General features: G+C 59.7%; 90 protein-coding genes and 1 tRNA gene (2 of these 91 cut by a window edge). 35 read left to right on the forward strand and 56 right to left on the reverse strand.

Annotation, left to right across the window (positions count from 1 at the left end; all coding sequences use genetic code 11):
• Window positions 1-3,128, reverse strand: the 5' portion of a protein-coding gene (bcsA, locus tag AB4Y89_RS06540) for a UDP-forming cellulose synthase catalytic subunit (RefSeq protein WP_442300100.1). The gene continues 1,441 nt to the left of window position 1, outside the view; 3,128 of the gene's 4,569 nt are visible here — the first part of the coding sequence; its start codon is at window positions 3,126-3,128; its stop codon lies off the left edge, out of view.
• Entirely contained in the window at window positions 3,125-5,218 is a 2,094-nt protein-coding gene (locus tag AB4Y89_RS06545) for a cellulose synthase operon protein YhjQ/BcsQ (RefSeq protein WP_442300101.1), read from the reverse strand. Before AB4Y89_RS06545 ends, bcsA begins: the two co-directional genes overlap by 4 nt.
• Before the next feature lie 244 nt (window positions 5,219-5,462).
• Here AB4Y89_RS06545 and AB4Y89_RS06550 point away from each other — a divergent pair.
• Window positions 5,463-5,538: transfer RNA gene (locus AB4Y89_RS06550), tRNA-Lys, on the forward strand.
• Between the two features lie 184 nt (window positions 5,539-5,722).
• Here the strand turns inward: AB4Y89_RS06550 and AB4Y89_RS06555 are convergent.
• From AB4Y89_RS06555 to AB4Y89_RS06570, 4 genes are read right to left on the reverse strand one after another with little or no spacing between them, the layout of a single operon-like run.
• On the reverse strand, window positions 5,723-6,928 hold the full coding sequence (locus AB4Y89_RS06555) for an ATP-grasp domain-containing protein (protein WP_442300102.1): 1,206 nt from the start codon (window positions 6,926-6,928) through the stop codon (window positions 5,723-5,725).
• A 23-nt stretch (window positions 6,929-6,951) separates the two neighbouring features.
• On the reverse strand, window positions 6,952-7,935 hold the full coding sequence (gene rfaD / locus AB4Y89_RS06560; RefSeq protein ID WP_442300103.1) for an ADP-glyceromanno-heptose 6-epimerase: 984 nt from the start codon (window positions 7,933-7,935) through the stop codon (window positions 6,952-6,954).
• A 49-nt stretch (window positions 7,936-7,984) separates the two neighbouring features.
• Window positions 7,985-9,454 carry a bifunctional D-glycero-beta-D-manno-heptose-7-phosphate kinase/D-glycero-beta-D-manno-heptose 1-phosphate adenylyltransferase HldE gene (hldE, locus tag AB4Y89_RS06565; protein ID WP_442300104.1) on the reverse strand — a complete coding sequence of 490 codons (1,470 nt, stop codon included), beginning with the start codon at window positions 9,452-9,454 and terminating at the stop codon, window positions 7,985-7,987.
• A gap of 42 nt (window positions 9,455-9,496) precedes the next feature.
• Entirely contained in the window at window positions 9,497-10,579 is a 1,083-nt protein-coding gene (locus tag AB4Y89_RS06570; RefSeq protein ID WP_442300105.1) for a glycosyltransferase family 9 protein, read from the reverse strand.
• A 23-nt stretch (window positions 10,580-10,602) separates the two neighbouring features.
• Between AB4Y89_RS06570 and AB4Y89_RS06575 the strand changes: the two genes are divergently transcribed.
• Together AB4Y89_RS06575 and AB4Y89_RS06580 are read left to right on the forward strand one after the other, a co-directional pair.
• Window positions 10,603-11,214 carry a DUF4254 domain-containing protein gene (locus AB4Y89_RS06575; protein WP_442300106.1) on the forward strand — a complete coding sequence of 204 codons (612 nt, stop codon included), beginning with the start codon at window positions 10,603-10,605 and terminating at the stop codon, window positions 11,212-11,214.
• A gap of 228 nt (window positions 11,215-11,442) precedes the next feature.
• Complete coding sequence (locus AB4Y89_RS06580) at window positions 11,443-12,000, forward strand: TPR end-of-group domain-containing protein (protein WP_442300107.1); 558 nt, start codon at window positions 11,443-11,445, stop codon at window positions 11,998-12,000.
• A 69-nt stretch (window positions 12,001-12,069) separates the two neighbouring features.
• On the opposite strand, the gene AB4Y89_RS06585 is transcribed toward AB4Y89_RS06580, so the two are convergent.
• The 5 genes from AB4Y89_RS06585 to AB4Y89_RS06605 form a co-directional block, all read right to left on the reverse strand.
• Window positions 12,070-12,846, reverse strand: a complete 777-nt coding sequence (locus tag AB4Y89_RS06585; RefSeq protein ID WP_442300108.1) for a response regulator transcription factor — start codon at window positions 12,844-12,846, stop codon at window positions 12,070-12,072.
• 2 nt (window positions 12,847-12,848) lie between these two features.
• Window positions 12,849-13,184 carry a PilZ domain-containing protein gene (locus AB4Y89_RS06590; RefSeq protein ID WP_442300109.1) on the reverse strand — a complete coding sequence of 112 codons (336 nt, stop codon included), beginning with the start codon at window positions 13,182-13,184 and terminating at the stop codon, window positions 12,849-12,851.
• A gap of 118 nt (window positions 13,185-13,302) precedes the next feature.
• A complete protein-coding gene (locus AB4Y89_RS06595; protein ID WP_442300110.1) occupies window positions 13,303-14,514 on the reverse strand; it encodes a hypothetical protein in 1,212 nt (403 codons plus the stop codon).
• Between the two features lie 338 nt (window positions 14,515-14,852).
• Window positions 14,853-15,812 (reverse strand): 3-keto-disaccharide hydrolase, encoded by a 960-nt coding sequence (locus AB4Y89_RS06600; RefSeq protein WP_442300111.1) that lies wholly within the window; start codon window positions 15,810-15,812, stop codon window positions 14,853-14,855.
• Window positions 15,813-15,972: 160 nt separating this feature from the next.
• Window positions 15,973-17,298 (reverse strand): Gfo/Idh/MocA family protein, encoded by a 1,326-nt coding sequence (locus AB4Y89_RS06605; RefSeq protein ID WP_442300112.1) that lies wholly within the window; start codon window positions 17,296-17,298, stop codon window positions 15,973-15,975.
• 328 nt (window positions 17,299-17,626) lie between these two features.
• Here AB4Y89_RS06605 and AB4Y89_RS06610 point away from each other — a divergent pair, with 328 nt between their 5' ends.
• From AB4Y89_RS06610 to AB4Y89_RS06620, 3 genes are all read left to right on the forward strand, one after another.
• Complete coding sequence (locus tag AB4Y89_RS06610) at window positions 17,627-19,429, forward strand: ABC-F family ATP-binding cassette domain-containing protein (RefSeq protein ID WP_442300113.1); 1,803 nt, start codon at window positions 17,627-17,629, stop codon at window positions 19,427-19,429.
• A gap of 20 nt (window positions 19,430-19,449) precedes the next feature.
• Window positions 19,450-19,575, forward strand: coding sequence for a hypothetical protein (locus AB4Y89_RS06615; RefSeq protein WP_442300114.1), 126 nt, complete (start codon window positions 19,450-19,452; stop codon window positions 19,573-19,575).
• Window positions 19,576-19,744: 169 nt separating this feature from the next.
• Complete coding sequence (locus tag AB4Y89_RS06620; protein WP_442300115.1) at window positions 19,745-21,004, forward strand: amidohydrolase family protein; 1,260 nt, start codon at window positions 19,745-19,747, stop codon at window positions 21,002-21,004.
• Between the two features lie 115 nt (window positions 21,005-21,119).
• Here the strand turns inward: AB4Y89_RS06620 and AB4Y89_RS06625 are convergent, their stop codons facing one another.
• From AB4Y89_RS06625 to AB4Y89_RS06635, 3 genes are all read right to left on the reverse strand, one after another.
• On the reverse strand, window positions 21,120-21,377 hold the full coding sequence (locus AB4Y89_RS06625) for a KH domain-containing protein (RefSeq protein ID WP_442300116.1): 258 nt from the start codon (window positions 21,375-21,377) through the stop codon (window positions 21,120-21,122).
• 336 nt (window positions 21,378-21,713) lie between these two features.
• Complete coding sequence (gene rpsP, locus AB4Y89_RS06630) at window positions 21,714-21,950, reverse strand: 30S ribosomal protein S16 (RefSeq protein ID WP_442300117.1); 237 nt, start codon at window positions 21,948-21,950, stop codon at window positions 21,714-21,716.
• Window positions 21,951-22,093: 143 nt separating this feature from the next.
• Entirely contained in the window at window positions 22,094-22,975 is an 882-nt protein-coding gene (locus AB4Y89_RS06635; protein WP_442300118.1) for an alpha/beta hydrolase, read from the reverse strand.
• 139 nt (window positions 22,976-23,114) lie between these two features.
• On the opposite strand from AB4Y89_RS06635, the gene AB4Y89_RS06640 reads away from it, so the two are divergent.
• The 4 genes from AB4Y89_RS06640 to AB4Y89_RS06655 all read left to right on the forward strand — a co-directional run bounded on the left by AB4Y89_RS06640 (window position 23,115) and on the right by AB4Y89_RS06655 (window position 28,525).
• On the forward strand, window positions 23,115-23,825 hold the full coding sequence (locus AB4Y89_RS06640) for an esterase family protein (protein WP_442300119.1): 711 nt from the start codon (window positions 23,115-23,117) through the stop codon (window positions 23,823-23,825).
• Between the two features lie 196 nt (window positions 23,826-24,021).
• The gene (locus AB4Y89_RS06645; protein ID WP_442300120.1) at window positions 24,022-26,052 is read left to right on the forward strand and encodes a PAS domain S-box protein; all 2,031 of its coding nucleotides are present in this window, start codon (window positions 24,022-24,024) and stop codon (window positions 26,050-26,052) included.
• Window positions 26,049-26,855 carry a penicillin-binding transpeptidase domain-containing protein gene (locus tag AB4Y89_RS06650; protein WP_442300121.1) on the forward strand — a complete coding sequence of 269 codons (807 nt, stop codon included), beginning with the start codon at window positions 26,049-26,051 and terminating at the stop codon, window positions 26,853-26,855. Before AB4Y89_RS06645 ends, AB4Y89_RS06650 begins: the two co-directional genes overlap by 4 nt.
• Window positions 26,852-28,525, forward strand: a complete 1,674-nt coding sequence (locus tag AB4Y89_RS06655) for a SpoIID/LytB domain-containing protein (RefSeq protein ID WP_442300122.1) — start codon at window positions 26,852-26,854, stop codon at window positions 28,523-28,525. Before AB4Y89_RS06650 ends, AB4Y89_RS06655 begins: the two co-directional genes overlap by 4 nt.
• Here AB4Y89_RS06655 and AB4Y89_RS06660 read toward each other — a convergent pair.
• The 7 genes from AB4Y89_RS06660 to AB4Y89_RS06690 form a co-directional block, all read right to left on the reverse strand.
• Window positions 28,465-29,223: a hypothetical protein gene (locus AB4Y89_RS06660; protein WP_442300123.1), complete on the reverse strand. Its 759-nt coding sequence runs from the start codon at window positions 29,221-29,223 to the stop codon at window positions 28,465-28,467. The genes AB4Y89_RS06655 and AB4Y89_RS06660 overlap by 61 nt on opposite strands.
• Window positions 29,220-33,902 (reverse strand): alpha-2-macroglobulin family protein, encoded by a 4,683-nt coding sequence (locus AB4Y89_RS06665; RefSeq protein ID WP_442300124.1) that lies wholly within the window; start codon window positions 33,900-33,902, stop codon window positions 29,220-29,222. The genes AB4Y89_RS06660 and AB4Y89_RS06665 overlap by 4 nt, the downstream gene beginning before the upstream one ends.
• Window positions 33,899-34,906, reverse strand: coding sequence for a DUF1175 family protein (locus AB4Y89_RS06670; RefSeq protein WP_442300125.1), 1,008 nt, complete (start codon window positions 34,904-34,906; stop codon window positions 33,899-33,901). Before AB4Y89_RS06670 ends, AB4Y89_RS06665 begins: the two co-directional genes overlap by 4 nt.
• Window positions 34,907-34,954: 48 nt before the next feature.
• The gene (locus AB4Y89_RS06675) at window positions 34,955-37,813 is read right to left on the reverse strand and encodes a TonB-dependent receptor (RefSeq protein ID WP_442300126.1); all 2,859 of its coding nucleotides are present in this window, start codon (window positions 37,811-37,813) and stop codon (window positions 34,955-34,957) included.
• Between the two features lie 208 nt (window positions 37,814-38,021).
• Window positions 38,022-38,501, reverse strand: a complete 480-nt coding sequence (locus tag AB4Y89_RS06680) for a hypothetical protein (RefSeq protein WP_442300127.1) — start codon at window positions 38,499-38,501, stop codon at window positions 38,022-38,024.
• Between the two features lie 51 nt (window positions 38,502-38,552).
• Window positions 38,553-43,013, reverse strand: coding sequence for a glucoamylase family protein (locus tag AB4Y89_RS06685; protein ID WP_442300128.1), 4,461 nt, complete (start codon window positions 43,011-43,013; stop codon window positions 38,553-38,555).
• A gap of 14 nt (window positions 43,014-43,027) precedes the next feature.
• Entirely contained in the window at window positions 43,028-44,845 is a 1,818-nt protein-coding gene (locus AB4Y89_RS06690) for an ABC transporter ATP-binding protein (protein ID WP_442300129.1), read from the reverse strand.
• A gap of 1,039 nt (window positions 44,846-45,884) precedes the next feature.
• Between AB4Y89_RS06690 and AB4Y89_RS06695 the strand changes: the two genes are divergently transcribed.
• The 11 genes from AB4Y89_RS06695 to tsaE all read left to right on the forward strand — a co-directional run bounded on the left by AB4Y89_RS06695 (window position 45,885) and on the right by tsaE (window position 57,972).
• A complete protein-coding gene (locus tag AB4Y89_RS06695; protein ID WP_442300130.1) occupies window positions 45,885-46,205 on the forward strand; it encodes a hypothetical protein in 321 nt (106 codons plus the stop codon).
• Window positions 46,206-46,305: 100 nt separating this feature from the next.
• Entirely contained in the window at window positions 46,306-47,655 is a 1,350-nt protein-coding gene (locus AB4Y89_RS06700; protein WP_442300131.1) for a TROVE domain-containing protein, read from the forward strand.
• 98 nt (window positions 47,656-47,753) lie between these two features.
• Window positions 47,754-48,770, forward strand: coding sequence for an ATP-grasp domain-containing protein (locus AB4Y89_RS06705; protein ID WP_442300132.1), 1,017 nt, complete (start codon window positions 47,754-47,756; stop codon window positions 48,768-48,770).
• A 39-nt stretch (window positions 48,771-48,809) separates the two neighbouring features.
• Window positions 48,810-49,139 (forward strand): DUF6572 domain-containing protein, encoded by a 330-nt coding sequence (locus tag AB4Y89_RS06710; protein WP_442300133.1) that lies wholly within the window; start codon window positions 48,810-48,812, stop codon window positions 49,137-49,139.
• 34 nt (window positions 49,140-49,173) lie between these two features.
• Window positions 49,174-50,277, forward strand: a complete 1,104-nt coding sequence (locus AB4Y89_RS06715; RefSeq protein WP_442300134.1) for a carboxylate-amine ligase — start codon at window positions 49,174-49,176, stop codon at window positions 50,275-50,277.
• Window positions 50,278-50,528: 251 nt separating this feature from the next.
• A complete protein-coding gene (locus tag AB4Y89_RS06720; RefSeq protein WP_442300135.1) occupies window positions 50,529-51,785 on the forward strand; it encodes a pyridoxal phosphate-dependent aminotransferase in 1,257 nt (418 codons plus the stop codon).
• 103 nt (window positions 51,786-51,888) lie between these two features.
• Window positions 51,889-52,944 (forward strand): aminopeptidase, encoded by a 1,056-nt coding sequence (locus AB4Y89_RS06725; protein WP_442300136.1) that lies wholly within the window; start codon window positions 51,889-51,891, stop codon window positions 52,942-52,944.
• A gap of 94 nt (window positions 52,945-53,038) precedes the next feature.
• The gene (locus tag AB4Y89_RS06730) at window positions 53,039-54,796 is read left to right on the forward strand and encodes an FG-GAP repeat domain-containing protein (protein WP_442300137.1); all 1,758 of its coding nucleotides are present in this window, start codon (window positions 53,039-53,041) and stop codon (window positions 54,794-54,796) included.
• 166 nt (window positions 54,797-54,962) lie between these two features.
• Window positions 54,963-55,913 (forward strand): aldo/keto reductase, encoded by a 951-nt coding sequence (locus tag AB4Y89_RS06735; RefSeq protein WP_442300138.1) that lies wholly within the window; start codon window positions 54,963-54,965, stop codon window positions 55,911-55,913.
• Window positions 55,914-55,973: 60 nt separating this feature from the next.
• Entirely contained in the window at window positions 55,974-57,530 is a 1,557-nt protein-coding gene (locus tag AB4Y89_RS06740) for an NAD(P)H-hydrate dehydratase (RefSeq protein ID WP_442300139.1), read from the forward strand.
• Window positions 57,531-57,534: 4 nt separating this feature from the next.
• Window positions 57,535-57,972 (forward strand): tRNA (adenosine(37)-N6)-threonylcarbamoyltransferase complex ATPase subunit type 1 TsaE, encoded by a 438-nt coding sequence (tsaE, locus tag AB4Y89_RS06745; protein ID WP_442300140.1) that lies wholly within the window; start codon window positions 57,535-57,537, stop codon window positions 57,970-57,972.
• A gap of 184 nt (window positions 57,973-58,156) precedes the next feature.
• On the opposite strand, the gene AB4Y89_RS06750 is transcribed toward tsaE, so the two are convergent.
• Window positions 58,157-58,897 (reverse strand): energy transducer TonB, encoded by a 741-nt coding sequence (locus AB4Y89_RS06750; protein ID WP_442300141.1) that lies wholly within the window; start codon window positions 58,895-58,897, stop codon window positions 58,157-58,159.
• Between AB4Y89_RS06750 and AB4Y89_RS06755 the strand changes: the two genes are divergently transcribed.
• On the forward strand, window positions 58,882-59,418 hold the full coding sequence (locus AB4Y89_RS06755; RefSeq protein ID WP_442300142.1) for a hypothetical protein: 537 nt from the start codon (window positions 58,882-58,884) through the stop codon (window positions 59,416-59,418). The two genes, AB4Y89_RS06750 and AB4Y89_RS06755, sit on opposite strands and share 16 nt — an antisense overlap.
• Before the next feature lie 7 nt (window positions 59,419-59,425).
• On the opposite strand, the gene AB4Y89_RS06760 is transcribed toward AB4Y89_RS06755, so the two are convergent.
• From AB4Y89_RS06760 to AB4Y89_RS06785, 6 genes are all read right to left on the reverse strand, one after another.
• Entirely contained in the window at window positions 59,426-60,754 is a 1,329-nt protein-coding gene (locus AB4Y89_RS06760) for a penicillin-binding transpeptidase domain-containing protein (protein WP_442300323.1), read from the reverse strand.
• 135 nt (window positions 60,755-60,889) lie between these two features.
• Window positions 60,890-62,272, reverse strand: coding sequence for a cell division protein FtsZ (gene ftsZ / locus AB4Y89_RS06765; RefSeq protein ID WP_442300143.1), 1,383 nt, complete (start codon window positions 62,270-62,272; stop codon window positions 60,890-60,892).
• 135 nt (window positions 62,273-62,407) lie between these two features.
• A complete protein-coding gene (gene ftsA / locus AB4Y89_RS06770; protein ID WP_442300144.1) occupies window positions 62,408-63,637 on the reverse strand; it encodes a cell division protein FtsA in 1,230 nt (409 codons plus the stop codon).
• Window positions 63,634-64,989, reverse strand: coding sequence for an FtsQ-type POTRA domain-containing protein (locus AB4Y89_RS06775; RefSeq protein ID WP_442300145.1), 1,356 nt, complete (start codon window positions 64,987-64,989; stop codon window positions 63,634-63,636). Before AB4Y89_RS06775 ends, ftsA begins: the two co-directional genes overlap by 4 nt.
• Window positions 64,990-65,213: 224 nt before the next feature.
• A complete protein-coding gene (gene murC / locus AB4Y89_RS06780; protein ID WP_442300146.1) occupies window positions 65,214-66,593 on the reverse strand; it encodes a UDP-N-acetylmuramate--L-alanine ligase in 1,380 nt (459 codons plus the stop codon).
• A 215-nt stretch (window positions 66,594-66,808) separates the two neighbouring features.
• Window positions 66,809-70,360: a carboxypeptidase regulatory-like domain-containing protein gene (locus AB4Y89_RS06785; protein ID WP_442300147.1), complete on the reverse strand. Its 3,552-nt coding sequence runs from the start codon at window positions 70,358-70,360 to the stop codon at window positions 66,809-66,811.
• A 536-nt stretch (window positions 70,361-70,896) separates the two neighbouring features.
• Here AB4Y89_RS06785 and AB4Y89_RS06790 point away from each other — a divergent pair.
• From AB4Y89_RS06790 to AB4Y89_RS06830, 9 genes are all read left to right on the forward strand, one after another.
• Window positions 70,897-72,117 carry a pyridoxal phosphate-dependent aminotransferase gene (locus AB4Y89_RS06790; protein ID WP_442300148.1) on the forward strand — a complete coding sequence of 407 codons (1,221 nt, stop codon included), beginning with the start codon at window positions 70,897-70,899 and terminating at the stop codon, window positions 72,115-72,117.
• Between the two features lie 83 nt (window positions 72,118-72,200).
• Window positions 72,201-73,421 carry a dipeptidase gene (locus AB4Y89_RS06795; RefSeq protein ID WP_442300149.1) on the forward strand — a complete coding sequence of 407 codons (1,221 nt, stop codon included), beginning with the start codon at window positions 72,201-72,203 and terminating at the stop codon, window positions 73,419-73,421.
• Window positions 73,422-73,571: 150 nt separating this feature from the next.
• Complete coding sequence (locus AB4Y89_RS06800; protein ID WP_442300150.1) at window positions 73,572-74,582, forward strand: YncE family protein; 1,011 nt, start codon at window positions 73,572-73,574, stop codon at window positions 74,580-74,582.
• Window positions 74,583-74,768: 186 nt separating this feature from the next.
• Window positions 74,769-75,146 carry a 30S ribosome-binding factor RbfA gene (rbfA, locus tag AB4Y89_RS06805; protein WP_442300151.1) on the forward strand — a complete coding sequence of 126 codons (378 nt, stop codon included), beginning with the start codon at window positions 74,769-74,771 and terminating at the stop codon, window positions 75,144-75,146.
• Entirely contained in the window at window positions 75,143-76,120 is a 978-nt protein-coding gene (locus AB4Y89_RS06810; RefSeq protein WP_442300152.1) for a DHH family phosphoesterase, read from the forward strand. The genes rbfA and AB4Y89_RS06810 overlap by 4 nt, the downstream gene beginning before the upstream one ends.
• Before the next feature lie 29 nt (window positions 76,121-76,149).
• Window positions 76,150-78,030, forward strand: a complete 1,881-nt coding sequence (locus AB4Y89_RS06815) for an ArnT family glycosyltransferase (protein ID WP_442300153.1) — start codon at window positions 76,150-76,152, stop codon at window positions 78,028-78,030.
• A gap of 33 nt (window positions 78,031-78,063) precedes the next feature.
• Window positions 78,064-79,062: a GNAT family N-acetyltransferase gene (locus AB4Y89_RS06820; RefSeq protein ID WP_442300154.1), complete on the forward strand. Its 999-nt coding sequence runs from the start codon at window positions 78,064-78,066 to the stop codon at window positions 79,060-79,062.
• A gap of 45 nt (window positions 79,063-79,107) precedes the next feature.
• Window positions 79,108-79,521 (forward strand): DUF6677 family protein, encoded by a 414-nt coding sequence (locus AB4Y89_RS06825; protein WP_263417490.1) that lies wholly within the window; start codon window positions 79,108-79,110, stop codon window positions 79,519-79,521.
• On the forward strand, window positions 79,518-79,694 hold the full coding sequence (locus AB4Y89_RS06830; RefSeq protein ID WP_442300155.1) for a hypothetical protein: 177 nt from the start codon (window positions 79,518-79,520) through the stop codon (window positions 79,692-79,694). Before AB4Y89_RS06825 ends, AB4Y89_RS06830 begins: the two co-directional genes overlap by 4 nt.
• 145 nt (window positions 79,695-79,839) lie before the next feature.
• Here AB4Y89_RS06830 and AB4Y89_RS06835 read toward each other — a convergent pair whose 3' ends face one another.
• From AB4Y89_RS06835 to lon, 24 genes are all read right to left on the reverse strand, one after another.
• Window positions 79,840-81,012, reverse strand: coding sequence for a M24 family metallopeptidase (locus tag AB4Y89_RS06835; RefSeq protein WP_442300156.1), 1,173 nt, complete (start codon window positions 81,010-81,012; stop codon window positions 79,840-79,842).
• 177 nt (window positions 81,013-81,189) lie between these two features.
• The gene (locus AB4Y89_RS06840; protein WP_442300157.1) at window positions 81,190-81,735 is read right to left on the reverse strand and encodes a DUF2911 domain-containing protein; all 546 of its coding nucleotides are present in this window, start codon (window positions 81,733-81,735) and stop codon (window positions 81,190-81,192) included.
• Between the two features lie 252 nt (window positions 81,736-81,987).
• Window positions 81,988-83,229: an FAD-dependent oxidoreductase gene (locus tag AB4Y89_RS06845; RefSeq protein ID WP_442300158.1), complete on the reverse strand. Its 1,242-nt coding sequence runs from the start codon at window positions 83,227-83,229 to the stop codon at window positions 81,988-81,990.
• 97 nt (window positions 83,230-83,326) lie between these two features.
• Window positions 83,327-84,532: a cation:proton antiporter domain-containing protein gene (locus AB4Y89_RS06850; RefSeq protein ID WP_442300159.1), complete on the reverse strand. Its 1,206-nt coding sequence runs from the start codon at window positions 84,530-84,532 to the stop codon at window positions 83,327-83,329.
• Window positions 84,529-84,972, reverse strand: coding sequence for a hypothetical protein (locus AB4Y89_RS06855; RefSeq protein ID WP_442300160.1), 444 nt, complete (start codon window positions 84,970-84,972; stop codon window positions 84,529-84,531). The genes AB4Y89_RS06850 and AB4Y89_RS06855 overlap by 4 nt, the downstream gene beginning before the upstream one ends.
• Window positions 84,973-85,455: 483 nt before the next feature.
• Complete coding sequence (locus AB4Y89_RS06860) at window positions 85,456-85,908, reverse strand: carboxymuconolactone decarboxylase family protein (RefSeq protein WP_442300161.1); 453 nt, start codon at window positions 85,906-85,908, stop codon at window positions 85,456-85,458.
• Window positions 85,909-85,993: 85 nt separating this feature from the next.
• Window positions 85,994-89,179: a translation initiation factor IF-2 gene (infB, locus tag AB4Y89_RS06865; protein ID WP_442300162.1), complete on the reverse strand. Its 3,186-nt coding sequence runs from the start codon at window positions 89,177-89,179 to the stop codon at window positions 85,994-85,996.
• A gap of 126 nt (window positions 89,180-89,305) precedes the next feature.
• Window positions 89,306-90,907: a transcription termination factor NusA gene (gene nusA, locus AB4Y89_RS06870; protein ID WP_442300163.1), complete on the reverse strand. Its 1,602-nt coding sequence runs from the start codon at window positions 90,905-90,907 to the stop codon at window positions 89,306-89,308.
• 83 nt (window positions 90,908-90,990) lie between these two features.
• Window positions 90,991-91,572 carry a ribosome maturation factor RimP gene (rimP, locus tag AB4Y89_RS06875; protein WP_442300164.1) on the reverse strand — a complete coding sequence of 194 codons (582 nt, stop codon included), beginning with the start codon at window positions 91,570-91,572 and terminating at the stop codon, window positions 90,991-90,993.
• Window positions 91,573-91,758: 186 nt separating this feature from the next.
• Complete coding sequence (locus tag AB4Y89_RS06880) at window positions 91,759-92,790, reverse strand: hypothetical protein (protein ID WP_442300165.1); 1,032 nt, start codon at window positions 92,788-92,790, stop codon at window positions 91,759-91,761.
• Between the two features lie 5 nt (window positions 92,791-92,795).
• A complete protein-coding gene (gene glyS / locus AB4Y89_RS06885; protein ID WP_442300166.1) occupies window positions 92,796-94,883 on the reverse strand; it encodes a glycine--tRNA ligase subunit beta in 2,088 nt (695 codons plus the stop codon).
• Window positions 94,884-94,900: 17 nt separating this feature from the next.
• Window positions 94,901-95,866: a glycine--tRNA ligase subunit alpha gene (locus tag AB4Y89_RS06890; RefSeq protein WP_442300167.1), complete on the reverse strand. Its 966-nt coding sequence runs from the start codon at window positions 95,864-95,866 to the stop codon at window positions 94,901-94,903.
• A 100-nt stretch (window positions 95,867-95,966) separates the two neighbouring features.
• Window positions 95,967-96,599: a ferritin-like domain-containing protein gene (locus AB4Y89_RS06895; RefSeq protein ID WP_442300168.1), complete on the reverse strand. Its 633-nt coding sequence runs from the start codon at window positions 96,597-96,599 to the stop codon at window positions 95,967-95,969.
• A 176-nt stretch (window positions 96,600-96,775) separates the two neighbouring features.
• Window positions 96,776-98,080: a DUF4382 domain-containing protein gene (locus tag AB4Y89_RS06900; protein WP_442300169.1), complete on the reverse strand. Its 1,305-nt coding sequence runs from the start codon at window positions 98,078-98,080 to the stop codon at window positions 96,776-96,778.
• 368 nt (window positions 98,081-98,448) lie between these two features.
• Window positions 98,449-99,189 (reverse strand): DNA repair protein RecO, encoded by a 741-nt coding sequence (recO, locus tag AB4Y89_RS06905; RefSeq protein WP_442300170.1) that lies wholly within the window; start codon window positions 99,187-99,189, stop codon window positions 98,449-98,451.
• A gap of 128 nt (window positions 99,190-99,317) precedes the next feature.
• Complete coding sequence (locus AB4Y89_RS06910; RefSeq protein ID WP_442300171.1) at window positions 99,318-99,578, reverse strand: 4Fe-4S dicluster domain-containing protein; 261 nt, start codon at window positions 99,576-99,578, stop codon at window positions 99,318-99,320.
• A gap of 306 nt (window positions 99,579-99,884) precedes the next feature.
• Window positions 99,885-100,754 (reverse strand): inositol monophosphatase family protein, encoded by an 870-nt coding sequence (locus AB4Y89_RS06915; protein ID WP_442300172.1) that lies wholly within the window; start codon window positions 100,752-100,754, stop codon window positions 99,885-99,887.
• Window positions 100,754-101,044 carry an RNA chaperone Hfq gene (locus AB4Y89_RS06920; RefSeq protein ID WP_442300173.1) on the reverse strand — a complete coding sequence of 97 codons (291 nt, stop codon included), beginning with the start codon at window positions 101,042-101,044 and terminating at the stop codon, window positions 100,754-100,756. The genes AB4Y89_RS06915 and AB4Y89_RS06920 overlap by 1 nt, the downstream gene beginning before the upstream one ends.
• Before the next feature lie 46 nt (window positions 101,045-101,090).
• The gene (locus AB4Y89_RS06925) at window positions 101,091-102,017 is read right to left on the reverse strand and encodes a VWA domain-containing protein (protein ID WP_442300174.1); all 927 of its coding nucleotides are present in this window, start codon (window positions 102,015-102,017) and stop codon (window positions 101,091-101,093) included.
• A complete protein-coding gene (locus AB4Y89_RS06930) occupies window positions 102,014-102,451 on the reverse strand; it encodes a molybdenum cofactor biosynthesis protein MoaE (RefSeq protein WP_442300175.1) in 438 nt (145 codons plus the stop codon). Before AB4Y89_RS06930 ends, AB4Y89_RS06925 begins: the two co-directional genes overlap by 4 nt.
• A 38-nt stretch (window positions 102,452-102,489) precedes the next feature.
• The gene (locus AB4Y89_RS06935) at window positions 102,490-102,759 is read right to left on the reverse strand and encodes a MoaD/ThiS family protein (protein ID WP_442300176.1); all 270 of its coding nucleotides are present in this window, start codon (window positions 102,757-102,759) and stop codon (window positions 102,490-102,492) included.
• 46 nt (window positions 102,760-102,805) lie between these two features.
• Window positions 102,806-103,339, reverse strand: a complete 534-nt coding sequence (locus AB4Y89_RS06940) for a DUF4199 domain-containing protein (RefSeq protein ID WP_442300177.1) — start codon at window positions 103,337-103,339, stop codon at window positions 102,806-102,808.
• 123 nt (window positions 103,340-103,462) lie between these two features.
• Complete coding sequence (locus AB4Y89_RS06945; RefSeq protein ID WP_442300178.1) at window positions 103,463-103,909, reverse strand: response regulator transcription factor; 447 nt, start codon at window positions 103,907-103,909, stop codon at window positions 103,463-103,465.
• 76 nt (window positions 103,910-103,985) lie between these two features.
• Window positions 103,986-106,433, reverse strand: coding sequence for an endopeptidase La (gene lon, locus AB4Y89_RS06950; protein WP_442300179.1), 2,448 nt, complete (start codon window positions 106,431-106,433; stop codon window positions 103,986-103,988).
• 138 nt (window positions 106,434-106,571) lie between these two features.
• On the opposite strand from lon, the gene AB4Y89_RS06955 reads away from it, so the two are divergent.
• Complete coding sequence (locus AB4Y89_RS06955; protein ID WP_442300180.1) at window positions 106,572-107,375, forward strand: TIGR03435 family protein; 804 nt, start codon at window positions 106,572-106,574, stop codon at window positions 107,373-107,375.
• 198 nt (window positions 107,376-107,573) lie between these two features.
• Here AB4Y89_RS06955 and AB4Y89_RS06960 read toward each other — a convergent pair whose 3' ends face one another.
• Window positions 107,574-108,395, reverse strand: a complete 822-nt coding sequence (locus AB4Y89_RS06960) for a prephenate dehydratase (protein WP_442300181.1) — start codon at window positions 108,393-108,395, stop codon at window positions 107,574-107,576.
• A gap of 163 nt (window positions 108,396-108,558) precedes the next feature.
• On the opposite strand from AB4Y89_RS06960, the gene AB4Y89_RS06965 reads away from it, so the two are divergent.
• From AB4Y89_RS06965 to AB4Y89_RS06975, 3 genes are read left to right on the forward strand one after another with little or no spacing between them, the layout of a single operon-like run.
• Window positions 108,559-108,711, forward strand: coding sequence for a lmo0937 family membrane protein (locus tag AB4Y89_RS06965; RefSeq protein WP_442300182.1), 153 nt, complete (start codon window positions 108,559-108,561; stop codon window positions 108,709-108,711).
• Between the two features lie 55 nt (window positions 108,712-108,766).
• A complete protein-coding gene (locus AB4Y89_RS06970; RefSeq protein ID WP_147649268.1) occupies window positions 108,767-108,916 on the forward strand; it encodes a lmo0937 family membrane protein in 150 nt (49 codons plus the stop codon).
• Between the two features lie 54 nt (window positions 108,917-108,970).
• Window positions 108,971-109,321 carry a CsbD family protein gene (locus AB4Y89_RS06975; RefSeq protein WP_442300183.1) on the forward strand — a complete coding sequence of 117 codons (351 nt, stop codon included), beginning with the start codon at window positions 108,971-108,973 and terminating at the stop codon, window positions 109,319-109,321.
• A 99-nt stretch (window positions 109,322-109,420) separates the two neighbouring features.
• Here AB4Y89_RS06975 and AB4Y89_RS06980 read toward each other — a convergent pair whose 3' ends face one another.
• The 3 genes from AB4Y89_RS06980 to AB4Y89_RS06990 form a co-directional block, all read right to left on the reverse strand.
• On the reverse strand, window positions 109,421-110,245 hold the full coding sequence (locus AB4Y89_RS06980; protein WP_442300324.1) for a UbiA-like polyprenyltransferase: 825 nt from the start codon (window positions 110,243-110,245) through the stop codon (window positions 109,421-109,423).
• A gap of 202 nt (window positions 110,246-110,447) precedes the next feature.
• A complete protein-coding gene (locus tag AB4Y89_RS06985) occupies window positions 110,448-111,245 on the reverse strand; it encodes a BON domain-containing protein (protein WP_442300184.1) in 798 nt (265 codons plus the stop codon).
• A 69-nt stretch (window positions 111,246-111,314) separates the two neighbouring features.
• A protein-coding gene (locus AB4Y89_RS06990) for a translocation/assembly module TamB domain-containing protein (protein WP_442300185.1) crosses the window boundary here: on the reverse strand, window positions 111,315-115,343 show its 3' portion. The gene runs 345 nt beyond the window's last position; the window shows 4,029 of its 4,374 coding nt (coding positions 346-4,374); its start codon lies beyond the right edge, outside the window; its stop codon occupies window positions 111,315-111,317.

A 115,343-nucleotide genomic window follows, 5' to 3' on the forward strand; every position in this document is an offset into this window, starting at 1 on the left:
GGTAACTCCGACGCATTCTCACTGATGATGATCGCGTTCCCCTGAGGAATGGTGCCGTAGGAGACAGGGAAACGCACCGGGCGATAGTCGGTAAGAATACCGAAGTACGAAGCGACGATCCCCGCGGCCTGCAAACCTTTCGGAGTGGGCTGCGAGAGAAAGACAATCGGGATCGCCGGATGCAGATTCACTGCCGCGTCGTAAAACGGCAGCGGCAGCAGCTTGAGATCATCCTGCAGCGGCAGCAGATTGCCGGCCAGCTCGATCGTCGTGGTGGTGTCTACGTGGTTCCACAAGGTGGAATGTGAAGGGTCTTCGCACTGCAGCGTGTAGTGGCCGACGAACTCAAAGGTGATCTGGTTGTCATGCACCAGCATCTCTGCCGGCATGGTCAGTGTTGCTTCCAGCAGAGCGTTGTTCTCGAAAGAACGGGCATTGCTCAGACTGTTCTGTGCCGCGATCTTCTGTTCGGGAGTCAGATCGGCAGGCTCACCTACAAGGTTCGGCTGAGTCGTCACCGGCAGGGTCGCAAACAATGTGCCGTTCACGCTTACCTTCAGGTGGCTGATCGCCGGCAACAGACCGGGCGAAAAGTGATACCTCAGGTGCATCGTCGCCGACTTTACGACCTGGTTCTGCGGAATCGAGAAGTAGGTGGAGTGATAGGCATCGACGCCACGCAGCACGATCGTGTCTGGAACACCAATATCCGAGAGCGTAAAGATATTGTCGAATTGTCCGGGAGGTACCGGACGGACCTGCACACCACCATCATGTCCCGGCAACTGGGCCTGGGGAGCGCCTGTCGGCGCCACGCCTCCTCCGTTAGCATTCGGAGAGGTTGCCGGCAGCATCGGCCGTGCCTGCGCATGAGCCTTGCCCGCTCCCATCAGCATTGCTGCAAGAACCAGCACAGGAACAACACTGGCCGCCATCTTCTCTGTCGTCTTCTTCTTCATCAGGCCCTTGACTGTCTGCTGCAACCCAAATATCGCCAGCCGGAAAATTCTCATCAGACTCACCAGCGGCTTATCAATCTCGCGAGACTCACCCCAGCCAAGCCAGGTATCGGCGCGTGAGTACAGCACCATCGTCAGCGCCTCTTCTTCCTCAATCGTCAGCGAGTCGAACTGCGCGCGCAGCTGCACGCCGTCATACCAAACCACCGTGGCGGGAATCTCGGCATCGCCATCCAATACCGGGAAGACGACCTTGATGTTGTCGCCGGCGTGGAGCGTGGCATTGCCTTCCACGTTCATCTGCAGACCGCCGCTGGAGATATCCGCGGTAAGACCGGAGATCACAGCACCATCCGGAGCAATGACATCTGCGGGCACGCTCATCGTGATACGCACCGTCTGACGCCGCTGCTGGCTTTCCCAGGCCACGGCCGTCGCTACGCCCAGGATCATGATCGAGAAGAACGTCCACAGCACGTTCATCCAGATCGTGCCTGGATGTGTGCCGTCATACAGTCCGCTGAGATAGTTGAACGGGAACGGAAGCGTGGGCGAGAAGTAGAAGTAGCGCGGAATCGCCATCAGCAGCCCGATGACATTCAGCACCAGCATCACCAGGAAGGGCTGCGCAATGCGGGAGTCAAAGAACCTGCGATTGACCACGCCGCCCTTCGCCGTCACGTTGAACGAACCCAGCTTTGGATTGACCAACGCCATCATCGTCGGCAGGAAGATATACGGCGCCAGCACGGTCTCGTAGATCTCATTCCAGAAGGAGTGTCGATGCTGTCCCTGAATACGTGAGTTCGTGATGCTCGAGAGCACCAGATGCGGGAATGCGTAAGCCAGAATCGCAGCCCAGTAGCCGGGGATATTGGTGTGACCAAGGATCAGGTAGATGAGAGGCGCCGTCAAAAAGATCAGACGCGGCAGGCCATACAGAAAGTGCGACATCGCATTGAAGTAGCAGAGGCGCTGCGCCGGCTTTAGTCCCTTGGCAAAGAGAGGGTTGTCCGTACGCATGACCTGGATCATGCCGCGTGCCCATCGGATACGCTGCTTGACGTGACCGCTCAGACGCTCGGTCGCCAGACCGGCCGCCTGGGGAATGTTGATATAGGCCGTATTCCAGCCGTTGATCTGCATGCGTAGCGAGGTGTGCGCGTCTTCCGTCACCGTCTCGACAGCGATGCCGCCGATCTCATCGAGAGCTTCGCGCCGCAGTACAGCGCAGCTTCCGCAGAAGAAGGTGGCGTTCCAGAAGTCGTTGCCGTCCTGCACAATGCCGTAGAACAGCTCGCCTTCGTTCGGAATGATGCGGAACTGTCCCAAGTTGCGCTCGAACGGATCGGGCGAATAGAAGTGGTGCGGCGTCTGCAGCATCGCCAGCTTGCGATCGCGCAGGAACCAACCCACGGTCACCTGCAGGAAGCTGCGCGTCGGCACGTGGTCGCAATCGAAGATCGCAACCAACGGGGCGCTCAGCCGCTTCAGAGCGCGATTGATGTTGCCGGCCTTCGCATGCGCGTTATCGTCACGCGTCATGTAACCGATACCAGCTTCTTCGCAGAACGAGCGAAACTCTTCGCGTTTTCCGTCGTCAAGAATGTAGACGTTCAGCTTGTCCGCCGGCCAGTCGATGTTCATGGCCGCAAGCGCGGTGTAACGCACAACACTGAGCGGTTCGTTGTAGGTCGGAATCAGCAGGTCGACCTCGGGCCACTCGTTCGGATCCTCCGGCAGAGGCACGGGGGTGCGACGCAAAGGCCAGATGGTCTGCAGATAGCCAAGGTAGAGGATCAGGAAGGCGTAGGTCTCTGCAAAGCAGAGCGTCAGGATGAAGAAGGCATCCAGGGGTCCCCACTTTGTTCCCGGATCCTGAAAGAACTCCACGACCGTTGCGATACGCCAGTAGCCATACCGGAAGGTTGAGAACATTGACGCCAGCATCAGCGTCAGCGTGACCAGATAGCTGCGAGAGCTACGATCCATCCATACGCCGATCAACACGGTCAGCAGGCCAAGTACAGCCTGCTGCGGCCAGGACAACCGGAGCATGCCTGTGGTTCCCAGGACGAAGAAACCGCCCAGGATCACCAACACCCTTACCAACTTCATCACCAGACTGTCGCCAGTCTCAAACTCACGCCACGCCGTGGTATGCGTCATCGTTCCGTCCACCTTGCTCCGCGGAATCCGGCTGTTGCCGGCGCGGTAGCCGCACGCACCCACGTTGCCACGTTCATAAAGTCTTCAGAGACAGGGCTCGACGGAGCATAGTCGATCACCGTCATGCCCTCTGCCAGAGCCTCACTCACCGCGGGATTCCGGCGGATGGTAAAGGGCAGAAGGCGGTCACCAACCAGCTGCCGCATCACCTCACGCACATCCAGGTGCAGCGGCAGAGAAGAATCAAACTGGTTCAGAACATAGTTCGGCCGTACCGGACGCCCATCGGCATCCGTGACTCCGTGGAAGAACTTCTCCACGGCCTGGAGGCTGATAACCGAGTTCATGTCGGGAGCCAGAGGCACAATCACAGTCGGGTTCAAACGTCCCAGGCGGCGCAGCAGCCAGCTCGAGCCGGAACTGAGGTCCACGATCATGCGATGCGCTCCCTGGCCGTTGCGAGCGACCTCATCCATCACCCACTCCTGGGTTGCCTGGTCGTTGCCCTTCTGATCGAGCTCATAGTTCACCAGGTAGATGGGAGCATCGGTGCTTCCGGGCGGCGGAGAGAAGGTCCGCACCACGCTCGGACGCAATTCACGCGCACCGAAGTAGAACGGCAGCAGACCATGCGATGTGGTATCGGTGAGCAGTACCTTTTCCCCCATGCTGGACATGGCGCGGCCCAGCGTAGCCACCATGCTGGTCTTACCGACACCGCCGGCGAGAGAAAAGATGACGAGGGTTGGAACGCGGTACTCCTGCTTCCGCACCGGCTGCGGATCGGTCTGTTCCTGCGAGTGATCAAACACACCCTTCAGGGCAAACCAGCGCGAAGCAACACGCTCACGCGAGTGCTGCAGCGTATCGGGCACCTGCGGCGGCTCCGGCTGCTGTTGCACAGGCTGAGGCTGCGGACGCTGCTGGCGATCTTCACCATACAGCCATGCCGGACGCACCGGACTCTGCTCCCGCTGCGCTGCCGGCACCGTGCCGCTCTGCCGCACCGGCGCGGGGCGATACATCGGCTGAACCGGTTCGCGCTTCTCCGGCATCGTCTCAACTCGTTCCTGCGGAGGATAGTTCTTGAGCGGCGTCTCGTGGACCGGCGGCAATGTGACCTCGTGAGGCTGTGGCTCCGCCCGAGGCATCGGAGGAGCGGGAATAAAGTTACGTACCGGTTCGGCAGGCGGCTCCACAACATCCGGACGCCGCGGCATGGTTGCCGGGCGATCTTCAAAGTGAGGCTGGGGAGGCTCCGGAGCCGGAATGAAGCTGCGTTGAGGCGCCTGGTAACGCGGCTCTTCGCGATAGGCGTCCATCTGTGCTGTTGGAACATCCGGACGATAGCCGCGCCGCAACTGCTGCTCCTGCGGTGCTGCCGGCTGTTCGGCAATACGCTCAGGCTGCTTCGGTGTCACCGGATCAATAATGGGAACCTTCTTCATGCCCGATGAAAATCCGGGCTGTACGCGCACCGCCGCACGAATTGCGGAGCTCTGCCGCAAAGCAGCGGCACGCTCGGCAGAAGAGGTATGCGGGCGATGTATATGGTGTTCGATCTCGACATCGTGCGTAGGCTTGATGTACGGATCGCTGATCTCGCCCGGGACAGCAGGCTGGGGTTGTTCGTTCTGCCAGCGACGCTCCTGCATCTCGGCATGAGCGTGGGCTTCAGCGGCTTCGCGCTCAGCACGGCGAGCCGCGGCCTCTGCGGCGGCGGCGGCTTCAGCGTGACGCGCAGCTTCAAGACGATCCTGTGCAGCCTTCTGCGCCTGCCGCGCGCTCTCAGCGGAAGCAGCAGCCCTTTGCGTCTCTTCCGTCTCAGCCGCTCCCAGAGCGAGCTTCTCGGCAACTTCCTCTTCGTGGCGCGCAGCCTCTTCGGCTTCCGTCTTCGCCTTCTCTTCCGCTTCACGCGCTGCTTCCGCGGCGCGATGCTTCATCTGAGCGCGGAACTCACGCCGCGACGCCGAAAAGTCACGATACTTAGCGCCCTGCAGATTCGCCCACGAATACAGTACGGCGACGTCTTCGGGGGTCTCGTCCGCAGCCTTCTGCTCTCCACTCCGCTCCGGATTATTGCTGTCCATAACTGCTCCTTGAGCCTCGTGTGCCGTCAAACCGTCAGCCAGTTACTGTCCGGAAAAGACACACTTTTTCCGCAATTGTTCGATCCAATGCCCTGAGCGTACTGGCCTTAGGAACTCAAGTCAATCACCAGCAGATGCTACTTAAGTGTCAGAAATCATGCATTTTGAGCCTTATGGAGACTGCCTTTCCATAGGGCCGGGCAACGCTGCACATGCCTCATTTGTGCTACCTTGAAGAAAGTGCGAGAGCGTAGCTCAGTTGGTAGAGCATCGCCCTTTTAAGGCGCTGGTCCTGGGTTCGAGCCCCAGCGCTCTCACCACTCTTCCTTCCATTTTTCTTCTCAACTCAGGGCGATTCTACCCACTCGATGGGCGACCTGAACCACACAGTAGTACCCATCTGGGCACGAATCCTGAACGTTACCTGTCAGGGCGTGTCATCCAAGTCCCAACGTCAGCAGGCGGGATAGACTTTCCCGATTCTTCCGTGCCCGTCACCCGCCCCTAACCTATGGGTCGGTCGGGAACAGGAGCTGTGGCGCAGAAACGCTCCAGGAACTCAGGGGCATACTGCTGCAGCAGCGTGTTGACCCGTTCCGCGCTCTCAGAGGCTACGATCAGCCCGGCGTGATGATGACGCTTCAACGTCTCGACCACCTCCGGAGCATCGAACGGCGACAGATCAGGCTCCGCCATCTTTGCCAGGCAGAGCACGCTGCCGGCATAGAGGCTGTTCACGCGAGGCAGGTCGTACTCACTTCCGGACATCGATGCGACCTCGATCTTCGCCCATTCCCGCCAGAGATTGATCCCGGTCGAGTGCTCAATGACATCCGCGATGTACGCTCCGCCAACGCGGGCGGCCGATTCAAGGAAGTAAAACTCCCCGTCCTCGTCTGCCTTGATGAACTCGGTATGGGTTACGCCGCTCACCATCCCCAGCGCAGGTATCACAACGTTGTGAGCCTCGACGAGCATGCGGGCATCCAGGCTGTCCCGGTGGATAGCGCGCGTGGTGAACACACCGCCTTCATGCATCACCTTCATCGGTGGAGCGCCGTACTGATGCACGGCGCTGAAAAGGATGCGCTCCTTCCAGGTCACACCATCGACGTGGAAGACCTCGCCGGGCACAAAGCGTTCCAGCAGATAGTGGCTCTGCTTGTCGCCAAGCTCATCCAGCAGCGGCCAAAGATGCTGCGGTTGATGAATCTTCTGAATCCCGATCGCCGAGGCGCTTGAACGCGGCTTCAGCAACCAGGGCCCTGGAACGCTCTGCATGAACTCCCGCAGATCGTCGTAGTTCAGAATTGGCGTGAACTCCGGCACAAGCACGCCCGCTCTCTGGGCACGCTGCCGCATCGCCAGTTTGTCGCGAAAGAAGCGCGTGGTCGACTGGCCCATGCCGGGCAGGCGCATATGCTCCCGGATCAGCGCCGCCGATTCGAGTTCGAACTCGTCCAGAGCCACGATGCGATCAATGCGCTGGTGCCGTGCCCGATAGGTCACCGTATTCAGCACCTGTTCCGGGGTAAGCCCCTCGGGCATCGTCATAAGATCGGCCAGGGCTTCGCGCGGCCACGATGCATCCTTGAGCTTTTCGACCGTGAGCAACAGGACGTTGCAGCCGAGCCTTGCGGCCTCGCTGAGAAACGCCTTGCCTTTCTCATAGCTGGTGATGCACAGAATCGTCTCTTTGCCGTCGCTCATAGCATCCTCTCACCAGTCAACCGCTAAAGTTGCAGCGGTTCTTCAGCAAATGTCTGAGATACACCCTCTTCTACATCGGTCATCGGATCCACATATCCAGCCTGGCGCAGACCGGTGACATCAGCCTGCGTGAAGTGCTGGTACCGCCCATGCAGGTCCGCGGGGAACGGGATAAACGTAATCTTGCCCTCACCATGGACGCTCATCAAGGCCTTGGCGACGTCCTTGAAGGTCCGGGCCTTACCGGTGCCTGCGTTCACAACGGCCTTTACCGGCTGCTTCGGGCTCTCCGGGAGCAGACCTCCGAAGAACATGTTGATGCGCGCAAGATCCTTCACAAAGACGAAGTCGCGCAGCTGCTCACCGCTGCCGTACCCGCCTGTTCCCTCGAACATCCGGATCTCGCCCTGTGTCTTCAACTGTTTGGAGAAGTGCTGCATCACACTCGCCATGCGGCCCTTGTGACGCTCACGCGGACCGTAGACATTGAAGTAACGCAGACCGATCACGGTGGACTCAAAGCTGTTGATCCGCCGGCGCACATAGTTGTCGAAGACCAGCTTGGAGTAGCCGTAGATGTTCAGCGGCTTCTCGTTTTCCTTGGTCGGTGTGAAGTTCTCGCTCAGGCCGTAGACGGCGGCGGTAGAAGCATAGACCAACGGGATCTTGCGGTTGGTGGCGAAGTGCAGGAGCTCCTTCGAGTACGTGAAGTTGTTGTCCATCATGTACTGCCCGTCATCTTCCAGCGTGTTGGAGCAGGCGCCCTGATGCAGGATTGCGCGAATCTTCACGCTGTCGAAGTCGCCGGCGTTGAGCGCTTCGCGGAACTCATGCTTGTCCATGTAATCGGAGTAGTCCGCGCCCCAAAGGTTAACAAACTTCGGTCCGGTCCAATTCGCAGCGGGCGCGAAGTTATCCACCAGCAGGATGTCCTTCTCCCCGGCACGGTTCAGTTCATGAATCAGATTGCTTCCGATAAACCCAGCGCCACCTGTGACAATGATCAACGCGCTTTCTCCTTCAAATAGCTATCGCGGTAGGGATCCTGGGCGGACTTCAGCAGACGCCCGTAAGCTTCTTTACGATGTTGGTCGTTGAGAACCCGGCTACGGTAGGCACAATCTCCACGCGGCCTCCGGCTGCAATGACGATTTCATGGCCTACAACCGTCTCTATGGTGTAGTCGCCACCCTTTACCAGAACGCTCGGCTTCAGGTCGCGGATCAGTTCCATGGGCGTGTCTTCGTCAAACAACACAACCGCATCGACCGCGGCCAGCGCCGCCATCACACGGGCGCGTTCCATCTCTCCCACAACCGGCCGTGTTGGCCCCTTCAGCCGCTGCACGCTGGCATCGGTATTCAGGCCCACGACCAGCTTGCTGCCGAACCTCCGGCAGTCCTCGAGCAGCGTGATGTGTCCGACGTGCAACAGGTCAAAACATCCGTTGGTGAAGACGATGGTTTCGCCGGCGGCGCGCCACTCCTCGACACGGCGCTTCACGCGCTCCCGGTCAAGCACACGCTCATCAGACCGCAGGTCCTGGCTAGGCGTCAGCAGCTCAACCAGGTCGCCGGAGGTAATTGGCACTGTGCCAACCTTACCGACGACGATACCCGCAGCCAGATTCGCCAGTTCGATCGCCGTCTCGACCTTCAGACCACCGGCCAGACTGGCGGCAAGGGTAGCAATTACCGTATCCCCTGCGCCGGAGACATCGAAGACCTCACGTGCCCGGGCCGGCGAGTGATAGGTGTAGCCAGGCCGTACGATCCGAATTCCCTTCTCGCTCATCGTGACCGTCAGGTATTCGAACTCGTGCTCCACCACCTGCTTTTCCGCGGCATGCAGCAGGGCGTCCACTTCATACGATGGAACCCCCGTTGCCTGCGAGAGCTCATTCAAGTTTGGACAGACGGTCGTCGCTCCGGAGTACTTGCCCAGATCACGTGTCTTGGGATCCACCAGTACCGGAATCGCACGGTCGCGTGCGGCGCGGATCACTGCCCTGCACAACTCGTCGGAAAGCGCGCCCTTGGCGTAGTCACTCAGGATCACCGCATCGGCATGAGCGACTGCTGCCACCGAGGTATCAATCAGCCGCTGCAGATCCTCAGGGGAAGGCTTCTTCTGGCTTTCGATATCCAGACGCAGCATCTGCTGGGTCCGCGCCACGATGCGTGTCTTCGAGATGGTAGGCAAGCTGCCAGTGACGACCGGGGCATAGTTCACGCCATCCTGATCCAGCAGCGCGGCCAGTTCTTCTTTTTCACGGTCAGCGCCCCAGAACCCGGCGAGCGTGGCCTGTGCACCCAGTCCGGCCAGGTTCATGGCCACATTTGCGGCGCCACCGGCGCGCTCATACCGCTGTGCGTGCCGCAGCACCGGCACGGGGGCTTCGGGCGAGATGCGCTCCACCTCACCATGAATGTAACGATCCAGCATGATGTCGCCCACAACCAGAACCCGGAGGTTGGAAAACCCTCCCTCCAGCAACCCGAGCACCTCATGAACCTGCGGAAGCATCGTCTCTCCTTCTTCCCATCATCGCATTACGCGAACAATCCATCATTTCGCCAATGTTGACAGAGCCGCACGGACCTCGTGCATCACCTCATCCACGGTGATCGACATCAGGCACTTCTTTTTCTCCACGATGCAGGTCTCCAGGCCGCATCCCCAGCAGTCAACCTTGTGATATATCACTCTGTGTCCCGGGCCATATGGGAACCAGACCGCCGGCTTATTGCGAGCGGCGAAGATCGCCACACATGGCGTTTGAACCGCTGCCGCAAGATGCATCGGGCCCGAGTCGTGGCCGACAAACAACCTGGCATGGGCAAATGCCGCGGCGCTCTCACGCGGTGTGAGTTTGCCGCAGAGATTCACCACCGGGCCTCCGCCGGCCGCGCGCCAACCATCGGCTGCTGCTTCGCTCACCGCACTCTCTTCCGGAGCTCCAGCAAGCGCAAGACCGAACTCGGGATAAGCCGCGCCCATCTGAGCCAGCAGGCCGCGCCAGTTCTCTACGCCCCAGTCCTTTGCCTGCACCTTGGTGCCGACGCTGACGGCGATCACCGGGCGGTCACCCAACGGCTTCAGCAGGGCCGCTGCCTTGTCCTTCTCTGCAGGAACAAGCTCCAGATCCCAGCTTGCGGCGTCGTCCAGGCGTGCATCGCCCAGCTCGGCGATATTCCTCGCATGCTTTGCAGCTTCCTGCTCATAGATGCCGTTTTCATCCAGCCGGTTCTGCTGCATGTCTTCCGTAAGGGGAATGCCCACAAACTTCTTCACCCCGGCAAGGCGAAAGAACGCGGCATCACGCTTCGTATTGGCCAGGCCGCGGCCTGCTGCCAGATAAACGAGAACGTCGGGCTTGAACCGCCGTATCTCCCAGGCCAGCTTCGCTAATGCCAGAGGATTTCGCGTTCCTACCTGGTAGCGCATGTATCCATGGATCAGCCCCGTGGGGCCCAGTACTGCTGCCGCCGCAGGAGCCTTGCTGCTCACAGGCCAATTCGTCAACATACGCCGCTCGGCGTTTGGAAAAACCCGCGCAATTAGACGCAGGCTAGGAAGAACAATCAGCGTATCCCCAAGACTTCCCAGACGATAGACCAATACCCGCTTCGCATCGAGATTTGAAGTCATTGCACATAGAATATCCGCTGAGCATGTCTGTTCCGTTACTCGACGCCTTCACCATCACCGCGGCCCAGGATCTGCAGACCAAAAACTGGCATCTGCCCGAGCCTCCACGCACCACGCCGGCAGACCCGTTCGACGGCCTGCTCAGTCAGCTCCATCGAGCCAACTTCGACCTGTGGCACGAGGAAGACCGGGCCCGTGATCCCAACGCCAGTTCTGATCAGATCGCGATTACCAAACGAGCGATCGACATTTTGAATCAGCGCCGCAACGATGTGGTCGAACAGCTAGACCGCGCACTGCTTGAGGCCCTGGCGCCGCTCTCATTACCCAATACGGACGCGGCGCTGCACTCCGAAACGCCGGGACTGATTCTTGACCGGCTCTCTATCCTTGCGCTCAAGATCTTTCATACCCAAGAGCAGATTGACCGCACCGACATCACCGAAGAGCATCGCTCCAGGAACCAGGCTCGCCTCGCGATGCTCACGGAACAGCGCAACGATCTTGCCGGTTGTCTGGACGCTCTTTGGAGCGATGTCACAGGCGGCAGGCGCCGCTTCAAGCTGTACCGGCAGTTGAAGATGTACAACGATCCGACACTGAATCCTGTGCTCTATGCTCGGAGGAACGTCTAAAGCGTTTTCCCTGTTGCCGGGTATCCCGGAGGGGTCGTTCAGCGGCGTTTTCATTGCGGAAAACGCCCATGGATGCGGAAGCCCTACATGACACCCACAGGGAAAACGCTCTAACCGGAGTTTGGCGTTTCTTGACCTGTGCGCGTATCCTGCGTATAAATCACCAACGACTCTTTTAGACGCTACCCCTTACATAACCCTGCGTCTGAATCAACTGGAACCGCAACCATGGCCACGACCAAAGCCAAAACAGCAAACAATATACGTCGCATGCCTCGCACCATCGCTGCCCAGCCCGCCCCCGATGCTGCTCGTCAGCAGGCCCTCGAACAGTTTTCCGCTGCCGTCCAGTTGATGCAGTCCGGCAAGTTCGATAAGGCTCTCGTCGCTTTTGAAAAGCTCCTTCCCGATGCCCCGTTCGAGTTCGCAGATCGCATCCGCACCTTCCGTACCGCCTGCGCCAAGCAGACAGAGAAGGTCGCTGCGAAGTTTGCGTCAGAAGAAGAGCGCTGCGACTATGCCGTTGTTCTGTTGAACGACGGTAACTACGCCGACGCGCGCGAACATTTCGATGAAATTCTAAAGAAGAACCCACAGAGCGACTTCGCTCTTTACGGCCTGGCAGTGCTGTCGTCGATGACAGGAGACTTTACGGCGTGCCTGGAGCACCTGACCGTCGCCATCAGCATGAATCCGCAGCGTCGTATCCAGGCGCGTTCTGATTCTGACTTCCAGGACATGGCAGATGATCCACGATTCACGGAACTGCTCTATCCCGAGACCTAAACCATCGCGAATGGAAGAAAGAAAGGCGTGGCCTGTGGCCACGCCCTCTCTTTTAATTCGGTAAAACTGTCAGTTCGGCAGTGAAATCTCGGTGGTGTTGGCCGGTCCGGCGGCGCCACTGTTTTCTCCATCCTGCATGTAGCGCTTGAGCAACTGATGATGCAGGCAGTAGAGAGCCAACTCCAGGCGATCGCTTACGCCCAATTTGTCGTAGATCTTACGCAGGTAATTCTTGATCACCTGTTCGGTGGTGCCTAGCTGGAAGGCGATCTCCTTGTTACGCATGCCGCGCGTAATGCAGGAGATGATCGAGATCTCCTTGGGCGACAGGCGTGGCTGCACCTTAGGGTTGGTGAGGGTCGTCGCCTGTGCCCGATAGGCCTCGATGACCCAGTTGATCGACTGATTGTCGATCCAGGTCTCGCCGGCCGCGATCTTGCGGACGCACTTCACCAGCAGATCGGGAGAGATGGATCGGGCTACGACACCACGCACGCCGCGGCGATACAGTTCCACGGTATTCGCCTCATCAGTCTCCACCACCTGGACAATGATCTTGGCGTCCGGAGCTCGCTTGACCAGCTCGGGAATAGCGTCGATGGTGCCGGCGATCATCTGCCCCTCAAGCAACACCACATCGGTTGGATAGCGCTGCAGCGCCTGATAGAGATTGGGAAGATTCTCCGCCTGAGCGACGACACGGATATCGTCTTCAACGGCAAAAATCTTTCGCATGCCCACACGGTAGATGGCCTGGGAGTCAGCCAGAATCACACGAATGGCGCTACCTGCACCGGTTTGTCCTTCAGTTACATCCACGTCCTGGATCGGTTCGTTCCCGCTCATACTCAGCTTGCCTCAAGAGAATACTCATCGATCACCACAGCCGCTTTTTGCTCATTTTCAGACTGCTGATGACGTACAACCCTGCCCACACAATGCACCTTGACATCCGTAGACGTACCCATAATGGCGGACGGCATGGCCATCGTAAATTCCACCTTTGTGTCTACTCCCGGCAACTTATGGGCTACCAGCAGCAGACCACTGGCGGAAACATTCTCTGTCATTGCCTCGAGTATGCCTTCGGGGGTCTGCAGACTCACTTGCAGCCGTAGGGGAAATCGCACGGCGGTGCGTACAGGGTCTTTTGTCAGAGCGAAGCTGGGAGGCAGATAGGACATACGATTTCTCCCGCGGAATTGGGGCCCTTGTAACCTCTTACCCTCTTCTTGGTTACCACGGTGGACCCCAGTGTAACTCATTTACAAATACCCGCTACCTCAAATTTGAAACAAGAAGTTACCGTTTTGGGAAGAATCCGGCGGATCCGCCGACCCAGGTTTTATCGCGGTTATGGTCGACTCCCATCATGAGCCCACGTCCCATCCTGGCCAGGCTGATCATCGGCTGCATCCGTTTTCCTTCCGGCCAGAGATAGAGAATCCGCACCTCCACCTGGGTTGCTCCCTCAGGCGTCTGGATGACCGGCTCAAACTGAACCCGCTCCTGCAAGAGGTAGTTCCGGCGCTCCGCCTCCGGAATCGAGCGCAGCACAGTCTCCTCCGGGGCGAACGTAATTCCTTTCCCTGCAAAGGAATACAAGGGCTTCAAAATCCATTGCTCGCGTTTTTCAGGAAGCCGGTCGCGGCCTATGCCGGCTATCCAGTCGTCCAGAAAGACCGCGGCCGGTACCGTTCTGTGACGCAGATATGGAAGCGAGAACTTGCTGATACGGAAGTACCAGTTCGGGTGGCCGGCCCACTCGACGTCGAGCTCGTCCCGGTAATCGAAACCCGGAACAATTCCCTTCCGCTCCATCTCATCGACGATCGCCCGGTTGTAGATACGCTTGACCGGAATCTCACGACCACCGGATTCATACACCAGCCCCCCGCCCCGCCGCTTCAGCGCGGTTACGTCCACGATCCGGATGCCGAGGCGGTCGGCATGGATGTGAAAGTCCGGCAGCGTCTTCTGCTCGGTGGGAGTCACCTCGGCGAGAACCACCTGTTCCGGGTCATGGGAGCCGACAATCTCCTGCCGCAGCAACTCCCAGTACCCGGCATCGTCCAGGCCGCCCAGGAACCAGGAGCAGTCGTCGATCCCGAAGACCTCCGCGTAGGCACTGGACAGGGCTGCCTGATAGCCGAAGATCGAAGGAAAAGCCTGCATCTCAACCAGGCGAGGCCGCAGCTTACCGTCCGGCTCGCGAACCAGACCGAAATCGATGGCCAGAAAGAGAGGCCGGCGGCTCTCCTGCGGCACACGGTATTGCTGTGGCACCGTTGCCGCGGAGTCCCGCATATATTCCGGGTTCTCGGTCAGTTGCAGGGTGAGCTCTTCCCCCGCCTGCACCATCTCGTCGAGCGTCTCCGGGGTGAAGAAACATGGCGTCTCCGCCATGCGGAACTGGACGCTGGCACGTGTGCGCTGGTCCATCAGCCGCTGCAACTGGCTGTACTTTTCCAAGCTAAATCCCGCGTTGAAGCGTTCCCGCCGGTCCGCCAGCATTCGATCTCTCCCGAAAACGCCAACGCCCCGCACGAGGCGGGGCGATGCTGGCGCCTTGATGGCTAGGGTGTGTCATCAAACTCCTGTCGTCAGCGTTGCGAGCGCAAAATTGTCCAGACGAGGCGGAGGCCGAAGGCTGTGGCGGGTCCACAGTCGAGGACGAAAACGAAGTATGGGCGAATTTGCGCCGCAACCCAAGGGCCGGGGCAGATTTTCCCGATCTCTTCGTCCCTCGTCGTTCCAGTAGACCGGCTACAGTTCTCTCCTCACTCCTCGATCTCGTAAAAATCTGCTCCCGGCGCTGACGGCACGAGTTTGATGACACACCCTAGCTTAGGTTACTTCAGTTCCTTGAGGTACACATTCTTTACCGAATACTCGCCAATCGATTCCACTTCGATACCGAGCTTGCCGCTGGCGCGGAAGTACTTCGGGTCGAGATCGACAAACGAGGTGACGAGGTGACCGTTCATGAAGATCTGAGTCGTGTTGCCCTTGGCAATGATCATGAACGAGTTCCAGTCATCCTTCTTAAACCACTGATTCAACTGGTCCTTCTCCGCGATGGTTGCCGTGGTGAGGGTCGGCTTGCCTGGCTCGGCGAGGATGGCGTGTCCCGGGGGCGAGATGATGGAACGGCCGCCCTGCTCGTAGAACATACCTGACCACATGTTGCCGGCGTCGAAATCCGCCTGCGGTCCAAAGAGATCCCACTTGGCCTGCGACTCCTTGCTTGGAGGAGTTCCAGGGTTCGCGCATGCCGGCGGACGCGGCGGCGCACCGGCTTGACGAGCTGCGCCCTGCCCAGCGCCGGCAGCAGACCCTGCGCCTGCTCCAGCAGGACGAGGAGCCCCGCCGCCGCCCATCCGCTGACGTGGCGGATAGACGGTACCCGTCGGCTTCTCCGAGAGATAGCTGCGGAACTGCATACCGCCGTTCACACGCTCTGTACCCTTGAAGTCGTACTTCAAGATGAAGTCGGCAGGCTCGCCTCCCTGCCAGATCAGATACACCGTACCGGTGGGGTGCTCGCAGCTGGGGTGGATGTAGATGGCGCCATCTTTGACAGACCACAGCGAGGTATCGCCGTCCCAACCCTTCAGGCTGCTGCCGTCGAAGAGAGGCGTGAAGCCAGTGTTGTCGGCGTAGTCATACGGCGCGGAACCTCGCGGATTGAACCCTGGCGGAAACGCAGGGGCTGCCTGACCGGCCGGGGCGGCCTGCGAGACGGCCATCGGAGCCGCCAGCATCAGGGCAGCGGCGCCAAGGTGCAGTGGAATCGAAAACAGCTTCTTCATCGGTGTATAGCCTCCAGAGCTTACAAAATGAGTCGTCTCAGGCACGGACCCGAAATTCCCCTCTTCAAGACTGCGAACGGAATCCTACCCGAACCGAGTCACTTTCGCATAGGGGGTAATTACCGGTGCGTGCTGAGACGCACGCACCGGCCTGGAAGTCTCAACCCAGCGTCATCTTGGCCGGGTCCCAGTGAACGATGGAGCCCTTCTCAGCACTGCGGTTCGCTAACAACGCAGCGCCCGCTGCACGGAAGCCAAAGGTGGCATCTTCGACAGGCTGCTTGCGGGTTCGTACCGAGTTGAAGAAGTTCCGGAAGTGATCGTAGTTGTCCGCGTAGCCCTTTTCGGCGGAGAACTTCTGGATCGTCTGCGGAGGCGCTCCCTCGGGATGGGTGACCGGATACTTCTTGCGATACTCAGCGAACGTCTCCTTCTGCATCGCTTCGCTAAAGGTGCTCACGGTAAAGCCGGGCTCCTTCTCGTGCGGAACGCGGGTTACGGTCACGGTGTTGCCGGCGATCTCCATCGTTCCCTCGTCGCCGGTAAAGAGGAAGCCTTCGCTCTCTTCACCACCGTTTACGAAGTTCACGCGCAGGCTGAGGTTGAAGCCCTCGGGATAGTCGAAGAGCGCCAGCAGCACGTCGTTGGCATCGCGGCCATCGTTCCAGTAACGGATCGCGCCGGTCGCCATCGCCCGCGTGGGTCCGTTCGATCCTGTAATGAAGTGCGTTCCGCTGAAGAGGTGGACAAACAGATCACCGGCAACGCCTGAACCGTAGTCTTTCCATTTGCGCCACTGGAAGAAGCGCTCGGGACTCCACTCATGCTTCGGAGCAGAACCCAGGAAGCGCGGCCAGTCGCAGGTCTGCGGGCTGGCATCCACAGGAACGGTGTAGTTCCAGGCGCCGATCGACGAGTTCCGGTCCCAGCGGGCGTTGATGGTATTCAGCTTGCCGATAGCGCCCGCGGCGAGCAACTCCTTGGCCTTGGCATAAACGACAGAGCTGACGCGCTGGCTGCCAACCTGCAGGATGCAGCCGGTCTCCTTTGCCGTGCGGACGATCTCCGGACCATCCTCGTAGACGTGGATCATCGGTTTTTCGAGATAGACGTCCTTGCCTGCCTTCATGGCATCCACGGCGGCCTGCTTGTGCCAGTGGTCGGGCGTTGCGATAAGCACCGCGTCGACATCAGGACGGGCAAGAATCTCCTTGTAGTCACGGGTGGTAAAGACGTCGCTGCCCCAGAGCTCTTTGCTGTGCGCCAGACGGCCGTCGTAGCAATCGGCAACGGCGACCAGTTTGACTCCCGGAACCTGTACGGCCCAGCGCGCGTCGCCCTGCCCCTGGATGCCGGCGCCGATCAGCGCGAGCTGGATGGTGTCATTCGGCGACTTTACGCGCGGTCCCTGAGCGTGCAGGGAACGCAAGGTGACTGCTCCGGCAGCAGCCATAGCCGAAGAACGAAGAAACAACCGGCGATCCATATCCATCCTGTAAGCCTCCACTTTGTGAGTCCAGACAGGTATACGGGGAAGGGGGTGCGCTCGGCAACTGGCGGGATGTCCTACGGTTAACTTGGGGACCATAGCACTCCAAGCGATCACGTTTCGTGATTGTCGAAAGTAGTCGGTAGAGAAGCAGATTTCTCCGCTTCCCTTTTACCCCAGCCAGCGAAGCTGGCAGGGCACCCGGTCGCTTTACCCCAGCCAGCGAAGCTGGCCGGGGACCCCGGTCCCTGCGAATGACAAAAAGGGGTCGCGCTGGGGCTCCCCTTAGAGGGGAAAGCTCCTGGGAATTTATCCTAGAGAAGTAATGCCTCCGATTCTGAATGCACGCACCATCAGTAAGGCCTTTGGGGCCTTGCCACTCTTTCGCGATATCTCGTTCACCATCTCGGATGGCGACCGCATCGGCCTGATCGGGCCGAACGGCGCCGGCAAGTCGACGTTGCTCTCGATCCTGGGTGGGCAGCAGGAGCCGGACTCCGGCGAGGTGGCGAGCCGCAAGCGTGCCCGCGTCGCCTATGTGGCCCAGGACTCGGAGTTTGCACCTGGACGCACCGTTCGCCAGGTACTGGAAGATGCCCTCGCCAATGCCCGAGTCTCCGAGGACGAGCACGATGGGCGTCTGCATGAGACGGTGGGCCGAGCCGGATTCCCTTCATTTGATTCCGAGGCCGCTTCCCTCTCCGGAGGCTGGCGCAAGCGCCTTGCCATCGCCGAGGCCACCATTACTCATCCCGATGTGCTGATGCTGGACGAACCGACGAACCACCTGGATCTCGAAGGCATCGAGTGGCTGGAAGACCTGGTGCAGCAGGCGCCCTATGCCGTCGTGACCATCTCGCACGACCGCTACTTCCTGGAAAACGTCGTCACCGACATCATCGAGCTGAACCGCATCTACGCCGAAGGTCTGTTACGCGTGCGCGGATCGTACTCACGCTTTCTGGAAGAGAAGCAGAGCTACCTCGCCTCCCAGTCACGGGAGCAGGAGGCGCTCCGGAACCGCGTCCGCACCGAGATTGACTGGCTGCGCCGCGGTCCTAAGGCACGCACGACCAAGAGCAAAGCGCGCATCGATAAGGCGAATGAACTGATCGGGCAGCTTGCGGACGTGAACTCGCGCACCAACACCCGCACCACCGACATTGATTTCACCGCCTCCGACCGCAAGACCAAGCGGTTGATTGAACTGGAGAACCTCGGTTATGAGATCAGCGGCAAGACCATCTTCCGCGATCTGAGCTTTACCTTCACGGCCGGAACACGCGTGGGGCTGGTCGGCCCTAACGGCAGCGGCAAGACCACCCTGCTGCGTCTGCTGCGGAACGAGATTCAGCCGACCTCAGGCGCCATCAAGCGGGCTGAGTTCCTGCGCACGGTTTACTTCTCCCAGCTTCGCGAGATCGATTCGTCCCTGACGTTGAAACAGGCATTGACACCAGACGGCGGAGACTCCGTCACGTTCAACGGCCGCCAGATCCATGTTGCGAGCTGGGCCAACCGCTTTCTCTTCACCGGTGAACAGCTCAACCAACCGGTGGATCGCCTTTCCGGCGGTGAGCGCGCTCGCGTGCTGATCGCACGGCTGATGCTCGAACCGGCCGACCTGCTGCTTCTGGACGAGCCGACGAATGACCTCGACATTCCGACGCTCGAGATTCTGGAAGAGTCGTTGCTTGAGTTTCCCGGAGCCCTGGTGCTGGTCACTCACGACCGCTATCTTCTCGACCGGGTTTCCACGACCGTGCTTGGCCTGGACGGCGAGGGTGACGCCGCCCAGTTTGCGGATTACAGCCAGTGGGAGGAGTGGAAGAACCGGAAAGAGCAGCCCAGCAGCGCCACTCCCGTCCGCGAAGAGACCGCAACAACCGAAGTCCGCGCGCAGAAGAAAAAGCTCTCTTATCTGGAAGCCCGCGAGTTTGCCACAATCGAGCAGCGTGTGGAGGAGGCAGACGAACGAGTCTCCGCACTGAAAGCGAAGCTGGAAGACCATGCCGTGGCCACCAACGCCAACGAGCTGCAAGCGACGTTGGCGGAGCTGGAGACAGCGCAGACCGAAATGGAAACGCTCTATGCCCGCTGGGCGGAGTTGACCGAGAAGGCCGGCTGACGATGCTATCCTTATAGCAAATGCACTTCAGCCCAGAATTTCATCAGAAGGCGCGCCGCCTTGCATGGCGCATTCTGCTCGTCGCCGCCGTGTTGGTGGTGATGCATCATGGCTACACCTTTGGGCAGTGGCTGCAGAAGCAGTAGCGGATATCCCATACACTGGTTGACTAAAAGCGGTTCGAGCACAGCTCGAATACCCCACTCACGCTTTGCGTGAATGGGCACCCAGAGCATGGGCTACTTGAGATTCGCGGTACACGCCCAGACACTTTTTGCTGGTCAAGACGCCTTCGTGGTTTGAAACTGTCTTCGTATGAAGACGATACTGGCGACGCTTCTTCTTTCCTCTTCCCTTCTTCTCGCACAGCAAAAGCAAACGGTTCTGCATGCGGCCAGGCTGTATGAGGCCGAGACCGGCCGCATCCTTACTCCGGGAGAGATTCTCGTCGAGGGCGACCATATCGCTGCTTCCGGCACGCGTGTCGAGCGTCCAGCGGGGGCGGAGGTGATCGATCTCGGCGATCGAACACTGATGCCCGGCCTCATCGATGCACATACGCATCTGTTTCTTCATCCCGGCGCGGAGGATGCACAGACCTTCGAGGAGTCCGTTCCACGGCGCACGCTGCTGGCCGCCGAAGCCGCAAAACAGGATCTGCTTGCCGGCTTCACCGCGGAGCGCGATATGGGAACCGAAGGTGCAGGTTCAGCCGACTCCGCCGTCCGCAATGCCATCAACAGCGGCCTGATTCCGGGGCCACGCATGCGCGTCTCCGGCAACGCCATCTCCATCACTGGCGGCCATGAAGACGCGGTCCACTACAACCCGGAGCTGCACGTTCCCTCAAACGCGACCTATGCCGATACGGCGGACGACCTGGTGCGGGTGATCCGCCAGCAGCTCAAGGAGGGCGCGGACTTCATCAAGATCTACGCCACGGGAAGCGACCGGCTGCGCGATGGAGTCTTCTCGTCTCCATATCAGTACACGGAGGATCAGCTCAAGACGGCAGTCGACGAGGCTCGCCGCCAGGGAGCAACTATCGGCGTGCACTGCAGCACCGATCCGGCGGCGCTGTTTGCCGTACGCGCTGGAGTCGTCTCGATCGACCACGCCGATCAACTCGCGCCGGAGACCATGCGGCTGATGCGCGAGAAACAGATCTACGCCGTGCCGACCTTTGCCATCAGCGAGTACTTCGAGCAGCACGCGTCAACTCCAGCGGCCGCCGCCAGCCGCCATGCCGGGAACCAGTTCCACATCGCGGAGTTCAAGAAGCAGATGGCGGCAGGGGTTCCCTTCGCCGTCGGCTCAGACGTCGGCCCGTTCCCCCATGGCACGCAGGCGCGCGAGATGGTGCTCATGGCCGAGTATGGGATGAAGCCCGCCGAGGTGTTGCAGGCGGACTATGTCCATGGCGCCCGGCTTCTGGGCTGGGAGGGCCGGATAGGCACACTTCGACCGGGAGCATGGGCCGACGTTATCGCCGTACCAGGCAATCCGTTGGACGATATCTCCGCATTGACCCGAGTCGCCTTCGTCATGAAGAACGGACAGGTCTATAAGCGCTGACAATTATCAGCGCCGCGGAAGGAAGGCAAACCAGACATCGCAAATTGAGACGAAAAAGCGGCGTGCGCACACGCACGCCGCTTCCTGTTATTGGAACAGGACTTGAGCTTGTGGGTTATTCCACTTCGCCTTCATCCTCATCTTCCTCGACGATATCCAGTGCGAACCGATGCTGGAGTTTCATGCTGGCGGCACCGAGGATGGTACGTAACGATCTTGCCGTCCGTCCTTGTTTGCCGATCACTTTACCAACGTCTCCAACCGCGACTCGGAGCTGGAGTACTGTTGCTCCGTCGTCTTCCAAGGTATCGACAACTACTTCGTCCGGTTTATCGACCAACGCGCGGGCGATCTCCAGAACGAGGTTCCGCATACTTTCTACTGGGCCTGAAGGCTCCGATTGCACAGCCTGACTCATCACACACACCTCTTGGGAGTAAAACGCCTCCTGAACTCTTCACAGCGGCTCTTGTCCCTCTTTTGGGATCTTTCGAGCACACTGCTACTTGCAGAGTCCCGGCAGCGATACGAACCAGCCGAGTGGGTTAATACACGGCCAGCCCGCTGTTGCCAGATCACTTCCGTCTGGAAGGGAACTGTTGCGAGAAGTTTACGTGAGCAGGCCGCCAAACGAACAAGCGAAATGGTGCGAATGTTTTGCTTTTAGGCACCGGAGACCTCGTTACTTTAGGCCACCGGCAAAAGTAACCTAAGCCGCAACGGGGGTCTTCGCAAAAAGCTTCGCGACGATCTCAGACATCTGGGCGCCTTTGCTGGTCCAGTAGTCGATGCGCTCGCGGTTCAGGTTGACCGAGGCAGGATTAGTACGGGGGTTGTACGTGCCCACTACTTCCACGGAACGGCCATTGCGGGCGCGGTCCTTCTCGATCACAACAACACGGTAGTAGGGCTGCTTGCGCGCACCAAAACGCGCGAGACGAATCATCAGCACAGGAATTCCTCAATCTCTCTTCTTGATTTGGGCAGGCCGGCTGTGCCGGTCGCGGGCCCACGCGGGAGCTACAGGGCCATGGCCCGTCATTCCCAACATCTAAGTATCTCGCAACTCGCCTCCGCGACGCAATGGCATCAGGCGGGAAAGAGAAAGCGCAGCACATCGCCCAGACGGGCGGCCCAGGCCTCCTCCGAATGGGTGCCGGCCGGTTCCTCCAGGTATCGCAGGTGCGTCCCATCCCAGCCCTTACGGCGAAGCAGGGCTGCCATGGCTGCGGTATTGCGAACGTGGCGCCCGCCCTCGAGCAGACCTATGTCCAACCAGATGCGCGGCTTAGGCTCCGGGCTGAGCCTCTCCACGTCGTCAAAGATGCTGCGGCGAGTCCACCAGAGCGAGGGGGATAATACCGCCAGACGGCCAAAGATTCCGGGGAAATGGAACCCGGTCCAGAGGGAGATGAGCCCTCCGAGCGAGGATCCCCCAAGCCCTGTGTGTTCCGTTTCAGGAAGGGTTCGGTACCGGCTGTCGACGAAAGGTTTCAGCTCTTCCACGAGAAAACGTGCGTAATTTTCCCCTTCTCCGCCACCTAACTGGGGGTCGGAGGAGGGCGTGTACTCGGTGATGCGGCGAACTCCGGCGTGAAAGATCCCGACCAAGATCAGCGACTCTATCTTGCCGGCAGCGGCCAACCGGTCGGCGGTGTAGTGTGCCCGCCAGGTCTGTCCGGGGATATGCGAGGTCCGCGGATCGATGAGGTTCTGGCCGTCATGGAGGTACAAGGTGGCGAACCGCCTCTCCGGCTGCTCAAAGTATTGCGGTGGAAGATACACGAAGATCTCCCGGTCGCCGGGCAGGTGCCGGGAGCGAAAGCCTGCATAGCGGTGAAGGCGCGGTGTTCGATCAAGCGCTGCTGTCTCTTCTTTGAATTGGTCCTCTGGCGGATACGGCGCGACGATAGTAAAACTCCCGAATAGAGCATTTTCCCTGCAGGTGTAGTGTAGGGCTTCGGCATCCATGGGCGTTTTCCGCAATGAAAACGCCACTGCACGACACTGCCGGGATACCCAGCAACAGGAAAATGCTCTGACGACAGGAGTTTGATGACACACCCTGAGGTTAGGATGGCTTCAGCCTAGGAGAGCGGAGAGGGCCCTTATGAATCGGGAATATCACAAATGGTTCTCGCCTGAGTTAGGACGCGAGATGGAGTTGTTGATCTTCGGTCATGGAGGCATGCCGGCAATTATCTTCCCAACCTCCCAGGGTCGCTTTTACGAGTTTGAAGACCGCGGCATGGTGGAAGCTGTCCACCGAAAGGTCCACCACGGACAGTTGCAGCTCTTCTGTGTAGACTCAGTCGATGCCGAAAGCTGGTATAACCGCGGTGCCCCTGCACATTGGCGTGTTGCACGGCATCTGCAGTATGAGCAATACATCCTGAAGGAGGTGCGGGCTCTGGTGCGCCAGAAGAATCATGCCCCGCAACTGGCGCTGGCCGGTTGCAGCTTCGGCGGATTTCACGCGGTCAGCATGGCCTTGCGGCACCCGGATGTCTTCACCGGTACGTTGTCGATGAGCGGCGCCTTCGATCTCACAGCCTTCCTGCATGGCTATTACGATCAGGATGTCTATCTGCTCTTCCCCAATCATTTTCTTCCAAACCTGCATGATCCCTGGTACCTGGATCGCTACCGGAAGAACGTCTATGTTCTGGCAACTGGCGTCCATGACCAGTGCTGGGACCAGAATGAAAAGCTCGCGGCCATCATGCGGCAGAAAGAAATTCCGGTAAGGCTCGATGTCTGGGGCGACAACACGGGCCATGACTGGCCATCGTGGCAACGCATGGCCGCTGAATATTTTTGAGGGGAATTGAAGCATTTTTCCTGTTGCTGGGTATCCCGAGAGGAGCGTGCAGCGGCGTTTTCATTGAGGAAAACGCCCATAGATGTAAAAGCCCTGCATTACACCTACAGGAAAAATGCTCTAGCCTGAGAATTTCCCTGCGTGTTTCTGATTTGCCTTACGGAAGGGTGCGTATCATCGTTCAACGAATATATCCATGACCCAGCCGGCCCCCTCCATTCCGACTTCTCACCGCCGCGCCCGTTTCCTTGACCGGCTGGATGCTGCGGTGGCTTCGCTCACCGATGCTGGAGAGGTGACGCGGATAGCCTGTAGCATGCTGCGCGACGATCTTCGGGCATCGCGTTGTATCTATGCAGAGCTGAACCAGCAGGACCATGAGTTATCTTCGTTCGGAGAAGATCAGGAGCACTTCACATTTCCTGCTCCCGCAATCCGGCCGCGCGAGTTCTCAGAAGCAGCAATGACCTCGTTGCGCGCGGGTCTGACCTTCGTGATCGAAAACACCGAGACCGATCCACGAGTAGCCCCGTCGCGAGAGTCCTATCGACAGGCGGAGGTGCAGGCGCTGGTGTGCGTCCCTGTGCCGAAAAACCAACCTCTGGCTGCTGCGCTGGCTGTCCATAGCCAGCAAGCACGGCACTGGACTTCCCAGGAGATTGATCTCATCGAACAGGTCGCGGCCCGGTGCTGGGAGTCGACGGTTCATCTGGCCACGTTGCAGGAGCTGCGAGAGAGCGAAGAGAACCTGCGATTAGCCATGGAAGCGGCGAACTTCGGATACTATGCCTACGAGCTTGGCGCGCCGCACATCAAGATCTCACATCGGTTCGCACGGATCTTTGGCTACGATCAAACTCCGGAAGACTGGACCTTCGATCGCTGGGTCGAACATCTGCACCCGGAGGACCGGGATGGGATTCTGGACGTTGTACAAACCTCAGAGCTGCACAACAGCAGCATCGAATATGAATCGCGCATCTTTCCCGCTGGGGTCGAGCGTGTAGAAGGAAATGTGCGATGGGTCTGGCTGCGCGCTCGCTATTCCCACCGTGAAAGCGGCCGCCGCTATCGCTTTGGAGTTATCGCTGACATCACGGAACGCAAACAGGCCGAGGCCGCGCTGGAAGCAAGCCGGCGCGAGGCATACCGGCAATGGACCGAACTGGAAGCCATCTATCAGACTGCGCCCATCGGATTGTCTCTCTATTCAGCGGATGAGTTTCGCTATCTGCGGGTGAACGATGTACAGACAGGCGTGATCGGCCTGCCGCAGGAACAGATCATCGGCCGTCCCTTTCGCGAGATTGCGCCCGATCTATGGCCGGCGTGTGAGCCGATTCTGCGCAGAGTGGCCGCGGGCGAGACCATTCGCAATGTCATGCTGGAAGGCGAGCTCTCCACACGTCCTGGACTGCATCGCTACTGGACGGTGAGTTACATGCCGGTGCGGGGCGAAGACGGTGTCGTGCGAGCTGTTGGCGCGGTCATCATGGAGACCACAGCTCAGAAGCGAGCGGAGCAGGCGTTGATCCAGAGCGAGAAGCTGGCTGCTGTAGGCAGGCTCGCGAGCTCCATCTCGCACGAGATCAACAACCCGCTGGAAGCGATTACCAACCTGCTCTATCTTGCGCAGCATACCGAAGGCCTGCCGCAGGAGGCAGCCGATGCCCTGACACTGGCGGAAAAGGAACTGATGCGGGTTTCGCAGATTGCCTCGCAGACGCTACGGTTTCATCGCCAGGCCACAAAGCCGACCTGGGTTACGGCAGTAGATCTGCTTAAGCCGGTTGTGGCTCTCTATCAGGGCAGGCTCACGAACTCCAACCTTCGTCTGGTGGAAGAGCATGACAGCGCGGAGCCGGTGCAGTGTTTCGAGAACGATATCCGGCAGGTTCTAAATAACCTGATCGGCAATGCCATCGATGCAATGAAAAGCGGCGGTGGCCGGGTTCTGATCCGCAGCCGTGAAGCGACCGACTGGAAGACGGGTCGCAGAGGTCTGCGCATCACGGTGGCCGATAGCGGCAGCGGCATGTCAGAGACGACACGCAGGAGTATCTTCACGGCCTTCTACACCACTAAGGAAATCAACGGCACCGGACTGGGCCTCTGGATCTCCTTCGGCATCGTCGGTAAGCATGAAGGCGTGCTTCGGTTCTATTCCAGTGATCGTCCAGGCCACAGCGGCACGGTCTTCTCGCTCTTCCTGCCGCGATACAGATGATGCGAGGTCGATCATCAGCACTCGCCATCTTCCTGCTTTCCGCAGCCGCACTACGGGCCGAGACGGCGAGTGTGGCGCTGCACAATGCCCTGTCCAGCACGCAGGCCTCCGCCGTCGTGCTGGACGCCGTCTCCGGAAAGATACTCGCGCAGGAAGGCCTACCAAGGCGAGGTACTCCGGGTTCCACCATGAAGCCATTTGTGCTGAACTATGCCCTGCAACACGGGCTCGTGCAGCCGCAGACCCAGGTGTACTGCCGCCGCGATCTGCATATCGGGGGTCGCAGTGTGCCTTGCACGCATCCGGCGGATGAACCGCTCTTCGATGCAGAGAATGCCCTGGCTGAGTCCTGCAACACCTGGTTTGCGGCTCTGGCAAGGCGGATGCCTGCCGACGACGTCGAACAGGCTATTGCCACGACGGCGCTGCCACATGAGAACCTGCGCGGCGCGGGTGTCGATCAGCGACAGCTTGCGGTGCTGGGTCTTTGGGGCAGTTCAGCGTCGCCACTGGAACTCGCTCGGGCTTACCGTTCCCTGCTCCAGAGATTGCCTCAGGGCGGCGTTGTCGAACGCGGGCTGCAGGCATCGGTAGAACGCGGCATGGCGAACCCGGCGGCAACCAGAGGAATGACCATTCTGGGTAAAACTGGTACCGCTCGCAATCCCGGCGAAAGCTGGACACACGGATGGTTCGCCGGCGTGGTTCCCGAACGCTGGATCGTCGTCATCTACATTCCGCGGGGTGATGGCGGCACGGCAGCAAGGCTGGCTCACCGATTCTTTGAGGAGACGGCACGTTGAAAGCAGTCTGGTTGCTGACGCTTCTTCCGGCACTGGCTATGGCGCAAAGCGATGGCGGGGGCCGCGATGTCACCGTCGCTATGTTCGCCACGCACGCAGTCCGTGCTGTGACACTGGCAGCCGCCGGTGAGGGCGCATGGACAGCAACCTGTGCCGCCTGTGTCCATCGTCCCCTCACCACACCAGTCCGTTTCACAAAGGCGGAGATCTTTGCCGGGGGCCCCGTCCGCGTCACCGACGATGCTTCCAAAGAGACCCGCAATGCAACCGGTTTGTGGCATCTGCGCGCTACTACCAACGGGATAGATATCGTCCTCTCGCTTCCGAGTGAACGCTACGTTGCTGCCGTGGTTGCTGCGGAGGGTTCTCCCAGCGAGAAACCACAAGCGCTGGAGGCCCTGGCGATCGCGGCTCGCACCTATGCTCTGAACGGCAGGCACTGGAAGCCGAGAGCCGGACATCTGCCGGCAGAGCTATGCGATAGTACGCAGTGCCAGGCGATGCGCCTGGGCCGCATCTCCGCAAGCATCGAGACAGCCGTACGTTCCAGCACAGGCGAAACCATGTGGTTCCATGGGCGCAGAGCTGAGGTCTTCTTCAGCCAGCACTGCGGCGGCGAGACCGAGGCCGCAGGCGCCGTATGGCCAACCCTTCGCACTGCGAAATATCTTGCGGCGCATCCCGATACCTTCTGCATCCGCCGTGACAAAGCCGCCTGGCATACGGAAGTCCCCACAGCTCAGCTCATGGAGATCGCACACGCAGAGGGCTGGAAGGTCCCGGCCCAGCTCGCGGATCTGCGTGTGACCCAACGCAGCCCTTCTCATCGTGTGCTCAAACTCGATCTCGTCGACCAGGACGGCACACGCTTCTCTGTCGCCGCCAGTTCACTGCGGCTGGCGATTGGACGGGCACTCGGATGGAACCGAGTCCGCAGCGATCTGTACGACGTTGCCGTACGAAATGACGTCGTGGTCTTTGATGGACACGGCCACGGGCATGGCGTTGGCCTATGCCAGGCGGGCGCGAGCGAGATGGCGGCTCAAGGAAAGTCCGCCCGCGAAATCGTCGAGTACTACTTCACCGGAGTCTCCGTGGGCGTTACACCGAATGATGCCGGCTGGCAGCAAAGCTCCAATGGTCCGCTGCGGATACGATCCGTTGGCAACGACGCTGCGTATCAAGCAGCCATTCAACATGCCTGGGCTGAGGCAGCCAAACGCTTCCCCATGCAGAAGACGCTGACGCCTGAGATCGTCGCCGCACCGTCGGTAGAGATCTTCCGCCAGATGACCGCTTCTCCCGGCTGGCTGCTGGCCGCGACGCGTGGGAACATCGTGGTCCTGCAGCCATGGAGCATCCTCCGCAACCAGGTAGACAGCGTGCTGCTGCACGAGTTCCTGCATCTGTGTGTCGAGTCAGAGGCTGGCGACAAAGCTCCGCTCTGGCTGCGTGAGGGCCTGGTGGAGTATCTGACCGGCGGCACGCAGAGCGGCGAGACGATGCAGGCTGCAGCTCTGGAAACAGCACTGCGCAATCCCTCCACACAGCACGAGAGCCAGCAGGCCCACGCAGCGGCTGCAGCGAAGGTGCGCGCGCTGATCGGCCGCTATGGAATCACTTCCGTGCGCGGCTGGCTGGCCTCCGGCGTGCCGTCCGGCATCGCCTGAGTCTGCGCCAGAATCGCCAGTAACAGCGAGATCACTGCGCCATCAAGAAGTACAACAAAACCGAGGCGCACTATCAGGCTGAAGAGCTCTACACCGAGGCCGTGACCCGGAGTCCATTCCATCATGATGCCGGTTACGGTTGTCGCCAATATGCAGAGCAGCACCAGGGAGATCCACCAGGTGATGCTGACGAGAGTGCGCAGTATGGCGCGCGGACGGCCGATGATCACCGCATAACTGGCAGCAGCCAGGATACCGGCTGCGATCCATGTCAACAGAGACCACAACCAGCCGAACCACTGGTAGATGTGGTTGTAGGTAAAGAAGCTCCGCAGACCGTGCGGGAAGCGTGAGTTCAGATAGCTGGCCCGCTGCGAGTCGCCCGCGTGCAACGATGTGATCCACTGCGAGAGCAGGCACCACAGCAGCACAGCGACGAGGATAGAGGCGGCGCCGATCAACAGGCGTCTGCGCGTACGCTCTTCGTGCGCCAGCCAGAGTGCGATCCACGACTGTCCTCCGGTTGCGATGGCTACGAGCAGCAGACCCAGAACAAATGAGGCCGCTACCTGCAGCGCGCTGGCGTCCGGCAGGCGCAACCACAACGTCACGAGCAGGCAGGCCGTGACACCCAGTGCGATTTGGAGCAGGAGCAGCTTCAGGGTGAAGCGACGCAGTGCGCCGCGCAACAGGCTCATTGCGGACCTCCGGTGGATGGCTGCGGCACCTCAAGCCGCAGGGCGTCGCTGGTCGCCGAGACATTGGGCTGATACATCGCCTCAACGTGTGCCGGGCTGATCTGGAAGACTCCGGGATTGACGACACGGATGAGATAGAAGATCTCCTGCCGCCCATTGAATTCCGTTGAGAAGAAGGCCGCCCGGTCATCGTGGAACTCACTGCGGGTGTACCAGGAGTACCAGCCACCCGGCCGCTGCTCGATCGGATAGCTATCCTCATTGCGGATGAACTCTGTCCCCGCGGGGATGGGATCTTCCAACATGAGGTAGCGCATAGGAGCTCCTCCGATGGCCTCGTGTACTGCGAGCACATCGCCCACCTGCGCTGTGCCTGAGAGCAGCGCCAGCGTATAGACCACCTTTCCGTCCTTCTGCACGGGTTGCAGTTTGAAGTAGTCGCGTGTCAGATTCAGGGTCATGCCGCCGGCCTGGTAGTCCTTCTTCTCGGTGGAGAAGTAGCGTCCGCGTACCGACCAGTAAAGCCGTCCACCGCCCTTGCGAATGATCTGCAGGTTGTTGGCGTTGGGCGCCAACTGGGCAGCATCGATGGTGAGCGAGAGCGTGTTGCCGGTGAGCGACTCTCCGGATTTGAAGGTGCGTTGTGCGATCGATTTGCCGTTCAGCAGGACCTCCACCGAAGAGTCGGCACTAAGCTCGTGGGAGACTGCGAGGTAATCCACCAGGCCGAAGAGAGCAGTAGCGGTCTGCTCGGTGGAATCCCACCATCCGCCGCTGTTCCGCGCCAGCATCAGCCACTGTGCCGCATTCGGCAGCATGGCATCGTTTGCGTCGACCTTGGCAAGCAACCGCAGGACATAGGCCGTTGCTTCCGTGTCATTCGGATATTCGGTATCGAGCGTGGGGACGTAGCTGCTCTTCCAGAAGACCAGCTCGCCCTGATGCTGGGCCTTGGACTTCAGCAGCGCCGCGATCTCGCCTGCACGCTTATCGCCGGCCTGCAACATCGCCAGGCCCGTCATTGCCAAGGGCTCAGCATCCAGGTCCTTGCGGCGGCTGTACTGCGTGTCGAACGCCTCGCCGAGCTGTTTGTCGCCGGCCATGGCCAGCGCATAGACAACGGCAGCGCGAAGCTCCGGACGCATTCGCGGATGCTGCTGAAGCTGCTGCTTCAGATACTGCCGTCCGCGCCCCATCATCGAGTGCTGCTCCGGCGTCAGCGGCGTAAATTCCGCTCCCGCACCCAGACCGGCGACCACATACGAGGTCATATGGACGCGGCTCTCATCTTCCTTCCACCAGCCCCAACCGCCATCGTCGTGCTGATAGTCCTGCAGGCGTTCCAGACCGGCGTTCATCTTGGCCCGCAGATCGGCAGGATCGATTACGGAAGGCACCTTCAGCCTGGCCAGCGTCTCGGCCACGATGACGTTGGGCAGATAACTGGACATCGTCTGTTCGGTGCAGCCGTAGGGATAACTGGTCAGGTAATCGAGCGCCGAGAAGAGCGAGCCGGCGATCGTTGGGCTGACGTCAATGCGGATGGAGTGTGCGGCTGCATCGGTATTAGCCGGGAAGTTGATGGGCACATTTGCTATGCCTCCCGTCAGAACGCCGCTCGGCGCGATGCTGCGAGCAACACCTGCCGGTTCGACCGGGAAGGTGATCTCCAGAGCGTCCGACTCAGCATCGGTGATGGCCGTTGCGGTAAGCTTCGCCGTTCCCACATGCGAGGCACGCAGACGCCATAGCGCCGTTGCCTCACCCTTACTGGGGATGATGATCTTCTGCTGGTTGCCGATCACGGTATCGACGCCATCCACGGCGAGGGAGATGGTCGCTTCCTTTGCTGTGTCGAGATAGTTGTGAACGATGACCGGCAGGGTGAGCTCATCCCCTTTGAGCAGGAAGCGCGGATTGCCCATCCGCACCAGGACATTCTTGCGCACCAGGACGCGGCTGATGGTGGAGCCTGCCTTCGAGTCCGTGGTAATGGCTCGCGCGGTCGCACGCCACGTCGTCAGCGAGTCTGGGAAGGTGAGATTCAACGTTGCGTGGCCGCCGGCGTCGGTATGGATACTGGGCTGCCAGAAGGCGGTATCCGGAAATGCCTTGCGGACGCGGGGTTTCTGCTCATTGCCGGGTTTGACCTGCGCCAGTTGCGGACGATACCGGTTCGACCGCATGGCCAGCATGGGTGACTTGCTGCCGGCGGAGCCGCTGAAGTAGAAGTCCAACGAGGAGTCGGTCTGCGCCTCCGCATACCGCTGCGGATAGAGAGCCCTCACCATATCGCCGCTGCTATCGGGATAGAGCGAATAGATTGCCTCGTCAACGACACCAACGCTAACGTCGGCGCTGACGGGCTTACCGGCGAAGTCACGCGTGGTGATCTGGTAGCTAGCTTGCTGTTGCGGCTGGAAGACGTCTTTTGACGGCGTCACCTCCACCTGCAACTGCTGCTGGGCAGGAGGCACCTTCAGCATCTTGCTGGCCTGGTAGAGCGTGCTGTTCTTGATAAACAGAGCGCTGACGTTCACATTCGGCTGTGACTCCGCGGTGATCGGCAGATCGAAGGAGAGCGTTGTTCCGTCAGCATGCAGCAACTGGCGGCGAAGCAGCGTATCGCCTTCGACGAGTACCAGGGCGTAGAAGCCGGGCTGGTCAGAGACCAGGCTGAGATGAGCCGTATCGGCGGGAGCATAGCTCTTCTTATCGGCGATGAGCTGCGTCGTCGAGGAGCTCTCACCCCATCCTGCCTGTCCTGCGCCGAGCACCCAGATCGAAGTGGTATCCACCGGCCCGCGAGTGCCTGGCTGTACCGGAGTTGCGGTCGCAACCAGTTGGGTCGACGTGAAGTTCGGTTCATTCACCGTCACCTGGCCGGTACCCTGACCACCGGCATCGGTCGTGATGTCGACTGCCGGGCCATCGATGACCTGCGGGTCGCGGCCATACTTTCGGTACCTGAGCTGAACGTGCACCTTCGCTGCAACCGGGTGATTGTCGTAGTCCACGGCGGTTACGCGGAAGCGGGCGGCTTCGCCGTTGTGGACGGCATAACTGATGGGCTCGATATTGATGCGGAAGGTGCCATAGGTCGCCAGGAAACGGCCGCGCCCGGTGATCTCGCGATTGGCTGCGTCGGTGACGCCGGCCTCGACCGTGTAGTCGTAGTCGCCGAAGTTCTTTTCATCGACGATGGTAGGGACCTGGATGGTCAGCAGACCATTAGCATCGAGTTTGCCGGTCTTTTCACTCTCTTCATCGCCGGCATAGCCGCTGGAATCTTCGCCGCTGTACTCGCTGGGAGATTCGTCGCTCTCCTCTTCCCCGCCCCACCAGTAATGCCGCTCGTGATAGATGCGGTACTTTACTTTGGCATTGGCAACGGGCTCGCCGAAGAAGTAGCGCGAATCGATGGTTACCGGCATCGTTGCACCTTCAAGCACGCGGCGCTGAGCTGAGGTGACAGTCACGCGATACTCTGGCTTGCGGTACTCCTCGACGTGGAAGCTGGCGAAGAGCCCGCCTGGTGGGTCACCGACACGGACGGTGTAGTAACCGAGCGCGGCATCGCGCGGAAGGTCGATCTCGCCTGAGAGTGTGCCGGTGGGCGACAACGTCATCTGGCGATCGAAGATGGCCTTATCAGTCGCATCGGAGATAGTGACATGGATATTGCCCTGTTTCGGCGCCGTAAGCAGGTTATTCGCGTGCTCACGGACAATCGCCTTCCAGTGCACCGTATGTGTCGGCCGGTAGACCGGCCGCTCGGTGTAGACATAGCCCACGTACTTTTTCTCAGAGTTGTAGGTCAGGGCCCATGTGCTCGGCGTGGAGACGGCAATGTCCTTTTCTTTGGATGCGACCACCCAGAGGGCATCTTCACGGGCATGGTCGACGGGCATCGGCAACCGCGCGACGCCGTTCGCGTCAGTACTGGCGGAAGCAACCGCCCTCTGTCCAAAGCCGGCATCGATCTTCACGCCTTCGAGCGGCTTCCCGCTGATGCGGTCTGTGGCATAGGCAAGCACGGCCCCGTTGCTGGTGCGCGTGACCAGCGCCATGGGAGTGACCATCACCAGTGTGTAGGCCTTTAGATGGCCGTCCGTCGCCTCCAACAGGTAAAGGCCCGCGTCCAGCTTCTGCTGGATGGGGAGATCGTTGTTATCGGAGACGTAGGTTGCGGGCACAACCTGTCGCCACCGGGCAACAAGCTGGCGCTGATTGAGGATGGGGATCTGCGCAAACTCGGCCTCGTTGATGATGCGGCTGCGGCGGGAGAGCGATGTCTGTTTGGCGCGCATAGAGTGGCGGGCTTCGCGCGAAAACTGGTACCGGAAGAAGTCACGGATGCGCTGCCAGAGCTGGGCCTTCCAGTCATGGAACTTTTCCAGCCAGGTCCGCTCATCGATGTGTTCGGAGCCATACGAGTAATCAGAGCCGAAGGAGTGCAGCTCCTTCAGGTTCTCGACAAACTTGACCGGATCATCGACGCGATAGATGCGGAACTCCAGCGAGTCCACATCGTGGGTATAGAGATGGATCGTCGGCTTGTCACCCGGAGCGAAGGTCTTGCTTGTGCTCAGGTTGAAACTTTGCGCGCGTGCGGATGGGTTTGAGGTGAGGACGAGGGCGGCGAGGAGAGCGAAGAGAGCGAGGCCACGCGGTCTCATTGAGGGTCCTCTCGGAGGATAGACCAACGATACACGCCGAGGAAGTTGGTATTGTGTGAAACCGGTCTCCAACGGGGATCGGGATGTTCCAGAAGATCTTCCAGTGCGACACGACGGATCTCCCCTGGCCCTGAGCCGATGGGGCCAGTGTGATATACTACCCAGTCTCGCTTGCTGCCGGTCACGATCATCGAATGGTAAGGAGAGTTCTGTTCCAGTTGCCGGAAAAAGAGCAGGTCTCCCTCGCGGGCGGCGCGAAGATCACGGGAGACGAAGAACGTATTGCGCTGCCATAGCGTCTTTGCGTCGGCAAACTGGGCGAAGCTGTCGTTGGTCAGGTCGACCGGGGAATACTTCCCATCGCGCACACGGAAGAGATTCGCTCCCAGAGGCGTAAGTGGATAGACGTACTGGCTGACAGAGCTGGAAGGTAAGGCGAACTCGATCGGCAGCGTTTCCTGCCAGGCCTCGTTGTGGGCGTGTAGGGCTCCCCGGTAGCACCAGCGCAACAGAGCGGCGCAGTCGTTGATCTCAGCCGGAAGCTTCTGCGGCGGGGTCGCCGCCGCCAGATCGGCGAGAGACGAGAACCAGCGCCGGAAGGCGGCGCGGTCGGCAGAGCTGTGCAGGCGGAGATACTCAGGCGTGCCATCGCCGAAGAGGTCGGTTGCGTCCGACGTGAAGTCCAGCGGGATGCTCAGGAGCCTGGGACCGTAGGTGACCTGCAGCCACCTATGGCCGGGCAGAACCGGCGATTGCACCAGGACGGAACCGTCCTCCAGCACTCGCGTGGCAACAACATTGGGCAGGCTGCTGATCTGGAGTTCGGCAGTTCCTTTTCGAACAAGGTGCGCAAGGCGATGCTCACGACCATCCGCCGGAAAGATGCGCTGCACCTGCGTCAGCCGGATGCCCGGACGTCCACGGACAAGCCAGACAACAGCGGTGCCCACAAGGAGTGGCACGATGACGAGAAGAAGAATTCGGCCCTGCGTTGCTCGGCTCACGGGTTTCGAGAGTGAGCATAACAGGGCCGACAAGGTTTGATGAGGATGTTAGAAACTAATTCGGGCCGCGAGCTGGATGCTGCGCGGATCTCCTACGCCGTTGGCTGCACCAAAGGTTGAGCTGGAAGTTGTGGGATAGGCTCCCGTTCCCCAGGTTCCGTTGGGCAGCATGTCGTTACGGTGGTTCAGCAGGTTGAAGGCCTCCGCGATCCCTTCCAGATGGACTCGATCCGTTAGAGCAATCGTCCGGTTTAGCCGTGCATTCATTCCGAAGAAGTCAAACCCGACGCCGGTGTTCCGGCCAATCACCGCCCCGGCAAGACCCTCCGTGCAGGGATTTGTCGCCGACAATGAATAGCCACCGGTGCAGGGACGCTGCGTCGTCTGCTGCTTCGTCTGTCCGCCGGTCACGATATTGAACGGCAGCCGTGAGTAGTACTGCAGCACTCCGCCGAACTGCCACCCGTGTGTGAGATGTCCCATCACTGTACTCGTGTGTGAGGTTGGCGAGTGAACACTGAAGTCAAAGACCAGGCGGTGACGCTGATCGTCATCGGAACGGCCTCGATCGACATTGAGATCGAAGTTATTGATCGGCGAGGAGAAGAAGAACTCGCTGATATTGTTGATGGCTTTCGACCAGGTATACGAGACCCGCGCTGAACCCCATGAAACCGGCCGCTGCACCAGCGAGACCGCGAAGCCGTCGTAATACGAATCGAACAACGAATCGTAGTAGCGAACGTTGCCGCGCGAGTTATCTGGCCGCGTGCCGTCGAGATTGATATTACGATTGACGGACGAAAGCAGGTGCAGGCCGCGTGTGTGTTGATAACTAAGTCCCAGAGTCGTTGCGCGAGCCAGTTGCTGCTCCAGGCCCAGGCTCATCTGCTGGGCATAGGCGTTCTGAATCCCAGGGCGCATTAGCGTGTAGCTGATCTTCGCGGCAGGATTCGGTGTCGTTGAGACGTTCGGGAACGATGGTGCGCCTACGTCTCCCGGAACATAGGTGTACTGCAGTAGGCGACCCTGCGTCGGGTCCTGCGTATTGTTGGCTGACAGCAGCGCATTCGCCAACGCGCGCAGTGGAACGCGGTCATAGAAGAGGCCATAGCTGCCCCGCACCACGGTACGGCGATCAGCAAACGGTGACCACGCAAAGCCGATGCGAGGGGAAAGATTATTCGTATCCGTATTCACCGTTTTCAGGAATTGCAGATCGTAGCGCAGACCGGCATTGATGGTCAGCGATGGAAGCGCCCTCCACTCGTCCTGCACGTAGAAGCCGACGTTGGGATTGTTCTGAGTGATGTATGGCGTGCCGAAGTTCTGCGCGTAGCTGGAGTATCCGGTGGTGCTGGACAGAAACGACGTCAACGATGGGAAGGAATAGTTTCCCGCAATCGACATCGGGAAGGTAATGGTGTCTCGGTTGAAAAGGAAATCCACACCAGTCTTCACCGTATGGGCTCCACGCTGCATCACCAGGTTGTCGACCACCTCATACAGATAGTTCAGGCGGGCCGTGGGCGAAGAAGAAAACCGTCCGAAGCTGGCGACTCCGCTGATGGTGATCGCCGGGCTGTTCTGTGTATTCGACGGAGCGTCCAGGCTGTCGTAGGTGAACTGTCCCCGGGTCTCGTTGAAGGTGCGCGGGGAAAGCGTCGCGATATTACTCGCTGCAATCGTGTGATTGGTGTCGCGTACAGCGGTTCCATAACTAACGTCTGCCAATGCTCCGGCCCCGCGAGCGTTGACGCTGTTCAGCCGATAGTAGCTGTAACGCAGCGTGAGTTGGTCTTTGTCACTGAAGCGATGGTCGCCGCGCACGAAGAGATTGTCGGAGTGCACTGTCGTGGGATAGAGGGTAGTCGCGCCGGTTCCTACAGATAGGCGAGGTCCGGTGAAGCCGAGTGCATTCAGGCGATTGTTGATCGCCGTGGCGTTCGTGGGCGAGATGGTCACGATGCCGTTCGTATTCAGTCGCCGTCCTTCATAGTTGCCGAAGAGAAAGCTGCGGTCACGCCGCAGAGGCCCGCCGAGGCTTACACCGTACTGCCCCTGCGTCAGCGGCAGCGTGGTGCGCGAGAGTGGATTCTGCGCGTTGAGCCGCTGATTTCGCAGAAACCCATAGGCCGTGCCATGCAGGTCATTGGTCCCGCTGCGTGTGACGATATTGAAGTAGCCGCCCATGGCCCGGCCGAACTCGGCCTGGCCACCTGAAGTGACCACCTGGAACTCCCGCACTGCATCCATGCCATACGAATTACCGGCAAGACCGGCGGCATCGTCGTTGGCGGAGAGACCATCCACCACGAAGCTGTTGGAGAAGTTCCGCTGGCTGTTGATGGAGTAACCCTGACCGATGACTGGAGAGGTCTCGGCAAAGGTCTGGGTGCTATTGGTATTGGTTGGGCTTACGCCCGGAGCCAGAAGCGCAAGGTCAAGGTAGTTGCGGCCGTTGTAGGGCAGTTCGGTCACCTCGGCCTGATGCACTGTTTCCGAGATCTGGCTGCGGTTGGCTTCGAGGGGCAGCGCCGTTCCGCCTACGACCTCCACGGTGACGTTTTGCCCGGCAAGCGTTGCTTGCAGCGCAAGGTCGAGAGCAGACCCGACCCCGAGTTGCACTCTGAGACTGGTTGCTTGAAATCCTCTCGGCTGGGCGGTAAAGACATATTCTCCGATAGGGAGAAAGGGCAGACGGAAGCGGCCGCGCTCATCGGTCGTGGTTGTGTAGTTCTGATTGGTTGCAATGGAACGAGCAGCGACGGGAGCTTGAGCAATGAGCGCCCCCGAGGGGTCGAGGACGCGGCCGGTAACGGAGGCGCTGGTCAGCGTCTCCTGGGCGTAGATGACTGAGGTGACAAACAGGGACAGGGCAGCAAGGGCCGCTCTCCGGGTAAACATGCTTTCCTCCAAACGGATGGGCTGCCGCGGAGCGCTCTGTGCAAAAGCAGTAAGGCGCGCCATACAACGACAGCAGGGACGTTCTTGAACCGTTGGAGCGTTTTTCCTGTAGGTGTAGAGTAGGGCTTCCGCATCTATGGGCGTTTTCCGCGATGAAAACGCCGCTGCATGCCCCTACGAGATACCCAGCAACAGGAAAATGCTCTGGCTAGGAGAAAAGGACCGGCGGACCGCGCTCAGAATCGGAGAGGGTATGCAGCGCTAACTGCTGCGAAAGAGGCCGGGCATAGATGTGGTCTCGCGAGGGGCGGACCGGAGGAAGACTGGCGAAGAATGGAAGCGATGCGATCGGCTGCGCCGGAGCATCGATCGATGCCGGGCAGTAAGGGCACTTCTCCGCCGGTGTAGCGACATGCGAATGGTGCGGCACTGCGTCCTGACTGGCTGCTTCTTCCCTGGCCATCTCGGCCATAGCTGCACTCGTCGCCTTGTCCATCGTTCCCGCTTGCCCCATCGTTCCCGCCATCATGCCCATGGAGCAGCGGTGTTTGCCGTGCCGTCGGCAGCACGGCGGCAGGTGCGCATCATCGTCCTGCATGGCGGCCAGCAGAGGCGTGGCCAGCGGCAGGGCAAAGGCGACCAGCAGCAGAATGGAGAAGAGTTTCCTCAATCCCCTTGATTGCACCACTCTATCGCGCCATGTGCAAGCGATTCGGCGAAAGCCGGGCGGTATTCGACGTCAGGCGACGGCCTTCACCGGAGCCGTGGGAAGCTGTGGTTGCGTACGCTGAAGCTCCCGCAGGGCCGGTTTGCTGAGTGGACGCTCGTGCAGCAGCAGCTCCGCGGCACGCACCTTGGCGTTCGCGTGGAACCAGTGCTGGAAGACGTTGTCGCAAAGCAGGTTCGTCACGGCGAGCAGGCACATACCCTGGTGGTGAGCCATCCAGCTCCGTACCAGTTCCGGTTTGTGATGCAACCGGTAGTCGGCAGCCTCATAGAATCCGTAATCACCGACCCAGCCCATCTGTGCCATCCACCGCAGGTTGGCAATCGCATGCTTGCGGATAAACGGCAGCGTCAGGAACGTGGAATAGGGCGAGATAACCGGTCCATCTTCGGCTCCATACTTCAGCGCGAGGTCCGGAATGCCCCACGCCTGGTACTGATAGCGTCCGTCGGGATCGCGTGTCGCCATGCCGCTCTCCGAGATGCCCCATGGCATGCCTTTGACGTGATGTTGCTGGATGGCGATGGCAGCCTCCATCGATCGCGTGATCAGCGTATCGGGATAGTGGCGCATCCACAGCGCAGGCATCAGGTACTCAAACATCGTGCCCGTCCAGGAGAGCAAAGCAGCCCGGCCGTTCACGATGACATGGGAGCGGCCCAGACGGAACCACGCCCGCTGCGGGATATCGCCCTTGGCGATGGCCAGGAAGGTGGCAATACGCGCCTCGGAGGCGACAAGGTCATAGCAGGCCGGGAAGAGCTCCTTCTGTGCTCCGTCGTATCCAATGGAGAGAAGCTGGCGCTGCGGCTCAAGCATGAAGTCGAAGCGCATCGCGTTGGCATGCCAACCGCTGAGATTGGCGATGTGCTGCACCTCATGCACCAGAGCGACAAGCGATTCCATCGCCGTTGGCATCAGGATCCGCAGCTCGATCGCCAGTTCGCGATCCGCGCCGGTCGCAGCATTGGCCAGATGCATCAGGCGCTCGTCGAGCGAACGCACGTAGTCCACGGCGTTCTGCAGCGCGGGGACAATCTCGTTCTCTGGATCGGCAAAGACCGTCAGATGAAATAGYGACTCGAACTTCGGCAACAGCCAGGGGGTATAACGCTCGACGTAGTCGATGAGCTGCTTGCGGCGCCGCTCTGCCTCCGCCAGCACCCACTCTCCCTGGGCTTCGATGCTGGGCAGCTCGACCAGCCAGCGAATGCTGTCACGCAGCGCCGTGACGGACTGAGACGGTGGGAACCCTTCGTGACCCATCATCTTGCGGATCGCGGAGAACGTTGTCTGGGTGAGGAGCGGCTGCTTCAGAATGTCCTGCACACCGCCGGTAAGGGCATAAAGACTAGCCGCGAGGTTACCGCTATCCACGGAAGAGATGGTGAATGGTGGAATCGCCTGCAATGTGGGGATGTTGATCCAGTTATAGATATGACCGTTTACCTTCTCCAGGCGGTCATAGGTGGCCATGGTGCCTAACGTGGCTCGAGTGAACTCGGGCACCGTAAGGAAGCCTAGCTGCAGGGCCGCCTGGCGGGCGTTGAAGAGCATGCCCAGATTCGTGGGCGAAAGCGTGCGTGTCTGGTGCAGATTCTCTTCCGTGACGTTGTCGGGAATCAGCCACTGATTCCGCTCGTCCCCAAACTCTGCATAGTATCGCCAGGTAAGCAGTGCCTGGCGCTCCAGGAACTCGCGATCCTCTGCCGACAGGGGAGCATCCAGCTTGCGCGGCGGCGAATTGAGCCAGCCGGTGATCGCCGAGGTGAGTGCCCATAGGACGAGGATGGGACCGACTGTGAAGAGATCTTTCCAGTGATGCAACGCGATGACGACACCGATGGCGAAGGCAATGGCGGGAGAGATCTGCAGGTAGATATCCAGCGAGCTCCGCGTACGCGTGGCCTCCGCCTGCGCGGCGGTCTCCCACTCCAGCAGTTTTCGCCCGGTGAGGAAGCGCCGCACCAGCGAACGCATAATGGCATCGATGGAGAGAAATGCGTGATGGGGCAGAAACGCGAGATTGAGGAGATGGAATCCGAGTGAGGCCCAGAAGCCGCGGAAACTCTCGATCACAGCCTCAGAGTTGCGGCGTGCCACGGCACGGCCGATATTGAAGGCAAGCTGCACAAAGACCGGGAAGAGCAGCAGCATCAGCGTGACGAAGGTCCAGTATCGAGCGCCTCCAGGCAGGAAGAGCCAGCCGCAGATCAGAAGGATAAATGTAATGGGCTCCACCAGGCTGCGGCGCAGATTATCGAAGATCTTCCACTGCGAGATCATGCTGATGGGGTTTTCGACCATCCGGCCTGACTCATCCGGAACGCGACTGAAAAGCCATTGCAGGATCTGCCAGTCACCGCGCACCCAGCGATGCTTGCGGCGTGTATGCGCCGAATAGTGCGACGGATAGTCGTCGATGACCTCAATGTCTGTCACCAGGCCGGCGCGAACATAAGCTCCCTCGATCAGATCGTGAGAGAGCAACATATTCCGCGGGAAGCGGCGATCCAGCACTTCGTGCAGCACTGACGCCTCATAGATGCCTTTACCGGTGAAGCTGCCCTCGCCGAAGACGTCCTGGTAGACATCACTTACAGCCCGTGTGTAGATATCGAAGCCGGTCTCGCCGGAGTAGAGGGATGCAAGCCGCGAACGCGAGGCGGATTTAACACTGACGCCTACACGAGGCTGCAGAATCCCGTAACCGCGCGTAACGATCCTGCGACGCGGATCGATGATGGCCTGATTCAGCGGATGCGAGATGGTTCCGATCAACCGTGCGGCCGTGTTACGTGGAAGTTGGGTATCGGAATCGAGCGTGATGATGTAGCGTACGCGCTTCAGCACACTGACCGGACCCGCCTTTACCGGGAAGCTGTCGAACTCGCTTCGCAGCAGTTTGTTCAGATCCAGCAGTTTTCCACGCTTACGCTCCCATCCCATCCACACGCCCTGGCGGGCATTGAAGACGCGATGCCGGTGCAACAGCAGGAAGCTGCCGCCTTTATCCTTCGCATAGCGTGCGTTCAACTGGTCGGTCATGCGCACAGCAAGATCTACAAGCTCATTGCGGTCTTCCATGCGCGGACGAACCTCAGAGTCTGGCAGATCGGTCAGCAGACCGAAATACAGATTCGGATCGGTGTTCGAGAGATAGCGCGCCTCAAGCTCATCAAAGAGATCGCGGATCTGCTCCTCGTTCAGCAGAAGCGTCGGTACCACGATGAAGGTCGCAGCATCATCCGGGATGCCTTTGGTGTAGTCCAGTTTCGGCAGAGCACGCGGCCGGATAAAGGCAGTGATTGTGTTGTTGACCAGGTCGCTGGCGCCCTGCGTCGCCGGCAACAGGGCAAGCAGCAGGGTTCCCATCACCGCCAGAAACGCATGGTTCGGCACCAGAGGAACGATGAAGGCCGCGATCGACAGCACAGAAACAACGAAGATGCTGAGGATATAAGCCTCTTCGCGGTTGGATGCCAGAGCGGCCCGCATACGACCGACCAACGTCGGGTGATAGCCGATGCGATTTTCCAGCTCCGGAAAGCCTTCTTCAAAGAGGTAGTAGCCCACGTGCGCAATGCGCCGGGCCAAACGCTGATCGGCCGGAGGGTTGATCTCTGCCCGACGGGCAAGGTCGAGTGCAATATGCGCTACCTGCAACTCGCTGCAGTCGGAACGGCATGCCAGGGCGGCAACACGTTGCAGGTATCCCGAGCGCGTCTCCTCATCCATCGCCAGAAAGACACCGTAGGGATCCCGCGCAAGCACGGGATAGAACGCCACCAACTCCGGCGTGAGCAACGACCACTCAAACTGCTGCAGACGCCTCAGCGAGTGAAGCGGCGCGGAGAAGGGCGAGTCCTCGATCGGGGGCATGGCGGAGGTAAACGCCTCAGCGGCGCGGTCGAGAAGGAACTCCACCTGCGCAAGCCTCAGAAAGAATGGCAGTGCAATGGTCTCGTGCAACAGCAGGGGGTCTTCGGTTTGAATAACCGAGACAAAGACGAGGAGCGATTCGGGCGACCAGATGCCTCCTGCCGCGTCGAGGTACTCTTCGGCGATGCGCATGGCGCGGGGGAGCGCTCTATCTCCGGGAACGGTAACGCGCGGAAGCCGGCGCACATTCTTTTTGCTGCTTTCCGCCTCGGTAAGCACCGCCTGCAGCATGCGTGAGCTCTCCAGAAGCTCCAGTGGAGGCGTGAGCTTACGGAGATCGACAACCGCCTCGCACTGGCGCAGAGTCTCGCTCAACCGTGCCGTCACACGTTCAAGCCGCACTCCCAGGTCGTCCGGTGCATCCTTAGGATCCCGTTTCACCGGCTGCCACGCGGCCAGGAGCGACTGTGCGCGTTGACGCAATACCTCGTCGCTGACGAAAGGCTTCTCCGGCAGCCCTTCGGTCTCAAAGACCGGAGCCGTGAGAAGCAGGTGCTCGAGTTCTGTATGGCCCTGAACTTCTGTCATCATCCTTCTTTCGCTCGTTAGCGGTAACTTGCCGCTTGCATCTCAAACATCTCGGCGTAGAGCCCACCGGATTCCATCAACTTCTGGTGATTTCCTTCTTCGATCAAACGGCCGCCGCTCAGCACTACGATGCGATCTGCCATGCGGACGGTCGAAAAGCGGTGCGAGATCAGCAGCGCCATCTTTCCCTGCGTCAGTTCGGCAAAGCGTTCAAAGACCTCAAGCTCACTGCGGGCGTCGAGCGCCGCCGTAGGCTCATCGAGAATCAACAACTGCGCGTCCCGCAGGTAGGCGCGCGCCAACGCAATACGCTGCCACTCGCCGCCGGAGAGCTCCACACCGCCCTCGAAACGCCTGCCAAGTAGCTGGTCATAGCCGTGCTCCAGCTTCGCGACTACAGTGTCAGCAAGACTTTTGTGCGCGGCATATTCGATCTCACCCTCATCGAGTTTGCGATCGACACGGCCGACGCCGATGTTTTCTCGCGCGGTCATCTCGTACTTCATGAAGTCCTGAAAGATGACACCGATCTCGTGGTGCAACTCCTCCAGCTTGTACTCGCGCAGGTCGCGGCCATCCAAAAGGATCTGGCCCTCGGTAGGGTCATACAGCCGCGTGATGAGTTTGACGATGGTGGTCTTTCCCTGCCCGTTCTCACCGATCAGAGCGACTCGCTCTCCGGGGCGAAGCGTGAAGGTGAAGTTTTTGAGCACGGTGCGGTTCGTTCCGGGATAGGTGAACGACACATTGCGGAACTCGAATCCCTGACGAATGGGATTTGGCGCCGGTAGTCCCTTGGGATCGGACCTGACCGTCGGCTCCATGCGGAAGAACTCGATCAGATCGGTCAGGAACAATGCCTGATCGGCAATGCCGGAGGCCGTGGAGAAGACCTGCTGCAGGTTCGAGTTGGCCTGCTGGATCGACGCCGTAAGGAAGGTGAAGTAGCCAATGCTGTACTCGCCCTGGATCGTCCTCCAGATGACGTAGACATAGGCGCCGTAATAGCCCAGTGTGCTGACGACATTCAGCAGGCCGCCGATCAGGAGCTTGCGGCGCGCAAAGGCGGTGTCTTCGGCGTAGATGCCACGCGCCAGCTCGTCGAACTTGCCAGTAAAGTAATGGCTCAGACCGAAGAGCTTGATCTCCTTGGCGCCGTCGCGGCTGCCGGCCACCTGGCGAAGGTAATCCATCTGCCGCTTTGCGGGTGTCTGACGGAAATTCTTGGCATACCCGAGGAAAGCGAAGTGCGTCTCGCCGAGAAACGACGGCAGCACCCCCACCAGCATCAGCAACACCAGCCATGGTGAGGCCAGCACCAGCGCTGCGGAGAAGACGAAGGTTGTGATGATCTGCTGCAACAGGCGGCCGATCTGCTGAATCATCACCAGGCGGTCCGTGGCCTGCACCCGCGCGCGCTCAAGACGGTCGTGGAAGATCGGATTTTCGTAGGTGGTCAGGTCCAGCCGCGCGGCCTGTTCCATCACTTTGACTGAAGCGTAGTGGGTGTAGCTGTTGGCCAGCAGCGCATCGCTGAAATCAATTGCCCGCATCATCAGACCGAGCAGAACATTGATGCCGATCTCGGCGGCGACCAGGGACCAGAATCGCGGATCGAGCGAGCGCCCGCGCAACGTATCCGCAATGTCATTGATGATGTACTGCACGATCTTGGCGGCGGCAAAGGGGCACACCGCCACGATGATGCGCAGGATCACACCCCAGATCACGGCGGCCCGGCTCGACCGCCACATAATAGTGAGCACCATCGGCACGTTGCGCAGCGCGGCAACGCGTTCGCGCCAGGGGTTCTGGTTGGTGGTCTTCTCGCTCATGGACTCTCAGTCAAGGTTTCAGGACTGCGTCGAAACAATCGCGTGTGCGGAACGCGACACAGTGGCTGGTCGGTAGGATGCGTACAAGTGGAACGAGGGTTGTGCAAACGCATGGACGAGAACTCGCGTATATCATGTCGTCGATCGAAGGGCGCGATCTCTTCTCCGTTACGAAGAGCGCAGCGTAGGGATGTGCAAACCTTTGCAGTGCATCACCACCGTTATATGGTCGATGATCCTGAGTAACTTACGAAGTTATCGTTTTTTTACTTATTTGCGCTTGCAATGAAAGATCGATATGTGGCATCCTCACATCTGTTGTTAGCCCAGAGGAAGAAATCCAATGTTGCGCCTGATCCAACTCGACACGATGAGCACGCCGGATAAGCGGCATGCGAACGTGTGCGTGAGTGAAGGTCTCTGGTTCTCGGGCTATCCACTCTCCTTCGCCTAATCTCTCCGGCTCATCTGGGCAGCCGGAATCTACGGCAAGGAAATCCAGCACACATCGTTTGCTTTTTGTTTCCGATCTCTCCGGTGGCGAAGCTTTTCGGCTACTTCGACACACTGGACCCGATGCCGAGGGCGATTCATACCCCGGAGATCTCAGAAACATAGCACCAGTGGCGACTTTCAGGGTTACTTCATCGGTTGAAGCTCCTCCGGGAGTAGCGGTTCGAATCCGCACACCCTGAATCTTTGTTCCCTGGCAACGAACAGGATGCTGACAGACAGTAGCGCAGGCACGGGATACTTCTTCCGCCAAGGCGGGACGATGGAAGCCCGCCGCATGGACCTCGGTCTGTGTCAAAAAACCTGTGCCAACAGTTCTCTGTCTGTTTTGCCTCCTGGCCTCACGGTGGCGACGAGATGGGTTCCATCGACCCGGAAGACGCGGAGTTCGATTCTCCGCTGTGGTCTTTGACCGCATCGTTTAGCGGTAGAACGTCCGGCCTAACCAACCTGTCTCTACTTATTCCCCGTGGAGTTATCGCTCCACTTACTAACCCGCGGATTATTCCGCTTAGAAAGTGACTTTATGAGCTCGACGATCACCGTTCGCAACGCGACGCCGAAGGGCAACCAGTCGCTCTGCGATACCTGCACACACGCGCACGTGCAACTCGGCTTTGCCGACAGCGAACGCATTGTCCGCTGCGGCTATTTCTGGGATCCACGTCACGAAGTAAGCTTCGCGGTGCGCGAATGCAGTAACTACCAAAACAAGACGTTGCCTGACCTGAAGAAGATGGAAAAGATCGCGTGGGAGTTGAACTTCCGCCGAGCTACCCACCCTCTCGGCTTCACCACCAAGGCAGTCTTTACCCCGCCCAAGCCCAATGAGGACGACGACGACTAAGTCGAGTCCTTACTGAGAGAAGAGGCGGCTCGATAGCGCCGCCTCTTCTCCAGGCAAGCGGTGCTGGACCGCAGTCGCCTGGAGAGGAGGAGGTGCCGCCATGGCACAACTGAACATCCTGAAACTGAGCGGAATCTTCCCGCCGCGAGAGACGCCCGACACGCCGCGTACCTATGAGGGTGCGCCGGCCGAACACCTTACGCCAGCGCAGGCGCTGCGGCGCTCGGTCATGGCCTGCATGCTGTGGGAGGACACCTTCTATGAGCAAGGCGAGACGGTTGCATCGCGCATCGCCTCTCTGGTGCCTCAGGTAGACGCCGCTGTTGTTGCTGAAATTGCCGTAGAGGCTCGTGAGCGGATGAAGCTGCGCCACGTGCCACTGTTACTGGTGCGCGAGATGGCTCGCTATCCGACGCATCGCGGGCTGGTGGCCGAAACGCTGGAGCGTGTGATCCAGCGTGCCGACGAGCTGGCAGAGTTTGTCGCTATCTACTGGAAGGACGGCCGTTGCCCGCTCTCGGCGCAGGTGAAGAAGGGGCTTGCAGCGGCGTTTCCTAAGTTCGATGCGTATGCTCTGGCCAAGTACGACCGCGCCAAGGCGGTCCGGCTGCGAGACGTTCTGTTTCTCTCGCACGCGCGGCCGCGCACCGAGGCACAGGCTGTCCTCTGGAAGCAGTTGATCGCCGGAGAACTGCCTGTGCCGGAGACCTGGGAGGTGCGACTCTCCGCGGCCGGATCTGATCTGGAGGCAAAGCGTGAGGCGTGGGTGTCGCTTCTGCTGGAGAAGCGCCTGGGCGCCCTGGCATTGCTGCGGAATCTGAGGAACCTGCAGCAAGCCGGCGTGCGGCGTGACCTCATCGCGGACGCATTGCAGGTCATGAAGACGGACCGTGTGCTTCCCTTCCGTTTCCTGGCTGCGGCGCGTCAGGCGCCGGACTGGGAGCCGGAGCTGGAGCAGGCGATGTTCCAGAGCGTTGCGAGCGCCGCACGGCTGAAGGGCCGGACGGTGCTCCTGGTGGACGTCTCCGGTTCCATGGACGCTGCACTGGGTTTCCGCTCCCAGATGCTTCGTATGGACGCCGCCTGCGGTCTGGCGGTGCTGTTGCGTGAGCTTGCCGATGAGGTGGCGGTGTATACCTTCTCGTCGGGGCTGGTGAAGGTGCCTCCGCGGCGTGGATTTGCGCTGCGGGATGCCATCGTGAACAGCCAGCCGCACCTGGGTACGGCGCTGGGTTACGCGCTCGAGCGGCTGCGCGAACGCTATGACCGGCTGATCGTGATCACCGACGAGCAGACTGCCGATCGTGTGCCTCCGCCTGCGGGATTGGGCTACATGATTAACGTAGCCAGCTACCGCAACGGGGTCGGCTACCGTACGTGGAGGCACATCGACGGCTTCTCGGAGGCGATCGTCGAATACATCCGCGAGTCGGAGAGTGTAGCGTCTTAACCTGAAGTAGCCGGGGAGAACTTTCATGGTTCTCCTCGGCGCTTCTTTTCATACACTCGCACTACACTAGCGTGAAGTGAACGGAGGATCCCCCTACTGTGAAGACGATCGGCGTTCTCTTTGGCATGGAAAACACCTTCCCCGGCGCCCTGGTAGAAAACATCAATGCGCGCGGGCTCGACGGCATTCGGGCAGAGTTTGTGCAGGTTGGCGGTGTAGAGATGGACGTGGCTTCGGGCTACGACGTCATCGTTGACCGCATCTCGCATGACATTCCCTTCTATCGCAGCTTCCTGAAGAACGCCGCTCTCCGCGGAACGCAGATCATCAATAACCCCTTCTGGTGGTCGGCGGACGACAAGTTCTTCAACTATGCCCTTGCCTCCCGAGCCGGGGTTGCAGTTCCGCGCACGGTGCTTTTGCCCTCCAAGCAACTGCCTCCGAACACCACGGAGCGCTCCATGCGCAACCTGCAGTATCCGCTCGACTGGGACACAATCTTCAGCTACGTCGGCTTTCCTGCCTTCCTGAAGCCGCACGACGGCGGCGGCTGGCGCGATGTCTACCATGTCCATAACGCGGAAGAGTTCTTCCATGCGTACGACCAGACCCGCGATCTGTGCATGGTGCTGCAGGCGGCCGTGAATTTCACGGAGTATTTCCGCTGCTACGTCGTCGGCCAGAAGAAGGTGCGCATCATGCAGTACGATCCACGGCGGCCGTACCATGAGCGTTATGTGCACGACGGCCCGGCGCCGGCCAAGGCCCTGCTAAAGCGCGTCGAAAAAGATGCCCTGACCCTCTGCCAGGCGCTCGGTTACGACCTGAATACGGTGGAGTTCGCCTGTGAGAATGGCGTTCCTTACGCGATCGATTTCATGAACCCGGCGCCCGATGCCGACCTGCACTCCGTCGGCAAAGCAAATTTTGACTGGGTGGTGAATGCCGTCGCCGACCTGGCGATCGCACGGTGCAAGCTGAGCGGCAAACCTCCGGAGCTGAAGTGGTCTGCCCTTCTCGGCGCTCCGGAGGAAAAGCCGGCGAAGAAGCCCTCAAAGAAGTCGCTGAAGACTCCGAAAGCTCCAAAGCCTCCGAAAACGCCGAAGAAAAAGTAGCGGCGATTCAGGCTTCGTGCCCCGGCGTAAAGTACATGTATGGTTGATGAACCCAACAAGGTAGATCAGGTCTCCGTCACCAGCGACGGAGCCTATGTGCTCACCATCCAGGACCACTGGGACTGGGAGGTGGACTTCGATCATGTGCAGGTGCTGGAGGACAAACTGAACGCCTATCTCGGCTTCATCGAGGGCGGCCAGATGGAGGAACTCTATCCGGCGTCGGTCCGGTTGCCGCTTGAGATCGACATCCAGTTCCAGTTCGCTCCCAGCGAGCTGGGGCTGCAGTTTCTGGACGCCGCGAAGAAGACGATTGAAGAGGGCGGCTACAAACTCACCTGGAACATCGCCACACAAGCCGATGCCTGACAAGCTACCGGGGGCCTGATACCTTCATCTCACCATGCGCCCATCGTTCACGCTCGGCATTGAAGAGGAGTACCAGACTGTCGACCCTGAAAGCCGGGATCTTCGCTCGCACATCGCCACCGAGATGCTGGCCAAAGGCAAGCTCCGGCTGGAAGAGCGCGTGAAGGCAGAGATGCATCAGTCTGTCGTTGAGGTAGGCACGCGCGTCTGCGGCAATATTGAAGCGGCTCGCGAAGACCTCTACGATCTGCGGCGCAATATGATCCGCCTGGCCGAAGAGCATGGCCTGCTGCTGGTTGCGGGCGCTACGCATCCCTTCGCTGACTGGCGTGTACAGGAGATCTATCCGGATGACCGCTACAAACGCGTCGTGGAGGATCTGCAGCTTGTCGCTCGCGCCAATCTCATCTTTGGCCTGCACGTCCATGTCGGCATCGAAGACCGCGAGGCGGCGATCCGCATCATGAACTCGATGCGGTATTTTCTACCGCACATTCTGGCGCTGAGTACAAACTCCCCGTTCTGGCTGGGGATGGAGACGGGCTACAAGAGCTATCGCGCCAAGGTCTTTGAGAACTTTCCGCGAACCAACCTTCCTGACAGCTTCGCGAGCTACTCGGAGTTCGAGAGCTACGTCAACCTGCTGATCAAGACCAATACCATCGACAACGCCAAGAAGATCTGGTGGGATATCCGTCCGCACCCTTTCTTTAATACCGTTGAGGTGCGCATCTGCGACATTCCTCTACGTGCGGAAGAGTCGATTGCCATCGCCGCGCTGATCCAGGCTACGGCCGCTAAGCTCTACAAACTGCACGAAGCCAATGTGGACTTTCGTCAGTACAGCCGTGCCCTGCTGATGGAAAACAAGTTCCGCGCCGTGCGGTACGGCCTTGACGGAAAACTGATCGATTTTGGGAAAGAGGCCGAGGTGCCGGAGCGGGATCTGATCCGCGAGTACCTCGCCTTTGTTGATGATGTTCTGGACGAGTTGGGCTCACGAGCTGCGGTCGAGGAGCTCCATAACATTCTGGAACGGGGTTCCGGCGCCGACCGGCAGCTTGCCGTCTTTCGGCAGACCGGGAGCCTGCGCGCGGTCGTGGATTACATGGCGGCAGAGACCAGGGCCGGTTTGTAACGAATTGATGACAATCAAATTTTCTGTTCACTCCTCTTTCCAGAAAATTTAATCAGGCGTACATTTGTCTTCAGACGAGCAGTTTCTGTACTCTGCTGCTTAAGGTTCCGTTACATTTTTGTTCCCTTTTGGGTTGTGGCAAGTTTTTGCAGTCTCCGGCGAAGCTATCGCCGACGTGTATTCGCAATCTTCCTTGTAGTCGCCGTCGTGTCGCTGTAATCAACCTGCAGTCTTTTGTGAGGGAAATACCCATGAGCTCAATCTTCGACGTTAATCCCGCAGTCTCTCGCCGCAACTTTATGCGTCTGTTCGGCGCTGGCGCTGCGGCCGCAGCCACGCTTCCTAACTTCTCGCAGACCGCATTCGCGCAGGCAGCTGGCCAGACTGCCGGCCGTCGCGGTATGGGCGGCGAGCGCCCGATGATGGATAAGGACGTCATCGTGATCTCCTCGAACGAGAACCCGCTTGGACCGGCTCCTTCGGCTCTTGCCGCTGTAGCGCAGGCAGGCCCCACGGGCGGCCGTTACGACAAGTATGGCGTTACTATTGGCGTGGTAAAGACCCTCTCAGAGCAATTCGGTCTTAAGCCCGGCTATGTGCAGCTCTATCCCGGTTCCGGCGGTCCGCTGGATATGGCGCTGATGTCGAACATCGGCCCCAGCAAGGGCCTGGTGACCGCTGATCCTTCCTACGAGCAGGGTTCGCGTGCTGCCCAGAAGCTGAAGGCTCCGCTGAAGCAGGTTCCGCTGAACGCCAAGTACGAGCACGATGTGAAGGCCATGCTGGCGGCAGATCCGAACGCCGGCGCCTACTACATCGTCAACCCGAACAATCCGACCGGCACCATGACGCCGAAGGAAGACATCATCTGGCTGATCAACAACAAGCCCAAGGGCTCGGTTGTGATCGTCGATGAGGCCTACCACCACTTCTCCACCCATGAGTCGATCATCGACCAGGTTGCCGCAGACAAAGACGTTATCGTTCTGCGTACTTTCTCGAAGATCTACGGCATGGCCGGTGTGCGCGCTGGTTTCGCCATCGCCCGCCCGGATCTGCTGGAGAAGTTCGACACCCTTTCGCCATCGGTCAGCCTGCGTCAGGCCGCCTCGGTCTCGCTGCTCTCCGCTGCTGCTGCCGGCGCCAGCCTGCGCGATCCTGAGTTGGTTCCGCTGCGCCGCAAGATCAACACCGACATCCGTGAAGCCACGCTGGAGTTCCTGGATAAGAAGGGATACAAGATCGTTCCCGGCTCCCAGGCCAATATGTTCATGGTGGACGTCAAGCGTCCTGGCCGTGAGTTCCAGCAGCTCATGATGAAGGAGAAGATCGCGATCGGTCGAACATGGGCCGCCATGCCGACCCACGTTCGCGTCACCGTCGGCACCAAGGACGAGATGGACAAGTTCCAGACAGCTTTCGTCAAGTGCATGGATGTTCCTCCGGGAGCCGCTAATGCCTCGCTGCACTCGGAGCTCTACATCCCGAGCGAACTGCACCGCGCCTGATCCTGGCGTCCCAAACCCGGAAACGAACCCCGGCTTCGGCCGGGGTTCTTCTTTTCATCCGCCTGCAATGTCGTTCACAATGCCTTAAACTTGGAGTAACGCCATGATTCAGACGGCCCCACAGCAGCAGCCCCTCCTCTCGATCTCGTTTCCCGCCGAGTTCACGCCCGGCGCCCGCTCCGCAGTGCGCACTTGCCTGCGTGTTCAGCCGGAAGAAAAAGTCACTCTCATCACCGATGAGAAGTGTCTTCCCATCGCTGCCTCCATCGCGGCAGAGCTGGAATCCCTGGGCTGTACCTGGAACGCCTTTGTTTTAGAACAACTTGCGCCCCGGCCGCTGGCGAACATGCCGCAGGCGGTTCTGGACGACATGGAAACCTCCCAGGTCTCAATCTTCGCTGTCGAGGTACAGCCGAACGAGCTGCGCAGCCGCATGCAGATGACCGACGTGGTGAATCGCCAGGGAATCCGCCATGCCCATATGGTGAACATCACCCCCGAGATCATGACCCAGGGCATGCGCGCCGATTATCAGGCGGTCGATGCCCTCTCCCAGGCTGTGCTGGACCGGGTGCGGAAAGCGACCTACGTGCGCGCCACCACCCCGGCTGGAACTGACCTGCATGTGGCGCTCTCACCCGAGTACAAGTGGTTCAAGACCTCCGGCATCATCTCGCGGGAGAAGTGGGGCAACCTGCCCGGCGGCGAGTGCTTCACCGCGCCGGGAGAAGTGAACGGCGTCTTCGTTGTGGACGGCGTTGTCGGCGACTTTCTCTGCGCCCGCTACGGCATCCTGGAGCACACCCCGCTCACGATCTGGATCGAGGGCAACCGCATCCGCCGCGTGGCCAGTGACAACAAACAGCTTGAGGAAGACTTCTGGGACTACACCCACACCGACGGCAACTCCGACCGCGTCGGCGAGTTTGCCATTGGCACCAACATCGGCGTCACTAAGGTGATCGGCAATATTCTGCAGGACGAAAAGTTCCCGGGTATCCATATCGCCTTCGGCGATCCCTATGGGGCGCACACTGGCGCGCCTTGGAGATCGTCAACGCACATTGACGTCGTGGGCCTGCACTTCAATATCTGGCTGGGCGATGAACATGGGGAGACCCAGATCATGCAGAATGGCGAGTTTCTGATTCAGCCCTAGACTAAATGTCGGCCAGAACGCGCTCGATTTTGAACATGAGGCAACCATTCGGGAGTGGGAACTCTTCTACTGCAATGCAGTTTGGGAGTTCCCTATGCGTCAACCTCTTCTGCTTTCGGTTCTCCTCTTTGGAGCATCCGCTGCCTTAGCCTCTCAAACCATACCGAGCTTTGAAGTGTACGGTACCAACTCCTGGACCGTCGCGCCCTCTTATGCTCTCGTTCGCGGGGACTTCCACAATGCCGGCAAGCAGGACGTTGTCTATGTGGGTAGTACGCAATCCCAGACGGTGTTTACGATGTTGACCGGGAACGGCGATGGCACCTTCCAGGCTCCGCAAACAGTTGCTTCACCAGGCACTTTTACAAACGATCTCGCCGTGGCTGACCTAAACGGAGACGGCAATCTCGACCTGGTGGCAGCTACGAACAACGCGCTGCAAGTGTTCTACGGCAACGGTAATGGAACCTTTCAGGCGGGGGGGCAGTACACAACGACGGCGACGGCAAATTCTGTAGCTGTGGGTAATTTCTTCAGCGACGGCTACCCCGATGTCGCGGTCGGCGACGGCAAAGGTAACGTCGAGTTATTCAAAAACGTGAATGGGAGCAGCCTGGTGCTGGCTTCCAGCGTAAGCATCGCAAGCGGTAACTCAACGCTGGTTCGTGCGGGCAATCTGAATGGGAATGGTCTTACCGATTTAGGCGTGCTGGTTCGGGGTGAGTTTTCCGGAACATACAGCGGCGTGGTCTATGCCGTGTGGAACCTGGGCGGCGGCAACTTCAGTGCCGATAAGCTGGCGAGCTACCCCAGTCCCCTCTCGCTGAATGTGGGCTCCGCCAACGGCAGCGGAATCGACGATATTCTCGTCTCGTACTACTGCGACCCCAGTGTGCCTCTGGGCACCTCCCAAACGTTATCCTGCACCGGGATCGACATCTTCTACGGGATGGGCAATCAGACATTCATCCATCGCACTGCGGTCACCGATCCGCCCGATCTCGCGGGCAGCACGCCTTGGCCAGTCGATGTAAATGGCGACGGCATTATCGACATCGTAGCGGCGGGCTACCACAAGCAGATCGATGGCTACGCGGGATTGATGGTGTGGCTGGGCAACGCCGATGGCACATTCCAGCAGACACCGCAGTATTACTTCGCAGATACCGATAACGCCGGAGACATCGTCCCTGGAGACTGGACCCGCAATGGAATGATGAGCTTCATCATGTTGGGGGGCGCAGGAACAGAGGTATATATCAACGGTAGCGATCGCGCCGGGTGCAGCACTTACACCATCAGCCCTTCCGTGACCGTATGCCAGCCGGTAAACAACACCTACGCGTCGAGCCCGATGACGGTGCAAGCCAACGGCTACGACACCACGCCCATGACCGCGATGCAGGAATACATCGATGGCACACTCCAATACTCGAAGCCGGTGACGAGCTTCGATACAGCCTTCAACCTTAATCCAGGCACTCACCTGCTGGTGACCAAGGGCTGGGATCAGAGCGGTGTCAGCTTTGTGGCCGACCGTACCATCACCGTCTTCAACGGGAGTCCGTACCCGACTTGCGCCGCGGCTTTTGGCTCAGCCAACATCTGCCTGCCTTCGGGCACGACGAGCAACTCACCGGTGCACATCCTCGCCAACGGAGCTACCGACAATATCCCCACCGCAGCGCAACTCTACATCGACGGGAACCTGGTGGTGAACAACACGACCGGGGCTACCTCCTATTTGGACACCACCCAAAGTCTGTCCTCTGGAGAACATTTCCTCGTCTTCAAGATGTGGGACGGGAATGGAGGCGTTTACCAGGCCACGAAGACCGTCACGGTCAACTAAAAATTAGCTATAGAGCATTGTCTCTAGAAGGCACCATTTGGTGCGCACCCTGCCGCGCGCCTGCCCGAAGACAGCACGTTATTTTCCTCTTCAACACCACCGTTTTCCCCCTGTCGCTTGCATCTCATACAATCGCGAGATCGAGATATTGCCAAAGGAGCGATGCGTGAACTTCAACATTCTCGGCAACTCAGATATGCAGCTTTCCCCCATCGGATTCGGCGCCTGGGCTATCGGCGGCGGAGGATGGGCCTTCGGCTGGGGCGCGCAGGAAGATAAGGACTCCATCGCTGCCATCGAGCGCGCCCTCGATCTCGGCGTCAACTGGATCGACACCGCTGCCGTCTACGGGCTGGGACACTCGGAAGAGGTTGTCGCCAAAGCCCTTCGGAAGTCTGCGCACAAGCCGTGGATCTTTACGAAATCCAGCATGGTGTGGGATGACAAAGGCAACATTACCAACTCCATGAAGCAGATCAAGCGGGAGTGCGAAGACTCGCTGAACCGCCTGAATCTCGACGTGATCGATCTGTACCAGATTCACTGGCCGAAGCCGGATGAAGAGATCGAAGAGGGTTGGACGGCCATGGCGGAGCTGCAGCGCGAGGGCAAGGTGCGCTGGATCGGCGTCTCGAACTTCTCCGTCGATCAGATGAAGCGTGCCCAGAAGATCGCTCCCATCACCTCGCTGCAGCCGCCCTACTCCATGCTAAAGCGCGACTACGAGGCGGAGGTGCTTCCCTTCTGCCGTGAGAACGGCATTGGCGTCATCAACTACTCGCCCATGCAGAGCGGGATGCTCACCGGCAAGATGACCAAAGAGCGCGTTGCCCAGATGCCGGACGACGACTTCCGCAAGCGCGCCCTGAACTACCAGGAGCCGAAGCTCTCGCAAAACCTCAAGGTCGCGGACAAGCTGAAGGAGATCGGAGCGAAGTACGGTGTCACCGCCGGCGTCATCGCCATCGCCTGGACGCTGAAGAATCCTGCGATTACGGCGGCCATTGTCGGTGGACGCAATCCGCAGCAGGTGGAAGAGACCGCAGAGGCGCTCGACTTCGTTCTGCCGGACGAAGAATACAAAGCAATCAACGACTATCTACAATCAAACGCATAGCCTTTGAGGCTCTGCCCGTCCTCTGGACGAGCAGAGCTACACTGCATGGGCGTTTTTTGTATGAAGATTCTGACCGCAGAGCAGATGGGCGAGACCGACCGGCGCACCGCCGCCGAATTCGGCGTCTCCATGCAGGAGTTGATGGACAACGCCGGCGCCTCGGTCGCGCGCTTTGCGCTGCGACGTTATCCCGAGGCGCGCCGCATCGTCGTCCTCTGCGGCAAGGGCAACAACGGAGGCGACGGCTTCGTCGCTGCTCGGCGGCTGCACGCGGCCGGGCGAAAAGTCCAGGTGATCGTTCTGGCCACAGGTAAAAACGATCTGCGCGGCGACGCAGCCAACGCCTTCAGCGCACTGGACGCGCCGGTTACCTTCGCCACAGAAAGCATCACCCTTCCCGAAGCCGACCTCTACATCGACGCTGTGCTTGGTACCGGGTTCAAGCCTCCGATGCGCGGCCCGGCCTGCAATCTGCGGGAACAACTGATCCAGTTCGCAAAACCTGTTCTGGCTGTCGATCTCCCGTCGGGTTGGGATGCGGACTCGCACGAACCCACAGCCGGGGGTCCATTTCCCGCCGATTCTGTCGTGACCTTCACCGCACCAAAGCCGGCGCACATCTTCGGACAGATGAACCGGGATGGCGCCTTCGGTGCGGTCGCCGTTGCCCCGATCGGCTCACCCGCGGAATCTCTCCCAAAAACCGAGCTCACCTGGACCGGTTCCTCCAAAGCGCTGACCGAGACACCTCGCCCACTGAACAGCAACAAGGGGCGCTTCGGACACGTGCTGGTGCTTGGCGGCTCGCGTGGCAAGTCCGGCGCGGCCGCGATGGCTTCACTTGCTGCGCTACGTTCCGGTGCAGGACTGGTTACGGCCGCGGTGCCCGATTCTGTGCTCGACTCGGTGGCCCGCATCGCTCCCGAATTGATGTGCCGGCCGCTTCAAGAGATCGACGGACATGTTGCCCTGGCGAACTTTGAAACGCGCACGCAGTGGCTTGAGAAGATCAGCGTTCTCGCCATCGGTCCCGGTCTGGGAACCCAGCCGGAGACGACCGAGTTCGTCCGCCGTGCTGTGCTTAAAACGGCTCTTCCGGTCGTCATCGATGCCGACGCCCTTAACGCCTTTGCTGAAAAACCGGAGCTGCTGCGCGCGCAAGCCGGACGCGTGATGGTCCTGACACCGCACCCAGGCGAGATGGCCCGCCTTCTCGGCATCACCGTCAAGGAGGTAGAGGCCGACCGGATCGGCATCGCCCGTCATTACGCTACAGAACGCAATCTGACCCTGGTGCTGAAGGGCTGGCGGACTCTGGTGGCGCATCCGGATGGGGAGATCTCCATCAACACCACCGGCCACCCTGCAATGTCGAAGGGTGGGAGTGGAGACATTCTGACCGGCATCGTTGCGGCGATACTGGCGCAGCACCCCGATCACGTAAAAGATGCGGTCAACACCGCCATCTATCTGCACGGTCTCGCCGGCATGATGGCCGCGCGCAACCAGGACGAACATACGGTGCTGGCCACCGACACATTGGCCCATCTGAGCGACGCCTTCCGCTACCGCATTGCGGACGAAGACGGCCTCACCTGGGTTGGAGGACTTCGCTAGTTTCATGCTTGTAAAGAGATTCAAGACCCGCTCCGTAGAGGGCACGCTTGCACTTGGCCCGAACATGGCCGAGAAGTTGATGCCGACACCAAAGCTGATTCTGCTGCGCGGCGAGCTAGGCGCCGGAAAGACCACCCTGGTGAAAGGCATCGCTCAGGCACTGACCGGCGTTGATCCGGAGGAGGTCACCAGCCCCACCTTCACACTGGTGCATGAGTACGCAGGACCGAAGGTGCATTTGTATCATCTCGACCTTTACCGCTTGGAAAAGGAAGAAGAACTCGCGGCGCTTGGGATCGACGAGATGGCTTCGCAGCCTGATGCTCTTGTTCTGGTGGAGTGGGGCGATAAGTTTCAGAGCATGATTCAGCGCGCTAATGGACAGATCATGATGCGGGCGAATGAGTTGGATGAGCGGGAGATCTTTCTGGAGATTCTGTAGGACTGCTCTGAGTGGCACGAACTGGGTGCCCCACATACGCGAAGCTTATGTGGGCATTCGCGCAACGCGCGAACCGTCTTTTTATCTCATTCCCCATCTGCGGCCAAGCGAATAGCAACGCGGATCGAGCTCCGCTCGATACTCCCACATAAGCTTCGCGTATGTGGGGCACCCAGAGTATGGGCTAATTCGACTCCAGGGTGATGCACTCCCATCCACATCCGCCGGGATTTCTGCGCCGGTCGAAGTGGAAGTGTAGTTCCTGCTCGCTGCTGATGGGCCTGCCGTTCTTCGTTGCCGGATGAAAAACCCATTGCTGCACTGTGGCCAGAACCATCTGGTCGATCTGCGCTCCCATTCCTCTACGAGCGTGGACACGAGCAATGTGGCCGGTATTGTCGATCTGCAGATCGACGAAGATGTCGCCGGTAGCGCCGACCTCAGATAAATCCGGACGCTCCTGAGGGAATGCCTGCACGTAGGCGATGCTCACGTTGCCGTCGCCCAGTGCTTCATTGCCGCGCTCCCCCGGAGGATCGACCGGAGGCGTCACCACAACCGGAGCCTCTACCACCTTCTTCGGGGGAACGTGATGCTTCAAGGCTCGCTTCACCTCATGTGTTTGCGATAGCTTTCCCGGGTTGTAGGTCATCAATACCCTGGCGCCCTGACGCGTGCCGGCCGGCTTGAGCTTCCGCGCTCCAATCCACCAAGCGTTCGCAACGACAAAGAGCGCGAACAGATGGAGCCCCGTCGACACGGCGACCCTGCCCTGCTGCGTCTGCAGCAGGAGCGCCGATCGCTGTCTCCACAACCGGAGCTGCTCTCCCATGCGGCCCATCGTACCGCAGCGATTCGACAGGAAGCGATGGCTTTCCTGCAATGCAGACCGCAGAGTAGACTTCTGCCGTGAAATTCCTGCCATTGTCAGCCGTCGTTGCGACCGCACTCCTCTGCCCCGCCCTTCCGGCCCAGACCGCGAAGGTTAATCTCGGCGCTAAAGTCCCTGCAGCGAAGACGCTGCCGCCCTTCTCCGGCACGTGGATGCTGAATCCGCAGCGGAGCAAGCTGACTCGGCGTATCGAGGGTGAGAGCAAAGCCGTCATTCAGTACGACGGAAAGACCTGGCACTACATCCACTCGCATCAGGAGACTCCCAATGACGAGCCCGATGCGTGGCAGGTGACACTGGAAGTCAACGCACCAAAGCTGCATGTCGAACCGGGCGACGAGGTCACCTTCCGCTCGCGGATCCGCCAGCAGGGCAACGCTATGTTGTTGGAAGAATGGGGCACGACCGGGCACGGCCAGAAGATTCACAACACCGTCCGCTACACCCTGGAAGATAGCAACAATACGCTGGTGCAGACCGAGGTCTCGGTCGGTCCGCTCGGCCCAGTCCGTAATGTCTACGTCCTGGAGCGCGTGCGGACCACCGCAGAGTAAAAAGCGATTACTGGGATACGCCCACGGCAACCTGCTTAGGCTCATCCGAGCCTGCAGCAGTCGTCGCCGGAGCCGTCTTCTGCAGGAAGTAGCTCTTGTCGGCCATCGAACGATAGAAGAGTCCCGTCAGCTCCGCCGCCTTCGGACCGAAGGTTGGGCGTCCGCCTTCCAGGAAGAAGACCGTCACCATCCGGCCAACCGGAGTATCAGCGTAAGAGGCAAACCAGCCATAGCGGGTTCCGTTATTGGAGCAGGTGCCAGTCTTACCCAGCACCGGGAACTCCTTGAAGTTGGCGCGCAATGAGCGCGCGGTACCGTAACGGGCGTCCACCGCACCAGCCATGCCGGGCAGCATCTCCGGGATGAGCGGAGCGATGTCGAGCGTCCGCTTCACCTTCGGCTGGAAGTTCGCGACAGCGTCTGCCGTGGTGGGGTGCTGGAGGTAGTAGAGCGTGCCGCCGTTGGCGATGGCAGAGACCAGAGCGCCGAGCTGCAGCGGAGTCATCGAGATGCTCTCACCAAAGGAGCACATACGGCCCACGCCGCCGAGCTTCTCCGGCAGTTCCTCGTCGGGATAGACGCCGAGCTGCTCGCCATCAATGTTGTAGCCGGCCAGTTCGCCCAGGCCAAACATGTTGGCGTAGTGCTTGACGCGCTCAAAGCCCATCCGGCGGCCCAGAACCTCAAAGTACGGATTCACCGACTTGGCCAGGGCGTAGTCCAGATCCACGTTGTAGTGGCCACCGAGGTTGACCGGCGTGTCGTGCTTGATCATGCCTTCGGAGAGAGCCGCCAAAGCGACGCTCAGCTTGATGGTGGAGCAGGGTTCAGCTCCGCGCGACAGCGCCAGCTTCTGGTTGACCATGGCCAGAACGCGGCCGTTGGTGGGATCGATCGCCACCGCGGTGCCATTCATATTGCCAAGAGCCTGAATCAGCGACTCACGGACTACCGGATCTTCTCCGGTAGCGACATCGCCCAGCGTCAGATTGTCCGCGAAGGAGCTGGCCGTAAACCGCTCAGAGAAACGGCCGGCGCGGGTTCGCTTAACTGCCAGTCGCGGTGCAGCGCCACGCTTTCCCTTTGTGGCAACAGCCTTTGACCTGGCAGCAGGAGCCGCCTTAGCGGTTGCTGTCGATTTTCCGGCGCGGCGGCTATGTTGCAGACCGGCAAGGTGCGCCTTTCCGCGAGTACTCTCCTGTACCTTGGAGGCTCCCCGGGTGCGCCTTGTACCTGTCGGCGTGGGGTCGGCCGCCAGTGCGGCTACGGCGGTGGAAACAGCGAGAATACCTACAACTAGTCCCGGAAGAAAAAAATTCCTGAAGCCCTGAATCATGCGTCGCACATCCCTGCGCCAATCCGTGCTAAGCGCCGATTTTGATACTTTTTATCCTACCTTGACCTGATCAAAATCGATCAGCCCTAGCGCCATACAACTTTAGATGCGTAAGCCCAATACGGAACGCAGTTTTTACATGCCTCCACGACGTAGAAACGCTGGAATATCAAGCTCATCCTGCTCCTGGCGTACGGTAGCCGACGGAGTGGAGGCAAAAGTAGCCACCGGTTCAGGCACTGCCGAGGCAGCCGCGATCGGCTGGGGCTGTTCATCCGGTGCAGGAGCCGTCATTTCCGGCGTAGTCTCTACCCACTGCTGTGGCGGCGGAACAGCCGACTCACGACGCTCGCGGCCCGTCAGGAAGAACTCGTCTTCGAAGACCGATGGCGATTCGGGCCGCTGGGCAATCGGAATCTCTAGCTTTTGCATGACCGGAGTCTCGCTGGCAAAACGCGGCATCGCCGAAGGCCTAGCGTCATAGCGGACTGCAGGCTCCATCGCCTCCTGCAACATGCGTTCGCGGCGCTGCGGCATCTCCTGCTTGAAGCCGGTGGCGATGACGGTAATCTTCACATCCTCGCCCATCGACTCATCCTGCACCGCACCGAAGATGATGTTGGCGTCTTCATGCGCAGCGTTCTGAATGATGGTGGAGGCCTCGTTGACCTCGCTCAGTTTCAGCGAGCTGGATCCGGTGATGTTGATCAGAATGCCGCGTGCACCGTCGATGGCGCCGGCTTCCAACAGCGGCGAAGCCATAGCGGCAATCGCAGCTTCCACTGCACGGTTTTGTCCTGCGCGTACCGCCGTTCCCATCACGGCGTAGCCCATGCCCGCCATCGTCGTCTTTACGTCGGCGAAGTCGCGGTTGATGATGCCGGGGATGGTGATGATGTCCGAGATTCCCTGCACGCCCTGGCGAAGCACATCGTCCGCAATGCGGAAGCTCTCGAAGAAGCCCGCGTCCTTGGCGACAGCCAGCAGCTTTTCGTTGGGGATAACGATGACCGTATCAACCGCATCCAGCAGCTCCTGCAGGCCACGCTCGGCCTGCATCATGCGGCGCTTGCCTTCAAACCCGAACGGCCGCGTCACCACAGCCACTGTCAGCGCACCCATCTCACTGGCCAGCGAGGCGATCACCGGAGCGGATCCAGTTCCCGTGCCTCCGCCCAGACCGGCCGTGACAAAGACCATGTCCGCGCCTTCCAGCGCCTCAATGATCTTGTCGGAGTCCTCCAGCGCCGCGCGACGGCCCACGTCAGGATTTGCGCCGGCGCCAAGACCAGAGGTCAGCTTTACGCCGAGCTGCAGCTTTACCGGCGCCAGAGAGCCTTCGAGCGCCTGAGCGTCCGTATTGGCGGCGATAAATTCCACGCCTTCCACTTTGGCCGCGATCATGCGATTGACCGCGTTGCCGCCACCACCGCCTACGCCGATGACCTTAATCTTGGCGCCGGTGCGGGTCTCATCGTTGTAGTGAATGCGGATCGGATCTTGGGGCGTATTCGACATGGGGATGCGTTAACTCCTGCGTTAATGGTCATTCTGTCATTCGTCCGCGTGCAAGGAAATGCGGAAAAGCAAATGACGGTTATCAAAGTCGATTCCTGAGGCCGAATCAGGACTATCTTGTGACGGCGAGGATCACTACATGGTGCCGGCGAAGATCGCCTTCAACTTGGCGCGGAGGCCCATCTCTTCGCTGGCACGGCGCACCTGCGTGCGGTGCGTGTACAGCAGCATGCCGATGAGGGCCGCGAACTCCGGCTGCGCCAGTTCCTCGGGCATGCGAGAGAGCGGTACCGGATAGCCGACGCGGGCCGGCACACGCAGCATGCTCTCAGCAACATCCAACAGGCCGACCAGCTTGGCCGAGCCGCCGGTCAGAACCAGGCCGGCGCCGAGCGCTTCCAGCACACCGCCCTGCCGCAGGTTCTCGCGCAGCATCTGCATCAGCTCGCGCGCTCGCGGCTCAAGAATCTCCGCCAGGTAGCGATGACGCACGATGCGTGCCGGCTGTCCTCCGCTGAGCGCCAGGTTGCCGCCGACTTCAATCTCATTCAACTGCGGCACACTGGTCACCACACAGTTGCCCCAGACCTGCTTCAACTGCTCTGCCTCTTCGACGGGCACATGGAGACCGACCGCGAGGTCGTTTGTGAAGTGGTCGCCACCGATCGGCAGTACAGCCGTATGAGCGACTGCTCCCTCGAAGAAGACGACCATCTCGGTGGTGCTGGCTCCAATATCCGCGATGCAGACGCCGAGCTCACGTTCATCCGCGCTGAGAACCGCTTCAGCCGCGGCAATGCCCTCATAGACCGTGTCCAGAACCTCAAGGCCTGCCTTGTTCGCGCAGGTCACAACGGACTGCGCTACGCCCCCTGAGCAGGTAGAGAGATGGAGGTTCACTTCAAGCTTCGTTCCCACCATCCCAACAGGATCATGGATACCCGACTGATCGTCGAGGATGAACTCCTGCGGCAACAGGTGCAGAATCTCGCGGTCCGCCGGCAAAGCCACGGAACGCGCGCGGTCCACGGCAGCCTTAACCTCTTCGCGTGTGATCTCTCGCATACGGCTGCCCATGCTGATACCGCCACGGCTGTTAACGCCGCGGACATGCATACCGCCAACGCCGACAATAGCCGTCTCAATCCCAGCCTTAGCTGTACGTTCGGCGGCAAGCGCAGCGCGATTGATCGCATCTGCTGCCGGACCGAGATCGGCAATCAGGCCCTTGCGCATGCCCTTCGACATCTCAATGCCGTGGCCGCGATAGCGCAGCACGCCTTCCTGAACCTCACCGACCAGCACGCAGCTCTTGGAGTTGCCGGCGTCCAGAACCGTAATCAGAGTCTCTTCGCGAGGCTTCACCGAGCCACCCCCGCGGAAGGCACTGTGGAATGTGCCGGCTGATTCAGCAGATCCTTCGACGGACGAGCCACCTGGCCAGGCTTCGCAATCGGCATCTTCCACTTCACTGCCGGCTTTACGGGCTGCTTTGGCGCTGGCCCCGCGAGACGGCTGGCCACATCATCCGGAATACCGGAGCTGGTGTCCCGCACCGGAGCTGCACTTGCGACCGTCTGTTTCGGCTTTACGGCGGCGACAGGCCGGGGCGCAGCAGCCTTGGCTGTGGACGCCTTCGCTGTTACAAGGGGCTTGCTAGGCGGCTGCGGTGCAGGTGTGACCGCCGCAACCGGCTTTACCGGAGTAATTGGCTTCGCTGTGGCATCTTTGCCCGGAGTAACATCCGCGACAGCGGGAACCGGAGGGGCGCCTCCTGTATCCTTCGCCATCTCCAGCACGACCTGCGTCTCATAGCGCATATCGGCCGAGGCGAGCTTCGGATACTGCTGCTTCCACTCCGGCAGATGCTGCTGATACTTCTGATAGCGCTCCAGGAACTTATCATCGCCAAAGTGCACCAGCACTTCCATCCCATGATCGGGGATGAGCGCCTTCACATCTTCGGGATTATTGACATCCACTTCGCTGACCTGGTCGCTGATCTTCGCGCCTCCGCCATCAAGGTCTGCAATGAAGCGCTGGTAAAGCTTCATGCGTGCGGAGCGGGTTCCGGCGGGCTCGTTCGCCACAATCCCGGTGACCACAGGGAAGGAATAGCGTGGATCGCCCGCCGCATCGGCCGGCAGATCCAGAATGACGCCGTTGGCGTCAACCAGGCGGATACCGTCGGACTGACGGAGGTACGCGACGGGGGTACGTTCCACCACGGCGACGCGGAGTCGATTCGGCAGCAGACGCATCACGGTGGCATGCTCCACCCAGGGCAAACCCTCCAGTTGCTCGCGGCGATCTGTGAGCGGTACACGGAAGATATTGCGCTCTACATCTTCTCCAAAGATGCTGAGCATCTGCGGCCGCGAGACATGCGTATTGCCGGCAATCTCGATCGATGCCGAGCTGGCGATACGAAAGCGGTCGTCCCGTAGAAGATAGTTCCTGGCTACGATGACTGCGCCAGTCATGCCGCCTAGTGCAAGCACCAAGCCGGATGCGGCCGCGATGCGGCCCCACTTCGTCTGGGGCAGAAGCCCTTTCCGCACGCGGACTCGCTGACTCGCGCGAAAAAACTCCGCGTCGTCATCGGGAAAATCATCCTCAGAGCGGCGACGCCTGCGGCGGTCGACCTCCTGCTTCGGGTACGAATCGGCTACAGAGTCAGCGTGTTCCGAGGCGCGTTTTGAAAAAAGATCTGGCATCAGGCAAAACGAAATAAAGGGAGAAATGCCGCAAACGTGCTCGCGAATCCGCTTCGACTATAAATTGATAGCGCAAGAATTCAGCCCCGTGCGTATCCGGGAAGATACCTCTTTAGAGCATTTCCCTGTTGCTGGGTATCCCGGAAGGTGTGTGCAGCGGCGTTTTCATTGCGGAAAACGCCCATAAATGCGGAAGCCCTACTCTACACCTACAGGGAAATGTTTTATGGGTTCGCTTCCAGTTTTGACAACAACAGCGCTCCCGCCTGAGAGACATTCCCGGCGCCCAGGGTCAGGATGACGTCTCCCTCACGGGCTTCCGCTGCCAGTGCCTGCACCGCCGCTTCCAGGCTTTCAGCGTGAGACACGGAGGGATGCCCGGTGCGGCGAACCTCCTCCACCAGCGCCGGGGTGTTCACACCGGGGATTGGATGTTCGCTGGCGGCATAGATGTCCAGCACCTGAAGCACATCTGCATCGCCAAATGAGCCTGCGAACTCCGCCATCAGATCACGGGTACGGCTATAACGATGCGGCTGAAAGAGTACCAGCACGCGTCCGTAGCCGCATTCCCTGGCGGCGCAAAGGGTCGCCTGCACCTCGGTGGGGTGATGGCCGTAATCGTCGACGATCGTAACGCCGCGAGCCACTCCTTTAATCTGGAAGCGGCGATCAACCCCGCGAAACGCAGCAATTCCCTCGACGAGCTTGTCATCCGTCACTCCAAGCTGGACACCGATGGCCACGGCCGCGGTCGCGTTCAGCACGTTGTGCTTCCCTGGAACATGCAACTCCAGAGGCCCGATCACGCGTTCCTGGTGCGTCACCTGGAAGCGCGCATGCGAGCCTGCTGTACGCGGCAGCATCTCCAGCCGGAAGTCGGCCTCTTCGCGCTCGCCATAGGTATAGATACGTCGGCTCGTTCGCGGCAGGATGGAGCGCAGCAGGTCATTGTCGATGCAGGCCGTGACTGCTCCATAGAACGGCACGCGATCCATAAAGGTGATGAATGCGCCCTCGACATCTTCCATATCGCGGTAGCAATCCATGTGCTCGCGATCGAGGTTGGTCACGACGGCGAGGACGCTGGGAAGCTTGAGGAAAGAGCGGTCGCTCTCATCGGCCTCGGCCACCAGATACTGGGAGGTTCCCAGGCGCGCGTTCGAGCCCAGAGCGGCGACACGTCCACCGACCACGACGGTCGGATCGAGGCCACCGGCGGCCAGCACCGAGGCCACCATCGAGGTGGTGGTGGTTTTGCCGTGCATACCGGCGACGGCGATGCCGTACTTCAGCCGCATTAGTTCGGCGAGCATCTCGGCGCGCTGAATGACGGGGACCTTGCGCGATCTTGCATCCAGCACTTCAGGGTTATCTTTGGCAACGGCCGAGCTGGTCACGACGACATCGGCGTCGGCTGCATTCTCTGCACGATGCCCTTCAAAGATCACGGCGCCAAGCTTTTCCAGCCGGTCGGTCACGGGCGAGCGCCGCAGATCGGAGCCGGAGACGGGATATCCCATCGTCAACAGGATCTCCGCAATCCCGCTCATACCAATGCCGCCAATGCCAATAAAGTGAACCCGCTGTGTCGGTGCAAACATAGGTTTCACTGTATCAAGGCAGGCCGCGAGAGAGCTTTTCTCTGTGGGTGTCGTGTCGGGGCTTTCCGTATGCTTTGGGCGTTTTCCGTAATGAAAACGCCACTGTATGGCCCTTCGGGATACCCAGCAACAGGGAAAATGCTCTAGAGCTGTAGACACTTAAAGCAGAAGAGGCGCGGAGTAATCCGCGCCTCTTCGGTTATGTCATGTTCCGGCTAGAACATGATCTTTCCACCCAGCGTGATCAAACGCGGGAAGTTGATAGCGTTGGTGGAGACCTGGCCGAAGGAGGTGGATCCCGGAGCCCACTTCAGAGCGCCCGACGAGAGAGCGAACTGCGGCGTGTTGGTCAGGTTCATGAACTCCGCGCGGAACTGCATCGTAACCCGTTCGGCATGGAAGTCCTTGAAGACCGAGGCATCAACATTGCGGTAGCCAGGAGCCTGGCAGCTACCGATTGTGCGAGGTGCGTTGCCGTTGGCACCCGTTCCTGGATCAGAGAACGCATTGACGTTCAGGAAGCGCTGACTGCTTCCCTGGCCGTTGCGGCTCTGAACGGAACCCGAGGTGCAGACGTTCTGACCGGCGACCAGGTTCGGACGCTGTACGGCAGTACCGAAGTTCGAGTTGCCGTTGGTGCTCATCTGAATCGGCACCGGTCCGCCTTGCTGCGCGACGAAGGTGGAGTTCAGATCCCATCCGCCGACCAGCAGGTCGACCCAACGGTTGCTGCCCAGGTAAGCGCGGCCCTTTCCGAAAGGAAGCTGCCAGGTGCCGGCTGTCGTGTAACGAATCGGTGCGTTGTTGACGGCGCGAGCGTACTCCGCATTCAGGTTATAGATATCCTGCGGACCAGCGTTGCCTGGGTTGAGGCTGCTGCCCTGACCAAAGGTGGAGTCCCAGTTCGAGGACCAGGTCAACGCCGTCACGAAGGTGACGCCGCGCGCCATCTTCTTCTGGGCCTTGATGATCATCGAGTTATACAGCGACTTCGAGTTGCTGGGCTGGATATTGACGCTCGAGAACTCGGCGAATGGTTTGCAGAGCTGTGAGTTTGCGACAGTGGAAGCAGCGATGACGCCGATTCCGCCCTTGTTGTAGTAGGGGTTCGCGCTCTTGGCATTCAGGAAGGCCGCCGTAGAGGCTCCCGTGCTGGCGGGGCAGGCTCCCTGGCCGTACGGAATCGCTCCCAGGTTGATCTGATCCAGGTTGTAGGTAGTGCCGTTACCTGGCAGCAGGTTACGCCCCTTCGATCCGACATAACCCAACTGCAATGCAACCCCGTAGGGGAGTTCCCGTTGGATGTCGAGCGAGTATTGCTGCACAACCGGCGACCGGCGGTACTGATCGATGGTGGTGAGCGCGTCACCAAGACCCTGCGAGTATCCGAGCGAGTTTCCTACAGGCTGGTTGATCGCGGAGTAAGGGTTCGCCAGCGAGTTCGCCGGTGTGTTGTTGTTGTCGTTTGACGCAACATAGCTGGTCGTTGAAACGTAACCCGGAGCCAGAGAAGCGCTGGTGGAGTAGTAGATCGGAGCGTAGAAGACACCGTATCCGGCGCGCACCACGGTCTTCTGGTCGAGCGAATACACCAGGCCGATACGAGGCGCGAACTTGGTGTTGCTGTTGTTGCAGCAGCTATTGGAGTAGCCGTTCTGGCCGGCAAACATGATGCCACCCTTTGTGGCTACACCCGATGTCGATGAGATGGGGTTGCTGACCGTACGATCGAAGCCAACAGCGTATTTGTTGTAGCGCTCGTGAATACCAGGTTCCCACTCATAACGCAGACCGGCGTTGATTGTCAGACGGTTGGTCAGGCGATAGTCGTCCTGGAAGTAGAAAGCATGGTACGGAACATTGAGTGCGATCCTGCTGGCGATCTGCACCTGTCCGGTAGTCGGATATCCCAGAAGCAAATCGGCGAGATCGGCTCCGGTCGTTACGCTATTGACTGTCTTCGAATTCGCATTGAAAGCGGTGAAGGTGTTGTTGAAGGTAAAGAAGCCGTTGCCGTTACTGACATTCGTGAAGTCCACGCTGATGGAGCGGTAGACATAACCAGCCTTCAGTGACTGCTTACCTAACGCCTTCGAAATACCGAACACGAAATTACGGGAGTAGAAGGCAGCAGGACCGGAGTTGTTCGTACCCATCTGGGTGCTCACCTGCGACAGCGTAATGCGTGGGAACGACTTCTTCTGCAGTGCATTTACATAGCTGGATGGCAGGCCGAGCTGCGTCTGATCATAGTTGTTGGTCAGATCGAGGGTATTGTTCGGGAAGCGGTTGAAACCCCATCCGGCGGTCAGCACGGTCGTCGGGTTCAACGTATACGTAGTGTTGACGGTGGTGGCGTCTACCTTGCGGTACAGCAGGTAGGAGTTACCGTCACCGGCGAAGGAACCAAGGGGGTTGCCACCCGGCTCCTTCGAGCCATAGTGCATATAGGAGATATTGGCAGCCCACCTCTGAGTAATGAGATGATCCAGTTTGCCGACGAACTCGTCGGCGCGGTCACCCAGCAGATCGGTCGGACGGAAGTTGGTGGCGCCGTAGAAGCCTCCTGTCGTGCAACCCGCCCCGCAAGTCGGCAGCGCCGCAAGGATCTTCTGCCCGATAGCAGACTGGCGGCTGAGAGGAATGACGTTACCCGCGAAAGCAGTACGGTTACCGGTGCTGGTATTGGTCGTAGCCGGATCATAGATCGTCAGCAGCTTTCCGCTGGCGATAGAGGAGCTTGAAAAGTCGCCGCTCCGCTCGGCTGCAGTTGGCAGGTAGTAGTTCGACGCCAGTGGAGAACGCTGGCGATAACCTTCTTCGGTCAACCAGAAGAACGTCTTATCTTTACCGTCGTAGAGATGAGGGATTCTTACCGGACCACCGATGGATCCCTCGTACGTGTACTGCGTAATATTCGGGCGGCCAGTACCGTTGTAGTTGTTGTTCCAGGTATTCGCCGACCAGTTGGTCTGACGCGTTGTGCCGAGCAGATTGCCGTGCAGCGTGTTGGTACCGCTCTTGAGCAGCGTGTTGAAGTTACCGCCACCGGTACGACCCATTTCCGCGTCGTAGGTGTTGGTCTGGATCTTCATCTCCTGCACTGCGTCAACCGAAGGAATAATCACGGCACGGTTCGAAAAGTCGGTGATCGGTACGCCGTCGATTTCGTAGTTATTGCCGTTGATCGGTCCGCCGGAAACAGAGATCGCTGACGATCCGGACTGGTCCTGGAAGCGGTTGAAGCGGGGATCGCCCGTCGCCGTTACGTTGGTATTGAGCTTGGTGAGCAGGAAGGGATTGCGGCCCAGGTTGGGAAGGTCCTGCAGCTTCTGCGTATCGAAGACCTGACCGTTGGATGCGGTGGAGCTATCAACGAGCGGTGCGTCAGCGGTGACTTCAACTGTCGTGGACGAGGCGCCAACAGCGAGAGGCGTGTCAATGGTGACCGTCTGCTGGGTCGCAACGGTTACGCCTTTGCGGACATATGTCTGGAAGTTTGAAGACGCCACCGTCAGATCGAACGTTCCGGGATCTACGGCGCTGAACAGGTACTCGCCGGATCCATTCGATACCGCGGTACGTGCAATCTTGGTGTTTACATCGGTCATCGTAACGGTAGCGCCGGCAATTGCGGCGCCCTGGGAATCAGTGACACTGCCTTTCAGCGTGCCGTAATAGGATTGCGCGAACATGCCGGGCGCGAGCATTAAAGCCACCGCCAGCAGCCCCATCAGCCATTGGAAACGGGTACGGATAACAGCCACTACAACCTCCCTGAGAACTTCTTTTTGTGACACATGCCTTGTGCAACCGTCGGATACACGTATGCGTACACGGCGGCGGCAGTTCCGTGAGAAAGAACTTTGAGCGGCGACGAGATACGGCTGTACATCGACTTATGTCGATGTGCCGACACGACGCCCCTTGGCGTTTTCGCCTTAACTGTCAGTTGCTCTACAAAAGGACCGATACTGCTTACAACTATCTCTGCGAATCTGCTCTGTGCTGCAAAGAACAAACTTGGGCTTACGAGACTGCTGTGACGGTTCCGCATTGTTCGGCGCGGAACGAAACCATGTGCATAGACTCCGGCAGCGTCCTGCGAGTCGTTCGGGCCCGAGGATGCTAACCGTAGGTTGGTGAGATTGGTTTGAGTCTGCCAGCACCCCTGCCGCGTGTCAACGAATTTTTATATTTGTCTCGTCATCTATTCGCATTCACTTGAAGATTTCTTCCACTTCCCGCAAGATTTGAAGACACCCGGCCCCCGCGATCCACGTGTCCAACAAGGAGATATGTCATGTCGTCCCCGCTTTCTCGCCGTTCGTTCCTCTGTAGCATGGGTGCTGCCGCCGCCAGCATCCCAGTCCTCACCGAATCCCACTTTGCCTGGGCAGCACAACAGACTGGCGCAGCGCCCGCCAAACAACCGTCGCAGATGCAGATGATGAAGCAGATGATGGCTTCCATGCCGAAGGACGCCGTGCTCATCAATGCCAATGAAAATCCGCTCGGCCCCTGCGAAGCAGCTCGCACCGCCATCGCCGAGGTTGCCGCCAAGGGCGGACGCTACGACTTCCTGGAGATGTTTTCGCTCATGGAGGTCTTCGGAAAACAGAACGGCGTCGAACCGGACAACGTTGCCGTTTACGCCGGATCGAGCGAACCGCTCCATTATTCCGTCCTGAAGTACACCGGCCCGGACAAACCGCTGGTTACCGCCAACCCCACCTACGAGGCTGCGCAGCGCGCCGCGGCGATCGCCGGCGCCAAGACCATCACCAAAGAGCTCACCTCCACTTATGCTCACGATGTAAAAGCTCTTGCCGCCGCAGCGCCGAACGCCGGTGTGATCTATCTCTGCAACCCGAACAACCCGACCGGCACCATCACTTCGCGCGAAGACATCCTATGGCTGCTGGACAACAAGCCGAAGGAGACCATGCTTCTGGTCGACGAGGCTTACATCCATCTCTCCGATGCAAAGAGCGTTGTTGATCAGGTCAACACGCGCAAGGACATCATCATCCTGCGCACCTTCTCGAAGGTCTATGGCATGGCCGGCATCCGCGCGGGCCTCGCAGTTGCGCATCCGGATGTTCTCAAGAAGCTGACCGAGTGCGGTGAAAATGCCATGGCCGTCACCTCTTCGATCGCGGCGCGCGTTTCCCTGGAAGACAAGGAACTGGTGCCGGCACGCAAGAAGTACATCGGCGAGGCTCGTACCGAAACGCTGAAGTTCCTTACCGAATGCGGATACAAGATCATTCCGGGTTCGCAGTCTAACTGCTTCATGATCGACACGGGACGTAACGGCCGTCAGGTGATGGCGGCGATGGCGCAGAAGAAGGTCATCATCGGCCGCACCTGGCCCATCTGGCCCAACGTCGTGCGCGTCTCCGTCGGCACCAAGGAAGACATGGCGAAGTTCCGTACCGCCTTCAAGGAAGTGATGGACACTCCCGTCAAGGCAGAGCTGGAACAGATGCAGCGCATCGCTGTTCCAGTGCACTTCTCCTGATCGCATTGAATCAGCCGCACAACGGCTCCGGGCACACCGGAGCCGTTTTTCATCTTTCACTCATCCCGCACAAGGAGTTCGTTTTGCTTTCTGCCCGCCGTATCGCAGCCGCCACCCTTTTACTTTCCATGGCAGCCCTTGCTCAGAAGAAGGTGACCGATGCCGAGGTGAACAAGATCACCCGTGAAGCCATCCTGATCGACACGCATAACGACATCACCTCTGAGACGGTGGAGGGGTACGACATCGCCACACCCAACAAAAAAGGCCAGACCGACCTTGCCCGCATGAAAGGCGTGCTTGGCGGCGAGTTCTTTGCCGTCTATGTGGGAGCGAATTATGTCGAAGGAAATCACGCGGCGAACCGGGCGCTGCAGATGATCGATACCGTGCGCCACGACGTTGTGGAGGGCCATCCGAAGGAGTTCGTTCTTGCGACCACTGCTGCCGACGTCTACGAGGCGAAGAGGCAGGGCAAGATCGCTGCGTTGATGGGCATCGAAGGCGGACACGCCATCGAGGATTCTCCTCGCCTGCTGCGCGACTTCTACACACTAGGCGTCCGCTACATGACGCTTACGCACTTCAATACCAACAACTGGGCAGACTCGCAGGGCGATATCGACAATCCCAAGGTCGAACACCATAACGGCCTCACGCCGCTGGGCAAGGAGATCGTCAAGGAGATGAACCGCCTGGGCATGATGGTCGACATCTCCCACACCGCAGACAAAACCTTCTGGGATGCCCTGGAGACCTCGACCGCACCCATCATTGCATCGCACTCCGGCTGCCGCGCCATTACCGGATACACCCGCAACATGACCGACGAGATGATCAAGGCGCTGGCGGCCAAGGGCGGCGTCGTCAATATCAACTTTGGCTGCGAGTTCCTGTCGCAGAGCTACTTTGAAGGCTCGCGCGAGTTGAATGCGAAGATCCGTCCGCAATTCGAGGCGGCCCAGAAGATCACCGATCCCAAGGACCGGGAAGCCGCGATCGACAAACTTCGCGAACAGTTCGCTGGCGCACTTCCGCCTGCCACCATCGACGACGTGGTCGCGCATATCGATCACGTCCGCAAGGTTGCCGGCATTGACGCCATCGGCATTGGAACTGATTTCGACGGCGTGGCCTGCGTCCCGAAAGATCTGGATTCCTATGCCAAGTTCCCTAACCTGACGCGCAAACTGCTGGAGAAGGGTTACACGGCGGAAGACATCAAAAAGATCTACGGAGCCAACATGCTGCGCGTGATGAAGGCCGTGGAAGATCGGGCCAAGGCGATTCAGGCAGGAAAGTAAAGGTCAGGTAATCGACCTCACACAGGCGGGCCGCGCAATGGCCCGCCTGAAATCTTTAACAACGCGTAACGGGACTTCAGTGTCAGTTAAGGCGGGGCGATGAAACTCAGTGTGCCGGCCAAACCCCGAGCCCATCCTGGAGTCTTCGTTATGCGCCTGTTCCCACTTGCAGGAACCATTCTTCTGTCTCTCGCCTCCGTCTCTTACGCGCAGGCCTATCACATCGCGGACCACTGGCAGGTTGGCGGCCAGGGCGGTTGGGACTATATGCTCAGCGACGACGCCGCACATCGTCTCTACATCGCCCACAACGCGCGGGTTGAGGTCGTCGACACCGCCACCGGTAAGCTGATCGGCGCTGTTACCGGTCTGAAGAGCACGCATGGCGTCGCTCTCAATCCTGACGGAAAGACCGGCTACATCAGTGACGGCGCCGGCAATGCGATTGTGGTCTTTGACCGTGCGTCCCTCGCGGTCAAAGCAACCGTTCCCGCCGGAACGAACCCTGACGGCATCGCCTACGAGCCCACCACGAAGACCGTATGGGCCTTCAATGGACGCAGCAAGGACGTCTCCGTCCTGGACACGAGCAACAACACGATCGTCGCCACCATTGCCCTTCCCGGTAAGCCTGAGTTCCCGCAGGCGGATGGCCACGGCGCGGTCTTCGTCAACATTGAAGACACAAACTCCATCGTCAAACTCGACGCGCAGGGCAAGAAGATCGAAGGCACGTGGCCGCTGACCGGCTGCGAATCTCCCTCCGGCATGGCCATCGATCACGCGAAGCACCGCCTGTTCTCAGTGTGTGACGGCAAGAAGATGGCCATCGTCGATTTCACCTCGGGCAAGCTGCTTGGCCTCGCATCGATCGGAGATTCGCCCGATGCCGCCGGCTTCGATGCCAAGACCGGTTTTGCCTTTTCTTCGAATGGCGAGGGCTCTCTGAGCGTTGTTGATACCGGTAAGGCGGGCTTCCCCACCGTCCAGACACTAGCGACGGCGCGCGGCGCAAGGACCATGGCCTTTGATGCCGCCACGGGGAAGGTCTTCCTCGGCGCCGCCAAGTACAGCCCGGCGCCTGCTCCGACGGCTGCCACACCTCGTCCTCGTCCAACAGTCCTTCCGGACAGCTTCGAAATCATTGTTGTCAGTCGTTAGGGTCGTAAGCCTCTAAAGCGCTCTCACCCCATCCAAAGGAGGTCCCGCCAGGCGGGGCCTCCTTTCTACTTTTCCGGGAATCCTAACCCCGTAAGAACCTGCCTCTGTCCCGGCGCCGTACAACTTCTAAATTGCGTTAGGCTTCAGACGCCAACTCTGGTATTCTCAACGATTCCCCCGGATTTTATGCCTGAGCAGCGAGCCAAAGCCCATCACCGCAACCGAGTCATCGGTACACTTCGCGACGAGATCGCCATCATGATTGAAGGCGAACTCTCCGACCCACGCATCGGTCTCTGTCACGTCACCGAGGTTGTACTTGCCCCCGGCGGCAAGTCGGCCCGTGTCTTTGTCTCCGTCGAAGGCGATGAAGCCACCGAGATTTCCACCCGTGAAGGCCTGATGGCCGCACGGGCGTACATCCGTTCCGAGGTACGCGAACGGATGGGCGTACGACAGATTCCCGAACTTAGCTTCGTTATTGACCGCTCCGAAAAGCTCACCGCCCGGGTAGATGAGCTGCTCACACGCACCAGGAAACGTGAGCGAAAGGCGGCTCAGTGACCTATTTTGCCGCCACTTCAGAGCTGTTAAATTACATCCGCAGTCGGCAGCATTTCCTGATCACTTCGCACGCACGCCCCGACGGCGACGCCATCGGTTCCCTGCTGGCCACGGCAATGCTGCTGGACCAGCTTGGCAAAACCTGCGACCTGGTGGTCGCGGATCCCGTGCCTGCGATCTACCTGAACATGCCGCAGGTTGACCGCATCCGCGTCGCCACTTCCGTCGACGGTCACTATGACGCTGTCATTCTTCTGGAATGTGACTCGGTGGAGCGCTCACAGATCCTCGGCACCGACGGGATCTTTCTTATCAACATCGATCATCACTCCAGCGGGCGGGAGTTTGCCGACTTCAACTGGATTGATCCGCACGCATGTGCGGTGGCGGCAATGATCTACCACCTGGCGCTGGCGGCCGGAGCTACCATCACTCCCGAGATGGCGACCTGCCTGTATGCCGCTGTGCTCACCGATACCGGCTCTTTTACCTTCGCGGGCACGAATGCAGACACCTTTGCCCTTGCCCGTGACCTGGTGCTTGCCGGGGCCAATGCGGCGTGGATCGCCCGCGAGGTCTACTTCACCAATCCGGCGCCCCGTATCCGCATCCTTGGAGCCGCCCTCTCCAAACTTAATATCCAGGACAAACTTGCCTGGGCGTGGATCACCCTGGAAGACATGCTGGAAAGCGCTGCCCAGGAAGAGGACTGCGAAGGCGTGGTGAACTACCTCATCTCCATCGCAGGCATCGACTGTGCCGTTTTCCTGCGGGAGCTGCCACGGACCAACGGGAACGGAGTTCCGCCGCAGTTCCGGCTCAGTATCCGCAGTAAAGGACGCGCCAATGTGGCCCGGGTGGCTGAGCACTTCGGTGGCGGCGGGCACCTGACCGCCAGCGGCTGCACAGTCGACGGCGACCTCGAAACAGTCATTGATCGGGTCGTCAAACGCCTTCAAGCCGAACTCTGTTAGCCTAGTTTTCATTGCGCGACAAAGCCGAGATGACTCCGCCCAACGATGGCGTACGCCGGTGGCTTCACCGGCTGCGAACCGCTGAGGCTTTTTCTGCCACACAGGAGCTGGTTGTCCTTTTCCTGGTGGCCTCCTGGCTGCTGGCTTTTGGCCTGATTCCGCTCCGCATCGGACATCTGAATATCAGTCGAACCGAGCTGGGCCTGGTCGGTGCAGACGAGCCCCGTTACGCGCAGGTAGCCCGCGAGATGCTGCAGGTTCACTCAGCCGAGTGCCACGCCCTGCACACCACCGTCCGGCCCCACAGCCTGGCCTGGAAAGACCTGACGGCCAGCTACCACTGCCTGACCGCGGGCGCCATTACTCCTATTCTTTACGGCGTTCCCTGGCTGGAAAAACCGGCGCTCTATTACTGGCGCGCCATGAGCTTCTTTAAAGAGTTCGGCATCTCCGACTGGTCGGCCCGTCTGCCCTCCACGACCGCCACCTTCGCTCTTATCCTGCTGATCTACCTGCATATGCGACGTTTCCGTCCGGGCGGGCATCTGGACGCGGCCTTGATTACCGCCTCCTGTATCGCGATGGTGGCCTTCGCCCGCGGCGCTTCTACAGACATGCAACTGGCCGCGCCGTTTTCCATCGGCATGCTCGGCTGGTACGCCTGGTATGAGACGGGCAAGAAGTTCTGGCTCTTCGACCTCTACTTCTTCGGCGGGGCAGCAACCTTGGCCAAGGGCCCCATAGCGCCCTTCATGATCCTCTGTATCCTGCTGCTGTTTGCGGGTTTGCGGCGGGAATGGAACATCGTGCGCCGCACCATCTGGCTGCCGGGAGTGGCTCTCTACCTGGCGATGGTGCTGCCGTGGTTCATCGCCGTACAGCTCCGTAATCCGGACTTCTACCGGCTCTTCTTCCTGCAGCACAATCTTGAGCGCTTCGCTACCGATCGCTACCAGCACCACCAGCCGATCTACTACTACCTGGTCGTACTGATCCTGGGCCTGATGCCCTGGACGGTAATGAGCCTCCGCGCCATGGTGGACTCTATCCAGATCTCGGTTGCGGAGTGGAGGGTACGCCATAACCGGGTTCGCTACGTCGGCAATACGCGCCCGGGCGATGCCTTCCCGGAGTTCCTGGTCATCTGGGCCATCTTCCCAGTGCTCTTCTTCACCTTCTCCGGCTCCAAGCTCCCTGGCTACATTCTGCCGGCCATCGCACCCATCACCATCCTGACGGGCGACTACCTGTACCGCATACGGCAGTACAAGCTCAAGTGGTGGATGCTTGGCGGACACGCTCTCGTCGTTTCAACGATGACGTTTGTGCTTCTGCTCTGCCCGCAGTACATGATCTACGAGCGCTTTGTCCCGGCGGCCAAAACCATCTTCTGGGCGGCACTTTGGGCAGCGGTTACCGGGGCCGCCATCTGCCTGACCGTCCTCCGCTGGGGAACAAAGTATCTGCGCACCGTCACCCTGGCGCCGGTTCTGGCAATGCTTTTCTTCCTGTTGCGGATGAACGGCTGGCTGCTGGATGCCAACTACTCCGCCCGGCCCCTGGCGGAGCGTATCGCCCAGGAAGCACCCGATATTCCCACGCTGGCGACCTATCACATCCGCCGCGATATGGACTACGGCCTGGCGTTCTACCGGAACCAGCCGCTCCGCCATTATTTCCATGAAGAAAGTGCGACGGAGAAGGTGACCATCATCGCCGAGATTCCCCAGGAACAGCACATCCTGGTCCTGCGCGAACGCGACATTCCCCAGCTTTCCACGATCCTCGCCGGACGCCTCTACACGCCGCTTTTCCTCTATGAGTGGCAGGGGCTGGCCGTCTACCGCGTCTCCGCGGGAACCCAGACCGCAAACCTTTCGGAAAAACCTTCCGTACACAATCGGCGTTAACTCCGCTAAGCTGCTGCAAGGCCCAAACGACCTGTGAGCGCAGCCGCACAACTCGACCTGCTTGACCTTCGGCACTACTCCGGCCGTCAGCTTCGATCTCTTCTGGAAGAAGAAGCGCGGCAGTGGAGAGACCTGCTGGAGTGGGACTACTCTACCTCGATCGAGCTGCTGCTGCAGTATCTGGATGCCCGCATCCTGCCCGGCTACGTCGCGCTCGACAATGGGAATGTCTGCGGCTATACCTTCAGCGTCTATGAAGGCGATAAGGCCGTCGTTGGAGATACCTTCGCCCACGCCACGCAATCTGAGAGCGCCAAGGATATCGAGCATCGGCTGCTGACCCATCTCATCGAGACCCTGCAGCACTCGCCGCAGGTACAGCGTGTGGAGTCGCAGTTGTTGCTGCATCCGGCGGGATCCCTGGCAGCGCCGTTTCTGGCTACCGGCTTCCGCGTTCACCCACGGCTCTTCCTGCACTGCGACCTGAAGCAGAACGCAGCCCTGCCCGCGACTCATCCGGAGCACAGGCTTCCCGAACAGCTGACCCTGCGGCAGTGGGTCAATGCCCACTTCCAGCCGGCGGGCGAGCTGATCCATCGTACTTACCGCGGCCACCTGGACGCTTCCATCAACGACCAGTACCGGTCTCTGCACGGATCGTTGCGCTTTCTGCATAACATCGTCCGTTTTCCGGGCTGCGGTGTCTTCGATGCGGAGTCGTCCTGGGTGATGCTCGACCCCGACGGAGGCACGCTCGAGGGCATGATCCTCTGCTCCCGCGTCTGCGACCACGTGGCGCATATTACGCAGCTCTGTATCGCTCCCCGGCTGCGCGGACAGGGCTATGGCCGCATGCTGATCCAGAAGGCGGCAGCCGGCCTGCGGCAGCGTGGATATGAAGCCATTACCCTTACGGTCACCGAAGAAAACACTTCTGCCGTCCGTTTGTATGAGGATCTCGGCTTCCACGCCCGCCACCGATTCGATGCCATGGTCTGGGATAAACGGGAACTTCCAACCGCAAACCATTAGGGAGTGTCATTTACTTCCGGACGGGCTGAYATCATCAGAGACGGAATGGCAACGCATTCACAGGTGCCGGCCTCGCTCGCCGGAGAATCCAAGACACTCCCAATCATGGCGCTTCTGGCCGGATGGCTGGTTCCCGGTGCGGGTCATCTCTTCGTCCGCAAGCCTATCCGTGCGGCGCTGATCTTCGTTTCCATCACGAGCATGTTCTTCATCGGCATCGGCCTGCAGGGCAAGATCTATCAGCCCAACACCGGCGACCTGCTCGATATGTTGAACTTCGCCGGAGATCTCGGCGCGGGACTTCTCTATCTGCTTGCCCGTTTGCTCGATTGGGGACACGCCTCGGTACAGATCGCCGTCGCCGACTATGGCACACGTTTCATCGTCGTCGCCGGTCTGCTGAATATCATGGCTGCGGTCGATGCACATTCGCTGGCGAACGGGAGGAAGCCGCTGTGAGCCTCTCCCACTTCTCCGCCGTTCTGCTCTTCTCGCTCTTTACGTCAGTCGTCTTCGGCATTACGCAGCGCAGCGAACCCAAGGCGATGATTCGCTTCGGAACCTACTGCTTTGCGATGTTCGTCGGCGGTGTGATTGTCGCAAGCTGGCTGATGTATTTCATCAAGCACTAAGCCGTATCCAACCACAAAGCCGGTGCCCCATGTCCCCAAGGGACATGGGTATTCGAGCGCAAGCTCGAACTGGGTGGGAGCAGCGGGCTTCAGCCCGCTGCTCCCACCGGTTGTGCTATTTCCCCGATATTTCCAGACTCGGCTGTTAGATCCGAACGAGCTCTTTCTGGATCTTTCCTGTCACCACAGCCTTGCCCGACCGCGTGATCATATTTACTTCGCTGCGGACACCGAATTCGCCCGGATAGTACAGTCCCGGTTCCACGGAGAAGCAGGTCATCGGCAGGATCAGCCTTTCGTCGTGTGTCTCCAGGTTGTCCAGGTGCGCTCCATTGCCATGCAGCTCGATCGCAATGTTGTGTCCCGTCCGATGCGTAAACCACGCTGCCTGCCCGGCATTGCGAATAACGGTACGAGAGGCCTCATCCGCCTCCCATCCGGCAATAGGACGATTTGCAGCAAACGCCTCGTCGACTGTTTTGATCGCCGCATCACGTGCCGCTGTCACCGTTGCAAAGGTCTGCTGCTCGCGCTCGGTCGGCTCGCGGTCTACGACGCCGGTCCAGGTAATGTCGTACCAGACGGCATTTGGGTCACCTGCCATCTTCGACCAGATATCGATCAGGACAAAGTCGCCTTTGCGGATCGCCCGCGAGCTCGATGGCGATGGCTCATAGTGCGAGTCAGCCGCATTGGGACCGACGCTCACATTCGGCCCGTGCTCGGTGATCATGCCGGCCTGCTCGATCTTCTCCTTGAGCCAGCTCACCATGGTGTACTCATCGGTTCCGCCGGAGCGCACACGCTCGCCGATCTGCTTCCATCCCGCGGCAAGAATCTCATCCAGCAGCGCCTGCGCCTTGTAGTGTGAGGCCACCTGCTCCTCGGTCAGGACTGCCTCGAAGCGGCTCACCATGTCCGCGGACGAGACAATCTGCTTGCCCCAGCTCCGTAGCAGCTCCACGGTGCCGGCATCCACCATCGACACATACATGATGGCGTTGCGCGGCGAGTACTGCATGGCGATCCTCGTTGCTCCGACCGTCAGCTGTTCGAGCTTTGCTTCAAGCTCCTGCCAGGAGCTGTACTCTTCCTTTTGACCCGGAAGACTATCCAGCCGCAGAGATTCGATGCGATGCACCAGCTTCTTCGGCTCACCATAAGCGGGAACCAGGTAGTACCAGCGGCGGGTGACATGTAATCCCCCACCTAGACCGAGGATGCGGTACGCGATGGGGTCGCGATAGTGATGGTCATAAAACAGCCATGCATCCGCGCCAATCTCGCGCAGTGCTTCCTGAATTGCCTGAAGGTTCATTGCTCCACTCCGGTTAAAAGACTAAGGCACGCTCATCGAGCGTGCCTTAGTCTTCTGAAAATCTTAGGGCGTTTTCCCTGTTGCTGGGTATCCCGAAAGAATTGTGCAGTGGCGTTTTCATTGCGGAAAACGCCGATAGATGCAGAGGCCCTACATCACACCCACAGGGAAAATGCTCTAGCGAACGATGATCGGCACAGAGACGTCGGTCGTCTCCCACTTGATGTGCATGTCGGTCCGCTTGCCCATGGTGTTCTCAAAGCTGATGCTCATCGTCTCCTGCGGAGAAGGAAGTGTCTTCACGTCCATGTTGACGCGAACCAGATCACGATCGGCATGGTACTCGGTGCCCCACTGGCCGGTCTCCATGCTGATGATCAGTTGCCACGACTTCTCGCCGGGCATGGTGTAGATCGTATAGTTGCCGGCAGCGACCGGCTTTCCGGCGATGGAGATATTGCCGCCGGTTACAACGAACGTCGTCGCTTCATTCGCTCCGGTGCGCCATACTTCTCCATACGGCACCAGGCCACCCATGACCTTGCGGCCGCGCATCGACGGTGTGTGGTAGTCCACATTGATCTTTACAGGCCCTAGAGCAACCTCGGCCTTGGCCGGTGGACTCGCCATCGGACCACTCGGCTGGCCACCACCCATCTGTGCCATCAGTGGGCTACAACAAAGCCCCGCCACCAAACTCAACAACATCGAACGACGATTCATGACAACCTCCGCAACCACTCTACATGGACGAAGGGTGTGTCATCCAATTCGGCTGAGCCCATACTCTGGGTGCCCCATTCATCGCAACGCGATGAGTGGGATAGTCGGGGCACATAAATGTATAGGAGCGGTCTCGCTTCGCTCGATACCCCACCCTTCGCGGTAAAGCTGCGAAGAATGGGGCAACGAGGGCATGGGCTATTCGAATTTCGATGACCACCCCTAAGCCCTCTCGAATTTCGATGACCACCCCTAAGCCCTCTTGTTACCGCGCTGCATGGCTTCCATGCGGCTGTAAAGCTCCTGCAGCATATGCACACCAGTCACGGCTTCTTCATGGTTCGGTGTTTCATCAGTCTCGTTCCAACCGGACTCTTCGCCGTTGAGACTGGTCTGCACCACAATGCCGTCGCGACGCGCAACGATATTCACGTTCTTATAGCCGAGACCGTAGTGCACATTCTCCTGCGGAATGAGCCAGGCGATCTGACCACGGACCGGCGTAATCGAGTCGTCGTTCCACAGAGCGCGGCCGCCATAGCCCGGGCAGTTGATGATGGTCTTCTGCGGCAGTGAGGCGAGGTCGGCGGGAGAGTGGAACTCGACCCTCTCAATCTTTCCACCCGCGATCAGAAAGTCGTTCATCAACTGACGCGAGTAGTCGGCAACATTGAACATCAGTGTCGTATTGCGGCGCACATACTTCGTCGGGAAAGGATGCGACCCTGTAGGCAGCAGTTGCGGTGTTGCCGTAATGTCGTGAATGCGTGAGGCATAGCGCGCGAACTCATGACGTCCCGCCTCCTGCGCCTGGCTCTCGCGGCGCTTCTGCCCTTCTTCCGGCGAGAAGTCGCTCAACTGGTAGCTGTCGAAGTATTCGATCGGATTCCCCGGCATTCCGAGATAGCTCTGGTACATCGACCAGCTGGTGCGTGCCATGCGCTCCCACAGATCGCCAAACGCAGGCGCCGCTACATTGCTCAGAGCAACGCGCGAGTCCGGAGTCCAGCTTCCGGTAGCGCGTGCGGAACGCACCTCGGGTGGGCGCTCCTTGGCGTAGATGGTGACACGCGCTCCTGCTCGCTGCGCCGTAATGGCAGAGGTGAGTCCCAGTGCGCCGCAGCCGATGACGGCAATGTCCTTATCGCCGTTGCTCGCCTTCATCGCGTTCTCGACGGCCACCGCCGCCGAGCCCCAACTCAACGACCATCCGCTGCCACCGTGACCGTAGTTATGCGAGACAATCTTGTCGCCGACCTTCTCCACCTCAAGCCGGGGGCCCTGCGCCCGGAAAGGACGCAGGCATACCGTAATGCGGAAGAGGCGGTCTTCATGGGCGCGTATCGGCGCCAGCTCAGGCACGCGGTCATAGAACGGCAGCGCTGGAGCGGTTGCACTGCCTGCCGTTACCGGCCTCTTCGCGCACCCGGCCAGGCCAAGCATGCCGACTCCTGCAAATGCACTCGACTGCTGCAAAAACTCACGCCGTTTCATTCATCAACTCCACGCAAGAAATAGAGACATCCCCAAACGCAATGCCGTGCGCCAACTTCAGTATTAGATTTTCCGGATCGAGGTAGGTCTCCCCCGATTACACCACATTCCGTCGGGTGATTATGTCGAGCAGTGGCCCGGTCATCGCAGTGGTCACCACGGCCATCAACACCAGCAGGGTGAAGACCTGAGCATTGAGAATCCCTTCGCGGTAGCCGGCATTCAGCACGATCAGCTCGACCAGCCCGCGGGTATTCAGCAACACGCCGACCCGCAGCGCCTTCGACCACGGTGTACCTGCAATGCCGGCGCCAAACATCCCTCCCGCGATCTTGCCCAGCACGGCTGCGGCCAGTACCAGCAGCAGATCGCTCCAGCCGCCCGCGTGAAAGAGCTCCGGCCGCATCCGCAGGCCGGTCAGGGCAAAGAATGCGGGCAGAGTCCATGCCGAAACGATCAGGAAGAGCCGTTCCATCGTGCCTGCGACACGTTCTGACGGGACACAGATGCCTGCCAGAAACGCGCCAAAGAACAGGTGAATCCCGAGTGCATTGGTCACCCAGGCGCTGATAGCAGGTAGCAGTACCAGCATCACAGTCCACACCGGACGCCCTAGCGGGACACGTCGCAGCATTGGCCGCACGCCTGCCATCATCACGATGGTGAAGGCCACCAGGAGCCCGAGCCGCACCACAATCTCAACCACGCCACCGCCGTGCAGCACTGCCAGCAATGCTGCCAGAACGCACCATGCAAGAGCATCGTTCAGTGCAGCGCTCAGCAGCGACTGCTGCGCGACCTCCGCATTCACCGGCACGCCCGCGGCTTCGCGGTCGCGCAGAATTCGCGCCAGTACCGGCAGCGCCGTGATGCTCATGGCCACGGCGAGAAAGATGCTGAAGCCCCAGCGAGCGCCTTCGGGCACACCATAGTGCCGCAGAAGGATCGGCGCCACTAATGTTCCAAGAAAGAACGGCAGCAGAATGCTGCCGGCGGTCGTCGTAACCACGCGCCGAACGTGATGCGCCACCTCGCGCAGATCCAGCTCCCCGCCCACCAGGAAAAGAAACGCTACCAGGCCAACGTTGCTGATCAACTCCAGCCCGGACAGCCGCGCCGGAGCAAATAACATCGTGGTTACCGCCGGCATCCAGCGGCCCAGCGCTACCGGCCCCAGCAGAATGCCGCCGGCAATCTCGCCGATCACGCGCGGCTGGCGCAACCGCTGCGCCAATGCTCCGCACAACCAGGTCGCCGTAAGGATCACCGCCAGTTGCAGCGGCAACAGAACGAGCAGAGTCATCGGGACTTCCGCTTCTGTTCGCGGCGCGCACCCACCACAATCGCGGCCTCAGTCAACAGCAGCACCACGCCAACAGGCAGCAGACGCGCCGCCAGCATACCGGCCCAGTTGATGGTGAAGCCTGAGATGATCTCCGCCAGTCCAAGTGCAGCACCCACGCCAAACAGACCGCCGCCGGCCCATCGCCGGAACCGTGCCGAAATCTCACTGCGATTAGCCCTGGCTCCAGCTGCCTCAAAGAGTGGAGCACCTACCATACCGCGGCGGTCATACACGCGCGCAATCATCGTGGGATACTGCACCACCGCCTCGCGTGCAAAACGCTCCGCGCCGGCCATACCAGCAGCGACAACACAGAAGGGCGCATCCGGCACCGGCTCTCCCTCGATTGCCTCCGGTCGGTCGCCGGTGAACAACACAGCGAACTCGCCTTCGGCCATGCGCTCATTCCAGCTTGATGGGCGATGAGAAGGGTCGTACAGAGGCACAATCCGAAGGGAGTTCACTAGAGAAGTATAGTGATCGGGCTCCTATTGACCGTTCAGCTTTCTGCCCAAGAGCCGCTTCTTTGAAGTTGTCATCGCTGAACGTTCGGGGTCCCCGGCGAACTTGTTCGCTGGGGTGATTAGTGAAGGACCTGCTTTTCAACGCTTCGGATGGCAACAGCTCTTATGACTAGAGCATTTCTCCTGTTGCTGGGTATGCCGCGAGGAACGTGCAGCGGTGTTTTCATTGAGGAAAACGCCCATAGATGCATCAGCCCCGCACTACACCTACAGGAGAAATGCTCTAGCGTAGATCGAAATAGTCTGTTTCACTGCCGAACTATAGAGCGGGCCTTCAGCCCTTCCCCAGATTGTGGGGACGGAAACCTGGGGCGTTGCCCCAGGCTGGTATAGAACGCGCCTTCAGCGCTTTGATCCCTAGCCAACAAGAAATTCCTTATCCACTGGTATCTGCATCGCATTCGCCAGATTGTTCGTCTCGGCTGCCATACCGACGACCGCTAGAAACTCGGCGTACTGCTCATCGGAAAGCCCCTTTGTACGTGCGGCCGCGGTATGTGAGTGGATACAGTACGTGCAACTGTTCCCCGTCGAGACAGCAATATAGATCAGTTCCTTCGTAAGCGGATCGAGAGTTCCAGGCTCGATCATCACCTCCTTGACGCTCGCCCAGGTCCGCTGCAGCAGTGCGGGCTGATTCGCGAGAGCACGCCAGAAATTGTTCACGAAGTCCGTCTTGCGAACAGCGCGAATGTCGTCAAAGACGGCTTTCAGTTCCGGCACCTTGTTGATCTCTTCATCTGTCCATATCTTTACAGTGGCCACGCGGAGTTCCTCCATCCAGGAGTCATGGATCGGCTCCTGTCTCATTCTCCCACCTCGAAGGAAGGGCATCGGACGAAACAAAAGGCAGGCCCGAAGGCCTGCCTTTCTGTGTTTCTATGCAGCTTGGGTTCTACGCGTGCGTTGCTGCTGCCTTGGCTGCGGCTTCCCGCAGTTCGGCGGTATTGGCTCCGAGTTCGGCGGCGATCTTCTCGGTGGTGTAAGCCTCGATCATGTCGCCGGCCTTGATGTCCTTGAAGTTGACATCGATACCGCACTCGTAGCCTTCGCGAACATCGCTGACATCGTCCTTGAAGCGCTTGAGGTTGGTGAGCTTACCCTTCCACACCTCCTCGCCGTCGCGCTTGACGCGAACCTGCGAGTTGCGGTGGATGACGCCGTCGCGCACCGTGCAACCGGCAATCTGACCCACCTTCGAGATCTTGAAGACACTGAGCACTTCGGCGCGGCCCTCGTACTGCTCCCGGTAGACCGGTTCCAGCAGACCGTACATCGCCTTGGTGATCTCGTCCTGCAGCTCGTAGATGATGGAGTGCATACGAATCTGGACGTTTTCCTGCTCGGCCAGTTCCGCGGCCTTGCGCTCCGGACGAACGTTGAAGCCGATGATGATCGCGTTGGACGCGGTCGCCAGCAGAACGTCGCTCTCGGTGATGGAACCCACGCCCGAGTGCAGCACCTTCACGCGCACCTTCTCGGTGGACATGCGCTGCAGCGAGTCGGCCAGAACCTCGACCGAACCCTGCACGTCGCCCTTGAGGATGATGTTCAGGTCCTTCACGCCAGCCTGCTTGATCTGCTCCGCCAGGCCTTCCAGAGACACGCGGCTCGACTTGGCAAGCTGTGCCTCGCGCTCCTTCATCTTGCGGTACTGCGCAATGCCCTTGGCCTTGTCGCGATCCGCCATCACCAGGAAGGTATCGCCTGCATCCGGAATACCTTCCAGACCCAGGATCTCCACGGGTGTCGATGGTCCAGCCTCGGTGATCGAGCGACCGCGATCGTCGAACATGGCGCGCACCTTACCGAAGGTGTTGCCGACGATGTAGCTGTCGTTGACGCGCAGCGTTCCGTTCTGCACCAGGATCGAGGCCACGGCGCCACGGCCGCGGTCGAGCTTGGCTTCGATAACGGTACCGACCGCCGGACGCTCCGGAGTCGCCTTCTGCTCGTTCGTGTCGGCGACCAGGCAGATCATCTCTTCCAGGCCGTCGAGGTTGATGCGCTTCTTCGCCGATACCTGAACGAACGGCGTATCGCCGCCCCAGCTATCCGGCTGCAGGCCGCGGTCAGCAAGCTGCTGCATCACGCGATCCGGGTTCGCTTCGGGCTTATCGATCTTGTTCACCGCCACGATAATCGGCACCTTCGCCGCACGTGCGTGATCGATGGCTTCCAGCGTCTGCGGCATCACTCCATCGTCAGCCGCGACGACGACGACAACGATATCCGTCACCTTGGCGCCGCGGGCACGCATGCGGGTAAAGGCCTCGTGACCCGGTGTATCCAGGAAGACGATCTCGCGCCCAAAGGCGGGCGAGCCTTCCTTGGTGACATGGACCTTGTAAGCACCGATGTGCTGGGTAATGCCACCGGCTTCGCCGCTGGCGACGTCAGTCTCACGCAGCGCATCGAGAAGGCTGGTCTTGCCGTGGTCGACGTGACCCATGACGGTGACCACCGGCGGACGAACGATCTCCACCATGCCGGAGGTATCTTCCAGCAGACCCTCAATGGCCTCGTTCTCCAGCTGTTCTTCCACCGAGATGATGCTGACGTCCGCGCCGAACTGACGCGACACGTCCTTCACCAGATCGTTGTCGAGCGACTGGTTTACGGTGACAAAAACGCCCTTCATCAACAGAGAGGCGATCAGGTCCTTACCGCGAACTTCCAGCTTCTCGGCCAGGTCCTTAACGCTGATGCCCTCGGTCACGGTGAGGTTCTTCGTGATCGGCACCGGCTCGCGCGCAACCGGCATACCGCCGAAGCGTGGAGCGTTGAAGCCCTTCATCGGGCCTTCTTTGCTCTTCTCGTACTGCTGACCGCGGCGGTTTCCACCGGGGCGCTGGCCGCCAGGACGGTTGCTAGGCGCTGCTACGTCACCCGGAGGCGGCAGCATACCCGGTGCACCACCAGGACGTTGTCCGCCACCGAAGCCAGGACGCTGGCCAAAGCCAGGACGGCCACCGCCCGGTCCACCGGTCGGATGCGTGCGCGTCGGATGCATGGGACGGCGTTCGCCGGGACGCATTGGAGGACGGCCACCGCCGCCGCCCGGACCACCCGGACCGCTCGGACCGCCGCCACCTGGTCCCGAAGGACGCGGGCGCTCAAAGATGGGCCGGCCACGCTGTATGCCGAGATTCGCCGCTCCGACAGGAGCGGTATACGTCGGTCGAGGTCCAGTCTGCGGCATAATCACGCGGCGCGCCGGTGCTGCTGGAGCCGCGGGCGCTGCCGCAGCCGGAGCAGGAGTGGAAGCCGGAGTCTCTGGCGCCACCGGAGCAGCTGCCATCGGCTCTGCCGGTGCCGCATGAGCGGCCGTGACTGCAGGAGCAGCAGCCGCGGGACCCGCCGGAGTTGCAGCAGGCCTGGCCGCCACACCACCGCCCGCCGGAGGCACTCCGGCGATGGGGGGACGCGGAGCCGCGACTACCGGACCAGCCGGAGGACGGCCGGCGATGGCAGGAGCAGGGGGCGTCGCCTTAGGAGCGATGATCTGGGGGCCGCGGCGCTCCATCTGCGGCATGATACGCCTAGGAGCCGCTGGTTGTTGTGAAAAAGATGTTGCAGCCGGTGCTCTCGGGGCAGTAGGGGCAGCCGGAGCTGCAGGAGCGGCCGGGGTAGACGCCGCCGGTGCTACAGCCGGGGGCGTTGCCACCGGAGGAGCGACTGACGGACGGGTTACCACTACGCCGGGGCGCGGCGGCGTAGCAACAGCCGGACGCTGTGGCGGCGCAGCGACGGCCGGGCGTTGCGGCGGCGGCGGGGCCGCAGGCGGGCGCGAATGCGCCTGCTGCTCAGCCTGTTTGCGCTCCAGAATCGCCTTCAGCGCATCGCCAGGCTTCGAGATCCTCGAAAGATCGATTTTGGGTTCACTGGCGGCCGCAGAGCGCGCCCCACTCGACGGCGCACCGCCGCGGAGGTATGTGCGCACACGAGCCGCTTCATCTTCTTCCAGCGAGCTTGAATGCGTCTTCTTCTCGGTCACACCCACTGCGGTCAAAGCGTCGAGAATCGACTTGCTCTTGACCTCCAGTTCGCGCGCCAAATCATTGATTCGAACTTTACTCATCCGTCCCCTATTCACTACCCCTTGCAGACTCAGCCGTTCATACGCAGCCTCAACCCTTCGGGATGTTTAAAACCGTCAACACTTAATCTTACCGCCGTTCGGCGCATGCCGAACGGCGTCCACAGCCTAACCACGGTCGCGGCCATCTTCGTCGCGCTCGTTGTCAATCGTCTCGTTCGCGATATCCTCCGACTCCGCAACCAGCGAATCCACGCTGTCGTTGTCGAGCTCAATCTGTTCTTCCCGGGCATCTGCATCCGAGTAGGCGTCCGTTCCCGAGCCTGCCTCTTCGGCATCCTGAAGCTCCTCGGTCGACTCGTCGGCCTCTTCCGCCATCAGCCCTTTTCCTTCGTTCTCTGCCGCTAAAATCTCTTCCGGTGTCCTGGTCACTGAAGATTCCTCCTGGGGGACTTCAGATGCTGCCTGCACCAGGACAGGACGCTCCTCACCTTCGGCATACTGACCGAAATAATGGCGAACAGCGACCGAGATCTTCTCCACGGTCTTCTCGCCGATACCCGGAACCTCTTCCAACTGCTCCGGAGTCATGTCGGCCAGCGATTCCACCGTCGTAATTCCGGCAGCAATCAACTTCTCCAGGATCGTCTCGCCCAGCTCGGTGACCTGTTCGATCGGGGTCGACGGTCCGCCGGAGAGCGCCTGCATGGCCTGCTCGACCTCCTGGCGCTTCTCTTCCTCGCTCTTGATATCGATCTTCCAGCCCAGCAGCTTCGCCGCCAGACGGACATTCTGGCCCTTCTTGCCGATGGCCAGCGACAACTGCGTGTCGTCAACGATCACTTCGAGCTGCTTCTCGGTCAGGTCCGTAATGGAGACACGAGAGACCTTGGCGGGTTGCAATGCTTTCTCCGCAAAGGTCGTGATCTCATCGGAGAACTCGATGATGTCGATCTTCTCGCCCCGCAGCTCGCGGATGATCGACTGTACGCGCATACCCTTCATACCGACGCAGGCGCCGACCGGATCCACATCCTTATCACGTGACTGCACGGCGATCTTCGTACGTTCGCCGGCCTCACGGGCAATGGCCTTGATCATCACCGTGTTGTCGTAGATCTCCGGAACCTCAGCCTGGAACAGGCTCTGCACCAGCGCCGGAGCGGCACGGCTGACGATTACCTGCGGCCCCTTGGCGGCGCGGTCCACACGCAGCAGAACCACGCGCACGCGCTCACCCACAGCAAACTGCTCCAGCCGGCTCTGCTCACGCTTCGGCATGCGGGCTTCGGCCTTGCCGATATCGAAGATCACATCCATCGGCTCCAGGCGCTTTACCATCGCCGTGATGATCTCGCCGATGCGATGGTTGTACTCATTGAAAACCGTATCGCGCTCTGCCTCGCGTACCTTCTGAAAGATGACCTGTTTGGCCATCTGCGCGGCAATGCGGCCCAGCGGGCTGGTGTCCTTGTAGAAACGCAGTTCACCGCCGGCTTCGACCTCAGGCGCAAGCTCACGGGCCTGCTCCAGCGTGAGCTGGTTCAGCTCATCCTCAAGCTGATCAGGGCCTTCCACCACAGTCTTGTACACATAGGCCCGAATCTCGCCCGTCTCCCGATCCAACTCGGAGCGCATATTCTCCTGCGTGCGGTAGTACTTGCGTGTCGCCAACGCAATTGCGTCTTCCACGGCGGCCACCACAATCTCCGCATCGATACCTTTTTCGCGGCTCAGAATCTGAATCGACTCGTACAGTGCACTTGCCATCTCTGCTTACCTCAACTTCCTCAATCTCATTCACTGCTTGCGCCAGACACTGCTTGCCCCAGACACTACTTTCCTCAGACAAGCTAAATCTCTGCCACCAGTTGCGCCTTTTCTACGTTCGAGAGCGCTATCTCCACTATGTCCAACCCGGCGGAGGCTTTCTTCGCCTTCCCCTTCTGCTTCACGGCCGACAGGTCAAGCTTCACGACACCATCCGCGAAACTCATCCGTCCGGTCCAATGCCGGTTGTTATTGACCGGCTCGAAGGTCTGCACCTTCACCAGGCCGCCGGCAAACCGTTCATAATCCGCTGCACCCCGCAGCTTACGCTCCAGGCCCGGCGATGACACCTCCATCGTGTACTCCGCACCGGGAATCAAATCTTCCACATCCAGAAGCGTTCCAAAGTCCCTTGCAAAGACTTCGCAATCCTCATGTGTGATGCCCGAGAGAGCTTCCACGGGTACACCGCTGGGCAGGTCTTCCAGTTCTCCTGCTTTGGCCGCAGCCACCAGCTTTGCCCGCCCCTCGCCGTCCCTTTCCAGATACACGGCGAGCGCCCGGTGCTTGCCCGCTCCCTGGAAGGTGATATCCACCACCTCCAGATGATGCGATGCCGCCACCTTTTCCGCCGTAGCCCGAATCTGGTCCATCTGTAATGCCATTGCCAAACCTCTTTGCACCGTGGGAGGGCGGTTTTCAGAGCAAATAAAAAGTGGGCTCATCGCCCACTCATCTCTCTCGCCAACGGCCGGCCATATTCACGGTCCCGCGCGAGATCAACGCGTCGCTATCGATTATGGTACGCCCCCCACCCCTAAAACTCAAATATTTGGGCCTGGCATCCGGATTTATCTGATATGGAAGGTCGTCACCGAGATCTTCCCGGCGGCGATCTGGGCCTTTTTCCAGCCGCTTTTATCGTTCAGTGCCACCCAGCGGCGCTCCTCCGCCCGGTAGTGCCAGTCCTTTTCGAGCTGGAAGAAGATCTGCAGCCCGTTGGCTTCCATGATGTTCGAGATGGAGTTGTCATGGGCATTGCGGGCGTCGTAGTCAACATAGGCGTTCTGCCCCATCTCCGCATACACCGCATTCAGTTCGAAGAGCAGATGGTTCACGCTGTCTTCCATCGACTCCGCGTGCAGGCCGATGCGCTGGGCCTCCCGCAGCGTAATGGGATAGCTGTGCGAGGGATAGCCGGAGTTCAGCACATTGCTGATCTTCTTTGCCTTCTGTGCGTCCTTCAGGTGGTACGACAGAATCTCCAGGCAGAGCTTCGTCGAAAGAGCACTCGACCGGTCCACGGCGCCAATCACCAACGGATGAACGTACTGAAACAGGGCTCCGTATGGATTGCTCTTTTCGCCCCTCGCCTGCCGCCGCCACAGGTTGATCACCCGCTGAAGTTCGTCCTGGCTCACGCTGACGCGGTCGTTATCGCGGTCGATCGGAGACAGGTCATGCGTCAGCGAAGTATCCACGGCGGAGAGATGGGCCAATGGACCCATCAGGATGTTGTCCGCGCCCAGTGCCAGCATGGTGGCGGCGCTTTGGCATTCAAAAGGAGCTAATACGGTTAGTTTCTTGACGTACTGCCGGAGCAGATTCACCATCCGCAACGAGGCCTGACCGTTGCCGCCATCGCTCTTGATAAACAAACAGAGCCGGTCCACCTTGCCGACGCTCTGCAACAGACCATACAGGCCGGAGACGTCGTTGTGGCAGATCGACCCCTTATTGGAGTTCCAGTAGGTGATGACCGGCTGGTCGAGCGCTACCTCCAACTGCTTGAGAATCACCTGCGTCTTCTCCAGCAGCATGGGAGGCTTGATCGCCTTTGGCTTCGCCTCCTGCGGGTTGGTCGCTTCCCTTTTCCTGGCCATTTTATTTATCCCGCCGTTACGATCTCCGAGAAGTCAGCGATACGTGAGAAGTCTTGCAGGACGCGGTTCAGCAGCCCCAGGCGGGCAGCACGCAGACGTTCTTCCGGAGCCATCACCATCACCTTGTCGAAGAAAGCGTCCACGTGCGGACGCAGTGTCGCGATGGTCTGTAACGCCTCGACGTACTGCTTTTCGCGGCGCTGGCCTTCCACCCAGGCAGCCAGACGACCGCTCTGCTCAGCCAGCGTACGCTCGGCCGGTTCGACCAGGAAGTCCGGAGTCCAGGCGGCGTTCTCGCCCTTCTCGCGAGCCTGCGTCAGGATGTTCTTCATGCGCTTGAAGGCCGCTGAGATTGCCGCGAAGTCATCCGAGCCACGAACCTCCGTCACCGCTTGCGCACGCGCCACAGCATCAGGCACATCGTCGGCGCCTGCAGCCTGAACCGCCTTCACGACGTCGTAGGCATAGCCCTTCACGTCCTTCAGGTAGAACTCGACGCGCTCCGTAAAAAACTGTTCCACCTTGGTCGCCGTTGCCGAATGCTCCGATCCCAGTCCGGCGATCTCGCTCAACAGCAGCGGAAGCTTCGCCTCAGCCAGCATCTTCACAATGCCATTGGCGGCGCGGCGCAGACCGAAGGGATCTTTCGATCCGGTGGGCTCCAGCCCAAGACCGAACATGCCGCCGATGGTGTCGGCCTTATCGGAGATGGAGAGCAGCAGACCTTCTACCGTGCGCGGCACGGCATCTTCCATCGATGCAGGCAGATACTGGTCATAGACCGCCAGCGCGACGGTCTCGCTCAGCCCCTGAGCGCGGGCATACAGGCCGCCGACGACGCCCTGCAGTTCCGTAAACTCCTTCACCAGCTCGCAGGTCAGGTCGGTCTTGGCGATGGTTGCCGCCTGATCCAGAGCCGCAGCATCGGCATCGGTCTTCCGTTCCCCGCACAGACGCGCCAGCTCCGCGGCAACCTTACGCACCCGTTCCGCCTTGGCGAAGTAGCTGCCGAGGTCCTTCTGGAAGGTGACGTGCTTCAGATTCTCCATGCGGTTGGCCAGCGTCGTCTTCTGGTCGAACTCCCAGAAGAATCGCGCATCGTTGAACCGTGCGGACAGCACGCGCTCATTGCCAGTGCGAATGATCTCCAGACCTTCGGCATCGGGTTCAATGTTCAGCACCGTCAGGAAGTGCGCCGCCAGCTTGCCGCCTGCATCCTCGACGGCGAAGTACTTCTGGTGGTCGCGCATCACGGTCACCAGCACTTCTTCCGGAAGCTCCAGGTACCCGGTCTCAAAACTACCCAGCACCACATACGGCCATTCGGTCAGGTGTGTGACGGTCTCAACCAGTTCAAGATCCTCGCGCCAGCGGGCGCCGGAAACCGTACGCGTTACCGCATCCAGAGCCTTGCGAATCTTCTGCCGACGCACAGCGACATCAGCAAGCACAAACGCCTTCTCCAAGGCTGCGAGATATTCCGAGGGCCGGGCAATCGTGATGGCATCAGCTCCGAACAGAATGCGATGACCACGGGTCGTATTACCGGCAGAGACACCGGCGAACTCGACTGGTACGACGACAGCGCCCAGCAGCGCGATCATCCACTTCACCGGACGGACAAAACGCTCGGGCTTCCCGGCGCGCCAGTACATGTTCTTCGCCCAGTAGATGCCGGCGATCTCCTTCGGCAGCTCGGCGGCGATGACCTCAGCCGCGGCTTTGCCCGGACGTGTCACAGTCGCGCCGAGATATTCGCCTTTGGCATTGGTCACCGTCTTCAGATCGCTGAGACTGACGCCTGCTTTCTTTGCAAAGGCCGCAGCCGCCGGAGTCGGCTCTCCGTCCTTGTATGCCACCTTCAGCGAGGGACCAAGCATCTCCTCCACAGCGTCCGGCTGCTGTGTACGCACACCGGTTACCAACACGGCCAGACGGCGCGGCGTCGAGTAGCTCGTTACGAACGAGCCCTCCTCCAGCAGCCGTTCACGGCCCAGTAGAGTTTCCACACGCGTTGCCAACTCCGCCTGCGCGGACGCGATCATCCGCGCCGGAACCTCTTCCAATCCAATCTCAAATAGAAAATCAGCCATCGTTCTCTCTCGCCGCGTTAAGCGGGAAGCGCCTCTGCCGGCACGGTGAGTTCCTGCTGTTGGGCATACGCCTTTGCCACACCTACGACCAGGGTACGAATGCGAGCCATGACACCGACGCGCTCGGTCACACTGATCGCGCCGCGCGCATCCAGCAGATTGAAGACATGCGAGCACTTCAGCGCCAGCTCATAGGCTCCCAATACGGGGAAACGGCGCTGCGCCTTCAGACTTTCCAGCTCGGGCATGCCCTTAGCGGCGTCCAGCAATGCCAGGCACTCGGCCTCATACGCATTCAGGTGCTCCCACAGCTTGTTCACATCGGCGTAGTCGAAGCTGTAGGTCGAGTACTGCTCTTCCTCGTACAGCCGGATCTCGCCGTAGGTGGTCTGCTTGCCTGTGTCGGGCTCAATCGCCCAGACGATGTCATAGATCGAGTCCACGCCCTGCAGGAACTGCGCGATGCGCTCCAGACCGTATGTAATCTCGCCGCACATCGGCTCCAGATCAAGACCGCCGCACTGCTGGAAGTAAGTGAACTGCGTGATCTCCTGGCCATCGAGCATCATCTGCCAGCCCACGCCCCAGGCGCCGCCCACAGGCCACTCCCAGTTGTCCTCTTCGAACTTCAGATCATGCTTTTTCAGGTCGATTCCGATAGCGCGCAGACTGTCCAGGTAGACCTCCTGCACATCGGCCGGCGGCGGCTTCAGGATCACCTGAAACTGCGTGTGCTTGTACAGGCGGTTCGGATTTTCTCCATAGCGTCCGTCGGCCGGACGGCGCGACGGCTGCGCATAGGCAATGCGCACAGGCTTTGGCCCCAGAACACGCAGAAACGTATCCGGCGACATTGTCCCCGCACCGACTTCCACGTCATATGGCTGCTGCAGCACACACCCACGCTCCGCCCAGAAACTCTGAAGCCGGAACAGGAGCTCTTGAAAGGTGAGCGCCTCTTTCCCATTCGCAACAAACGGCATGCCTCAAGTCTACCCGAGGCGAAATAGGAAACCGGAGAGGGATGAGGGCATGTCATCCAACTCATGCCGTCAGCGCCTCTCTCCGGTTCTCTTTCGGAGATTACGCGGCCCTGGACTTCCCTCGCGAAGGCTTCTTCGGCGCCGTCTTCGATGTATGCTGCGTCTGCTTGCGGGTCATGGACGCCTCACCCGCTTCACCCTCTTCGGAGACCGCCTCGACATCTTCGTCTTCCAGCTCGGCCTCGTCTTCCGATTGGCCTGCGGCTTCGGCGATCAGTTCCTTCGCCTTCTCGGCCAGCTTCTCGTTCGCAGCCTGTTCTTCTTCCAGGGTCTCAGTCAACAGATCGACGATCTCGTCCTCGCCGAGGCCGCGAGCCATTTCGATCACAGAGGTATACCCGGCAATCTCGTAGTGCTCCACGCGTGAAGCAGCACCCGTAATCATCAGGTCGCCAAATGGAGCTTCCTCGCCCTCTTCGATGACCTCTTTACCCTCTGCCAGAAGACCTTCCATGCCCTTGCAGTGCTTGCCGGTCGGCTTCTCACCGAGCTGTTCGAAGATACGCTGCAGGCGCTCCACATGGCCCTTGGTCTCTTCCAGATGCTGGTTAATCGACTCACCCAATTCTTCGTCCTCACACGCCTTGACGATCTTCGGCAGCGCCTTCACGAGCTGACTTTCAGCGCTATAGAGATCCTTCAACTCTTCCACCAGAACTTCTTTCAAGCTCATCGCATTTCTCCTTGAGATCCGTCGCCGGCCAGGCTGGTACTGTCCCGTCAGCGTGCAGGATGAGAGATCGAGGCCCATTTCAGGGTTGCCCCGCGGTCCTGTGGATCAAACAACAATTCAAAAAAAAACGGGCCCGACTCCCCAAGAGATCGGGCCCGGGGTCTACCGCGATTACTCTACTGACACTGAGCAAATGCCAGCGCCGAAGTCACGGAGATGGTTGCCCCTCCGGCTGTCAGGGCATACGCCTGGCTCTTCATCTCAGACGGAGTACAGTTCAGCGTTCCGCCGGAGGAAGGAACAAACGCAATGCCATCGACAACATAGGTGGCATAAGGAGAAGACTGCATCAACGTCGCTGCCGAGGTTGAGTAGGCGCCAATGTAGGCGCCCGCCGCCGGCAGCAGCACCGAGTAGCTGGCGCAGTCAGTGTTATTCGGGCAACTGGATCCGGCTGCCGTGGTCACCGTAGCCGTTGCGGCGTTCTGCTGCGCATTGGGGACCAGCGGAATGGTGTAGGTCGTGGCGGAGATGGTCTCCAGTGCACTCAGTGAGACATCGATTACCGTTCCACTGTTGCTTGCATTCTGGCTGGTTATTTTTCCGGCGAGCGTTGCAGTACTCGTCCCTGCGAGCAGCGGGGCGGATAACGCAATGATGCCGGTACTCTCGCCATTCGAAACACCGGTCACAATCGCAGGCGCATAGACCGTGCCGGTCGATGTAATGCCCACCACCACAACGTCATACATGCCGGTTGGCAGCGGGCAGAAGGTGAAGGTGCCGTCGGCATTTGTCAGGGTGGACATCACGATGCGGTCGACACCGGTCGAGTCTTTCTGCTCCAGGGCAACCAGAACGTTCCCCGGAATCACCTTGCCGGAGACCTTGTCGATCACCGTTCCGTTGATGGAGGTCGCCGTGGCCGTCACTTCACCTGCATGCAGCACCGGCTTCAAGCGGAACTGCCCATTTCCTGTTTGCACAATCGAAGCGCAGGTGTCGAAATCAATGTTCAGATCCTTCGTCTGTCCTGCAGCGATGGTGAAACCTCCCGATGCAAGCTGACCGGAAGGAATCTTGATCCCGGTCTTCGCTTCGCTCGAAAGCTGCAGCGGATAAGCCTTGCTGTCTGCGCTCAGCACTACGCAGTTCGCAGTACCGGCGGCGCTGCACTGATTGTTGGAGACCGACGCCGAATTGTCCGCGAGAATGACACGAATCTGCTGATACGTACCTGCCTGTAGCTGTTTTGCATCTCCCAGTGTCGCCAGAAAACACTGGTTATTTGCCTGGCCGAGAAGATCGATCTGTCTGGGGGAGGAGGAGAGCGTGGGGGTGAGATCCTGCCAGCTGGAATCGGTAGCCGAAGCCGTAGCGCTGGTGTTGACCTGCACATCAACGATGGTGACGTAGACACGCAGGAAAGGACCGGATGGACCTGCACATGTGGCCGGATCGCTGATGGAGACTGTAGCCATTCCCATTCCGGAAGTAGAACCGGAATTTGATCCACCTCCGCAAGCGATAAGAAATAACGTGACGAGGGATAAAAGTGCCGCACATGCGACATAACAGCCAGACTTCGACATGACGTACTCCAGGGACTTTTTTTGTATGGTGGCTATTGGTCCCTGTGAGATTAGTTGGCGATAGATCGCTGTACGTTGCCAGATCATCTGTTGCGTAATGAAATGCAGAGCGTTCGCTACCGGACAGTACTTTCAATTTCGGCTCAACCAGGGTCAGGCTTCGCTCGCTCCTTACATCATCCAAAGGCTGGAGAAGGAAATGCGATCGACACAATAGCGTCAGTACTGCTACGCAACGCCGTATTAGGAGAATTGCTCTAGAGTCTCGCCAACACCCGCGCACTTCTCATCTGCCGTTCCAAGTGCCGCTCCAGGATCTCCACGGCAAACCGTCGCACCATTGCCAAAGGTCCCGCTTTCCCCCCCGACTCCTTCAATAACTCCGCCAGGGGACGCCGCAGCATTCGCTCGGCAAGCGCTACCGCCTCAGGTGGAAGAGCGACCGAGCCTGGACGCTTATGCAATCCGCAGGTCACGCCGTCGGCTCCGGCGGCAAACCAGACTGGCTGTCCGCGCAGTGCTTCACCGCACACGATGCACACGCCTAGCTCCGGCAGCCAGCCCATCAGCCGTGTCATCCACAGCGTGAAGTAGGTTATCGGCATCCATACCTGCCCAACCTTCACCTCGGCCAGCGTCGCCACGGTCAGACGAAAGACATCATCCTCCACCGCGCGCTCCGGCAGCGCCTCGCCCAGCACCTCAGCCAGAAACTGGAGCGCACTCACACGGGCATAGTCCACCGGCTCGCTCATCGGCGACCAGACGATCTCGAACGAATCCAGCCGTACCAGGTCCTGCTTCGGTTTTTCGGCATAGGTGGCGCGCACATGGGTCATCGGCTCCAGGGCTCCGCCGAAGCGTTTGCGCGATCTCATCGCATGCCGCGCCACGCCCTTCACCACGCCCTGCTCGCGTGTGAAGAGGCTAACCAGCAGATCGGCCTCTTCAAAGGGCCAGGTCCGCAGCACGATCGCCTCTGTCTGGTGTGTGGTCACGCAGGAAAAGTCTTACACAAAGCAAACGCGCAGCCCCTTAGGCTGCGCGCTTGTCTTGGATCCGTGCCGTCCCTCAACAGCAGTGAGAGGGTTATGCGGCAAATCTGCCGTTGCGGCAGATGCTCCGGTTAGCGGCCGAAGTGCGTCTTCGCCTTATCAGCAAAGATGGCGAAGTTCTCGGGCAGGTCGTCGCCGGCATAGATTGCCGACACCGGGCAGACCGGAACGCAGGCGCCGCAATCAATGCACTCCACCGGATCGATGAAGAGCTGCTCAGCCTCAGCGTAGCCAGCCTCATCCTTCTTCGGGTGAATGCAATCCACCGGGCACGCGTCCGTACACGCCGTGTCCTTGGTGCCGATGCAGGGTTCTGCAATTACGTATGCCATCTCTTAACTCATGCCTCCAGATTGTCTCGCGTAAGTTCATCATAACAGCCATCTCGCCCGCGTCAGTACTGGCGAAATGCATTTCTATATCGGACTAAAGAAGTACTAATTCTGGTTGCCTGTGATCCGAATTCCACGGTACATTAACCATCCGCCCCGTAGGGCCATAGCTATGTAAAGAACCGTCCAGAGGGAACTGTCCGACGCTCGGACCTGTATTCCCCTCAGCCGCCAGAGTCCCATAATTCCCATCAGTAGGAGAGCGGTTCCAAGCCAGAACGGCCATCCCCATGAACGCGCAGATATTTACTTTGCCGCCTCGCGCCGCTCCCGGAACTCTGCCGGGGTCGGAATCGGCTCCAAATCGCGCCCGGCGAACATGTCCGTAAACACCGCCTGGATCTCCGCCGAAATGCGGCCGTTCGACGCCAGCACTTCACGGCTGTCGAGTTTGAAAGTTGAGCCGTCAAAGCCGGTTACCGTACCGCCGGCCTCGCGCACCATCAACACGCCGGCTGCCGTATCCCAGGGGTTCAGGTTGAACTCCCAGAAAGCCTCCAGGCGGCCGCACGCCGTATATGCCAGATCAATTGCTGCCGCTCCGGCGCGACGCACACCGTGCGAACGCAAGGTGAGCTGGTGGTAGAAGTGGATATTCGGATTCTCGTGGCGCTTATGGCTGGGGAAGCCGGTTGCGATCAGGCTCTCCTGCAGCAGCTCCGTCTTTGAGACCGAGATGCGGCGACCGTTCAGCCAGGCACCCTCTCCCTTACCGGTGACAAAGCATTCATCACGCAGCGGTTCGTAGATCACACCTGCAACCAGTTCGCCATCTTCCTCGGGCTTCAACCCAGGGGCGCGCCGCTCTAACCCCATGGAGACGCAGAAGTACGGAAATCCATGAGCAAAGTTCGTTGTCCCGTCCAGCGGGTCGACGTACCAGCGAAACTCCGCCTCCAGAGCCTGTCGCGTACCTTCTTCGCCGTAGATACCGTGGTCTGGGAAGACCTGACGGAGGCGTTCGCCGATCAGCTTCTCGCTGGCGCGGTCGGCAACCGTCACCAGGTCCACATCGCCCTTGTATTCCGCGGCGACGCCAGTCTCGTAGTAGCTCCGGAGCAGCGCCCCGGCCTCCTTGGCGATCTCAGCGGCCTTCTGCGCAACTTCCAGAGACATTACTCCACCACCTCACGCTCACGGTTGCCGCTGCGCGGCTTGGTGCGGCGCTCTTCGGCTATGGTGCGAATCTGCTGCTTGTAGATGAAAAGATTGGGCTTCCCTTCGCGCGTCAGGCGGATCATCGTATCGTCGAAGTACTCAATCCAACCGTTCACGCGCTCCCCGTCACGCAGTTTGACCGTAACGGGCACCTGGCGCTCGCTCAGGCTTTTCAGATACAGCGCCTCCTGCCCGGTCTCTCCCGGCGGGGGCGACTTATGACGACGCTTTCCATTGGAGAACGGCATACCTTACATACTACCTGTCAGTCCGCAGACAGATGCAGGGCTTGTCTCAGCGGTAGTAGCCGGTGCGGTAGCGAAGCTTGTATCGCGAAGCCAGCTCCGACTGGGTCATCTCGACGCGAATGGCCCGCAACCTCTCGCCCCCGGGCTTTCCTGGTGGCGCGTAGTAGCCGATGGCATACTGCGAGCGCAGGTCGTCCGAGACCTTATCCAGGGCCTTCTGCAGATCCTTCGGATCCTCGACATAGTAGTAGCGCCCGCCGGAGTCCTCTGACATCTGCATCAGGGCGTGCTCGCCGCCTACGTTACGGCCGGCGTCTGCACGGATCGGCACAATGATCAAGCAGTACACCATCGCCCCGGCGCGCTGCACCTGCTCCATGGCCTGCGTATAGGTCGCGCCCTTCACCGTATCGCCGCCATCGGTCACCAACACAATGACACGCCTTCTCGTCGCGTCGCGTTTTGCATCTTCCAGGCGTTGCGCCGAGAGATACACCGCGTCGTACAGCGCAGTGGATGGACCGTAGTCGAGATGGTTCAGGCCATGTTCGACCCGTTTCAAGTCATTGGTGAACGGCACCACCTCGCTCACCGCATCGGAGAACTCTTCCACCGCCAGCTCATCCTGCGAGCGCAGCATCGTCCGAGCAAACTGTTTCGCCGCATCCCGGGCAAGCCGGTCGTCGCGCACCATGCTCTCGCTGGTATCCAGCGCGAGAACCATGCTGAGCGGAGTCCCGCTCTCGCGCTCGAAGATGGCGATCTTCTGCGGCATGCCATCCTCCATCACCCGAAACTGATCCTCCTCCAGGCCACCGATCAACGCACCGTGCTCGTCGGTCACGTTCACGGCAACATTCACCAGACGCGTGTTCACGCGTACGACCGGAATATCTCCCGTCCGCTGCTGAACAGGCTCCTGAGCTCCGAGAAGCAGCATCGCACCCAACGATATGGCAGCGGCAACTTTCACCCGCGCACAATCTCCTCGGGGAAAGGCTCCCCGTCGGCCCATACGGCGCCGTCTTCAAACTGCTCTTTCTTCCAGATGGGCACGGTCTTCTTCAAGGTGTCGATCAGCCACCGGCAGGCATCGAAGGCTGCTCCACGATGCGCACTCGCTACTACGATCAGAACGCTGCTCTCGCCAACGTACAGCCGTCCCAGGCGGTGCACCACCGCGATATCGCGCACCCCGAACTTTGCCACCGCCTCTTCGGCGAGGCTGCGCATCTGGTTCAGCGCCATCTCCTCATACGCTTCGTAATCCAGGTACAGAGTCCTGCGGCCGCGTGTATTGTCGCGCACAATCCCGTCAAAGACGCATACGGCGCCATCCGCCCCGGCTTTCAGCGCGGCGGTAATGCTTCCTGCGTCAATCACTTCCCGGACAATGGCAATTTGCATGATTCCTGCATCTTAGACGGTGCATGGCGGCCGGAGGCTTATCTTCTTCCGCGACGTGCATGACTGGGCGCTCCACCGCTTACCGGCGGCAGCAGAGCGATCTCATCCCCATCGTGCAACAGGACCTCGTCACCGGCGTACTCCTGATTCACCGCAATTGCCATCGACTTCCATGCCCTCTCCGGCATTCGTCCATGAAAGACCTTCCGGAGTTCTCCGACACTGCAACCGTTCTCGACCTCTATGTCCTCTGACGGACAGGCGAACAACTCCTTCAGCACTCCAAAATACAAGACCCGCACCCGCATACCCCAAGGGTACGCGAAGGCGGGTCCTTTCCTTACTCCCTGACAACTAGACAGTTTGCGGAACGCGCGGCTTCGGCCTCCGCAGAATCACCGCCGATCCCAAGGTCACCAGCAGAGCGACCGGGAACGGCTCCAGAAATGTCATCGCGGCGTTATAGAGCGGGTTGGCATAGAGCACCTTCATCCTGGCAATGCCATCCATCTGCTTCTGGACTGTTATGGCATCCGCGCCCGAAGCCTTGAGCTTCGTCACCTGGTACGCCGCGTACTTATCCATAAAGTCGGGCATGAAGTTGTAGTACAGAATCTCCCACGCCGCGACATAACAGAGGCAGGAGATAACCGCGATGCCCAGCCCCACCAGGAAAGCACGGCCAAAGGTCACCGTACCGTCGCTGACGTTGTCCCGGTACGACTTCACCCCAAAAAAGATCACCAGTGAAGAGATCACAATGGTCGTATAACCAACCACGTACCCACGGTCGAACCCGATCCGATCGGCAAAAGCCATGGAGACCACCATGAGTGACGCCGAGATGGCGCCTGCGATCAGACCAAATGTAAGAATGACTTTCTTCATCTCTTATTCCCTCAGCAAGGAGTCAAAACACATCCTCACCATCGCCTGTCGTCGTTGCGGTGTCGTCATTCTTTCGGATGATTTTCGGGTTTTCCAGCGAAATCGTACCTTTGGGTGACGCGCCTACGGCAAAATGCCGATCTCTTTCCCCAACTGGACCGCCTGTGTCCTGCGCTCCGCGCCCAGTTTGCCGAAGACCCGGCTGCAATGCGTCTTGACCGTGTTCTCGCTGACAAACAGGCGCTCGGCGATTTCGCGGTTGCTCAGGCCTGCGGCGACCAGTTCCAGGATCTCCATCTCCCGCGGCGTGATGCCAAGCCTGCCCACTCGCTCCTCGTTGCGAATGAAAGGAGTATCGGTGGGAACCAGCACCTCCCGCACCTCCACCTGCCGGGGCCGCGAGGTCAGCTTCAGCCCAAGCCAGATGCCGAAGGCTGAGCAGATCGCCGCAACCAGGGCGCCATAGATTTCGACAGAATGGTCCACGACGAGGAACCGGTACTGGCTCCATTGCAGCAGCGCAATCGCCACGCCGCCCACTACTCCGCAGACCAGAAGATGCCGCATCATCGCCGTGCAGCGATGATACCCAAACGCAAAAAGGGCGGCTTCTTTGGGGAAGCCGCCCTTTGAATCTGCGATGGGATTACGCGGTCAGCGCGCTCTCCTGCGAGACAACAGCCTCGCGCAGAGCCTCATCGATCTGGGCTTCCTTCTGGTTTGAAGGAAGCGCAATCGCGAGGACATCCTCGATGCGCCGCGCGTAGTGGATGGTCATACCGTCGGTCTGGTCCTTGGTCAGGTCCTCGTCGACGTTGGTTTTCACATCCACCGGCAGAATCACATCCTTCACTCCGGCCCGTTTGGCCGCGAGGAACTTTTCCTTGATTCCACCTACCGGCAGCACATTGCCGCTCAGCGTAATTTCACCGGTCATCGCCAGCAGCGGACGGACTGGTTTATCCGTCAACAGGCTCACGATCGCCGTCGCCATCGTTACACCGGCAGAGGGTCCATCCTTCGGGATGGCGCCTGCCGGCACGTGCAGATGGACATCGATATCCTTCAGCACATCCTCATCCAACCCCAGCGACACTGCGTTCGAGCGCACCCAGGTCATTGCCGCCTGCATGCTCTCCTTCATCACGTCGCCGATCTGGCCGGTGATGTGGAAGTGCCCCTTACCCTTCATCTTGTTCGCTTCGATGAAGAGTATGTCACCGCCCACCGGTGTCCAGGCCAGTCCTACCGCCACACCGGCGCGCTTGGTGCGCTCGGCGATTTCGGTATCGACCCTGACCTTGAAGCCGCCCAGGAACTCCTGCACGACCTCCGTTGTCACCACAACCTTCTCCGCACTGCCTTCGGCGATCTTGCGCGCTGTTTTGCGGGCAATGGTACCGACAAGCTGTTCGAGGCGGCGAACACCCGCCTCACGCGTGTAGTGCCGCGCCACAATCGCGACGGACTCGGTAGGAATTTCTAACTGCCCTTCCTCCAGTCCGTTCTCCTTCGCCTGGCGAGGGACCAGGTAGCGCTGTGCAATGTTGACCTTCTCCTCCTCGGTATAACCGGTGAGTTCGATGATCTCCATACGGTCGAGCAAAGGCCCCGGAATCGTATCGAGCTGGTTGGCAGTTGCGATAAACAGGACCTTGCTCAAGTCGAACGGCTGATCGAGATAGTTATCCCGGAACGTGTTGTTTTGTTCCGGATCAAGGGTCTCGAGCAGAGCACTCGCCGGGTCGCCGCGGAAGTCGCGACCAAGCTTATCTATCTCATCGAGCATAAAGACCGGATCCTTTACCTCAACCCGCTTCAAATGCTGAATGATCTGTCCCGGAAGGGCACCGATATACGTCCGGCGATGTCCGCGGATCTCGGCCTCGTCGTGCATGCCGCCGAGCGAGATGCGGGAGAACTTCCGTCCCAGAGCCTTCGCAATCGAGCGCCCAAGCGAGGTCTTACCCACGCCCGGAGGTCCAACGAAGCACAGGATCGGCCCCTTCATATCGGGCTTCAACCGGCGCACCGCCAGGTAATCGAGAATGCGCTCTTTCACCTTCTTCAGACCGTAGTGATCCTCGTTCAGAATCCCCTCGGCCTTCTTGATATCCACCTCTCCACCGGAGGTCTTGGCCCACGGCAGCACCGCCAGCCACTCGACGTAGTTGCGGGTCAAGGAGTAGTCCGCGGCCATCGGGCTCATCCGCTGCAGGCGGCCAAGCTCCTTCAGAGCATCCTTCTTCACCTCTTCCGGCATTCCAGCAGCATCAATCTTCTCTTTCAGCTCCTGGATGTCCTTCTGGGTGTCGTCGGCGTCGCCCAGTTCCTTCTGGATCGCCTTCATCTGCTCGCGCAGATAGTACTCGCGCTGGCTCTGCTGGACGGAGTCCTGCACCTCGCTCTGAATCTTGTTGCGCAGAGCCTGGACCTCGGCCTCTTTCACCAGGTGCTTGTTCAGACGCTCCAGACGCTCAGCGATATCGTTGGTCTCCAGCAGCTCCTGCTTATCCTGCGTTGTGAGGAACGGCAGCGAGCTACCGACAAAGTCGGCCAGACGGCCCGAATCATCGATATTCAGCGCGATGGTCTGCAAGTCGTCCGAAAGCGTCGGGGACGCCTGCACTACCTGCTGAAACTGGCTGACAACATTGCGCTGCATAGCCTCGAGCTCGGACGTCTTCTCCGGCTCCGGCTCCGGCTGGCTTTCCACCTCAGCCATCATGAACGGCTGCAACTGTGTGAAATTGGCCAGACGCACGCGCTCATTGCCTTCCGTAAAGACGAACAGGCTTTGATTCGGCATTTTGACAACTTTGTGGACGGTCGCCAAAGTACCGGTTTCGAACAAATCACTCGGCTGAGGGGTGTCGTTGCGAGCATCCCTCTGGGCGACTACAACAATCGTCTTTTCCTCGCCAAGTGATTGAATTAATTGGATCGAGCTCTCGCGCCCCACGGTCAGAGGAAGGACCGCGTGCGGAAACAGAACCGTGTCTCGCACCGGAAGTACCGGCACCACCCGCTTGCTCTGCGGCTCTTCCTTCTTTTCGCCGGCGTTGGGCCGGATCACGCTTACAAAATCGCCCATGTGAGTGAACCTCTATCAGATCTTCTCATATCAGATGCCGCAGAACTAGATTGGTCGCAAACCGACCTACCCTCCGTTGGATGACTTATCGGCTGGACAGGTGATCCACTGAGTGGAAACTCTGCTAAAGTTCCCGGCATGAGCAACATCCGGAGCTTCTACGTTGCATTTCTGGCGGCCGCAGGCACCCTGCTGCCCGTCCAGACACCCACGCAAAACCAGCCCAAACCGCCTGCCTTTGACGTCGCCTCGGTGAAGCAGAACAAAAGTGTTGGGGATGGCCGGTCCCATATCTGGAGCTCCTCCGATAATGGCAATTTCAAAACCCAGAACGTCTCGATGAAGGGCCTGCTGGAATTTGCCTACGGGATGCCGCAGGCGCGGATTGTGGGCGCCCTGGGCAGCATCAGCGGCGTGAACTTCGATATCGACGCCAAGCTGGACGAAGACTCCGAAACACGCTTCGAAGCCCAAACGACCGACCTCCGGCGGGCACAGAAACCCAAGATGGTGCAGGCTTTGCTCGCCGAACGTTTTCACCTCACCTGTCATCACGAGAACCGGGAGATGATGAGCTACGCTCTCCTACCGGCCAAAGATGGTCCGAAACTCAAACCCGCGCAGAATGACGGTCTTCACTTCGGAGGCATGTACGGCCAGATCCGTGTATCGGGAGGAACGATCGAGCAGTTTGCCCGTCAGATCGCGTTGCGCATGAATGAACCGGTGGTCGACGCGACCGGCATTCCCGGTAGATTCGATATGGAACTGAACTATACGCCGCCCGAAGGCCCGGCGAGAATGAACGGCGCTCCCATCCCCGATCCTCCGCCGTCCATCTTCACGGCAATCCAGGAACAGCTTGGCCTGAAACTGGAAAAGCGTAAAGGCCCGGTCGAGGTCCTCGTTATCGATCATGTCGAGATGCCGACGGAGAACTAATGTCTTGTCGACACTTCGGGGATCCCCTGCGAACTCATCGCTGGGGCTTAGCGTGCGCTCTGCGCGACCGTATTTCTAGCGTCGGATGGATGATTCAGAAGGTTGATGAGAGCGCTTGTGAGAGTAAAGGCAGGGCCCCATGTCCCCGAGGGACATGGGGGCCCTGCTATAGGCGATCTCAAATTTGTCGGCATGCCGCTAGCTCGCAGCCATGTATCGTCCCATCTCGCGCACCAGGTCGCAGCTCTTCAGAAGGCTGGCGACTGCCTTTTCCGCCTGTTCCTCGCCTGTAAAGCGGAAGTCCACATAAAACAGATACTCCCAGGGTTTCCCGGGCACCGGCCTTGACTCAATCTTCGTCAGGTCGACGCCGGCCTCGGCCAGCCCCTGCAGCGCTTGCACCAGCGTTCCTGGACGATGCGCGACCGAAAAGGCCAGAGAGAGCTTGTTCGCCTGCGGAATGTTGACCGCATCTGCCTTACGTTTCAGCAGAAGAAAGCGGGTGTAGTTCTCTGGGTTATCTTCGACACCTGCCTCAAGGATCTCGGCTCCATACTCCGGCGCTGCGGGAGCGCTGGCGATGGCAGCGGTGCTGCGATCACCTTTCGCCATCATATGTTTCACGCTGCCCGCAGTGTCGTAGAACGGAACCGCATCGAGCTCACGATGGGCTGCCAGCCAGCGGCGGCACTGGCTCAACGCAACCGGATGCGATAGTACGCGTTTCACCTCTTCAAGGGTGACACCTGGCATCACCATCAGATTGTGGAGGATGCGCAGCAGCAGCTCTCCTTCGATACGAAGGTCGTGGTTGAAGAGCAGATCGTAATGCTCTGCCACGGAGCCGTGCAGTGTGTTTTCGATCGGGAGCACGGCGGTATCGACACCGTCGCCCGCGGCCAGGCGCTCCGCCACCTCCACGGAAAGAGCACAAGGCACGATAGTTACACCTTCTCCCAACATCTTCATTGCTGCGGCATGGCTGTTCGATCCACGCTCACCCTGAATTGCAACTCGCAAAGCAACCTTTTCCATTTGTGCTCACTATGACCGAGGAGAAATTCCCCTGTAAATTCTGGCAACGTTCAAAGTCTATCTGGCAACTTACTCTCACGTAACGTCCGCGTTACACAGATTTCCCCCGCGCCCGGCTGCGGGGCATTTCATCCAGGAGGAACCTCCAATGCTCTGGACAATTACAGTCATTCTTCTTGTTGCGTGGCTCGTCGGTCTGGTTTCCAGCTACACGCTCGGCGGCTGGATTCACATACTGCTCGTCCTCGCCGTTATCTCGCTGATCTTCAACCTGCTTGCCGGCCGACGCTCAGCGCTTTGACTTCACACTACCTGCGGAACGCATTCGCGTAAGCCGGAAGAAGGAGTAGGAACGAATGCTGCTCTTCTTGACGATTGTGTTGTTCGCTCTCTGGCTGCTCGGCATGGTCAGTACATACACACTCGGCGGATGGATACATCTGCTGCTCTTTTTGGCCGTGGCCGCGCTGCTTATTCGTTTGATTCAGGGACGCAATCCGCTCTAACGGCGGGTTGCGCCTCCCTTCCAGAACGCACGACCCAACCAAGGAGTCTTCATCATGAACAAGAGCAACATCAGCGGAAAAATCGATCAAGTAGTGGGCAAGGTCAAAGAAGGTGTCGGGGAAGCCGTTGGCAATGAACGCCTTGCCAACTCCGGTGTCGCTGACCAACTCAAAGGCCACGCCAAGGAAGCCTGGGGCAACGCCAAGGACACGGCCGCGGAGGTTCACAAGACCGCACGCACCGAAGCCGATGTCCGTCGCGAACAGGCTGAGACCCACGCGACCAGCATGCGCGACAAGATCACCACTGCAGCCGAAAACGCCAAAGATAAAGTGAACCAGAAACTCGACGACATCAAAGACGAACAGCGTGAGCACCGCGATAACATTCGCCGCTCAGCATAGGACAGGGGCATACCAGCTCCCCTCCGGCCCGGCCTTGCGCCGGGCTTTTATTTTGCCAATAGAGTCGGGGACCCAATCCCATCGAGTTCGACCCGCCAGCTACCGCCGCAACACGTCCGCAACCACGAAGCTCATAAACAACACCGCGATAATGCCGTTCAAGGTAAAAAACGCAGCATTCATGCGGCGCATGTCCTTGGGCGAGATAATCGCGTGCTCGTAGCCCAGCAGCAGAGCCACCACGCCGATACCCACCCAGCCCACCGGACCGAACGAGAATAGTGTTCCCAGCCACACCAGCAGACCCAGCATGCCGGCATGCATGATGCGGGCGATCCAGAAGGCGCCCTCTACACCGAATGCCGAGGGCACTGAATGCAGCCCGACACGGCGGTCGTGGTCGAAGTCCTGGCAGGCATACAGCACATCAAACCCGCCCACCCACAGCAGCACAGCGCCCGTCAGCACGATGATCCGCGGGTCTAATGATCCGCGAACTGCTATCCACGCAGCAGACGGCGCGATGCCCAATGCCAGGCCTAGAACAAGATGGCTCCAGCGCGTCACGCGCTTCATATAGCTGTACGAGAGCACCACGCCGAGCGCGACCGGAGAGAGCAGCAGTGTCAGGCGATTCAACATCGCAGCGCTGAACAGAAACAACGCGCAGCTCACAATCACGAACCCTGCCACAAACTTCGCACTCAACAAACCGGCAGGAATGGCGCGCATTGCCGTGCGCGGGTTCTTACTGTCGATCTCGGCATCCACCAAACGGTTGAAAGCCATTGCCGCGGAGCGCGCCGCCACCATGCACACGACGATCCATCCGAGCTTCGCCAGCGGCGGAATACCGCCCGCGGCAAGCACCGATGCCGTCAGCGCAAAAGGCAGCGCAAAGATGGAGTGTTCCCACTTGATCATCTCAAGTGTGACTGCCGTATTGCGCCAGATTCCCTGCACGCCTTTATTGTAGTTTGTCCGGGCCTGATTGCGGTTTTGCCGGTATTTCAAGAGCGTTTCCCTGTTGCTGGGAATCCCGAAGGGGGAGTGCGGCGGCGTTTCATTGCGGAAACGCCCACAGGATGCAGAAGCTCCGGACTACACACCCACAGAGAAAATGCTTCTATCGCTGCTCCGGGCTCGCCGCGCCCGCTACCTGCAGGTCGTTGGTCACCTTGAAGACCCCAGCCACCCCATTGGCGCGGACCCCCGCCGTATCCTTGTCCGCCTGCGTATCCACGACACCCGCTAGCGTCACATTGCCGTTTACTACGACAATGCGGATCGGCTTGGCTGGGTCAATGGAGTACTTATTCAGCGATGGGAAGCCGTACACTGCACGCGCCACCGCCATGCGAATACGATCGTCGTTCGGCGAGAGGGGCGCGACCTCGATGTTGTCCACAACATCCTTCACGCCCGGATAGTTCGACACCAGACTCACCGCAGAATCGCGATCCATCGGGCCATACGCTACCCCGCCGAGGGTCACGACGCCATCCTGCACACCGATGGTGAAGGAATTGAATGCGGTGGTGCCATAGCCGACTCGGTCGTACGAGAGCTTCTCCGCCAGCTTGTCGCGCAACTGTACATCAGTCAGTTCGCTGCTGCTGGCAACCTCGATCATGTTGCGCACAGCCAGCACATTTTTCACGTGATGAGCACGATTATCCGCATCGGCCTTGGAACTGTAGAGGTCTACAGAGCCGCTCAGAGTGACCACACCACGGTTCACGTCGGGCTTCACACCGCCGAACCGTTTGCTGCTGAGCTTTTCCTTTAGATCCTGAAGAATCTGGGTATCATTGGTGCCGCTGGCAGACTCTTTCTTACCCTGCGCATGCGCGGTGATTCCTGCGATGCCCATCGCTATCGCCAGCGCTAATCCAAGGGCGCTGACAACGTTCGTAAACCGCATCCTCTTCGACAACGCTGACGAACTCATATCTTGTTAGAAGCCGGGGTCCCGTCAATAGATGTATCTATATTACTTGTAGCGCTGCCGGATCTTATAGACGATGCTGAAAACACCGTTTTCATCGCGGGTGGCGACAATCGCGTTATTCCGGTTTACCTGGTATTGAAGCTGAATTAACTGTCGTGCCGACGAGTTCACATTCGTGGCAAAGACCACCGTCAACTGCCGCGATAGCTGCTCTTCAATTGTGATGCGGGCCGACGAGTTGCCCACAGCGCCGGTATAAGAGGGGTCAATCTTCACGGTTCCCGCTCCACCAAACAGCTTCGATACCCTGTTACTGACGGTCGCATTCAGTGCGCTTCCAAGCAGTGCCGAGGTCGTCGGATCGGTTCCGCTCCGCAATTGCTGCTCCTGGTAGATCTGGGCCTGTTCCTGGGTTCGCCCCAGAGCCAGCAGGGCGAAGATGTCCGCCTCGCTGAGCGGTGGTTCCGAGCGATAGGTTGGCTTCAGGCTGGTCGACGTACCATGCAAGCCGATGGTGATGTCGTAGTTACTGACGCGCGCCGTCGCATCCAGATCGATGACAGGATCGATTCGCACCGGGTTATTGAAGTAGACATCGCCGCGCTGCAACTGGTACTGCACACCCGCGAAGCTTGCACTGCCATCGGTAATCGACACGCGTCCCAGCACGGAAGGAACCGCCAGTGTACCCACGACGCGAAGGTCTACCTTACCGGCCAGCTTGGCATACGAGTTCTGGAAGTCAAGCTGCGGCGATGAGGTCACCCGGATATTGAGGTGCACCTTATTGGTCAACGCGTCCGGATCCGGCGGAGCCGAAACAGCGCCGCTGCCCGCAAACTGGGCAAAGTCAAACTCTTCGCTAAGGCCGAAACGGGTAATCAGCACATCGCCGCTCAACTGCATCGAGTTGCTGTTGCCGATCAGATGCAGGCTGGTATTCGCCGTCGTACTGACGCCGTAGAGACGGACACGTGCTGCATTCGTCGTCGCGGTCAGGTCAGCATAAAAGCCGTTCCGGTAGGTCATGAATCCACCCAGCCGCAACTGTCCACCACCTGTGGTCGCCGTGAGCGACTGCACCTCCAGCCGATCCCGGTTGAAAACCAAAGTGCCGTTGATATTACTCAGACCATTTGGGATATCTTCGTACGCCATATTGGCGTTCTTCATCTCTACGCGGCCGGTCAGTACGGGAGTCTGGATGGTTCCTGCGGCACCTACGGTGAACGTAACCCCGCCACCTGCAAGAATGCTGGGCTGAACGGTATGCAACACAGCCAGATCCGCGGTTCCGCTCGCCTTCGCATCAAGACGGCCGCCTTTCGGATCTGTTACGCCCAGTATCTGGGCCGTGCCTTCCACGCGCACGTCTGTCTCGGATCCCGTGATGTGAACGGGCTGCAGCCGTACCGTTCCATTCTCCAAAGACGCCCGCACCGGGGAGTCGGTCTTGAACGCCAGTCCCGCTACCGAAATATCGACATTGCGGATCTCCGCGGTACCGCGCAACTGTTCCGGGGTCTTCAGAGGGCCGGAGAAGTCTACCGAGCCGGCAAGATTCGACGTGGCCTTGAGCTTCGCATTATTCAGCGCCTTCAGGACGTTCTCGATGTTGAGATTACTGAACTCCAGCTTGCCCTGTGAGTCGTAGTTCCCGGTGAGCTGCGCCTGAGCGTCCACATTCATCGCGGCATGCAGCAGCGTCGATTGTCCCTTCAGGTAGACCATTGAACCCTGGCTATGGGCATCTGCCGTCAACTCACCCACCGGCGAACCGTCTAACGTAACGTTGGTCACGCGCAGATTCGCCTGCAGGTTCGGTTGATCCAGCGGGCCCTTCGCATCCAGGGTCGCAGTCAGAATCCCGTCGACCGGTAGGTTCCGCTTCTTCACATTCTCGAAGGCGGAGAGCCGTAGATCGTGCGTCTGCACGTGCGCATGCACTTGTTTGTTATCGATGTCATAGCCGGCGTCTCCGCTCAGCACCTGTACGTTGTGAGCACGGATCAACAGATTTTCGCCATCGATCGTGTGTCCGTGGACGTTCAGGTTCGTCTGCGCCAACTGGAATGGCTCACCGTAGGCCACACCATCGCGCAACGCTACCGTGCCTTTGCCGTTCAGATTTCCAATGGTGCCGGCCAGATGGCCATTGACGTTCAAAGTTCCGGTTACCGGCAGATTCGACTGTCCGGCCATCTGTAATGCTTCCACAACATCCGCATCGGCCAATTGCACATCGGCATCCACAACCGAATCTTTGTCCCACTCGTAGGACGAAACACCTCGACGCCCCTGGATGTGGTGTGCCTTCACTGAGCCATGAGCATGCAGCAATGAGTGCCCGCGCTTCAGCGTCGAGCTCGCAACCGCCAGCCCCTGCGGTGTGTATTCCGCGTCGGCAATGAGGGAATCGATAAGGAGCGTTGAGTCCGGCGCCACCTTCGCTTCCACTCCAGTCGCTTCCAGATGCCCTTTGATATCCAGTGAGGCCATCGGACCCGATGCTGTGCCATGGAAGGTCGCTGCTCCCTGCAGGTCGATGGGCAGCGCGCTGGCGCCCCGCTTCTCCCGGGGGTCATAACCGATGGCCGTCAGTATCGAATCCAACTCGGCGAGATTCCCCATTACGATATTGGTGCGCAGAGCCGTGGCGGCGTCTCCCTTATCGACACCCAGCACGCCATTTGCCTCCAGCGTCGTATATGGAGTCTTTGCCGTGAGTTGCTGGATGTTCACGATCTCTCCCTGTCCGCGATACTCAGCAACGACAGAGCCGGAGACCGGAACATTCTGTCTCCCCGGCACCTGCCGTCCGGTCGGCGCCAGCTTCAGGTTCGCATTCACAATTACAGAGTCTTCGATGTGAGCGAAGTCTCCGCCCCATTCGGCCTTCGCTGGCCCGGTTACCGCCACATCCAGGCCAAGGTCGGTAAAGCCGCGCGGCTGCGTAATCTCTTCAATGGCGCGCAGGCTTACGCGCGTCAATGTGACATCGACATAAGCATGCGACCGCACGCCCTTCGGCAGCGTGCGATTCCCTTCTGCCGGCGGCTTGGAATTCAACGCCTTCGCCGTTGTATTCGCCGTCTGCTGGCTAGCGGCAACCGTGGGCGATTTCTGGGCTGTATCTTCGGGAATCTGTCCCAGCCAGTTGTTGATCCGCATATCGCCGGCAATATGGCCGCCATCCGACAGATCGATCAACATCGCGTTCAGCAGTAGTTCGGTCGGCGTAACGTGCAACTTGGTATCGAGATCCACACCGTGCACACGAACAAACTGATCCGTATAGCCTGCTCCACGCGCCTTGACGGTTCCGGCGACCAGGTAGCCCTTCTGGCATTCAGGATCCGGCGGCAATGTCTTTACGTTAGCCGGACTTTGAGCCGGGTGACGTCTCTGCCAGAAGTGTGGCTGCTTCTGTGCCTCCTGGGGCGCAACCGCACAGCTATGAGCGGTCATGTCCAATGCGACGTTCCCTGCATTCAGGCCTGGAAAACCACTCAACACCGAAATCTGCTTGATCTCCAGATCGCCTTTGGCCGTTGCCTCCCATACCGGATTGTCGAAGTGTTCGAGCTGCGCCGTCAGGTCCAGCATCGAGCTCTCGCCGGTCGCCAGGTGCAGACTCTTCAGCGCCACCATCGAGCGGCCCAGCTCAATCTCGGCGGTCATGTGCGACTTCGCCTCAGGCATCTCCTGCATCTTCGTCGTCAGATCGTTAAGAGCGACGGAAATGCCATAGCGGTCAGATGACGAGAGATAGCGCACATTCACACCGAGCTGACGCGCAGCCATCTCGAATGGAATTGGCTTGTCATTCATCAGAACGACTCCATCCACGACCTCGGCTTTGGCTGCCTTGAGGTCCAGCAGCGTGTCCTGAATTGGCTTCGTACTTGCACTCTTCTTCTTCGGAACCGGCTGATTGGTACTGCCGTCAGCATTGACGATCATGTGAAACTGAGGATGCTCCACGCGTAGCAGGCTCAGATGCACCTTTGACATCAGACCGCCTGCCGCTCGCTGCAGTAGATTGCCGATCGTGATGCGCACCACGATGCG

The organism is Terriglobus sp. 2YAB30_2, from assembly GCF_052114765.1.
Lineage (GTDB): Bacteria > Acidobacteriota > Terriglobia > Terriglobales > Acidobacteriaceae > Terriglobus.

Excerpts from the sequence above, each read along its gene's own strand:
- nusA (WP_442300163.1), bottom strand. The coding sequence starts at position 90,907 with ATGGCAAGTGCACTGTACGAGTCGATTCAGATTCTGAGCCGCGAAAAA.
- AB4Y89_RS06570 (WP_442300105.1), bottom strand. The coding sequence starts at position 10,579 with ATGACTTCAAATCTCGATGCGAAGCGGGTATTGGTCTATCGTCTGGGA.
- rpsP (WP_442300117.1), bottom strand. The coding sequence starts at position 21,950 with ATGATTCGTCTCGCGCGTTTTGGTGCGCGCAAGCAGCCCTACTACCGT.
- AB4Y89_RS06860 (WP_442300161.1), bottom strand. The coding sequence starts at position 85,908 with ATGAGACAGGAGCCGATCCATGACTCCTGGATGGAGGAACTCCGCGTG.
- infB (WP_442300162.1), bottom strand. The coding sequence starts at position 89,179 with ATGAGTAAAGTTCGAATCAATGATTTGGCGCGCGAACTGGAGGTCAAG.
- AB4Y89_RS06750 (WP_442300141.1), bottom strand. The coding sequence starts at position 58,897 with ATGGCAGGAATTTCACGGCAGAAGTCTACTCTGCGGTCTGCATTGCAG.
- hldE (WP_442300104.1), bottom strand. The coding sequence starts at position 9,454 with ATGCTTCCGCAGGTTCATGAGGTGCTCGGGTTGCTGGAGGGAGGGTTT.
- AB4Y89_RS06850 (WP_442300159.1), bottom strand. The coding sequence starts at position 84,532 with ATGACTCTGCTCGTTCTGTTGCCGCTGCAACTGGCGGTGATCCTTACG.
- AB4Y89_RS06700 (WP_442300131.1), top strand. The coding sequence starts at position 46,306 with ATGGCACAACTGAACATCCTGAAACTGAGCGGAATCTTCCCGCCGCGA.
- AB4Y89_RS06740 (WP_442300139.1), top strand. The coding sequence starts at position 55,974 with ATGAAGATTCTGACCGCAGAGCAGATGGGCGAGACCGACCGGCGCACC.
- AB4Y89_RS06840 (WP_442300157.1), bottom strand. The coding sequence starts at position 81,735 with ATGAATCGTCGTTCGATGTTGTTGAGTTTGGTGGCGGGGCTTTGTTGT.
- AB4Y89_RS06635 (WP_442300118.1), bottom strand. The coding sequence starts at position 22,975 with ATGGATGCCGAAGCCCTACACTACACCTGCAGGGAAAATGCTCTATTC.
- AB4Y89_RS06920 (WP_442300173.1), bottom strand. The coding sequence starts at position 101,044 with ATGCCGTTCTCCAATGGAAAGCGTCGTCATAAGTCGCCCCCGCCGGGA.
- AB4Y89_RS06900 (WP_442300169.1), bottom strand. The coding sequence starts at position 98,080 with ATGGCTACAGTCTCCATCAGCGATCCGGCCACATGTGCAGGTCCATCC.
- AB4Y89_RS06980 (WP_442300324.1), bottom strand. The coding sequence starts at position 110,245 with ATGATCAAGTGGGAACACTCCATCTTTGCGCTGCCTTTTGCGCTGACG.
- AB4Y89_RS06695 (WP_442300130.1), top strand. The coding sequence starts at position 45,885 with ATGAGCTCGACGATCACCGTTCGCAACGCGACGCCGAAGGGCAACCAG.
- AB4Y89_RS06790 (WP_442300148.1), top strand. The coding sequence starts at position 70,897 with ATGTCGTCCCCGCTTTCTCGCCGTTCGTTCCTCTGTAGCATGGGTGCT.
- AB4Y89_RS06910 (WP_442300171.1), bottom strand. The coding sequence starts at position 99,578 with ATGGCATACGTAATTGCAGAACCCTGCATCGGCACCAAGGACACGGCG.
- AB4Y89_RS06880 (WP_442300165.1), bottom strand. The coding sequence starts at position 92,790 with ATGGCCAGGAAAAGGGAAGCGACCAACCCGCAGGAGGCGAAGCCAAAG.
- ftsZ (WP_442300143.1), bottom strand. The coding sequence starts at position 62,272 with ATGTCGAATACGCCCCAAGATCCGATCCGCATTCACTACAACGATGAG.
- AB4Y89_RS06940 (WP_442300177.1), bottom strand. The coding sequence starts at position 103,339 with ATGAAGAAAGTCATTCTTACATTTGGTCTGATCGCAGGCGCCATCTCG.
- AB4Y89_RS06720 (WP_442300135.1), top strand. The coding sequence starts at position 50,529 with ATGAGCTCAATCTTCGACGTTAATCCCGCAGTCTCTCGCCGCAACTTT.
- AB4Y89_RS06775 (WP_442300145.1), bottom strand. The coding sequence starts at position 64,989 with ATGCCAGATCTTTTTTCAAAACGCGCCTCGGAACACGCTGACTCTGTA.
- AB4Y89_RS06595 (WP_442300110.1), bottom strand. The coding sequence starts at position 14,514 with ATGCTGGCGGACCGGCGGGAACGCTTCAACGCGGGATTTAGCTTGGAA.
- AB4Y89_RS06945 (WP_442300178.1), bottom strand. The coding sequence starts at position 103,909 with ATGATGCGGCATCTTCTGGTCTGCGGAGTAGTGGGCGGCGTGGCGATT.
- AB4Y89_RS06965 (WP_442300182.1), top strand. The coding sequence starts at position 108,559 with ATGCTCTGGACAATTACAGTCATTCTTCTTGTTGCGTGGCTCGTCGGT.
- AB4Y89_RS06665 (WP_442300124.1), bottom strand. The coding sequence starts at position 33,902 with ATGAGACCGCGTGGCCTCGCTCTCTTCGCTCTCCTCGCCGCCCTCGTC.
- AB4Y89_RS06590 (WP_442300109.1), bottom strand. The coding sequence starts at position 13,184 with ATGTCCTATCTGCCTCCCAGCTTCGCTCTGACAAAAGACCCTGTACGC.
- AB4Y89_RS06675 (WP_442300126.1), bottom strand. The coding sequence starts at position 37,813 with ATGTTTACCCGGAGAGCGGCCCTTGCTGCCCTGTCCCTGTTTGTCACC.
- AB4Y89_RS06975 (WP_442300183.1), top strand. The coding sequence starts at position 108,971 with ATGAACAAGAGCAACATCAGCGGAAAAATCGATCAAGTAGTGGGCAAG.
- murC (WP_442300146.1), bottom strand. The coding sequence starts at position 66,593 with ATGTTTGCACCGACACAGCGGGTTCACTTTATTGGCATTGGCGGCATT.
- rbfA (WP_442300151.1), top strand. The coding sequence starts at position 74,769 with ATGCCTGAGCAGCGAGCCAAAGCCCATCACCGCAACCGAGTCATCGGT.
- AB4Y89_RS06760 (WP_442300323.1), bottom strand. The coding sequence starts at position 60,754 with ATGATTCAGGGCTTCAGGAATTTTTTTCTTCCGGGACTAGTTGTAGGT.
- AB4Y89_RS06645 (WP_442300120.1), top strand. The coding sequence starts at position 24,022 with ATGACCCAGCCGGCCCCCTCCATTCCGACTTCTCACCGCCGCGCCCGT.
- AB4Y89_RS06575 (WP_442300106.1), top strand. The coding sequence starts at position 10,603 with ATGTCTGTTCCGTTACTCGACGCCTTCACCATCACCGCGGCCCAGGAT.
- AB4Y89_RS06625 (WP_442300116.1), bottom strand. The coding sequence starts at position 21,377 with ATGCGGAACCTCGTTCTGGAGATCGCCCGCGCGTTGGTCGATAAACCG.
- glyS (WP_442300166.1), bottom strand. The coding sequence starts at position 94,883 with ATGGCTGATTTTCTATTTGAGATTGGATTGGAAGAGGTTCCGGCGCGG.
- AB4Y89_RS06825 (WP_263417490.1), top strand. The coding sequence starts at position 79,108 with ATGGCAACGCATTCACAGGTGCCGGCCTCGCTCGCCGGAGAATCCAAG.
- AB4Y89_RS06615 (WP_442300114.1), top strand. The coding sequence starts at position 19,450 with ATGCACTTCAGCCCAGAATTTCATCAGAAGGCGCGCCGCCTTGCATGG.
- AB4Y89_RS06800 (WP_442300150.1), top strand. The coding sequence starts at position 73,572 with ATGCGCCTGTTCCCACTTGCAGGAACCATTCTTCTGTCTCTCGCCTCC.
- lon (WP_442300179.1), bottom strand. The coding sequence starts at position 106,433 with ATGGGCGATTTTGTAAGCGTGATCCGGCCCAACGCCGGCGAAAAGAAG.
- AB4Y89_RS06955 (WP_442300180.1), top strand. The coding sequence starts at position 106,572 with ATGAGCAACATCCGGAGCTTCTACGTTGCATTTCTGGCGGCCGCAGGC.
- AB4Y89_RS06580 (WP_442300107.1), top strand. The coding sequence starts at position 11,443 with ATGGCCACGACCAAAGCCAAAACAGCAAACAATATACGTCGCATGCCT.
- AB4Y89_RS06935 (WP_442300176.1), bottom strand. The coding sequence starts at position 102,759 with ATGCGGGTGCGGGTCTTGTATTTTGGAGTGCTGAAGGAGTTGTTCGCC.
- AB4Y89_RS06620 (WP_442300115.1), top strand. The coding sequence starts at position 19,745 with ATGAAGACGATACTGGCGACGCTTCTTCTTTCCTCTTCCCTTCTTCTC.
- AB4Y89_RS06970 (WP_147649268.1), top strand. The coding sequence starts at position 108,767 with ATGCTGCTCTTCTTGACGATTGTGTTGTTCGCTCTCTGGCTGCTCGGC.
- AB4Y89_RS06725 (WP_442300136.1), top strand. The coding sequence starts at position 51,889 with ATGATTCAGACGGCCCCACAGCAGCAGCCCCTCCTCTCGATCTCGTTT.
- AB4Y89_RS06890 (WP_442300167.1), bottom strand. The coding sequence starts at position 95,866 with ATGCCGTTTGTTGCGAATGGGAAAGAGGCGCTCACCTTTCAAGAGCTC.
- AB4Y89_RS06845 (WP_442300158.1), bottom strand. The coding sequence starts at position 83,229 with ATGAAACGGCGTGAGTTTTTGCAGCAGTCGAGTGCATTTGCAGGAGTC.
- tsaE (WP_442300140.1), top strand. The coding sequence starts at position 57,535 with ATGCTTGTAAAGAGATTCAAGACCCGCTCCGTAGAGGGCACGCTTGCA.
- AB4Y89_RS06835 (WP_442300156.1), bottom strand. The coding sequence starts at position 81,012 with ATGAACCTTCAGGCAATTCAGGAAGCACTGCGCGAGATTGGCGCGGAT.
- AB4Y89_RS06555 (WP_442300102.1), bottom strand. The coding sequence starts at position 6,928 with ATGAGCGACGGCAAAGAGACGATTCTGTGCATCACCAGCTATGAGAAA.
- AB4Y89_RS06605 (WP_442300112.1), bottom strand. The coding sequence starts at position 17,298 with ATGGATCGCCGGTTGTTTCTTCGTTCTTCGGCTATGGCTGCTGCCGGA.
- AB4Y89_RS06650 (WP_442300121.1), top strand. The coding sequence starts at position 26,049 with ATGATGCGAGGTCGATCATCAGCACTCGCCATCTTCCTGCTTTCCGCA.
- AB4Y89_RS06985 (WP_442300184.1), bottom strand. The coding sequence starts at position 111,245 with ATGCGGTTTACGAACGTTGTCAGCGCCCTTGGATTAGCGCTGGCGATA.
- AB4Y89_RS06640 (WP_442300119.1), top strand. The coding sequence starts at position 23,115 with ATGAATCGGGAATATCACAAATGGTTCTCGCCTGAGTTAGGACGCGAG.
- AB4Y89_RS06930 (WP_442300175.1), bottom strand. The coding sequence starts at position 102,451 with ATGCAAATTGCCATTGTCCGGGAAGTGATTGACGCAGGAAGCATTACC.
- AB4Y89_RS06660 (WP_442300123.1), bottom strand. The coding sequence starts at position 29,223 with ATGAGCCTGTTGCGCGGCGCACTGCGTCGCTTCACCCTGAAGCTGCTC.
- AB4Y89_RS06730 (WP_442300137.1), top strand. The coding sequence starts at position 53,039 with ATGCGTCAACCTCTTCTGCTTTCGGTTCTCCTCTTTGGAGCATCCGCT.
- AB4Y89_RS06815 (WP_442300153.1), top strand. The coding sequence starts at position 76,150 with ATGACTCCGCCCAACGATGGCGTACGCCGGTGGCTTCACCGGCTGCGA.
- AB4Y89_RS06610 (WP_442300113.1), top strand. The coding sequence starts at position 17,627 with ATGCCTCCGATTCTGAATGCACGCACCATCAGTAAGGCCTTTGGGGCC.
- AB4Y89_RS06545 (WP_442300101.1), bottom strand. The coding sequence starts at position 5,218 with ATGGACAGCAATAATCCGGAGCGGAGTGGAGAGCAGAAGGCTGCGGAC.
- AB4Y89_RS06915 (WP_442300172.1), bottom strand. The coding sequence starts at position 100,754 with ATGTCTCTGGAAGTTGCGCAGAAGGCCGCTGAGATCGCCAAGGAGGCC.
- AB4Y89_RS06715 (WP_442300134.1), top strand. The coding sequence starts at position 49,174 with ATGCGCCCATCGTTCACGCTCGGCATTGAAGAGGAGTACCAGACTGTC.
- AB4Y89_RS06855 (WP_442300160.1), bottom strand. The coding sequence starts at position 84,972 with ATGGCCGAAGGCGAGTTCGCTGTGTTGTTCACCGGCGACCGACCGGAG.
- AB4Y89_RS06690 (WP_442300129.1), bottom strand. The coding sequence starts at position 44,845 with ATGAGCGAGAAGACCACCAACCAGAACCCCTGGCGCGAACGCGTTGCC.
- AB4Y89_RS06600 (WP_442300111.1), bottom strand. The coding sequence starts at position 15,812 with ATGAAGAAGCTGTTTTCGATTCCACTGCACCTTGGCGCCGCTGCCCTG.
- AB4Y89_RS06585 (WP_442300108.1), bottom strand. The coding sequence starts at position 12,846 with ATGAGCGGGAACGAACCGATCCAGGACGTGGATGTAACTGAAGGACAA.
- rimP (WP_442300164.1), bottom strand. The coding sequence starts at position 91,572 with ATGGCATTACAGATGGACCAGATTCGGGCTACGGCGGAAAAGGTGGCG.
- AB4Y89_RS06710 (WP_442300133.1), top strand. The coding sequence starts at position 48,810 with ATGGTTGATGAACCCAACAAGGTAGATCAGGTCTCCGTCACCAGCGAC.
- AB4Y89_RS06895 (WP_442300168.1), bottom strand. The coding sequence starts at position 96,599 with ATGAGCTTGAAAGAAGTTCTGGTGGAAGAGTTGAAGGATCTCTATAGC.